Genomic DNA, 114,496 nt, shown 5'->3' with positions numbered 1-114,496 from the left:
TTGGTTAGAGCATTTGACTCATAATCAAAGGGTCCCTGGTTCGAGCCCAGGTGGGACCACTTTTAATGCTTGTAAAGCCCTATAAACAGTACGTTTGTGGGGCTTTTTTTATTTCAGGGGACGAATAAGGGGACGAATAGATATATTCATTATTTATATGCTAAATCTTATTAAATTGATAATTAAAATTTTTCTTAATGGATGAATTCCCGTCAACAGATCTTTTTTCAAAAGAAAGAATTAAACTTTTAAAAAATCATCTAAGGAGAATCACAAAATTATATACTAAGCCAATTACGGGTTTAAAAGAGGTATTATTTAGAAAACAGAATTCCCTTGATATTTTTATAATATACTTCCTTTATTTTTTTGTATTTAATTTTTTTTGGAAGGGAGGATATTCAGAAGCTGTGAATGAAACTTTGAAAGGTTTTATCAACACATGTATAGTTTTTATAGTTCTACTTCCTGCTTTTATTTTTTTTAAAAAGATCTATAATATAAGAATACGTAATATTCGCTTATTTAGATTAACATTTGTTATAAGGTTACTCTTCTATCCATTAATAATTAGCTTCTTAATATTATATCAAAAGTTTGATTTTAATTATTCAATAATCATTTTACTGAATTTAGCTCTACTCCTTGATTTAGTATTAATACTCTATCCATTGTTATTAAAAATTTCGATTTCGAAGAAAGTGATATGGATAATTATTAATTACTTCTCATTACTAGTGTTTATTTATATAGTTCATTTTAAAATGCCAGAAAACAAGGAATTTAGAAAGATTACCAAATCCTTATTTCAAGATGAAACACCCTATTCAGAATATATCAATTTTAGAATTCAGTACAATGATTCAGATTTGAATATGAATGAAGATTATTATGCAATTATTTTAGTTGATACTTTAAACAAAAAAAGAATAGAACCCTTATATCCTTCTCCACTTATAATCAAATATATCGATAAACAATCAAAAGTTTATTCAACCTATAATGGCGAAACAGAAGTATTTTTTAATCCAAGATATGATTATAATTTCATTCTTAATTACAATAAAATACAGGTATTTAAAAAACGTTTTAATGACACCTTTTATCAAGATTTGAAATTAGCCGACTCTTTTAAAAACAATTCTGATTATCCTATAACTCAAAAGTACTTAGACTTCAATCCCAATATCTTCACCAATTTGATGAAATATATTCTGATTCGGTCTTTATCAACAATAAACTTAAGAATAATAGACCATTCATGCATTTTGAGTTAAATAATGGAGACTTATATTTTTATTATATGAAAACAAATAAACTCAGATTGAAATTAGAAGATATTGAAAAATATGAAGATGAAATTATTGATCAAATCAGATACTCTTATGCTTTAAAAGAGCTATTCGATTATCCTCTGATTCTAATTACAGGAAAAGAGAGGTTAACGACAAAATTATAGATTAACATTTTTAGAAAATGAACAAAAGAGATAGATTTTTACTATTATTTGTAAAATCCTTTTATGACAAAGGCAGAGGTAATCCTAATACAGATAATCAAGTTCATTGGACTGTAATCATAATTAATAAAATTTTTAAAAATCATTTTAAGGAAGACTTATCTTTTACAGAAGCTGAAGTTTTGAAAGCATTTAAAAGAAATGGCTTTAAACTTTCGGAGTACGGAGAGAATGAATTTACATGGGAAAAATTCCACGCAAACCATATTACTATTTATAACGATAAGTTCTTAAATATCAAGGTTAGAAATAATAAAGATTTAGGTAATACGTGGAAGCAACATAAATCTAATTATAAACAGGAAACTATTGATAAAATTGACAATTTAAAAGCAGATTTATTTAAATTTTGGGATGATAACAAACATTTGCTTGAGTAGCCTGTTTCGATAGTAAAACATAATCATGGGTACTTCTTAAAGATAGCTTCATATACTCTTAAATTCTTTGAGCAGATATCTTTCAGGTATTTTATCCATTTCCGAAGTTTTCATTATTAATTACATAAGAGACTACAGATCAAACTAAAAATAATAATTTTATAAAATCAAGTAGTTCTAATTAGGGGAAGCTTGCATTGAGAAAGATTATTTATGAAAAGGGCAAACCCAGTCTTTTTTCACCGCTCTTCCGCTGTATTGTTTGGCCTCACTGCTTTTTCCAAAGTCTTTTAACATAGGATTTATAAAGCCTTGTAACTCTTTGTCCCGTTCTCGAATCCTATCCCTTACCGTTTCATAGGCGCCCATTTCCCGTAATTTTTCGAATTGCCAGTGCAAATTAAATGCAATGGAGGGGTAAGGGGCCCTTCGGGCAAATCTGGAACTTTTAGGGTGCATTCCAACAATATAAAAAGCTTTTCCGGCAATACTAAAACTGAAATTTTTATCCGTAATATCAGAACTTACGGTTGGATCCCAGGGTTCTTCATCTACTTTGCTAATTTTTGAAAGTTGCTCCCATAAAATCTTTTCATATTCGGCTTCAGAATTTAATTCATTTTTAGGAAAAACCGCCATGAATGTGCGAAAGTCATTTGATTCAAAATCATAGTTCTTTAGATATTTTTTCAAATCTGAATAAATCTTTTCTGCAGTTTCTAAAGTTCCAAAACCTTCATATTTCTTTATTTCGACCGCATCCTGAGAAAATACGGTTTGGGCCATCATACAGGGATGATCCTGCTTGATGATAAAATCTTTAAATGTCTTAAAGATTTCTGTTTCATTCGGCTCTAAATCAGCCATTGTTATATTCTTTTCCATTTGTTACATATAAGGCGCATCTGGTTTAAAACATTTTTTAATAAACTCCCCAGATGCATTTTTAAGCTTATAAATTTTTTTAGATTTCCTGTCCCATTCAATCAAGCCTAATTTCTGAAAATCATCCAGCCAGTTTTCCATGACCCATCTACCCCATTTTTTCTGAAAGGTTTGCGCGTTATTGATAATTGGATCTAGTTGATGCACTGGCGGACTATACACCGCATGCTGCTGATGGAATACAATCGCTTCCGATAAATAAAAGTCTTTTCCTGAATTCTGCAGTTTTAAACCAAAATCTGAATCTTCTGCCCCATAACCTTTATAATCTTCATCAAAACCGCCTAATTCAAAAAACAGCCCCGAGGGTATATAAAAGGCCAGGCTCCAAAAAAGCATGTAATCCTTAGTTGTAGTAAGCTTTGGAACCTTTGGCCTGGCCGGGTGTTCATGGCTAAGCGATAAAAGTTCCTTCTTAGGAGTTTCCACAGAAACCATCTTCGTGAGATAACGAGGTGTCCCCATGATTAGGGTTTCTACATGACTCCCCTGTGTAATAATTTTTTCAAAAAAATCTTCGGAAGGAATACAGTCAACATCGAGAAAGATAAGATGTTCGTGCACTGCTTTTCCCGCTCCAAAATTCCTGGCTTCACCTAACGGAATATTTTCCGAAGCAGCTTCCAGCCTAAAAGTTTTAATATTTAGATCTTTATATTGCTGAAGTTGAAAGTTTTCATCGATAGTGACTATAATGATCTCTTTCGGTTGAAGCGAATTTCTCTTTACACCTTCCAAAAGATTTTGCAAATGTTTTTGCCTTCCTTTTACAATCGTGATCAATGAAAAATTATACTGAGAATTCATGAACAGCTTTATTTTCCTGAACTTCCCTGAAAAGTGATGGAAGTTGAACCAGGTTATGGAAATTTTTATTTAGTAATGATTTGAAATCTTTTAATTTCTGATTGGTATGACCAACTCTGGCAAAATTTCGGGTATTTAAGATCTCTTTATCGCTTAAAATGCTTAGATCCTTGAGGTTTATAGCATAACCTAACCTGGCCAGAATTTTACACATTTCGTCCTGCTCAGAGAATGGGCGGGCTTCAGGAATTGCCAGATAGGGTTTGTTAAGATGGATAATTTCTGAAATTGTATTGAGTCCGCAGTTGGCAATGATCAAATCTGCCTTCTGTAAATAATCCTGAACATTATTAACAAAACCCAAACTATGCACGTTTGGAATTCTTGAGTTCACTGCAAATTTCCCAAGTAATTGGATTTGAGCCTTGGGAAACCGAAGGGCTACTTTTTCAATAGCTCTCTCTAATTCAGCATTACCACCATTTCCGCTCATTATCACGATTTTTTGAATGAAATGTTCCTGGTTGATTTTATTTTCAGCAGTTACTTTTATTCGGCTTATAAAATCAAGATATATGGTTTTCTTTTTTACCCAGTCCGGAACTTCGGGATGTTCAAATTCTTGCGGATAATAGGCGAGTAAGAATGCCGCACCCTGAAAAGCCTGCAAATGGCCTGGGTCATTCCTATTTCCGGGAAGTTTCACATAAGCATAAGGAATAGAGGCAGCGCGGGACAGCGCAGCGATTTCCGCGCTAACATCCACAATTAGTAGATCGCATGATGCTTCAACTAAATGCGATAATAATTTTAAACTTCTTTGCTGAATGGATTTTTGACCCACCGGTGAATAATGCAAATAATCTGGTGGGGAACTTTGGTTTCCTTTTTTTGAGGTGCCATCAGGATCTTCATTTTCTAAGAAAACAATATTGGAACCTTCTGAAAATTTAAACGGATAACTACTGAATATGTGCAAATCCCGCTGAAATTCATCAGAAAAAATCTGGGCATAATTACAATGTCCTGAACCTTGCTGGTGCGCGTAATATCCAATCATACCGCGATATTTTGTATTAATATTCGATTTGAGGAATGCTTGCGATAAAGTTCCAAATATGCATTGACCATAATAGAAACATCACAAAATTCTATAGCTCTCTTTCGACTTTCTAATCGATCGAGTTTTTCAACATTTATTAATGCTTCCCCAAATTTATTTAAATCAAAAGCAGGGACGATAATCCCACATTTACTGGTAAGGATTTCCGGAGCGGCACCCACGTTCCATGAAATTACCGGCGTTCCACAAGCGAGGGATTCGGCAATCACAAGTCCGTAAGGTTCATCCCAGACGCTGGTAAAAAGTGTGGCCACAGAGGAGCCAATTAATTTATTTATTTCAGAATGGTTTAAATGACCTAAATAAGAAACCTTATTATTGTTCAAATAGGGCGTTATAGACTCCTCAAAATAGGTTTCGCAGCTCACGGGGCCGGCAAGAACAATTTTCTTACCTTTTTTCAGGACCGCCTCAATAGCCAGATGCGGGGCTTTTTCTTTACAAATTCTTCCCAGCCAGCAATACTGATCTTTCACCGGGGAAGGATTGTAAGTCCACGCACGCACATCAACTCCATTATATACAGTCTCATGTTTTGGGATTAAATATTTGTAGACCTCCCCAAGTCTGCCACTTACCATAGTGAAAATTTGCCTGGAATGAGATTTATTTAGGGAAAGTCCTTTATGGATATCTGTAAAAACCGGGGTATGGAAGGTAGTTATAAATTGATTTTTTGAATGTTCCCCTAAAATGATGGGAAGGTGGTGCATGCTGTGATTATGTACTATATCATACGATTTCGCTTCAATTTTTTGCAAGGCCATCGCATACATTAAATCATCTGTTTCTTCCGTAGAATTTAAATTTCCCCAATCTATAATCGAATCATCCAATGGTATAATATTTATAGATGGATCTGAATTCTTAAGGGCATACAAATCCACTTCATGATGTTGGGCCATCAATTGTTTTGCTAACAAATGTGTGATCATTTCCAGGCCACCTGCGTAAGGCTCTGCGATTGGAAATCTATTATGCGCGATCAAAGCTATTTTCATACAGCGAAATTTTTAAGGTTGGTCTCTTTTGAATTTTTAATCTGAATTCATAAAACAGGAAAATTCCGGATGCCAAAAAGAGGATAGCAAGAACGGCCAGAATGATACTGGTTATATATTCGTTTTGGTAAAGCTGAAGCAAGGAAAGTCCTAATAATAAAAATGGAAATTGCAGAGGGATATCCGCAAAACTGGAGCCTGAATTAAACTTATTGGTACGAATGAAAGATTTCCTTTTTCCAGATAGGGCCTGCCAGACAGCTGTGGAGGATTCAAAGGCCAGCGCCATATGGATGAGCAAAGTTTTGCAAAGATTCGCACTGTTGTTGTTTGAAGATTTCAGAAGAAAGAGCAATAATTTGCCAGCGATAAAAACTGCAAACTGGATCGCGGTAAATTTTGGTATAAAATTGAAATTTTCACTTTTACCAAAGAAAAATAGAACGATATAAAGTATGGAAAATAGCAGCGGAATGGATAACATATTGATCCAGGCTGAAAGTTGTACAAAAGCAGAGAGTTTTTTTTTAATCGGCATTTTTAACTTGAAAAGATCAAGCAAGCATTGAGTATTTCCATAAACCCACCTATTCCTTTGTTTGATAAGATCATTCACCGAACCCGGCATCTCTCCTTTGCCAATACAGCGTGGGGAGAATTTGGTAGGAAGATTAAGGGATAGAAATTCCAAACCCAGTCTGGCATCTTCGGTTAAAGTTTTCTCGGGCCATCCGGAGGCTCTTTTTAAAGCTTTTGCGTTGATAAACGATAATGTTCCGGTAGGTAAGGTAGAACAGGTATAATTGCCGCCTGTGGCATAATATTGAAAGAAATGTTCAAGTTCATTAAGAATCCCATTTCTTTCAATATTTGAATTATAGCATTGTGGAAACTGGATCAGGGCAAAATTTTTGCTGGAAATCTCTTCCAGGGCAATTTGTATACATTTTGAATCTACACAATAATCTGCGTCTATGGTAAGGATGAATTCTGTATCAGGATGTGAGAGTTCTAAACATTTATTAAGGGCGCCAGCTTTAAATCCATCAAGCTGGTCATAATGTTTAAATTTAAAAAGCTGAGAATTTCTTTTGCAAAATTGCTGTACTGGCTTCCATAGCGCTTTACTCTTTGTATTGTTGTCCAGAACAATTACTTCGTAATTGGGATATTCGATTTGTAAACAATGTTTTAAATTATTGAGAACCAGTTCTGAAGGTTCATTACAAATTGCGATATGAATGGAAACAAAAGGTTGGGTTTTCTGAAATACCTTTATCTCTGGGAATTGAGTAGAATTTGAAGCATACCAAAGCCTGAGAAAAGCTAAAAAAATCATTAATACTACCGTAAACAGGAGTAGAGCCCACAACAATTTTGGAAAAAAGAGTGTGAGCAGTAAGATACTGAGTAGTAGTATTACTAATCCTGATTTTTTAGAAAGCTTATCAAACATTAAAACGCGCAATCATTTTTTATAAAATTCCATTTTAAGCAGTTTTAATTTGTGCGATTTTGCCTTTAACTTTAATGATTTTCAGTGCTTTGTGAAAGGTTTAACGTCTGACTATGGCTGTCTCTAATTTTCTGTTAATACTTTAGAGTAGGATTAAAAAAAAAGAAAATAATAGTGATGAGAATTTTTGAACTTAAAGAAATTCCGGCCAAAGGGATTGTTAAAAGTTTAGCAAAAAGTTGCCACGTTGAATATGAAGATAATTTTGGAGAGTATATGATGCGCTTTCCAAAATCTATTGGAAGAGGCCTTGTAAGAGGAATTAATTTTCCAAATGGTGTGGGACTGTTCACCTTTAAGTTTGAAATGAAAGAGGACACCTGCTTTAATTTTTCATCCCAATCTATTCATCCTTTCAAATTTGTGTATTGTATACAGGGGAATTTTCAACATTATTTTAGCAATGAAGATATTACCCATGAAATTTCTGATGGACAATCACTAATCTTAGGTTCGAATTACCAAAGCGGAAATAAGTTCCTATTTAAGCAAGGCAGCAGCATCCATCTTAAATTTCTGGATATAGAGAGAGAAAGGTTCGTAGATCAACTAACCTTTCCCTTAGAACAAATGGGTGAAATTTATCATAATATATTCGCAGATACCAACGCTTTAAGAACCCTTTACCACCATACACAATACAGTTTAAAAATGGCTTATCTGGCTGATGAGATTGATTCCTTTAAATCTAAAGGTTTGGAACGAACTATTTTCTACGGGGCGAAATCACTGGAATTACTTTCCTATATGATGATGCTTTATAAGGATGACCTCCAAGGTGAAAATGGCCAGATTGTTGTTAGGGAACATGACCTAAAAAAGATCAATCAGGTTATTTATACCATCGAAAATAATTTGGAAGAGTTAGGGAATATTAGCGAGATGGCCCGAGTTGTGGATATTTCTGAAGCTAAGTTACAGGAAGGCTTTAAAATTTTATTTAATCAAACGGTTAATGAGTATATTCAAACGAAAAGGTTAGAGAGAGCGATGAACCTTTTATTGCACACCAATAAATCAATAAGCGAAATTGTTTATGCAGTGGGACTAAATAGCAGAAGTCATTTTTCTAAAATTTTTAAACAACGCTACAATGTTTCCCCAAAAATAGTTCGCGCTTCCAGGCAAAAAAATATATAATCGTGATCATTAACAATAAGTACTATCTCCCTAATAATTAAGAAATTTAACCTCTCGAAAAATTAAAACGTATTTTTGAATTGTATTGGGTTATTCAATAAATTTGAAGTTAAAAATTATTGGTATCAAAAAAATTAAAGTAGTAAGTATCAGAATTTTCAATCCGTCTCCTTAAAGAATACGTAGATGTATTTAAGTTTTTAAACGATTAAATTCTGTTTTAAAGGAATTTATCTATATTCAATGCTTGAAAATTCTTACTTTGGTGTTTTAGGCGCATAATTTGTTGTTTTCATTGAGTGTTTTAGGATTTAATACTAACCATGAAAAATTACAGGAATATCCTATTATTATTGGTTCTAGCCATAGGTATGGCTATTTCCTGTTATGCTCAAAACAATCCGCCCGCTCCCCAAAAAGAAGCCCAGAGAGGCCCTCCATGCGCCCCGGGAAATAATGGCAATAGTGGAAACAGACCAACTATTCCACCTCCTGTAGGATTATGCTTACCAATTGACGATTATGTATATATCCTCATGGGAATAGGGGTGATGTACGGTTGTTATAAGATGAGGGACTTTAAAGTCTCCTAGTTTTTCATAGTAAGGCGTTTTACATACTTCCCAATCACATCAAATTCAAGATTAACGGTATCCCCTTTTTGAATCCTTCCGAAGGTGGTATGTTTATAGGTATAAGGTATTATAGCAACGCTAAATTCATGCTTTTTTGAATCAACCACGGTAAGGCTCACACCATTAACGGTGATAGATCCCTTTTCGATGGTGATATTGCCAATTTTAGGATCATAGGCAAATGTAAAAATCCAACTACCATTTTCTTCAGTGATTTTTTTACAAATAGCAGTTTGGTCTACATGGCCCTGGACAATGTGACCATCCAGCCTGTCACCCAGCTTCATGCCCCTTTCAAGGTTTATGCTGGAATTTTCAGAAAGATTAATAAGGTTTGTTTTTTTAAGGGTTTCAGAAATAGCGGTAACGGTATAAGAATTTTCAGACTTAGAAACTACGGTAAGACAAACCCCATTATGGGCAACACTCTGGTCAATTTTTAATTCTGACGCCATATTAGCATAAACTTCAATATGTAAATTCTCGCCTTCAGGCACTAATTTTTTGACAATTCCAACTTCTTCAATTATTCCCGTGAACATACTTTTTTATAATAATAAGTTACATTTGTGTATAAAAGTAAAAATTTTATATCGGGAAGATTTATGAAACAGGATGAAATAATCAAATTAGGAATTAGCATTGGGGATTTAAATGGAATTGGGAGTGAAATAGTGCTTAAAACCTTTGATGATTCCAGGATGCTGGATTTTTGTACCCCGGTGATTTTTGCCAATTCCAAGATTATCAATTTTCTCAAAAAGCACTATAATTTAGGCCTTAATTTTCAGGGAATAGATTCAGCAGATAAAGCCATTGATGGCAAAATTAATGTGGTAAATGTCTGGAAGGAAAATGTTAATATCAATTTTGGGGAAGAAGATAATGAAATTGGTACGTATGCTTTTAAATCCTTAGAAGCTGCTACGGAAGCTCTAAAAAAAGATCATATAGATGTTTTAGTAACTGCGCCTATTAATAAACATACTATTCAATCTGATCAATTTAATTTTCCTGGACATACCGATTATTTAGCGAAAGAATTAGATGGTGAAAGTTTAATGCTCATGATCACTGATGATCTTAAAGTTGGTTTACTAACAGATCATGTAGCCCTAAAAGATATTTCTGAGGTAATTACCCCAGATTTGATTGAAAAGAAAATAGGTATTATCAGCAGAACGCTAAAGCAGGATTTTCGAGTGGAAAAGCCGAAGATCGCAGTCTTAGGAATCAATCCACATAGTGGTGACAATGGTGTGATTGGTAAAGAAGATGAAGAAATCCTGAAACCAACTATCCAGAAGATAAAAGATAGGGGCGAACTGGTTTTTGGACCTTATTCGGCAGATAGTTTTTTCGGAACGAAGAATTATAAGAATTTTGATGCAGTTATCGCTTCGTACCACGACCAGGGATTAATTCCGTTTAAAACCCTTAGCTTTGGAAGAGGGGTGAATTTCACTGCAGGACTAAATAAAGTTAGAACTTCACCAGATCATGGAACCGCTTTTGAAATTGCAGGAAAAAATGAAGCCAATATTAATTCCTTTAAAGAAGCAGTTTTTAAAGCGCTGGAAATTTATAAAGCCCGGCAGGAATATATGAGGTTAACCGAGAATCCGCTTAAAAAACAGGGCAGAAAGCTATAAACAAAAAATTGTTTATAAAAACTTCATAATTCATTAATTTTTATATCTTTGCACCCGCCTTAACGGAAAGCTAGGGCGCTCAAAACTGACGAATGATGGGGAATCTAAAAGAGTTCACAATCCCATTTAAGGGATTAAAACTTGGGAAACACCAGTTTGAGTATGAGTTAGATAACGAGTTCTTTGAACATTTTGAGTACGACGAATTTAATAGTTCTAATGTAAAGGTAGATTTGTTGTTTGAAAAGAAAAACACCATGATGGAGTTAACTTTTAAAGCAACAGGGACCGTAAATGTAAATTGCGATGTCACCAACGAACCTTACGATCAGCCGGTTGAAAATGAACTTTTTCTGGTGATCAAATTTGGAGATGATTTCAATAACGAAGATGAAGATTTGCTAATATTGCCACACGGTGAATATGAAGTAAATGTTCAGCAGTATGTTTACGAATTAGTGGTGCTGGGAGTGCCGCAAAAACGAATTCATCCGGGTGTTGAAGACGGAACTTTAGAATCTGATGTACTTGACAAACTTGAAGAACTAAGTTTGAAAAATCAGAAAAATAAAAATGAGGATGGAATAGATCCTCGCTGGGATAAGTTAAAAAATTTACTAAACGAATAATTAATAGGAAGCCATGGCACATCCAAAGAGAAAAATCTCGAAAACCAGAAGAGATAAGAGAAGAACACATTATAAAGCTACTGCTCCAAAAATTGCCGTAGATGCAGTAACTGGAGAAGCTCACCTTTATCACAGGGCTCACTGGCATGAAGGTAAACTTTATTACCGTGGTCAGGTTTTAATTGATAATGCTGAAGAAGTAGAAGCTTAAACTTATATAGAGCTTTATTCTAAAATAGAAACTCTCACATAGTGGGAGTTTTTTGTTTTTTGTTGAATAAGTCGCAAAAAGAGCTTAATTTGCAACCCATTTCGATTAAATTTAGTACTTTTCTATGATGGTTTTTAAGAACCACGAAAGCAAATCTGCAGAATCAAATTTTATTTTATGAGTAAAATTACAGCAGCTATTACCGCTGTAGGTGCTTATGTGCCGGAAGATGTGTTAACCAACAAAATGCTGGAAAAAATGGTTGATACAAATGATGAATGGATAACCAGCAGGACGGGAATTAAAGAAAGAAGAATTCTAAAAGACCCAACTAAAGGAACCTCTTATTTAGCGATTCAGGCAGCTAAAGATTTGCTTCAAAAAACAAATCTTAATCCGGAAGAAATAGACCTGATTATTTTAGGGACCGTTACTCCAGATTTACCGGTTGCTGCCACAGGTGTGCATGTAGCCTCAGAGATTGGGGCTGTAAATGCATTTGCTTATGATTTACAGGCCGCCTGCTCTTCATTTTTATATGGAATGTCTACTGCTGCTGCTTACATAGAATGTGGCCGATATAAAAAGGTACTTGTTATAGGTGCCGATAAAATGTCTTCTATTATAGACTACGAAGACAGGACTACCTGCATCATCTTTGGAGATGGCGCTGGTGCGGTCTTAATGGAACCTAATACGGAAGGATACGGTTTACAGGATGAAATATTAAGAAGTGATTCTATTGGAAGGCAGTCCCTCAATATTGCCGCCGGTGGTTCTTTAATGCCTCCAACACAACAAACTGTAGCAGATAAATTACATTATGTAAGACAGGATGGTAAAACTGTTTTCAAATTTGCGGTTTCCAATATGGCTGATGTAAGCGAGCAGATCATGAAACGAAATAACCTGGAAAACACCGATGTGGACTGGCTGGTAGCTCACCAGGCGAATAAGAGGATCATCGATGCGACAGCCAATAGAATGAATTTAAATGACGATAGTAAGGTTTTAATGAACATTGAAAGATATGGGAATACCACTGCTGCTACCTTACCTTTGTTATTAAGCGACTTTGAAAAAAACTTTAAAAAAGGAGATAATTTAATTTTTGCCTCATTTGGTGGCGGGTTCACTTGGGGGGCCGCTTATCTTAAATGGGCATACAACTCTTAAAAACCAATACAATATTATGGACATTAAAGAGATTCAAAATCTTATAAAGTTTGTAGCTAAATCTGGTGCAAGCGAGGTTAAACTGGAAACCGGGGATATAAAAATCACCATTAAAACAGGTTCCGGCGAAGATAGGGAAACCACAATTGTTCAGCAGGTACCTATGGCTGGCCAAATGTCACAGCAAATGCCGGTTCAACAAACGCAAGCACCTGCCGCTCCAGCCCAGGATGCTGGTGCAGCTTCAGTAGACGCTGCTGCCCCTAAAGAAGATAATACAAAATATATAACCGTTAAATCTCCAATCATTGGGACGTTCTATAGAAAACCTTCTCCAGATAAAACAGTTTTTGTGGAAGTTGGGGACAGCGTAAAAGTAGGTGATGTATTGTGCGTGATCGAAGCGATGAAACTCTTCAATGAAATTGAAAGTGAAGTTTCAGGAAAAATTGTAAAAGTTTTAGTGGATGATTCTTCTCCGGTAGAGTTTGACCAGCCACTTTTCTTAGTAGATCCATCTTAATTACTGCCCATTTTAGTAACTGAAGGCACCAAACTTCAGAATTTAAAAGCAAATAGGTATGTTTAAAAAAATATTGATTGCAAACAGGGGGGAAATTGCACTTCGTGTTATTCGCACCTGTAAAGAAATGGGCATCAAAACCGTGGCGGTTTATTCAACTGCCGATGCGGAAAGCCTACATGTAAGATTTGCTGATGAGGCGGTATGTATTGGTCCTCCTCCCAGTAATCTTTCGTATCTAAAAATCTCTAATATAATCGCTGCTGCGGAAATTACCAATGCAGATGCCATACATCCGGGATACGGATTCCTATCTGAAAACGCAAAATTTTCAAAAATTTGTGAAGAACATAAAATCAAATTCATTGGAGCTTCTGCTGAAATGATTAGCAAAATGGGAGATAAGGCCACGGCCAAAGCGACTATGCGCGCTGCAGGTGTACCCTGTGTTCCTGGTTCCGAAGGAATTATCAAGGATTTTAAAGAATGCATCAAATTAGCCAAGGAAGTTGGTTACCCTGTGATGCTGAAGGCTACGGCCGGCGGTGGAGGAAAAGGTATGCGCGCTGTATGGAAAGAAGAAAATCTTCAGGATGCGTGGGATTCTGCCCGCCAGGAAGCAGCTGCATCTTTTGGGAATGACGGGATGTACATGGAAAAACTCATCGAAGAGCCACGCCATATCGAGATCCAGATTGTAGGTGATAGCAGCGGTAAAGCCTGTCACTTATCAGAAAGGGACTGCTCCATACAACGTCGTCACCAGAAATTAACCGAAGAAACCCCTTCGCCATTTATGACGGATACGCTTCGGGAAAAAATGGGTGAGGCCGCTGTAAAAGCTGCGGAATATATAAAATATGAAGGTGCCGGGACTATAGAATTTCTAGTAGATAAACACAGGAATTTCTATTTTATGGAAATGAATACACGTATTCAGGTAGAGCATCCTATTACCGAACAGGTAATAGACTATGACTTAATTCGCGAACAGATCCTTGTTGCTGCCGGGGTTCCTATTTCAGGAAAAAATTATTTTCCCCAGTTGCATTCTATAGAGTGTAGGATAAATGCCGAAGATCCATATCATGGCTTTAGGCCCTCCCCGGGAAAGATCACAAATCTACACGCTCCTGGAGGTCATGGAGTGCGAATTGATACCCACGTGTACAGTGGTTATGTAATTCCGCCGAACTATGATTCCATGATCGCTAAACTGATCACAACGGCACAAACCCGTGAAGAAGCGATCAATAAAATGAAGCGTGCGCTTGATGAATTTGTAATTGAAGGGATTAAAACAACCATTCCGTTCCACAGGCAGCTTATGGACGATCCAAAATATATTGAAGGGAATTATACCACCAAATTTATGGAGGATTTTAAAATGAAACCTCAGGAAGTAGCAGGAGAATAATAACAGCCCCGGTTTTACCGGGGTTTTTTATGCTTCACTTTTTGTAATTTCAATTCTTTAAAACCAAGCTATGAATTTATCTTTTTGGGAAGCCGATACCTGGTTTTCTGAGATCGACTTTTTAATTATAGGTAGCGGAATTACCGGTTTAAACGCTGCGCTACATTTAAGAAAGAAGTATGAAAAGGCTAAAATTTTAATTTTTGAAAAAGGAATGCTGCCGGAAGGGGCCAGCACCAAAAATGCCGGATTTGCCTGTTTTGGAAGCGTTTCTGAAATTTTGGAAGATCTGAAAAATCAGCCGGAAGAGGATGTGGTCGCATTGGTAAAAAGACGGGTTCAGGGTTTGGAACTATTGCGGCAAAATTTGGGGGATAAAGTCATCGATTTTCAGTCTTATGGAGGATATGAACTTTTTACTGAAGAAGATACACTACTCTATGAAGAATGTTTGGACTCTTTAGGTAAGATCAATAAAACCTTGTTTCCAGTTTTCAATGCAGAGGTTTTTTCGGTAAAGCAGAACAGCTTCAGATTTAAAAGAATCCAGCCTCAACTTGTATATAGCAAATTTGAAGGGCAGATCGATACAGGGAAAATGATGAGTGCGCTGGTAAAAAAAGTCCAATCGGAAGGTATCCGGATCCTAAATAATGTAGAGGTAAAAACATTCCAGAATAATGAAAACGATGTTGAGGTCATCACTGAAAATTTCCGTATAAAAACGAAAAAACTGCTTATTGCCACGAATGGATTTGCTTCCCGACTCAATATTCCTGAAGTAAAACCGGCTCGGGCCCAGGTTTTGATAACACAACCGATTCAAAATTTGCCATTTAAGGGCACGTTTCATTTAGATAAAGGATATTATTATTTTAGGAATATCGGAAAGCGGGTGCTTTTTGGCGGGGGAAGGAATTTGGATTTTAAGACCGAAGAAACCGATAAAAATGGCTTAACAGAACTTATTCAGAATAAATTAAACGAACTATTAAAAACAACTATTCTTCCAACAACTGCTTTTGAGATCGAAAGATCCTGGAGCGGAATTATGGGAGTAGGCCAAACCAAAGATCCTATCGTTAAGGAATTATCCCCAAATGTATATTGCGGGGTACGCCTGGGAGGCATGGGCATCGCCATAGGAAGTAAAGTAGGGCAGGAACTGGCAGAATTAGCAACAACATGATAAAAAAGATTTTCAAATTCATTTTCAAACTGCTTTTGGGGCTTTTCCTTTTCAGCATTTTTATGGTGCTGTTGTATAAATGGTTGCCCGTTCCTTACACACCTTTAATGGCGATTCGATCTTTTGAAAACCCGGAGGAAGTAACTCAACATGACTGGGTGCCTATAGATGAAATTTCGAGGCATCTTCAATTGGCGGTGATCACCAGTGAAGATCAGAATTTTGCCAACCATAATGGATTTGATATGAAAGCCATTGAAAAGGCGATCGAGAACAACAAAAAAGGAAATCGGGTTCGTGGGGCTTCCACTATTTCTCAACAAACTGCCAAAAATGTGTTTTTGTTCCCGGCAAGAAGCTGGTTTCGGAAAGGTCTGGAAGTCTATTTCACTTTTTTGATCGAACAATTATGGAGCAAAGAGCGAATCCTGGAAGTGTACCTAAACAGTATCGAAATGGGAAAAGGAGTTTATGGTGCTGAAGCGGCCTCACAATACTGGTTTAAAAAACCCGCCGCCAATCTTACGGCTTATGAAGCTGCGGCCATAGCAGCGGTGTTGCCAAATCCAAGACAGTACAGGGCAAATCCCGCTTCCAGCTATATCCAACAGCGAAAAAACTGGATCGTGCAGCAGATGCAGAATTATGGCAAATTTCTACTGAAATAATGGCTAAAGAAATTAAAAGAGATCTTATTCATGCCTGCGAGGAATATCTGGCCAAAAAAACTGCCGTGGTAAAATCTGCTTTAAACGGATTAAAAGAAGATTTGGAAAATGAATCGAAAAGCAGCGCCGGCGATAAATATGAGACCGGTCGGGAAATGATCAATATCGAATGGAATAAACTTTCCGCTCAACTGGCACAATATAACCAGCTGCGAAATATTTTGTCCCGTATTTCCAATTCAGAAAATACTGAAAATGTTAGTTTGGGTTCCATAGTTTATACTGAAAATGCCAATTACTTCCTTTCCATTCCCGCCGGAAAAATAACTTTTGAAAATTCTGAATTTTTCGCGGTAGGAATAAAATCACCAGTCGCTGCGGTATTGCTAGGGAAAAAAGCTAAAGATCCATTTGAAATTAATGGAAAGAAGTCAAAAATTACCCGGATCATTTAATTCTTTTCGCCAAAACTTCTTCTGAAACCTGTAGTTGAATTTGAGTACCGGGTGCCAATTTTTCAGGATGATCAAAAAGAATTTTTTCTGAATTCAGTTTCGCTTCTATTAAATAGTTCTCTCCTTTAAAATAACAATTTAATACTTCAGCTTTCGTGCCTTTATTGGAAACAGAAATTTCATGTGGATACACTAAAACGCGCTTTCTGGAAACTGTTTCCGATTTTATATTTTTCAGCAGCAGGTGATTGACATCACCAAAAAGTGAAGCGACATATTTATTTGGCGGATTTTGATAAAGCTTTTCCGGCGTGCCTTCAGCATGAATTTTGGCATTTTTCAATACGATAGTTTTATCAGCGAACGAGAGCATATCGGTACTGTCGTGAGTGGCGATAATACACGTAATGTTCTTTTCTTTCAGGTAGCGGAAAAGTTTTCTGCGCAAATTATTTTTTCTAAAATGATCAATATGGCTAAAGGGTTCATCCAGCAATAAAATTTCAGGTTCGTTGGCCAAAGACCTGGCAAGAGCGACCCTCTGCTGCTGTCCCCCGCTTAAAAGTTTCGCTTTTTTACCGGCAATATCGGTCAACTCTACCACTTCAAGCAACTCCCTGATTCGCCTTTTTTTCTTTATGGGGTAAAAATTGCTTAGGTGTTTTCCAACATTATCGGCAACACTAAGGGGCAGCATAAGATCAAAATCCTGGGCGAGGTATTTGATAAAATCTTCTCCCGGAACCAGATTAAAATTAGGCCCCAACAGTTTTTTATTTTTCCAGAAGATCTTGCCTTCCGCATGTAAAAGTCCGTAAACGATCTTCAATAAGGTACTTTTGCCACAACCACTTTCCCCGATAATGGAAATATTTACACCTGCCTCAACGCTGAAATTGATGTTTTTAAGAACCGGTTCTATATCGTAGGAGAAAGAAACATTTTTGAGTTTCAGCATAAAGTTTTCTAAATCTAAAGTTACAATTTCAAAAAATTATGGCAGTTGTAATGGCTTTAGCGTAAATTTCTTCGGAAATTATCAAGGAATGCAAAAAGTAGTTGTTTACGACCTGAATAAAACTCTGTACAAGAAATCTTCGAAAGATGAATTTTTTAAATTTATCTGCTACCAGAAAAATTACAAATTGCTGAATTTACTCGAGTTGGGCTGGTATAAAACCATGGGTAAACTGCGGCTGATCAACAAGACTGAATTCAAAGAAAATTTTTATAATTATTTAAAAAATATTCCTCCAGAAAAAGTTAAAAAATATGCAGAAAAATTCTGGCAATTGGAATTTCCTGAGCAATTCAGAGCATCTATGATCGAGGATATTAAAAAACATGATAGCGAGGGAACCCAGGTTTATATCATTACCGGAGGTTTTGAAGTTTATACGAAATATCTGGAAGAACTCTTACCGGTAAAAGTCTTAGGCACCCAAACCGAATATAGAAACGGTAATTATAAAGTGATTGGAAAAGCCTGTAATGATGAGGAAAAAGTGAGAAGATTAGAAGAAGATATTCAAGAAGAATATCAATTGATCGAATCTTATTCAGATGATAAAGAGGCAATTCTCTTTTTAGCGGAAAAAGGATATTTTGTTGATGAAAATGGTAATTTAAGCCGTGTATAAAAAGGTTTATATAAACGTTTAAAAGTTGTTTTTATCTCCCTGAGACCCTTATAATTTTCACCAGCCTAGAAAATTTATGTCTTTTTACAATATTTATGAGATACTGAAACATCCTGAGCTATTGAGCCAGCATGAAGGGAATTCTAAAAACCAGCATCGTCACCCTGAACTGGGTTCAGGGTCTCTAATACGTACCCAAATTAAAAAAAACGTCATTGCGAGGAAACGAAGTGACCGAAGCAATCTCATGTAAAGAACAAACAAGGAAGAGATCGCCACGCTGCGCTCGCGATGACGAATAAAACTAAAGACTAACTTAAATAGTCATTTCGAAGGAGGCAACGACTGAGAAATCTCACTTTAAAAGAGATTGATCATTACGTTCGGGATGGTGGTTATCTAGGACTATTAAAAAACATTGCAACTGCGCTCGATATAACTTTTAAATTGAAAAATCTTTCCGAAAAATAAAAAAAGGGTTCATACCGTAATTTATGAACCCTTTATCTCAACTCAATTCTTTATTTAGTCTTTCAACTTCTTCTCTGTAATTTCATTTGGCAGTGTTTTAAATCCCATATTATAAAGGGTAAAACCAAAAATATCGGCATATTCTTCAATGATCATACTGGTTGGCTTTCCAGCCCCATGCCCGGCTTTCGTTTCAATTCGTATCAAAACCGGTTCATCTCCCGCCTGTTTTTCCTGTAATTCCGCAGCAAATTTAAAAGAATGCGCCGGTACAACACGATCATCATGATCTCCGGTGGTTACCAGTGTCGCCGGATATTCCACCCCGGCTTTTACATTATGCACGGGAGAATAATTATAAATATAATCGAACATTTCTTTATTGTCTTCAGAAGTTCCATAATCATAAGCCCAGCCTGCACCTGCAGTAAACGTATGATATCTCAGCATATCCATTACCCCCACAGCCGGCAAAGCAACCTGCATAAGATCTGGCCTTTGGGTCATGGTTGCGCCAACCAGGAGTCCGCCGTTTGATCCACCACGAACCGCCAGGTAGTCTTTTGAAGTGTATTTGTTATCGATTAGATATTCCGCAGCAGCGATAAAATCGTCGAAAACGTTCTGTTTTTTTAGTTTAGTCCCGGCATCGTGCCAAGCGCGGCCATATTCTCCACCCCCACGTAAATTAGGCACCGCGTAAATACCGCCCTGTTCCAGCCAAACGCTCATCGCGGTTGAAAATCCCGGAGTTAAGCTGATATTGAATCCGCCGTAACCATAGAGGATCGTTGGATTTTTTCCATTCAGTTCAGTTCCTTTTTTATAGGTAATGATCATTGGGATCTTCGTTCCATCTTTTGATTCATAAAAAACCTGTTCGCTGGTAAAATCTTCAGAATTAAAATCAATCTTTGGTTTATTGTAAACTTCAGAAGTACCCTTTTCGATATCATACTTGTAGATAGTTCCCGGAGTTACATAATTGGTAAAAGAATAATACAGTTCTTTTTCCTCCTTTTTTGCTCCAAAACCACCGGCTGAACCTATTCCCGGTAATTCGATATCCCGAACAAGATTTCCTTCATAATCATATTGCTTCACATTGGAAATCGCATCTTTCATATACTCCGTAAAGAAATACCCGCCACCAGTGGAAGGGCTCATTACATTTTCAGTTTCCGGAATAAAATCTTTCCAGTTTTCAGGAGTGGGATTGGATGCATCTACGGTGACGATCTTGCGGTTTGGCGCATCCATATTGGTTACTATGTAGAGTTTTTCACCTACATTTTCCATTACATAGGTATCGGTTTCCTGATTATCTACAATGGTTACCAATTCAGGATTCTCTTTGGTAAGGTCCATCAAATACAATTCCCCACCTGAAGTTGCATCCCGGGCAGAAATGATCAAATAATGGTTGTCTTCAGTCACATTTCCTCCCACATAACGATGCTTTTGGGCATCTGTGGCGCCATAAATCACCTTGTCATCACTTTGAGGCGTACCCAATTTGTGATAATATAATTTATGCTGATCTGTTTTTGCGGATAGTTCGCTTCCATCTGGCTTGTCGTAACTGGAATAATAAAATCCGTCGTTCTCTTTCCAGGAAATCCCGCTGAATTTTACATCATTTATTGTGTCTTCCAGCATTTCTTTGGTTTCGGCATCCAGAATGATCATTTTTCTCCAGTCGCTACCGCCTTCAGAAATAGCATAAGTTACTTTCTTTCCATCGTCTGAAAAACTCATTCCCGCTAAAGAAGTGGTTCCATCTTCGCTGAATTTATTCGGATCAAGAAATACTTCAGCTTTTCCGTTTTCTCCTTTTTTGCGATAGATCACACTTTGATTTTGCAGACCATCATTTTTATAGAAATAGGTATAATCGCCTTCTTTAAAAGGAGCGCTTAATTTTTCATAATTCCATAGTTCAGTTAAGCGTTCCTTAAGTTTTTCCCGATAAGGAATGTTCTCAAGATAACCAAAGGTCACCTTATTCTGCTCTTTAACCCATTCCTCGGTTTCCTTACTGCGGTCGTCTTCCAGCCAGCGATAGGGATCTTCAACTTTGGTCCCAAAATAATCGGTAACCGTATCAACTTTTTTAGTTTCGGGATAATTCAAATTAGATTGATTTTGACTTTGGGAATTCATACTTACAGCGAGCAGACTCAATGTAAAAATTCCGGTGGTAATTTTTTTCATCTGTTTATGTTTTTCATTTCTAAGGATCAATCCTAAATTCATCAATGATTTTGAACCTTTTTGCAAAATTCGATCCTAACTGCCTAAATTTAAGATAAAAAAAGCCCGATTTTGTTATGAAAACGGGTGATTTTAGATTTTTTAAGATCTTATTTAGACCAAATCATTTTTTAACAGATATTCGGCAATTTGTACCGCGTTCGTTGCTGCTCCTTTTCGAAGATTATCCGCAACAATCCACATATTTAAAGAGTTTTCCTGAGAATAATCCCTACGAATCCTTCCCACAAAAACATCGTCTTTTCCTTCCGCATAAATTGGCATGGGATACGTATTTACGGCCGGGTTATCCTGAACGGTAATTCCAGGAAAATCATTAAGGATTTTGCGTACTTCGGCTTCCTCAAAATCATTTTCAAACTCGATATTTACCGATTCTGAATGCCCGCCAACCACAGGAATTCTAATCGCCGTAGCGGTAACTTTTACGGATTCATCACCCAGAATTTTTTTGGTTTCATTGCTCAGTTTCATTTCCTCTTTAGTATAGCCATTATCCTGAAAAACATCGCAATGCGGCAATGCATTTTTATGAATTTGATAAGGATAAGCCATTTCACCTTTTTCGCCGGCATATTCATTTTCCAATTGCTGGACGGCTTTTACTCCGGTTCCTGTAATGGACTGATAGGTGGAAACGACCACGCGTTTTATCGTGTAGCGATCATGTAAAGGCTTTAAGGCCATTAAAAGCTGAATCGTGGAACAGTTTGGATTGGCAATGATCTTGTCCTCTTTAGTAAGCAAATCTGCATTGATTTCAGGAATAACCAGTTTATTTTTTGGGTTCATTCTCCAGGCAGAAGAATTATCGATCACGGTTGATCCTGCTTCAGCAAATTTTGGGGCCCATTCCAGGGAAGTGTCCCCTCCTGCGGAAAATATGGCGATTTCAGGTTTTAAGCCAATAGCTGTTTCTAATCCAACCACTTCATATTCTTTTCCCGCAAACCTGATTTTCTTTCCAACAGATTTTTCAGAAGCAACCGGAATCAATTCAGTTAAAGGAAAATTTCTTTCTTCCAGGACTTTAAGCATTACGTTTCCTACCATTCCGGTAGCGCCAACAACTGCAACTTTCATTTGATGATTTTTAAATTGATTTCAAAAGTATATAGTTTCTTATGTTTCACCACATTTTTATCTGAATTTCACGAATTTATTCAATTCGTTATTTTTAAGAAGTTATGCATAATACGATTTTTAAATAAAAAAGAACCCCGACAGTAGCCGGGGGTTAATTATTAAATTATGTAGTGTAGCGGTAAGCGTACTTCTTAAATATTCTTCTTTCTAAGCTCATCCCTAATTTCGGTCAACAATACTTCTTCTTTTGTTGGTCCTGCAGGTACAGCAGCTTCTTCTTTTTTCTTTGATTTTTCGTAAGCACGAAGAAATAAGAAAATAAATAGCCCAACTATAATAAAGTATATGATCGCCTGGATTAAATTTCCGTAAGTAATAACGGCTGCTTCAGCTTCCACAGCGGCTTCAAGGCTTTCATAATTTTTCCCGTCGAGGGCTATAAATTTTTGTGTAAAATCTACTCCGCCGGTAAATAGGCCAATAACGGGCATTAAAATATCTTCTACTACCGAAGAAACGATTTTATTGAAGGCTGCGCCAATGATCACGGCAGTTGCCAGGGTTACAATATCTTTCTTGAGTAAGAAAGCTTTAAAATCTGAAAAAAAGCTCATAATATAATTTTTTGGTTGTTAGTATCAACCAAGGTACTGAAAATTATAATTGTGAGGAGTAAACGCTTTTATACCGGTACTTATTCAATTGTTTCTGAAGACTTTTGACTTCGTTTAGGAACATCGATAGAATGGAGACTAACTTTACAAGCAAACGGGTGCAATCCCGACGAATGAACAATTTTATTCAGGAATCACGATTCGCTTAACTCTATGTTGGATTCCTGTAATAAGTTCATAAGAAATGGTGCCACCGGCTTCAGCAAATTTCACCGGATGTTGAGAGCCGCCAAATATTACGACTTCGTCTCCTTCTTCACAGTCAATTTCAGTAACGTTCACCATAAGAATATCCATACACACATTCCCTACGATAGGAGCATATTGATCATGGATAAAAACCCCGGCTTTTTCGTTGCCGTAAATTCGGTTGATCCCATCAGCATGGCCAATGGGAAGTGTTGCGATTCTTGAGGTTTTGGGCACTTTATATTTGCGATTGTAACCTACACTCTCTCCTTTTTCCAGTTTATGGATTTGCGAAATCACCGTTTTTAAGCTTCCAATAGGTTTTAGCTTAGGATCTACATTTTCATCATTTCCATAGCCATATAAACCAATTCCAGATCTCACCATGCTAAAGGCAGCTTGGGGATAATTGATAATTCCGGAAGTATTGCAAATATGTAAAAGTGGCTGGTATCCTAATTTTTCAATAAGTTCCCAACTCATTTTCCTAAAAAGGTCTATCTGGCCAATAGTAAATTCCCGTTCTTCCCAGTCTTCGCTGGCCGCGAGGTGTGAAAAAATGGATCTTACCTTCAGCGAATTAGTGTTCTCAATGAGATCGTAAACTTTCGAAATTTCATTTGCATCAAAACCCAGCCGGTTAAGGCCCGTATTCAACTTAATATGTACGGGATAATTTTTTTGATTTTTCGCTTCCGCAGTTTCAATAAAATTTATAAGAATTTTCTCGCTGTAGAGGTTGGGTTCGAGACAATGTTCGATAATTTCCTCAAAATTTCCCATTTGCGGATGCAGCACCAAAATAGGTGTGGTAATGCCATTTTCGCGAAGTTGGATTCCCTCGGAAACATAAGCCACAGCGAAATAATCGGTGCCAAGTTCCTCCAGTTTTTTTGCGATGACTACCGAATCATTCCCATAGGCAAAAGCTTTTACCACAGAAAGGAATTTTACATCCTCGTCTAATTTGCTTCTTAAATATCTGTAATTATGTGCCAGGTTTCCCAGATTGATCTCCAGGACCGTCTCGTTGGCTTTAGGCATTTTTTTGAATTGGTTTGGTATTGAGTTCCTCGGGTTCCTGGACATCAAGTTTTTTTACTCTTTCCCGCAACATTGCTTTAAAATAGGCAGCACGGCTAAGGGGTTCATATTCCTCGTTTTCGCCAAGAAAAACCAGATCATCATTGATCGCTTTCCGGTAACTAAATTGTGCCAGGTTCCCGGTGCGGGTGCAAACTGCATGAACTTTGGTCACATATTCTGCGGTGGCCATAAGATTGGGCATGGGGCCGAAGGGATTTCCTTTAAAATCCATATCGAGCCCGGCAACGATCACTCGAATTCCCTGATTGGCAAGGTCATTACAAACGGTTACGATCTCATCATCAAAAAACTGCGCCTCATCAATTCCAATCACATCACAACCATCGGCTAAAATTCGAATATTTGAAGCTGAAGGAACCGGTGTTGATCTAATTTCGTTGGAATCATGAGACACCACCATTTCCTGGTCATATCGGGTATCGATAGCAGGTTTAAAGATCTCTACGGTTTGTTTGGCAAATTTGGCCCGTTTGAGTCTGCGGATAAGTTCTTCGGTTTTTCCGGAAAACATGGAACCGCAAATAACTTCAATCCAGCCAAATTGCTCTTCGTGATTTACTGTATTTTCGAGAAACATTTTGTATTTTTCATGTCGAAACGGGAAATACCTCTTCCGCATAAAGGTGGAACAAATTTATTAAAATTCCAACCCTGGCGAAGGGCTAATCATTAAAGTTTTGAAACTTCCTCTGCTAAAACATCTCATTTGGCAAGTCAGGAATTTTCAACTTTGAATATAAATTGAAACAGAGTCATGAAAAAGAAAATTGAAGCTGAACTTCTTAAAATTGCTGAAAAAATTATCGAGCAGAAAGGTAATTTTAATACAACGCAGCTTAAGAACCACACCCAATTGCTATATGAAAAACTAACCATACTGGATTTTACAGTTAGAAATCTTGAAAAAGAACAACCTGTAAAACAGGAATTTTCGGATAAATCCCACGTACCGGAAAGCGAAAATATGGTACCACCTTATGATGAACATTATCCTGACGGAACTGAATATAATGAGGATGCTATAACAGAACTTAATACTGAAAAGATTAAGGATATTGTCGCTCAAATGCCTCCGGAAACCCAGAAAGTGGATAGAATAATGCATTCCATAAATACTGCACCGGAAACTCCAAAATTTGAAAAGCAAAGGGAAGAGCCAAAGAAGGATTTTAGAAATATCGGGGTAGATTATGATAATTTACCAGATTTTGAACCGGTAAACCATGTTGAAAAAGATGCCAAACCACGCTCCTTAAATGATCGTTTGAAGAAAGGGATCAATATTGGTCTAAATGAAAGGCTCACATATATTAAACATTTGTTTGGTGGAAATACAACCGACTATAATCGTGTTTTATCCCAGTTGAATACCTTTAGCAATCTTGAAGAAGCTAATAAATTTATTGAAAAAGTTGTAAAACCAGATTATAATCACTGGGAAGGAAAAGAAGAATATGAAGAGCGTTTTATGTCTCATATCTATAATAAGTTTGGTGAATAATTAAATGTATGGGAAAACTTTTCCTGGTGCCAACACCCATTGGTAATCTTGAAGATATAACGTTAAGGGCAATTCGGGTATTAAAAGAGGTCGACTTAATATTAGCCGAAGACACCCGCAATAGTGGTAAATTATTAAAGCATTTTGAAATTACTACCCATATGCAAAGCCATCATATGCACAACGAGCATAAAACGGTGGGCCATCTTGTTTCCCGAATACTTTCAGGTGAAAATATTGCTTTAATCAGTGATGCAGGGACACCGGCAATTTCAGACCCCGGGTTTTTACTAACCCGAGCCTGTGTGGAGTCTGGCATTGAAGTAGATTGTCTTCCGGGTGCCACGGCTTTTGTGCCGGCACTGGTAAATAGCGGGCTCCCAAATGACAAATTTGTTTTTGAAGGATTTCTACCCGTAAAAAAAGGCAGGCAAACCCGTTTAAAAATTTTAGCTGAAGAAAATCGAACCATGATCTTTTATGAATCTCCTCATAAATTGCTGAAGACTTTAGGAAACTTTGCTGAATATTTTGGCGAAGAAAGAAAGGTTTCTGTTTCCAGGGAAATTACCAAATTGCATGAAGAAACGGTAAGAGGCACTGTTGCTGAAGTCTTAGCGCACTATACGGCAAACAGTCCGAAGGGTGAAATCGTAATCGTGGTAGCGGGGAATTAATGCAGGATCTACTTTCAGAAATCAGGGATTGTAAGATCTGTAGCGAATATTTGCCATTAGGAGCAAGGCCGATTATCGAAGCTTCGAAAAATTCCAAAATTGTACTTATAAGTCAGGCGCCGGGAAGGGTGGTGCACAATTCCGGAATTGCCTGGAATGATCAAAGTGGTATCAAATTAAGGGAATGGTTAGGCGTAGATGATGAAGTTTTCTATAATCCGGATAATTTTGCCATTCTTCCTATGGGATTTTGTTATCCCGGAAAAGCAAAAACCGGGGATGCGCCGCCAAGAAAGGAATGTGCACCTACATGGCACGATAAAGTCTGGGATCATTTAAAAAAGGCGGAATTGAAAATTTTAATCGGCTCCTATGCGTCAAATTACTATTTAGATGCTTCGAAAAAGCTCACCGAAAAAGTAGGTGCTTTTGAAGAATATTTACCTGAATACTGGCCTGTGCCTCATCCCTCACCCGTAAACCGTTTTTGGCGGATCAAAAATCCATGGTTTGAGGAAGAAATTGTTCCAAAACTTCAGATTAAAATAAAGGAAATCCTATCCTAAACCTGTAAATTACCTATCTTGTTTAATTCATTTTTTGCTGAATTTTATGACGCGTTGGACTCTCAAACCAAAACCTGATCCTGTACTGGTAAATAATCTTGCTGAACATCTTAGCGTGGATATTTCAATTGCCAGATTACTGGTACAGCGCGGGATTACAAGTTTTGAAGAAGCCAAAAATTTCTTCCGTCCAGATCTTGCCCAGCTCCACGATCCTTTTCTCATGAAGGATATGCATAGGGCTGTGGAAAGAATTCAGCTGGCTATTCAGAATAAGGAAAATATTTTGGTCTATGGAGATTATGATGTAGATGGGACGACCAGCGTTGCGCTTATGTCTTCATTTTTAAAAGTTAGATACCCAAATGTGGCGACCTATATTCCAGATCGTTATGATGAAGGTTATGGTATTTCTTATAAAGGGATCGATTTTGCAGCAGATAATGACATTTCTTTGATTATTGCCCTGGATTGTGGAATCAAGGCGATTGAAAAAGTAGCCTATGCAAAAGAAAAGGGGATCGATTTTATCATTTGTGATCATCACCGGCCGGGACCTAATATTCCGGCGGCTGTAGCAGTTTTGGATCCAAAAAGGGAAGATTGCGCCTATCCTTACGATGAACTTTGTGGTTGTGGAGTGGGTTTTAAATTAATCCAGGCAATTGCTGCTACGGAAAATGAACCTATAGATTCATTGCTTATCTACCTTGACCTTGTAGCAACCGCCATTGGTGCAGATATTGTCCCTATTACCGGGGAAAATAGAATTTTGGCTTATCATGGTCTTCACGTGATTAATATTGCCCCCAGGAAAGGCATCAAAAGTATTTTAGGAGAACGACAAAATATTAGTATTACCGATGTGGTTTTTATTGTTGCCCCCAGAATTAATGCTGCTGGTAGAATGAAACATGGGCAGCATGCCGTAAATCTCCTAACGGAAGATGATGAAGGACAATCCAAAATTTTTGCTGAAGAAATTGAAATTTATAATACGGACAGGAGAAGTGCAGACCAGATCATCACTGAAGAAGCCAAAAATCAGGTGATAGAATGTAGGGAAGAAGAACGTTTTACCACGGTGGTTTACCAGGAGAACTGGCATAAAGGGGTTATTGGGATTGTCGCTTCACGCTTAACGGAAACCTGGTACAGGCCTACGCTGGTATTTACAAAAAGTGGAGAACGACTGGCTGCATCAGCACGTTCAGTAAAAGGTTTTGATGTATATGAAGCCCTGGAAGCCTGCAGTGAGCATATAGAACAATTTGGCGGACATAAATATGCCGCAGGCCTGACCTTACTGGAATCTGAATATGAGAATTTTAAAAGAAAGTTTGAAGAGGTTGTGGCCACAAGTATCGATAAACATCTTTTAACTCCTGAAATTGCTATAGATACTGAGCTTGAATTTGAAGAGATCACCCCAAAATTTTACAGGATTTTAAAACAATTTGCCCCTTTTGGCCCGGGAAATATGTCCCCGGTTTTTCTAAGTCGTGGCTTAACCGATACTGGTTTTGGCAAATGTGTGGGGGAAGGGGACAAACATTTAAAATGCCTGGTGCGGCAGCATTCGGGCGGGCCGGCTTTTGAAGTCATTGGTTTTAATTTGGGCGAAAAGCTAGATTTGATAAAAAATCACCAAAAGTTTGATGCCGTTTATAGCCTGGATGAAAATACCTGGAATGGCAACACATCTATACAGCTAAAGTTGAAAGATATTAGGGAAAGTGTTTAGGAATTCAGCTTTTTTAGACTTAGATCCTCGCCATCAAATTCAGCATAAGTATAATGACTTATCCAGTCACCGGTATTGATATAAACTGACTTTTCATTTAATTGAATTTCCAGCGGTAAATGCCGGTGCCCAAAAAGGAAGTAATCATAATGCTTTGTTTCCAGTTTCCTGCGACAGTACTGGATCAACCACTCTTTTTCCTCTCCTAAAAATTTCTGGTCCTCGTCCCCGGAGATCAATTTATTTTTTACGGAAAAATATTGTGCCAGTGGTACGCCAAGATCCGGATGTAGCCAGCGGTAAAGCCATTTGGAAATAGGGTTGGTAAAGACCTTTTTCATCCTTTTATAACCTTTATCCCCAGGCCCCAGGCCATCACCATGACCTACTAGAAAGCTTTTTCCATTAAATTCAAATTCCTTGGGTTGGCGATATACGGGAATATTCAACTCCGTTTCGAAATAGTCTTTCATCCAGAGATCGTGATTTCCCACGAAAAAATATATAGGAATTCCACTATCCCGAATTTCCGCCAGTTTACCGAGGGTTCGCACAAAACCTTTAGGCACTACATGTTTATATTCAAACCAGAAGTCGAACAAATCGCCCAGTAGAAATAGTACGGCAGCATCTTTTTTAATTTCATCCAGCCATTTTACAAATATGGCTTCCCGCTTTCGGCTTTCCTCCATGGTGGGAGCACCCAAATGATTATCACTGGAAAAGTAGACTTTTTTGCCCGAGGGAATATTCATAGGTAGTGATTCGGTTACGGTTATCGCAAGTTGCGGCAGTAAGGACTCGGATTTGGTGGTGGCTTTGTTGTTTGTTACTTGGTCTCTAAAATAACAATTTTCATGGAAATACCCGCTATTTGCTGTTAACGAGGTTGTATGCTGGCATTGTCACAAATTATTAATTTTAGTTCTTCTAATTTTTAATCTTTTTTCAGCATTTTAGGAACCTTATCATAATATTCCTGCGTTAAGATTTCTGTCCAAACTGTGGGTTGTTCGCCACTATAGAATGCTAAATAAGTTACATCGCTATCCTTTGTAGATGAGTGCCAATGCTCAATATCTTTATCACATCTAATTACATCTCCCTCTTTTAGAATAGTAGGTTTTTTTCCTCTTTCTTGATAATAAGCTTCGCCATCTACAATGACCAAAACCTGCACAGAACTATGTTTATGCCAATCTAAAGTTGAGTTAGCTTTAAATGTTGCTTTTGTAATATTATAACCTAATTCGGCGTCATCGTGAATTATTGGGTTTAACCAAGCTTCTCCAATGTAATGGGTATTTGGAGCCTTTGTTCCCTCGGTATGATAAGAGGACACGTTATAATCAGAACTTTGAGCAACTATAAATAATGGAGCCAAAAATATTAGGGCAAAAATTGAATATCTCATAATCTACTTTTTTAATTAATTATTTTCTTTATTCATTCTTCGTCAATGCTTGCGTACAGCCGGGGATAAAGATAGGAGATTTCTCCTGTTGGTCGAAATGAGAATTTAATATTAAATAGACCTGGCAGGTTTCTAAAACCTGCCAGGTCTATACCAGGAATAAATAATCTTTATTTTTTATACAAGTCCTGCTTGACGATTTATTTTTTGCGCAAGGGATAGCAGCGGTTAGCTCCCGCATTTCGCGGGACTAAAAGCGAATAGCCCGACCCGTTAGGGTTGCGCCCTAATTATTATCTACGGAATACCATTCCGCAAAAGAAGTATCGGTTTCCTGAAGCTTGAGCGAATGTAACTGGATATGTGGGGGCAAATGTTTTTTGATCTTCGCGGCAAAATCCATTACCATATTCTCGCTGGTTGGCTGATATTCCACTAAAATCACGTGATGTCCCCTGGATTTTAACTCTTCGGCGAGCTCTATATGTGGGGTATTTTTATTAAAAACGGTGGCGTGATCAAACTGGTCCACAATTTCAGACTTTACGATCTTTTTTAAATCCCCAAAATCGATCACCATTCCAAATTTCACATGATGAGCATCTGTAATAGGCGTTCCAATCACGGTAACGCTTAATTTATAACTGTGGCCGTGCACATTGCGACATTTGCCATCATAACCATAAAGGGCGTGACCGGTTTCGAATGAAAATTGCTTGGTGATCCTAATATTGCTCATGTTGGTCTATTTGCCACAAATATAATGGAATTTGGCGTTTGAGATTTTGCTACCTGTTCAGAATTTTGATGGAACTCATTGAAGACAGGCACGGAAAATTATCAAGCCCTGTTTACAGTCAGTTATCGGTGGGAAGCTGATAGGATATTATCGGGGAAGCGACTATAGCAGATGTAATTTGTGGCCAATAATGGAACGGTAAAGGCACTATTTATAATTTGGGAAATATTCGTCAATAATTTCATCCAATTTTTCAGCGGTTAAGGGTTTATTTTTAAATCCGTTTATACGCGAAATAGTTGCGGACTTACTTAGGTCATCAGGATTTGATGAAGTTGTTAACATAACAATAATAATGTTGCCTTTTTGAACTTCCTTCATTTCCCCATATTCTTCTAAAAATTCCCAGCCATCCATTCCAGGCATATTAATGTCTATGAATATAACTTCCGGTTTTGGATATTCTTTAAAGTCCTTTTCCTTTAAATAATCCAAAGCTTTATATCCACTTTCTACCGCAACTATTTTATCGACAATTTTAGCTCTGGAAATTACCCGTTCGTTAATATAATTGGTTGCTTTATCATCATCTATTAATAAGATACAGTTTAATTTCTTTTTCATCGAATAATTGTGAATTATGTAATTATAGTAAAGTAAAATTTACTTCCTTTTCCTAATTCTGATTCCACCCATATTTTACCTCCATGAATATCAACAATTTTATAACAGTGTGCCAAACCTATCCCTGTACCTTCATATTCGCTATTAGTATGCAAGCGTTTGAAAATTTTAAAAATCTTATTTTGATGTTTTTCTGAGATACCTATACCATTATCCTCTATACAAAACAATAATCCTCTATTTTCTTTTACAGCAGTAATCTTAATTTTTGGATCAGTTTCCGGTTTACAAAATTTAATGGAGTTGAGGATTAAGTTTTGGAACAACTGCCTCAATTCGCTTTTATGACCCATTACAAAATCCGGAAGATTATTGTTTTCGATCGTTGTATTTGTTTCCGCAATTTTTAAGCTTAAATCTTTTTTGAGGTCGTTGATTATTTCTGAAATATCTACCTTCATCATTACAGAATCCTTACCTATTCGGCCATAATCCAATAATCCTTTCACTAAAGTGCGCATCCTTGCAGTTGAATGAATTATAAAATTGAGGCTGTCTTTTCCTGTCTTATCAAATTTTTCGTGGTATTCCTCAACAAGAAGTTCAGAAAAACTAGTAACCGTACGTAATGGTTCTTGTAAATCGTGAGAGGCAATAAATACAAATTGTTCCAATTCTTTGTTCTTTATTTCCAATTGCTCAGCATAAGCTATACGCTCATTCTCTATTCGTTTGAGTTCGGTAATATCGGTCCAGCTAAACCTGCTATCAGTGATCTCTCCCTTATCATTCTTTGCAGAAGTCACATTTAAGATGACCTCAATATCTTTTCCAGATTTAGTCTTTAACTTTAATTCGGCATTTTTTACAAAACCCTTCTCCTTAAAAATTTTTAAGGATGCATTAAGTTTTTGCTTGCTATTGGGATGATGTATTATTTCAATAGGTTTATGTAAAAGCTCCTCTTTCGAATATCCTGTTTTTTTACATAAGGTATCATTACATCTTAGAATATGAAATTCTTCTAAATGCACACTGGCATGCATCTCATTCGAGTTTTCATAAAGGTACCTATACACCTTTTCGCTAACCTCAAGTTCTTTACGGCTTTTAGTTAAGGCCTTTGTCCTTTGCCGTACTTTATCTTCCAAAGATTCCAGTACTTTTTCCATTCCCGCAAAACCGCTTTTAGCAGCCGATACCAAAGTCACACAAATCCAAACTACAATTATAGCTATAAAGGTGTTCAATCCTTCTAAACTTCCCTGGGAAATAGATTCAGACTTTTTAACCATAGCCATGATGATCAAAATGGTACATAAAACACCTATATAGATTGAAATATTCTTACCAGGAAAAATCCAACTATACAAAATAACCAAACAATAAATACTGCCAATGCCAATGCTTGGTGATACATTAACATCTATAGCATAAATTACCAAAGCAATAAATATTGCGATAGTAAACAATATGCCATCTTTTATATAAGCTGGAGTTGATTTTTGATTGGTCATTAATCAACGACTATTTTGAAAGTTGCCTGTTTAATCTTAAAATTTCAGCATCCTTTTCCTTCAATTCCGCAAGCAATCGAGAAATTTCATTTGACTCAGATGCACCTGAAACTTTGGAATCTAAGAGTTTTGGTAAATCGCGTATTAAAGCAAAAACTGTGGCCAAACTTACAATTGCTGTAAAGAATTTAATTAAAGCACTCAATCTATAGGCCGGCCACCAAAAAATAATTGCATCAATGATATGGGTGGCACCGCATAATAAAATAAAAGCGGCAAAAAGCCAAAATACCGGTAAAAAGGGGATTTTAGGTCTTTGTTGAACAAACCAAAGGATTACTACAGGAATAATAAAATACGCTAGCCAAATGGTTACATCACTACCTATATATAACCAACCATGGAAATCACTCCATTTTCCACACACCCACCTGGGAGGCCAATCTGCCGTTCCAAAAAGATTTAGAAAAAAATCAATTATTTCGCTCATATTTAAAATATTGTAGGTTTAATATTACACTGAAAGAATACTACCATTAGAGTGTCTGTGTGCAATTTATGGAATTAAGATGGAATAAAATGTGATTGGAGGAAAAGAGAATAGGTAAGCTCTTTATATTCTTCATGTTAAGCATCCGAATGCCAGAAAAAATTTTCATAAGAAAAACCCTGCTCTAAATTTCCTGGATCCTCTTTCCAGTAATTCAACGGAGAAAATAGACAGAACAGCATCGACCCAGTAATCTTTTAAGAGTACATTTTCCTGTTCGATTTTTTGCCTATTAAACTTTAACAGCCTTGATTTGATTTGTGAAGTATATTTGTTCAATTTCCAAAATATGTACCAGGCGATGGAACTTTTTGAACAAATTGAATTTGAGGAAAATACACTTTATGAAAAGATCATCACTGATCTTATGGAGAAGAAGTTTAGTATCGTTGATGATTTTTTTAGCGCTGAGGAGGTAGGAATTCTTCGTAATTCACTTTTACAGAAATACGAAGAGGATAATTTTAAAAAAGCTGCCATTGGTAATAAAATTAATGAAGTCATTGCAAAAAGTATTCGCGGTGATTTTATCCTTTGGATGAATGAAGCCGAAGGAAATGAAGATGAAAAAGTTTTTTTCCAAAAGATCACCTCGCTAATCAATTACCTGAACCGCACCTGTTTTATGGGGATTCTCACTAAAGAATTTCATTATGCCTTATATCCTGAAGGCACTTTCTATAAAAGACATCTGGATACCTTTCAAAATGACGGACGAAGAAAACTTTCGGTTGTTTGTTATTTGAATGATGAAAACTGGGTGCCGGAAAATGGCGGTGAACTGGCCATTTATTTTCTCAGGGAAAATGGCGAGGAAATGTTGAATATTTATCCGTTGCCGGGAAGGATCGTGATTTTTGAAAGCCAGGAACTGGAACATGAGGTAAAACCTGTAAAAGTTCCAAGATTAAGTATTACCGGCTGGTTAAAAACCCGATAATTATTTCCTAAATTTTTTATAGACAAAAACACCAATCAGGATTAAAGCCAGGATCAGCCAGAAACCCATTCCGCTTAAAAAGCTTAAAATTTCCCAGGTATCATCGTTACCCGGCATGTTTTCCTGTGTCATTTTCGATTTCTTTTAGCCCAGCGATACCTCGCGAAGAAAAATATAAACAACAAAAAAGCTAAAGCCAATAAATACCACAGGTTTTCAGAAAAAAATTCCTGTAGCGTCCATCCCCATTCCTGGGTTTCACTTGCATCCCTGTCTTTGGGTAAATGTTCCTGCTGAAAACTCATGATTTTATATTCATATTTTTACGAAGAAAAATTAAGGCTATTATCCCAATTAACAGAGCAATTAAGAAATATTTATTCTGAAGGATCCATTCGCCTAATGAAACCGTATCTTTTTCTATTGCCTGGATTAAGAGAAAATACAACAAAGAAGTTCTATTTTTTAAATTTCGACAAAGCCTTCCGGGTAAAATCTGAAAGCACCAATTCTCCGGAAATAGCGGCCCTTTCAGCTAAAAGATCTTTCCAGTGCCCGGTATCTTTCCAAAGGATTTTTTTCATTTCATATAAAGCCTCAGGATTATATGAAGCCAGTTTTTGCAGGAAAATATCCACTTCTTTATCTAATTCTGAAACAGATTCCAGCACTTTAGCATACAAACCTTTTTCCTGAGCCCAGTAAGCGGTCTTCCATTCATCTGCGGCAAGGCTTAATTCGGCTAAGGCTGCAGCACCCATTTTTCGAGATACTGCCGGTGCAATCACAAAGGGGCCAATACCAATGCTTAATTCAGATAATTTGATAGATGCCGCTTCTGTAGCGAAGGCATAATCACAGGCTGCAACTAAACCAACGCCGCCACCCACAGTCTTTCCCTGCACACGGCCCACGATTAGTTTTTTGCATTTTCGCATGCTGTTGATCACTTCAGCAAAACCCGAAAAAAAGAGTTTTCCTTCCTGCATATTTTTTATAGCCACCAGTTCATTAAAAGAAGCCCCTGCACAAAAGGCTTTTTCGCCTTCAGATTTTAAGAGAATTACCGAAATACTTTTGTTATCAGATAATTTGTCCAATTCTTTTTTGAGTCGGTGGAGTAATTCTGAGGGAAAAGAATTGCTGGCAGGATGCCCAAATTCAACCGTGGCGATCCTATTTTCAATGTGTGTGTAAAGACTTCCGTTTTCGCGATTTGTGAGCATAAACTTCAATTTTTATCAAAGTTAATAATTATGCGCCGGCCAATGACGAACTAAAGCGTTCTTCCCAAATATTTATTTCGGAAATAGATGACCAGCGTTCCTGCTCGAATCAACATCCAGATAAAAAAGGCGATCCAGATGGCATACAATTTTAAACCGAAATGATCCCCAATCAATAGTGCAGGAGTAAAGCCCAGGAAGGTCGCTACCAACAAAACATTCCGCAGATATTTGGCTTCCCCAAGTCCTTTAAAAATTCCGTCGAACATAAAAGCGATCGCATTCACGGGTTGCATAAGAAGTACGATCCAGAAAACGGAAGAAAACAACGCCAGAACGCTGGCTTCCTTATTAAAAAGCAAACCTATCTGGTCATAAAAAATACCGCAGATAAGCATTAAAATTAGGGCAATAGTAACCGCATAAAAACTAATTTTCTTGCTGAGGTTCCAAAGGTTACGGTAATCTTTTGCGCCCAGTAATTTCCCTCCAATAGCATTTCCTGCATTCGCATAACCATCGATAAAAAAGCTAAAAAATAACCAGATGTTCATAAGGATACTCTGCGCCGCAATATAATTTTTCCCATAATCTGTCGCATAAGCATTGGCCAGATAAATGGCAAAGTTGAGGGCTGCTGTGCGAACAAATAAATTTGCGGCCATTAACAGTAAAGGCTTAAGCCGCGGATTAATATTCCAGCTCAGTTTCAAATTAAACGGAGTTTTTTTATAAAAATACCACAGCGCCATACAAAGCATCGTTGCCTGGGCCATTAAACTGGCATATGCGGCACCTTTTAAAAATAATGGCGGAATGATGCCCTCTACGCCATAAACCAGGAGATAATCCATTACAATGTTCACGATCGCTCCGGTAATACTACATTTCATAGCCCAGTAGGTATTTTGCAGTCCACGAAAAACACCAAATATGGCAAAGGTGACCAGGGTTAAAGGGTAGCCGATTGCCCTAATCTGGTAATAATCTTCAGAATATTGTAAAATTAAACCATCGGCGTTATAAGCTGAAAAAATAGCCCTGGCGAAAAAAGCGGTGAGGGCATAAATAAAAAGACTTAAGATAAGATTGAAATAAATCGCCTGCGGAACCAGGGTTTTAACGGCATGAATTCTATTTGCACCCAGATGCTGAGAAACAATCGCGGAAATGGCAGTTTTCGTCTGGGCAACAATCCAGATGATGGCGGAAAGAAAGGAACCTACAATTCCAGCCGCGGCGAGGGCTTCAATAGAATTTTCATCTACATTTCCAATAATGGCAATATCGGTTAAAGAGATTAGCGGTTCGGCGATTCCCGCGATGATCGCGGGAATCGCAATTTTATTTATACTTTTAAAACTTACTGAATTTTCCAAATATCAGTTTTGAGGCACAAAGATAGAAGTGAAATTTTTACAGCGGCAATTCATAACAATAAAATGGATGTTCGCTTTGCCTGGGGAAATAGATATTTCCTAATTTTTGATATCCACGGCTCTCGTAAAAATTTTGATTTCTTTTATTCTGGCTAAACGTATCCAGTCTCACCGAATCAAAATTCTCTTTTCGGGCTTTATTTTCAGCAAAAGACATCATATTTTGAGCAATCCCATTTCCCCAAAGATCGGGATCTACCGCCAGCCGATGTATATATAGGTTATTGCCATTTTTGGTAAGCCACTTTATGGGAATATATTCATAGTCCATCTTTGGAGTTATGACAATAATTCCCAGAATAGTGAAATTTTCTTCAGTTATCCATAACTCATTTTGAAGAATATCCTCCTGCAGACGCTCTCTGGAAGGATAGTTTTCATTCCATTGAAAAATCTTTTTGTTGATCATGTGCATGGCGCATCTTTCCGTAAGCTCTTTAATTTTATCGAGTTCTGAGAGTTTGGCGAGTCGAATCATAATAAAGATGAAAAATAAACATTTTCAAATATGCAAAAAATTATTACATTTGCTCGCAAGCCGGGGGATTAGCTCAGCTGGCTAGAGCGTTTGGCTGGCAGCCAAAAGGTCATCGGTTCGACTCCGATATTCTCCACCAAAAAACCACTGTTTTACACAGTGGTTTTTTTATCCTTTAAAACGGGTTATTCCTTTTCAGCTTTTTCGCGATACGAATTCCAAAGTTCTTCCGAAGGTTTTTGAAGAAATTCAAGTGTATTTTCTATCACGTAATCAAATTCTGGAGTGAGAATGGGTTCTTCCCAGGGATGCTGAATCCCAAAAACATGATCGGCATTTTCAACCAGGCAAAGCTTTGAGGCGGGACTCCATTCGAATAATTTCCCCGCTTCTTCAATAGAAACACTGGTATCCTGACTTCCATGCACGATCAAATGTGGAATTTTTAGGTTTTCTGCGGCGCGCTGAATATTCAGGCGATCTTCATTTTCTTTAAAATCCCGGTAGAACTGAAAATGATGCGGTAATTGCTGTTTGGTTCTGGAATTGAGAATATACTGCACCCCCTTTTCTTTCCAAATTTGTAATTTTTCTTCATCAGGAAATCGGGAAGCATAATCGCTAACTGAAGCCAGGGTTACCAGTTTACCAATCCGCGGTTCTTCCGCAGCCTTAATAATTGCGATTCCGCCACCTCTGGAATGGCCTATCAAATCTACTTTTCCTGAATCTACTTCTGAAGCGAATTCAAATGCCTCACTTAGAACTTCATCAATAACGCTTTGAAGATCGTCCAGTTCAATACTATAATTATTATCCCCAAAAGCTTCAATATCCAGAAATTCTGAAGGGTTATCAATGTTGGTACCGTTATGGCTAAAATTAAATTTCAGGAAAAAATAATCGTTTTTCGCAAACTGCGTTCCCATCATATCCCATGCGCCCCAATCTTTAAAGCCTTTATAACCGTGACAAAAAATAAGGACACGTTTAGGCTTTCCATCCTGTTTAAAAATATAATCGGTAAGAATGGGCCTGCCGTGTTTTCCTTCTATTTGCTGATTTTTTATCTTAGTAACTTCCATAATTCTTTTTTATTTCCTTTTCCATAAATGGAACATTGGGATCACAAATTTCATAGATCAGGGATTTTAACTGCTGGCCAAATTCAGATAAGGTATTTTCAGAAATTGAATGATTTTTGTCCTTTCCTTTTCCTTCAGCAAACTTCAATATTCCGGATCTCATATTTTTGAAAGAGATGATTCCCGCTTCGATTGGAAAATTAAGATCTTTATTTTCGGCAATCAAACCGGCGTACGTTAAAACCTGAAAACATTTGGCGTAATTGTCATAATCTTTTGTTATCTCATTCCAATCTGCAATGGCAAGCTGCTTATTTTCCACCTTTCCCGTCTTATAATCGATAATCGTAGAAATTCCATTACATTCTTCTACGCGATCTACCTTCCCGCGAATAAAGACTGGAAAAGCTAATTCATTTACTGAAATAGCCATACGTAAATCTTCTTCTATATGGATGATTTTAATCGCCTGGCCTGCTTTAATCCGCTTTAATTCAAATTGAAGGAAATTATGTAAATATCGTTTCGCGACTTCTAAAATGAGCAGATTTTTACCATTTTGAATGGGAGCTTTACTATAGGTTTTCTCAAATTCAGCAGAAATTTTATCATCAGAATTTTTTAGAAATTTTTCTATTAAATCTTCAGATAAAAACCGGCCACATAAGGGTTTATAAAGATCTTCCAGACAATTATGCACCACCGTTCCCAACGTATTAAAGGCAATGGTTTCTTCAACTTCTTCCTTGTCGCGAACGCCAATGATATATTGATAATAGAAATCCAGTGGATTCCTTATATATGTGGTCAACGCCGATGGTGAAAAGCCGGAAAGAGCTAAAACCTTTAATTTCTCGATAATCTCCGGTGTCTTGGCAATACTTCGAAGTTGTGGTAGATTTACTTTGGTTTTAGGACTGATGAATTTCTTTACTAAATGATGATTTGGAATATTTTCAATTTCCAGCTGGGTAATAAATCGGCTTTTTTCACCGGAATTTAGTCCGTCCGCTTCCGTGTTGTATAATAGATAAACTTTTTTGGCTCTTTGCAGGATGCGGTAAAAATGATAGGTATAGACCGCATCTTTTTCCCGAAATGTTGGAAGCTGATTATTTGTTTTTAGGTCATAAGGAATAAAAGATGCATCAGATTTTCCGGCCGGGAGCACTCCTTCATTTAAGGAGGTAATGATCACGGTTTCAAAATCCAAAACCCGGGATTCCAGCATTCCCATCAATTGTAAGCCTTCGAAAGGCTGACCCTGAAAATCCAGCGTTTGCGTGCCCACCAGTTCACGGTAAAAATTATGCAGGGATTTAATGGTTTTTATATGTTCATAGCGGCTGTTCAGGTTTTCCAGTTTATTGAACAGCATATGAAAATGGTATAAAAATTCCAGTCCGAGTTTATCATTTTCAGCTTTTAAGTGAATTTTTATTTCATGAATGATCGCCTGTAAATCTTCTAAAAGCTGGAAAACTTTTGGATTTTTTTCCGGAAAGCAATATTTGATGAGGTCTGAATTTTCAAAGGCTTCCAAAATAGTTGCCCTTTCTATATAAACCAGATTTTCGTTATGAATACGTTCAATAAAATGATCAACTGAAGTACTTAAAAGAGGATACAAAGCCGGATGCTTGATGACTGCAATAACCTCTTTAAAATAGAAGTTTTGCGCCCCGTTCAATCTAAGCTGAAAAAGTTGTTCAAATAATGAATTTATCGGGGCATTTCTCACGGGAAAACCCATGGTAATGTTTAATTCTTTGATCGTTGCCGGTAAACTGTTCAGGGTGGGCAAGAGTAATTCTTCTTCCCCCAGGATCACGGCGGTACTTTTGAATTCTTCAGGATCAAGATTGTTGAGGATTTCTCCCAGGTATTTGGCCTGCCCAATATTTTTGGGAACCCCAATGAGTTCTATATTTTTTTCTTCTGAAAAATGATTTGAAAATTCCTGAAATGGATCCTTTTTATAATATTCCCATTTTTTTAGATAATCCCTTAAAAAGAGAGAGGCGGCATGATTTTTATCCTGATAAAAATTTTCATCTATATCCCAAAAAACTTCTGCCTTTTCATCTTCTAAAAGTTGCTGGATTATTTTTTGTTCAGAGGCATTAAGGGCATTAAAGCCTATGAAGATATGCTTCGAATTTGCGCCTGCCGAATATGCTGAAATATTTTCAGCAGCCTGGCGATAGATCAATCCCTGATAGCCTAAATTTTTCTCCTGTAATTTTTTAGCCAAAGCCTCGTAATAACCGGGAAGTTTATGCCAGAAATTCAAATAATTCTTAATAAGATCGGTTTTATCTTCCGATAAAAACCAGTGTTTTTGATCCTGTATTGCAGCTAAATAATCGAAGAATGGCTGATAATCTATCAAATAACGGTCTATTTCATTAAAATCATGAATAAGACTTTGCGACCAATTAATGAAGGTATCAAAATCTTCAACTTCTTCAGGCGGAGTCAATTCCTTATAAACATTATAAAATTCGAATTGGGTAATGGTATTGTCTATAGCTTCCAAACCTGAGATCTCTTCGGTAAATTCTTCAATACTGAAAATGGTGGGAGTAAAAATATTCTGATCTGAAATTTTTGCGAGTTCTTTCAGTAAAAATGAACCTGCACGTTTGCTGGGAAGTATAAAAATTAATTCAGAAAAATTGACTGAAGGAGTATTCAGTTTTTCCAACACTTCGCTTATAAATGACTTCATTAGCCTAAAATAAAAAACGTCCCGCATTTGCGGGACGTTTCTATATAATTAATTTAAATGATCAAACTAGTTATTAGTGTTTTTCATCTCTTTGTCTTTATCTAAAGAAATTTCAACACGTCTGTTTTCCTGACGACCTTTTGAAGTACTGTTAGACGCGATTGGTTGAGATTCACCGTAACCTTCAGAAGTCAATCTGTTTGCAGGAATACCGTTGTTTACCAACCACTCTCTTACAGAAGCAGCACGTTCTTTAGATAACTTCAAGTTATACTCATCACTTCCCTGACTGTCTGTATGACCTTCAATGTGGAAAATAGTGTTAGAATATTCGTGCATGATATCATGGATGCTTTCAAGAGCTTCTTCAGATTCTGGTCTTATAGTTGCTTTATTAAGATCAAACAATACCGTTTTAGAATACTCATTAAGTTCGTTTACAACTTCAACAGTTGGCTCTGGACATCCATTATTAGCAGCTGTTCCAGCAACTTCAGGACATTCATCATCTTTATCTAATACACCGTCACCGTCTTTATCTTCGAAAGGACAACCGTTATTTTCAGCAGGACCTGCTTCATCTGGACAGTCATCTTCGCTATCTTTTACTCCGTCACCATCAGCATCTGGACAACCGTTCATCTCGGCAGTACCAGCAACTTCAGGACACTCATCATCAGGATCAGCAATACCGTCACCATCAGTATCAGGGCAACCATCGAATTCAGCTAAACCAGCTTCGTTAGGACATGCATCCTGACGATCTTCGATTCCGTCACCATCAGTATCAGGACATCCATTAAATTCTGGAAGACCCGCTACTTCTGGACATTCGTCATCTTTATCATAAATACCATCCCCGTCTGTATCAGCACCACCGAAAATAAATTTAATACCAGCGGCATGTTGGAAATGTCTGGCTCCTTCAGCATCAAATGCATGCTTATAACGAGACTCTAGAGTTAATGCTATATTATCTGAAAACCAGAAGTTAAGGCCTAATTTACCGTTTAATGTTGGTTGGCTAAAGTTTTCGAAATCCTCATCATCACCATCACCTATCCAAACGTAAGATCCACCAACACCAATTACGGGGTCAATCCATCCACCGTTTAACATAGCTCTTAAACTATAGTCAAGAGATCCATCAACTGAATAATAAGAAAGATCAGAAATACTTCTATCTCCATATTTGTCGATTTGGTTGATAGTACCCCCAAGTTCTGCAACTAATCCAGCTCCAATATATCTGGATACACTTATTTTTGAAAGTGCAGGTAGTACGTTCCAGTGATCTCCTGAATTAAAATATTCGTCAAAATATCCACCAAGAGGAGAGTCATTACCCGTAGGAAAAAAATCAACGGCATTAACTCCCACACCAATACCCCAAGGGTTATTAGCGTCCTGAGCCTTAACCGAAGTAAAGCCGAACACCAATAATGTGGCTAATACAATTTTGCTAAGATGTTTCATATTCAATAGTTTAGTTTTAAGTGTTAATTGTGAACAAAAGTATGCGCTTAATGCATATTAACAAAGTCAAATTTAATAAAGTTTTCTTAATTAGTGCGCTATATATAGGGCTTTCAAGGGCTTAATTTGGTGCTTTTCAGGCACATTTATAAGTTTAAAAAATGGCAATTTTGAACCTGTTAAATAACTCCCAACTCTTTACCCACTTTAGTAAATGCTGCAATTGCCTGGTCTAAATGTTGTTTCGTATGGGCAGCCGATAACTGCACCCGTATCCTTGCTTTTCCCTTTGGGACCACAGGGTAGAAGAAGCCTATTACATAAATTCCTTCTTTCAATAATTTATCGGCCATGTCCTGAGATAGCTTTGCGTCATGAAGCATTACCGGAACAATTGCTGCCTCTCCATCGATGATTTCAAAACCGGCATTTTTAATTCCTTCCTTAAAGTAGGCCGTATTTTCCTTTAACTTTTTGCGTAAAGAATCGTCGTTCTTTAACATGTCAAAGACCTTAATTGACGCACCCACAATTGCCGGGGCCAAACTGTTGGAAAACAGGTAAGGTCTTGATCGTTGTCTCAGGATCTCAATAATTTCTTTTTTAGCCGTGGTATAACCGCCCATGGCACCACCAAGCGCTTTTCCCAAAGTTCCTGTGATAATATCGATGCGATCCAGGACATTCTTTTCTTCCAGCGTTCCAATACCCTGTTCGCCAATAAATCCTGTAGCATGGCATTCATCGATCATCACCATCGCATCATATTTATCTGCTAAATCACAAATTTTGTCTAATGGGGCCACCAAACCATCCATGGAAAAAACGCCATCGGTAACAATAAGTTTGAACCTGGCACCTTTTTCACTGGCATCAATCAATTGCTTTTCCAAATCCTGCATATCCCCATTGGCATAGCGATATCGCGCAGCTTTACAAAGCCGTACCCCGTCAATAATCGAAGCGTGATTTAATGAATCTGATATGATAGCGTCTTCTGCAGTTAGCAATGGTTCAAAAATTCCGCCGTTGGCATCAAAAGCCGCTGCATATAATATGGTATCTTCTGTACCGTAGAAATCAGCGATTTTTTGTTCAAGTTCTTTATGAATATCCTGGGTACCGCAAATAAACCGAACGCTGGACATTCCAAAACCATGAGAATCCAGTGTGTCTTTTGCAGCCTGCACTACTTGCGGATGAGAAGAAAGTCCTAAATAATTATTTGCACAAAAATTAATGACTTCCTCTCCTGTGGAGATTTTAATGACCGCATCCTGCGGGGAAGTAATGATCCGTTCTTTTTTGTAAAGCCCGGCTTCCTTAATTTCTTCAATTTCATTTGCCAGATGTTCCCTGATCTTTCCGTACATATTTTTGGTATTTTTTTTAGTTATATAGTCAATGCAAAATTAAATTTCTTTTACATTTTTTACCATAATATTATTATTGGTATAAACGAGCAAACATTTATCTACCTTATATTCCATTTCCCGCAAAACCGAAGCGTAATTCAAAATTTGCCTTTCATGAGTATCCACAAAGCCCCCGGTTTTATAATCAATGATCGTAATCGATTTTCCGGCTAAATTAATCCTATCCGGGCGGAGCCTTTTGCCTGAAGCGGTCAATATTTCCTTTTCGTTATAATTGATCACATTTTGCTGAAAGTATTCTTTAAGCTCCGGATGCTCCAGGATTTTTTCAATATTAGATGAAATTGAATCTCTGTCCCTTTCTTTTAGAAGTCCGGAATTTACCGCCCATTCAATTGCCTTAAATCTGTCTGATGCGCTATTGATCTTCGACATTATTTCATGGGTGATCTTTCCCTTTTCGATAGCTTCCTGTTGCCTGCTATCCCAAAGTGATCCTGATTTCGTAACGATATGCACCGCCTCATTTTCAGTTGGGGAAGAATAGAATTCAGAAGGCTGTATGCTCAGACTTAAAGATTCCTCAGTTTTTGGTATGCTTGATATTTCACCAAATTCATAGATTCGTTGCTCATTTTCACTCTGTTTTGAAGCGACATAATCTTTCAGCAAATTTGAGATACAGGCACTGCTTTTAGGTTTTTCGTTATAACTGCTAAGCAAATAAAGCTGTTCCGCGGCACGGGTGCAGGCAACATATAAAACATTCAATGTATCCAGTTCATTTTTCTGAAGGAGATCTTCAAAAGTTTCTTTAGCCGGCAAATTCCAGTTCAACATCTTTTTAGAAGCGTTCACATAGGCCACGGGCATTTCCTGAAATCCGGTTTCGATCCATAACGAATCATTTCTGGTATCCTGAAGATCAGATTCTGCAAAGGGAAAGATCACTATAGGAAATTCCAAACCTTTGGAAGTATGAATGGTCATGATCTTGACGGCATCTTCAGCTTCAGGCACAACAATGCTTAGCTTTTCCTTTTTTTGATGCCATTTCTCTATGAACTCATTTAAACTGTTGGCACCTTTTTGCGCGGTTTCAAAAACAAAATCCAGGAAAAACTGGATATACGCATCAGATTGCTGCACAAGTTTAAAGGAGCGAATTATATATTCAACCGATTCATAAAGCGATAACTGCTTTACTTTTTCCATTTCAAACTCAACCTTAAAGAGCTTCAGCCAGGCTGAAAATTTTTCAGTATCATCATCAATATGTTTTGAAATGACGTGATGATAATCGGTCGCCGGAAAATGATTTTCAGCTAAAAATCCTAAAATTTCTAATTTTAGCGACTTGTTTTCAGGATTGAGGGAAAACTCGAGAATATGTGCAATGAATTTTACTTTTTCAGATCTGGTCAGTAACAAACTTTCTGATGACATCACCTTTATATCATGCTCGCTCAAATATTCTGCGATCGCGTAGCCTTCTTTTTTTCGGCGGGTAAGGATACAGATATCATTCCGGGAAAAACCTTTGGCATCAAGATCTTCAATGATCTTTAAAACGGTTTCCGGGTGAATTTCAAATTCTTCTTCTTTATTTTTTGCTTCCAGAAATTGCACCTGTACGAAACCATATTCCCCATTTTTAGGATTTTGGAATGCCTCTTTAAAAAGTTCTTCATATTCAGGAAAACTGAGTACCGAGGAGGCAAACTGAAAAAATTCGTTATTGAAATTAACCACCTCGCTACCGCTCCTGTAATTATCTTCCAGATTTTCCAGGCTTTTCTCAATTTGAAAAGGATTGATTTCCTTGCTTAGCCCAATTAATTGTTCCGCCCTACCGCCACGCCAACGATAAATGCTTTGTTTAGCGTCGCCCACGATGGTAAGGCTGGAATGTTCGCTCGATTCCAGTTTATTCGAGATTAGCGGAATAAGATTTTCCCACTGCATGATCGAGGTATCCTGGAATTCGTCAATAAAATAATGGTTGTAGCGTTCGCCAAGCCGCTCATAGATAAAGGGTGCGGGCTGGTCTTTAACCTGTTCGCTTATCTTCGGATTAAATTCTGAAATAAGCACCAGGTTTTTATCTTTTTTAATGGTTTCAATTTCGCGATTGATCTCACTTAACAGGGAAAGCTGAACGATATTTTTCCCAATTTCGCTAAGGAATTCCGTTTGAAAATATACTTTTTTGGTATCCTCAAAAAGTCTGGCAATTTGTGGTTGTAATCTATCCAGGGTTAATTGTGCAGATCCCGCGGTCTTTTTAGGATACAGTGGCTTTTCATGAATTTCCACAGCCCATTTTGCTGAAAACGACTCAACCGGACTTCCATTTAGTAACTTCTGAAAATAGCCTGGAACATAAGCCCTGCTCCCGCCGTTGAAATCAGTTATTTCAATATTATTTTCTTCGAGAAGGTTAAAAAAATATTCCGCAGAATCCTTCAAACTGTTTTGAGCAAATTTAATTTCCTGACGAAGTTTTTTTCTGAATTGAGCAAAATCAGCAAGCGTTTTATCTTTTAATAAAGCCAGGGCTTTTTGGTTATTTTCATTGACGAGTAGTTTAGAAATTGCAAAAAGATCCCGGCTAATATCCCAGCTTTTATCATCATCGGTCTTTGATAAAGTATACTCTACAAGAATTTTAGTCAGTTCTTTATCTTTTCCAGCTTTATTGATCAAACTATCTACCGCTTCAGAAAGTATATCATCAATATTAAGTTCAACTTCAAAATTCATGGGAATGCCCAGGTCACGCGCAAAGGTTCGTAACACACGATGGGTGAAACCATCGATGGTAGAAATTTCAAATGCCGCGTAATTATGGACGATACTTTTTAAAATCTCAGAAGATTTTTGGCAAATTTCTTCGGAAGAAATTCCGGTTTCCTTTTTAAGATCATCAAGAAGGGAGCTTTCAAACTGAGCATCAGCCTTAGCGAATTCAGAAAGATTTTTAATAATCCTGCTTTTCATTTCGGCAACTGCCTTATTGGTAAAAGTGATCGCAAGGATATTTTTATAATAATCCTTTTTATCTGAGTTTAGCAACAGCTTGAGATACTCCTTAACCAGCGTATAGGTTTTCCCTGATCCGGCTGATGCATTATAGATGTTGAATTTATTTTTCAAGTAAGTGGTTTTGTGAAGTTGCGAAAATGATAATTCTCTTTAAAGTTATAATATTTATAGGGTTTCTGAAGGAAACGCTTTTAAGTATTTTATAACACTAAATAATTTCCAGTGCGTACATGAATAGCTAAATTTGAGAGAATTAAAGAAGTAATAACAAAAAAATCAGATAATTATGGCTTTTGAAGTACCAAAATTAAAATATGCATTTGATGCATTAGAACCACATATCGACGCAAAAACTATGGAAATTCATCATGATAAACATCATGCCGGATACACCAAAAAATTAAATGATGCCATTGAAGGTACCGATATGGAAGGAAAGAATATTGAAAATATTTTGAAAAACCTTGATAAGTCTAATAAAGCTGTTAGAAATAACGGTGGAGGTTTTTATAATCATAGCCTTTTTTGGGAAGTGATGTCTCCTGAGGGAGGTGGAAAGCCTGAAGGTGAACTTGCTGAAGCCATAGACAGCGCTTTTGGATCTTTCGAAGCCTTTAAAGATGAATTCTCGAAGGCAGCCGCGGGACAGTTTGGTTCCGGATGGGCATGGTTATGTGTACATAGCGGCGGTAAAGTTGAAGTGTGTTCGACTCCAAACCAGGACAACCCGGTAATGCCGGATACCGGTTGTGGAGGCCAGCCAATTTTAGGATTGGATGTTTGGGAACATGCATATTATTTAAAATATCAAAACAAACGTCCCGAGTATATCGATGCATTTTTTAATGTTATTGATTGGAAGGAAGTTTCCAGTAGATATGCTAAAGAAAAATAGTTTTCTAATTTATATAGAATAAAGAAAGGCCGCAATTTGCGGCCTTTCTTTATTCTACTTTTATCAGTTTAAAATCCTTCCCATAAAAAAAGGCGGAATAAATTCCACCTTTTTTTGCCCCAAATCTACCATGAACTTAACCTACTTATGCTATGGTATAGTAAATATAAGTCGTTGATTCCTATAAATTTATATTTTTAGACGTACTACCTAAAAATTAGTTGAACTACCTATTTATAATGAAGGCTTATAAAAATGTAATAAGTAATAAGGATTGACTAAAAATAAAAAAAGGCGGAATAGAATTCCACCTTTTTTTGCCCCAAATCTACCATGAACTTAACCTACTTATGTTATGGCAAGTATAAATGTAGATAGTTTTATAATAGGCACAAAGAAAATTAGATGAACTACGTATATATTAGGCCAAAGGCTAAAAATTAGTATGCTCTATCCTTTTTACCCTCGAAAAAATTCATAAAAGCACGATTTACGACCCTGTTACCTCCCACAGTTGGGTAATCGCCGGTAAAATACCAGTCCCCAAGATTTTTCGGACACGCAATATGAAGATTTTCAACGGTTTGATAGATCACCTTTACTTCAGCATCAACGTGTTCATCACTTAGTAACTCCGCGATTTTGTCTGAAATTTGCTCATTGCTAAACGCTTCGTAAATTTCCTTCACAAAATTCTGAACTTCTTTATCCTGGAGTTCCACCTGATCCTTACATTTATTATAGACCTTTTCAACAAGCTCATAATTATCATGTTCTCGAAGTAAGGCAAGAGCAGCCCTAAAAGCAACAAGATCTTCAAGCCTGGCCATATCAATCCCATAGCAATCTGGATATCTAATTTGTGGAGCGGAAGAAACCACCACGATCTTTTTTGGATGTAGCCTGTCCAGCATTTTGATAATACTCTTTTTTAAGGTGGTCCCCCTTACGATACTATCGTCTATAATTACCAGATTATCATCTGGTTGAACCACCCCATAGGTAATATCATAAACGTGTGCAACCAAATCATCCCTGCTACTATCTTCAGTAATAAATGTTCGAAGCTTAACATCTTTGATCGCTATTTTCTCTGTGCGCAAACGATAAGCAAGAATTTCGCTAAGTCGTTCTTTAGTAAGTGATTCTTTTTCAGCAAGTATCGCCTCATTTTTCTGACGGATCAATTCATCCTGGGCAGCCTCTACCATTCCGTAAAAGGAAGTTTCCGCAGTGTTTGGTATAAATGAAAATACCGTTTTTTGAGTATCGTGATCGATCGATTTTAAAACTTCGGGCATCAAGAGTCTACCCAGCATTTTTCTTTCCTGATAGATTTCAGCATCACTACCCCTTGAAAAATAGATCCTTTCGAATGAGCAGGCTTTTCTTTCTAAAGGCTCGATAATCTCATCTATAGATGTCTTTCCATTTTTCTTGGTAATAATAGCATGCCCGGGAGGTAATTCGTGTACATCCTCAAACTGAACATTAAATACGGTTTGAATTACCGGTCTTTCTGAAGCAACCACCACCACTTCGTCATCTTTATAATAATATGCGGGCCTTATTCCCGAAGGATCACGTAACACAAATGAATCACCATGCCCAATCATTCCGGCCATGGCATAGCCGCCATCCCAATCTTTTGAGGATTTTCTAAGTATTTTGGCAACATTAAGTTTTTCGGCAATTTGAGGGGAAGCCTCCACCTTAGAATATCCCTGGTGCTTCAGTTTTTTATAAAGTTTGCGCACTTCATCATCTAAGAAGTGCCCAATCTTTTCCATTACCGTGACTGTATCTGCTCGTTCTTTTGGATGCTGGCCTAGATCTACCAGATTTTTGAACAACTTGTCTACATTGGTCATGTTGAAATTACCGGCAACAATCAGGTTTCTGTGCATCCAGTTATTCTGGCGAAGAAATGGGTGTACACTTTCTATACTATTCTTTCCAAAAGTGCCATAGCGTACGTGACCTAGAAAAACCTCACCTAAATAGGGTATATATTTTTTCTGTAATTCAGTATCATCTGCATATTCAGGGTGCTCAAGGATCTCTTCGTTTATCCTTTCATTAATTTGGGCGAAAATATCCTGAATAGGTTGTGCCTGGTTGGAACGAATCCGGCTAATATATCTTTCCCCGGCTTCAGTATTCAATTTTATACTGGCAAAACCTGCACCATCCTGACCGCGATTGTGCTGTTTTTCCATCATTAAATACATTTTATTCACCCCATAATAGGCTGAACCGTATTTTTCTTTATAATAATTCAGAGGTTTTAGGAGCCTCACTAAGGCAATCCCACATTCGTGTTTTAAAGCGTCACTCATAATTTTTCCTCTAAAGGATTTTAGGGTTTTGTCAAAAAAAAAGCCCTGAAATTACAGGGCATGGGTTTAAATATGGTTTGTTTCAAATTTTGTTAACTTCTGAAATTCATCCAACCGCTTCTTTATTTCTTCCGAAGTTAAATTCTGCATCCTTTCGGTTCCAAACTTTTCAACGCAAAACGAGGCGAGATTCGAACCATAAATAATAGCATTCTTCATGTTTTCAAAAGAAATATCATCAGTTTTTGCCAGATAACCTATAAAGCCACCTGCAAAGGTATCTCCTGCACCGGTTGGATCAAAAACTTCTTCTAATGGTAAAGCCGGAGCAAAAAAGATCTCATTTTTATGGAATAATAATGCACCGTGTTCCCCTTTTTTGATTACTACATAAGCCGGTCCCATTTTGGAAATTTCCCTTGCCGCTTTTACGAGGGAATATTCCCCGGAAAGTTGCCTTGCTTCTTCGTCATTAATGGCGATCACATCAACTTTTGAGATAACTCTTTTAAGATCGTTCAATGTATGGTCCATCCAAAAGTTCATCGTATCGAGAACCACCAGCTTAGGATTTTTAACTTGCTCCAGTACACTTAACTGTACTAAAGGATGAAGGTTCCCCAGCATCACATATTCTGAATCTTTAAATTCTTCAGGTACAACGGGATCGAAATCGGCCAGTACATTTAGCTGAGTATCTAAGGTATCCCGTGTGTTTAGATCATTATGATATTTCCCGCTCCAGAAAAAAGTTTTTCCGCCTTTTACAATTTCGATCCCCTCAATATTAATATTATTGTTCTGCATTAGATCAAGATATTCCTGCGGAAAATCATCACCTACAACAGAAACAACTGCACTGTCTATATGAAAGTTTGAAGCGGAAAGGCCGATGTAAGTACCCGCACCGCCAAGGATTTTATCTGTTTTTCCAAATGGAGTTTCGATAGCATCAAAAGCAACGGTTCCTACGATCAATAATTTACTCATAACAATTTTTAAAATTACGCTGCAAATATACAGTTTGTTTTCCAAGCGCTAAACCTGTAAATCTATATTGTTTTAAGGTTTATAACCTTTATCTGGAGGTAAGTTTTTAAGTTTTGAAGCTGCAACGGCAAGCGCGTCACATCTTTCATTTTGTGCATGATCATTATGCCCTTTGATCCATTTGAACTGGACCTTATGTTTTCGGTAAATCTTTAGAAACTCTATCCATAGATCGGCATTTTTACGATTTACGAAAGATTTTTTCTCCCAACCAAAAACCCAGCCTTTGGTTACAGCATCTACTACATATTTAGAATCTGTAAAAACCAGGACTTCCGTAAAAGGATTTTTTAATTTTTTTAGCGCCTTAATAACCGCAAGTAATTCCATACGATTATTGGTGGTTAATTTAAATCCTTCTGAAAATTCTTTTTTATATGGTTTACCAACCCATTCCATAACAATTCCGTATCCACCGGGCCCGGGATTTCCTCTTGCGGCCCCATCGGTATAAATATGCACTTGCGCTTGTGACACTATAATTTTTCTTCTATGATTTGTTGAATAACCTTTGGAAAATGTTCGTATTCCTGTTCGTGAATTTTATGAGCAAGACTTTCCGCAGTATCATTTTTATCTATTTGAACTACCGACTGAAAAATGATTTTTCCTTCATCATAATTTTCATTTACATAATGAATAGTGATCCCGCTTTCTTTTTCTCCATTTTCGATAACTGCTTCATGAACTTTACTGCCATACATTCCTTTTCCACCATAAGAAGGTAGCAATGCCGGATGTATATTAATGATCTTTCCTGAAAATTGCTGAAGTATCCCAGGGGGCAACAGCCAGAGAAAACCGGCAAGAATGATAAGATCGGGTTGCATGTCCTTTAATAAGTTAAGGACATCATGCGAATTATAAAATGCTTCCTTATCAAATAAAAGTGGTTTCACTCCCAGGTCATGTGCCCGCTTTAAAGCTCCGGCGGTTCTTTTGTTGGAAAGTAATGCGACCACCTCTGCTTTATTTGAATGCTGAAAATATTTGATAATATTTTCAGCATTGGTGCCCGAGCCCGAGGCAAATATCACTAATTTCTTTTTTGGCTGTAAAGTTGGGATGTTCAAAATAAAGCTCTTAACATTTATTAGGAAGTAAAATTAAAGTCTTTAAATGATTTTTATGTAAATTACATCCACATTTTTGTAGTAAAAATCGGTTTTAAAATAAAGTTTTTTATTTTTGCCACCTAATCAAAATTAAAATAATAAATTATGTCAGACATTGCATCAAGAGTAAAAGCTATCATCGTGGACAAACTAGGTGTTGACGAGAACGAAGTTGTAAATGAAGCCAGCTTCACTAACGACTTGGGTGCGGATTCACTAGACACTGTAGAATTGATCATGGAATTTGAAAAGGAATTTGATATCCAGATCCCAGATGATCAGGCGGAGAATATCGCTACAGTAGGTCAGGCAGTTTCGTATATAGAAGACGCTAAGAAATAAAAAAATCAACACACCATATGGAGTTAAAGCGAGTTGTAGTTACGGGCCTTGGAGCCTTAACCCCAATTGGTAATAATCTTGAGGAATATTGGCAGGGACTAATTTCGGGAAAAAGTGGTAGCGCTCCTATCACTTATTTTAATACTGAAAAGTTCAAGACTAAATTTGCCTGTGAACTCAAAAATTTTGATCCCCTCGATCATTTCGATCGAAAGGAAGCCAGGAAACTTGATAGGTTCGCTCAGTATGCCATGGTATCTGCAGACGAAGCTATTGAGGATTCAGGGATCGATCTCGAAACTGTAGATAAATACCGTGTTGGTGTTATCTGGGGGGCGGGGATCGGTGGTCTGGAAACATTCCAGAATGAGGTGATCAATTTTGCAGAAGGAGATGGTTCTCCCAGATTCAACCCATTTTTTATTCCCAAAATGATAGCAGATATTGCCCCGGGCAATATCTCCATCAAGCACGGGTTTATGGGGGCAAATTATACCACAGTTTCAGCCTGTGCTTCATCTGCGAATGCGATGATCGATGCCTTGAATAATATTCGACTGGGCCTCTGTGATGTAATTGTTTCAGGAGGTTCTGAAGCTGCAGTGACCATTGCAGGAATGGGCGGCTTTAATGCCATGCATGCACTATCAACCAGAAATGAAAGTCCGGAAACAGCATCAAGGCCATTTGATGCAACTCGGGATGGTTTTGTGCTTGGAGAAGGAAGCGGTGCCCTAATACTTGAAGAATTGGAGCATGCGAAAGCTCGTGGTGCCAAAATCTACGCTGAAATTATTGGTGGCGGACTATCTTCAGATGCTTATCACATGACTGCTCCACATCCTGAAGGGGATGGTGTAGTTGCAGTGATGAAGAATTGCTTAAAAAATGCTGAATTAAAGCCGGAAGACGTGGATGCCATAAATACTCACGGAACCTCAACTCCTTTAGGAGATGTAGCGGAATTAAAAGCAATTTCAAAAGTATTTGGTGATCATGCCAAGAATATCAATATCAATTCAACAAAATCAATGACCGGTCATCTATTAGGTGCTGCCGGTGCGATTGAAGCTATTGCTGCGATTTTATCTATAAAATATGGGATAGTTCCCCCCACCATTAATCACGAACATCAGGATGAAAATATCGACCCTGAACTTAATCTTACTTTAAATAAAGCACAGAAAAGAGAGGTGAACGTGGTGATGAGCAATACGTTTGGTTTTGGTGGTCATAATGCCTGCGTAATCTTCAAAAAATTTACTGAATAGCTAATGAGTGTTATTCGAAACATACTAAATTCTCGTTCTAATCAGGACGGGAATTTTTTTAATGTGCTAAGTCCAATTCTGGGTTTTAAACCAAAAAACATTCAACATTATAAAAAAGCTTTTACCCATCGATCTTTAAATAAAAAGGATAAAGAGGGTCATGCCATAAATTTTGAAAGGTTGGAATTTTTGGGTGATGCCATGCTAAGCGCGGTAGTTGCAGCCCATCTTTTTAAAGCCGTTCCAGGTGGAAATGAAGGTTATCTCACCAAAATGCGTTCAAAAGTTGTTAGCCGGAAGCATTTAAATGAACTGGGAAAAGATCTTAACTTGATAGATCATATAGAAACCAATATTTCGAAGGAACAATTTGGGGTAAATATTCATGGGAATCTTTTTGAAGCTTTGATTGGCGCAATTTATCTTGATAAAGGATATAAATATTGCCGCAAATTTATTTATGAAAGGGTGATAGATCCGTATGTGGATATCGAGCAACTGGAAGGAAAAGTAATAAGTTATAAGAGTTTGCTTATTGAATGGTGTCAAAAGGAAAAAAAGGAATTTGATTATGAAATATATGAAGATACCGGCAATGATGAACTCAAGCATTTCGCGGTTAAGTTGAGGATCAATAATAGGGTGGTAGCCAAAGCGAGGGCTACTTCAAAAAAGAAAGCAGAGGAAAAAGCTTCCAAAAGGGCTTATTATGTACTTCAAAATAAAATTCAATAAAAATGAATTTTTAACGTAAACTATAACGTTTTCGTAGATAATTAATAAATTTACACCCTCAATATCGCCATTTTCCTAATCAAATAGTATCTTTATCGTTAAAGTCAAGGGTTTATGCAATCGCATAAGATGTTGCTGGAAGTTGAGGACGAAGAATTTTATTTAATAGGGATTTACTCTTCTATGGAGAGTTTTAAAATGGCTTATCTCTTAAATAAATTTCTGAATGTAAAACTGACAAGGGAAGAACATGATATAGATTTTAATCATGCTAACTATGAAGCGATATATGCTCTATATTCATATAAAGAACCAAACGCTTACTTTAGTCTTCATCTAGTCGCAAATAAATTCAAGGGAGAACCTAAAAAAATTCTTAGTTCAGGGTCATTATTTTCTGAGGAAGAAATAAGACCTCAGCAAGTTTATTTAATTCCTGAACGCAAGAAAGTTGACTATTTTTTAAAAATAAGTGAAGAATTACCTAGAAAGGAGTTCGTAAAAATACTAACAAAAATTGGACAGATTCCACAAGTACAGGCTTCTTATGCCTTCGATGCTAACGAATTAAAATCCAAACAAAACTTAATTTTCGAATAAATGCCAACCAACAAAAAGACAAAAATAGTTGCCACGCTGGGCCCTGCTACCAGTAGTAAAGAAACCCTTAGAAGAATGCTTCAGGAGGGTGTTAACGTCTTTAGGGTCAATTTTTCCCATGCTAATTACGATGATGTAAAAGAACGCGTGAAGATGATACGTGAACTTAATGAAGAAGAAGGCTTTAACGCTGCTATACTTGGAGATTTACAAGGTCCTAAGCTAAGGGTTGGGGTGATGAAAGAAGAAGTTGTGGTACACGAAGGTGATGAGATCATTTTTGTAACGGGAGAAGCTTTCAAAGGGACTTCCAAAAGAGTGTATATGAATTACGATACTTTCCCTCAGGACGTAAAGGCGGGGGAAAGAATTCTACTCGATGATGGGAAACTAATGTTTGAGGTGGTAAGCACCAATAAAACGAATGAGGTTAAAACAAAAGTAATTCAGGGTGGTCCTTTAAAATCCAAAAAAGGTGTAAACCTCCCCAATACAAAAATATCGCTCCCGGCTTTAACTGAAAAGGATATAAAGGATGCGATTTTTGCCTGTGAAATTGAAGTAGACTGGATGGCACTTTCTTTTGTTAGACATGCGGAAGACCTTATTGAACTTCAAAACCTTATTAAACAACATTCTAAATATAAAATACCGATAATTGCCAAAATTGAGAAACCTGAAGGGGTTGCCAATATTGATAAAATTGTAGCTTATTGCGACGGACTCATGGTTGCCCGTGGAGATCTTGGGGTGGAGATTCCGGCTCAGGAAGTACCGCTTATTCAGAAGAAACTTGTGCTTACAGCCAAAAAGGCGAGAATTCCGGTAATTATTGCCACACAAATGATGGAAACCATGATCACCAGCCTAACTCCCACCAGAGCTGAGGTGAATGACGTAGCAAATTCAGTGATGGATGGCGCAGATGCGGTGATGTTAAGTGGTGAAACTTCTGTAGGACAGTATCCGGTTCAGGTTATTCAGAAAATGACCCAGATCCTGCAAACGGTTGAAAATTCCCCACTTATTAAAGTTCCGCATGAACCGCCACACGTGCGTACAAAAAGGTATATCACCAAAGCGGTTTGTTTTCATGCAGCCCATATGGCCAATGAAATTAAAGCTAAAGCAATTTGCACTCTTACTAATAGTGGCTATACCGCTTTTCAAATTTCTGCCTGGAGACCGGAAGCCCATATTCTCGTTTTCACTTCAAACCACAGAATTTTGAATCAGTTAAGCCTGCTTTGGGGTGTAAAGGCATTTTTCTATGATAAATTTGTGAGTACCGATGAAACTATCGAAGATATCAATGAAATGGCTAAGAAATACAAGTTTGTAGAAACAGGTGATTTTGCCATTAACCTGGCCGCTATGCCTATTACCGCAAAAGGAATGGTAAATACACTAAGAGTTTCTGAAATAGAATAAAGAAGTTTATTATCAAAGTTTCATAAAAGCCGCAAATTTATTTTTGCGGCTTTTTATTTTCATAATATTTTTTCCATCTAAAGGAAAGTGGGACTATAAAGATGGAAACCAAAACTCCTGTAATTAAAAGTTCGACTAGGTCTGCGATACTTATTTCTACGAAACTAGTGGTATAAAAATCGGTAATAATTTCCAGTAATATCCCGATCGTGAAGAAAAGTATACACCCTTTTAAAATCTCCTCGTAAAAATTCATGCAGAAAATTAAGGTTTTAAGAAGAGAATTCAAATTAGAACTTGAATTTCAGTTGCACTGAAATTTCCTTTTTCTCCTCTTTATCTTCGTTTTTATCAGTATTTAGGTTTGAAAGCGTAATCCCTAATAGCCTAACCGAATTCTTCATCTTTTCCTGATAAAGCAGATCTTTGGCAATTTCAAGGATCAATTCCTTGCTGGCAATAAAATAACCAATGGTTTTACTCCGGGTTTGCAGGGTGAAATCGCTGTATTTTATTTTTAGGGTTACGGTTTTTCCGGCCACGTCGCTTTTTTTTAATCTGCGCTCTATTTCTTCCGCAATATTTTCCAGACGCTCCAGCATAAAAATTTCCGAAGAAATATTTTCATTGAAAGTCCTTTCGGCACCCAGTGATTTTCTGATTCGGTGTGGTTTTACCTCGCTATGATGGATCCCGCGTACCACATGATAAAAATAACCCCCGCTTTTACCAAAATTTTTGGTGAGATATTCTTCAGATTTCTCTTTTAGATCTTTACCTGAAAAAATTCCCAAACGGTACATTTTTTCGGCGGTTACTTTTCCCACGCCATAAAATTTTCGAATATCCAGATCTTCCAGAAATTCGATTACCTCTTCCGGTGGCACCGTTTTTTGTCCGTTAGGTTTATTGATATCACTGGCAACCTTGGCGATAAATTTATTGATCGAAATTCCTGCGGAAGCGTTCAAACCGGTTTTTTCTTTGATTTTATTCCGAATTTCTTTGGCGATTAAGGTCGCACTGGGGTTTCCTTTCTTGTTTTCAGTAACATCCAGATAAGCTTCGTCCAGGGAAAGTGGCTCCACCAGATCTGTATATTGGTGAAAGATTTCCCGGATTTGCCCGGAAACTTCCTGGTAACGTTTAAAATTCGATTTTACAAAAATAAGATCAGGACAATTTCTCTTGGCCATCACACTACTCATGGCGCTGCGCACCCCAAATTTACGCGCCTCATAACTTGCCGCGCTTACCACACCTCGTTGTGAACTGCCACCAACGGCAACAGGTTTTCCCCTCAATTCTGGATTATCGAGTTGTTCTACGGAAGCATAAAATGCATCCATATCGATATGTATGATCTTTCGGAGATTTTCCACCTGGTAAATTTAAGTAAACTTGGAATTGGGCTGGCCTAAGCAATTTAGAAAAGATTCTGGACAATGAGTATTCCTCTTTTTGAAACTTAAAACTTATCTTTGATAGGAAGATTAGAAACTAAAATGAGTCAGAAAACAGCGATCGTTCTTGGAGCAACCGGATTAACCGGAGGAATTTTGCTGGACAAACTTCTGGAAGATGATCGCTACCAAAAAGTAAAGCTTTTTAATCGCCATAAAGTTGAAAAAAGCCATCCAAAAATTGAAGAATATTTGATTGATCTTTTCGAAATGGAAAGCCTTTCAGAATTATTTAAAGCCGATGAGGTTTATTGCTGTATTGGGAGTACTCAAAAGAAAACGCCGGATAAGGAAATTTACAGAAAGGTCGATTTTGGGATTCCGGCGACTGCCGCTAAGCTTTGTAAGTTAAATGGGATCCATACTTTTTTAGTTATTTCGGCATTGGGAGCAGATCAAAAAAGTACTTTTTTTTATAATCGCGTGAAAGGGGAAATGGAAGGTGCGGTGATGGAGCAACAAATTAAAAATACTTATATCCTTCAACCTTCATTAATTGGTGGAAAAAGACAGGAAAAACGGCCATTTGAAAGTGCATGGAAAAAAGTGATGGGTGTTTTTGATAATCTCCTTTTCGGAAAATTAAAGAAATATAAGAGTATTCATCCCGCTGCTATAGCTTCAGCAATGCTTTGGCTGGCCAATAATGATTATAAAAGCGGAACTATTGAAAGCGATACCATCAAAGAGTTAGGAAATCATCCATGATAGAGATTGAAAGAAAATTTCTGGTAGAAAACGAAGATTATAAAAAACTGGCCGTAAAAAAAACCTATTTTGTCCAGGCTTACCTCAATACGCATCCGGAAAGGACGACCAGGATTCGTATTGCCGGCGATAAAGCATTTATTACTATAAAAGGAAAATCCAGTGCCAGTGGCTTATCCAGGTTTGAATGGGAAAAGGAAATTCCCGTAGAAGATGCCAAAGAACTGTTGGAACTTTGTGAACCAGGTGCAATTGAAAAATATCGTTATATCATACCATTAGAAGAACTGTTTTATGAAGTAGATGAATTTTTAGGAAATTTGAAAGGACTTACTATTGCTGAAATTGAACTAAAGAAAGAGGATGATTCTTTTAAAAAGTTTGATTGGTTAGGGAAAGAAGTTACCGGCGATCCTGACTACTATAATTCTAATTTAATAAAGCGGTCCATAAAAATATAAAATCATGAAAAAACTTCTAATACTTATAATTTTTGTGGGTTTGATGACTTCTTGCCTAGAAGTCCCCCCGCCAAGAAAATATCCAAAAAAAGAAAATGAATTAGTAACCGCCGCAAAAGAAGTTGAACGGAAAGATTCACTTAAAAAACTGAAAGAACCGAAAATTGATATTGCTGCTGTTGAGAAAAAACTGAAAGACGAAGGTTATAATACTTTTAGTTATAAGGAAGGTGATACAACCTATTTAATGCAGGAATATTATATGGTTTTTCTGAAGGAAGGTCCTAATAGAAGACAGGATTCATTGGAAGCGGCAAGTATTCAGGAGAAACATATGGCTCATTTACAGAAACTTTATGAAGATGGCTACACCAGTTTAACCGGGCCTATGGGAGATAATGGGGAGATTAAAGGGATCGTTGTTTTCAACACTTCTACTCAAAAAGAAGCAGATAGCCTGGCAAATATGGATCCCGCCGTGAAAGCAGGAAGATTGGTGGTAGAGGTACATCCCTGGTGGGCAGCAAAAGGAGGTAAACTAAATTAATTTATACACATGTCTGGATTACCGCATTTAAAGTATTGGGGGAATGAAAAAGAAAAACGATTTTAAAGTTCCCGCATTAAAAGACCTTTAGTTAATGTAAAGCGGAGATTTTCTTTTTAATCTCCTCTTTTGATAAAACCCCGGATTGTCTCCACTTTTGTTCTCCTTTTTTAAAAAGGATCATGGTTGGTACGCCCCGAACCTGATATTTGGAAGCTAATTCCTGATTTTTGTCCACATCGATCTTTACAATTTTCACTTTTTCTCCCAGTTCCTCCTTGACTTCTTTTAAAATTGGGGCGAGCATTTTACAGGGCCCACACCAGTCGGCATAAAAATCAATTAGAACAGGTATTTCACTATCTAGGATCTTACTGAAATTACTTTTCATGATATTTTTATTTACTTCTGAATAAAATTAGAAAATTAGCAGGCATTTTTTCCGAAGAAAACTTTAAAAAAATCAGCCCTGAAAGTTTATTTTTTCAGGGCCGATCCTAACCAACAACTAACTAAAAACTAAGAATAGCTATTTCCAGCCACCGCCTAGGGCTTCGTAAAGATCCACGATAGACTTTAACTGGTTATAGCGGGCATTCGTAAGGTCTAACCTTGAATTCAGTGCATTCTGTTGCGCGGTAAGTACCTCAAGGTAATTTGCCAGACCATTATTTAAAAGTTCTTCGGAATAATTTGTAGCCAGGCTGTATGCTTCAAATTCTTTTTGTTTTACCTCTATTTTTTCTGAAGCTGCCTCGTAAGAATACAAAGCATCTGAAACTTCTTTGGAAGCTGTAATAATTGCTCTTCTAAAATTCAATCTTGCCTGTTCCTGCTGCGCCCCGGAAACTTCAAATTCGGTTCTAATCCTTCTTCCATTTAAAATAGGTTGCGCAATTCCGCCAATTAAGGTGGCAAATAACGAATTGGTATCAAATAATGTGGAAGCATCCAATGCCTGTAATCCACCGGTTGCGGAAAGTGTGAGTGAAGGATAAAAGTTACTTCTGGCCACATTGGTGAGCTCAAAGGCATTCACCACATCATATTCAGCAGCGATCACATCTGGCCGATTTCTTAATAATTGCATAGGAACACCAATATTTAGTTCTGTGGTAATTTCCTGAGCCTCAAGATCTGTGCGTTGGATTTGCATAGGTGCTTCACCTAACAAAATAGATAGCGAATTTTCGAGGATACGACGCTGGTTTTTGAGATCTATTAAAATTCCCTGAGCGTTATAAAGCTGGGCTTCGGTTTGTTTCACAGCAACTTCGGTAACATTTCCCGCCTCTTTTAAGGCTGCCGTAGTTTCCAGGCTATTCGCACGGGTTTCAATGCTTTCTTGAGTAATTCTAACCTGTTCATCCAGCGCCAATAATTGATAGTAAGTCGAAGCAATATCAGCGATAAGTCTGGTTTTTACTGCCTGGTGTGCGGCAAGACTTTGTAAATAACCGGCATCAAAAGCCCGTTTCTGACTTCTAATTTTTCCCCAGATATCAGCCTCCCAGGATAGGTTCGTAGACACTTCATAAAGATCTATATAATTACCAATAGCCGAACTATTTCCTGAATTTCCAAGTTGTAATCCCAACTGGCCATTTTTTGAAAAATAGCTTCGGGTAAACCTTCCATTGCCGGAAATTGTAGGTAAATAACCTGCTTTTCCCTGTTTTACATAAGCTTCGGCAGCAATAACCTGCTGAATAGCCACTCGGATATCAATATTATTTTCAAGTCCTTCCGTAATATATTCCTGGAGAACATGATCTGTAAAAAGTTCTTTCCAGGAAACATTTGCCATGTTGAGCGTGTCTGTAGAAATATGATCGGTTCGATAAGAATCCTTTTTTACAACTACCGGCTGTTCATAATCTTTCGCCACAAAACAGGCCTGAAGACTCATTAAAGCCAATCCTGCAACAACAAATTTTATATTTAGTATTCGTTTCATTGTAATCAGTTTCTTTAATTATTCTTCAATTGCTTGCGGTTTCCTGCTAACTTTTTCCTGTAACCATTGGAAAAGGATAAATAAAATAGGGATCACAAAAACTCCAATGATAGTCCCTATCAAAAGGCCTCCCGCTGCACCGGTACCTATAGACCGGTTTCCTGCAGCACCAACTCCGCTTGCCAGTACCAACGGCATCAATCCAAGAATAAAGGCGAATGAGGTCATTAGAATAGGACGCAAACGGGCTTTCGCTCCATGTATCGCAGCATCTACAATAGATTCTCCCTGGTGTCGCCGCTGTAAGGCAAATTCTACGATCAAAATGGCATTTTTCGCCAATAAGCCTAATAACATGATCAGGGCTATTTGGAAATAAATATTGTTCTGAAGCCCGGCAAATTTGGTGGTTATGTAGGCACCAAAAACTCCCAGTGGTAAGGAAATCAATACGGCCAGCGGTAATAAATAACTCTCATATTGGGCAGCCAGTAAAAAGTATACAAATAGAATAGACAATAAGAATATAGTAGTTGTCTGGTCCCCTGCGTTCACTTCTTCCCGGGTAAGTCCGGAATACGCAATATCGTATTGCTCGGGCAGCGTTGCGGAAACTTCTTCAACTGCTCCAATCACGTCACCCGTACTAAATCCGGGATTGACCGCACCGGTTAATTTAGCTGAATTGAACAGGTTGAATCTTGTAACCGACTGTGGCCCGTAAACCCTTTTCAGCGATACAAACTGGGTTATTGGGGTCATTTCATCACTGCTGGTCCTTACATATAATTTATTAAGGTCACTTTCAACTGCCCTATCCTGCGGTAATGCCTGAATATATACGCGGTATTGTTTACCAAACCTGGTAAAATCTGCCGCATAGACCCCTCCAATATAACCCTGGAGTGTCGAAAAAATTTGACTTACGGTTACACCTTTCTCTTTCGCTAGCGGAATATTCAGATCTATTTCATATTGCGGATAATTGGTATTAAAAGAGGATTGTGCATATTGAATTTCAGGTCTTTGGGTTAGTTTCTGAATAAATTCCTGATTGGCATCATTCAATTCAGAAAAACTTCCGCCGGAACGATCCAAAAGGTTCACTTCAAATCCACCGGAGTTCCCAAATCCAGGGATACTGGGAGGTGAAAAGAAGATAATATTAGCTTCAGGAATTGTGGCTGCAATTCCGAAGAGTTTCCTGGTAATTTCTTCAACCGACTGGTCGTCTTCCCGATCATCCCAGTTATTAAGCTTTATAAATCCAAGGCCATAATTACTCCCTGCGCCACTAATCAAACTTCGCCCATCGATAACCGACATTCCTTCAACTCCGGGTATTTGAATTACTTTTTTGTACAGCTGCATTTGTACTTCATGGGTGCGATCTACTGATGAACCCGCAGGTAATTCGGTATTTACGAAAATGATCCCACGATCCTCATCAGGCACAAACCCGGTTGGAACCGATGTGGATGCCCACCAAATTCCCCCTAAAGCAAGGATCAAAATAGCCCCTGTCATCCACTTATTTTTATATAAATAACCAACTGAACGGCCATATCGATTTACGGTAGCCGTGAAGCCGCGGTTGAATGCATTAAAAAATCTTTGGAGAAAATTCCCTTTTTGCTGAGATTTCTCATCATGACTTTTCAGGAATAGTGCACAAAGTGCCGGACTCAGCGTAAGTGCATTCACTGCGGATATAAATATGGCCACGATCAAGGTTACCCCAAACTGCTCATAGAAAACCCCCGTTGGTCCCTGAACGAATGTTACGGGGACAAATACCGCCGCCATCACCAGGGTTATAGAGATAATCGCTCCTGAAATTTCGTGCATTGCATCCAGCGTGGCTTTTTTCACATCGTTCTCCCCTTCATCAATTTTTGAATGTACGGCTTCCACTACCACAATGGCATCATCTACCACAATTCCAATGGCCAGTACTAATGCGAAAAGCGTTAGAAGATTTATAGAGTACCCGAATAAATTCAAAAAGAAAAACGTACCAATTATGGATACCGGAACTGCGATCGCGGGAATCAATGTTGACCTGAAGTCCTGAAGAAAAATAAACACGACCAGGAATACCAGGATAAAAGCTTCAATTAAAGTATGAACTACTTTGTTGATTGAAGCATTTAGGAAATTATTAGTATTGTAAGGGATATAAATCTCAATTCCGTCAGGTAATTCCTGTTCAATTTCATTCAGTCTTTGCTCAATGGTGGTAATGATATCACGGGCATTGGATCCTTTGGTCTGGAAAATTCCCATGTTCACGGCGGGATAACCATTAGTCGTGGAACCCCCGCTATAGGATTGAGCGTCCAATTCAATTTTTGCAACATCCTTTAAACGAAGATATTCCCCGTTTCCTAAGGCCTTTATTACAATGTTACTGTATTGATCTTCTGTTCGGTACCTTCCGCTGTATTTGATGACATAAGAAAAGGCCTCACCGTTATTTTCCCCAAGGGAGCCGGCTGCCGCTTCCAGACTTTGTTCCCTTAAAGCACTGGTTACATCAGAAGGGATTAAATTATAAGCGGCTAATTTTTCAGGCTGGATCCAGATTCGCATGGCGTAATCCTTTCCGCCAAAAACATTTACATTCCCAACCCCGTTAACCCTTTGAAGCTCTGGAATCACATTTATTTTTAAATAATTCTGAATAAAGGTGTCGTCATAATTTTCGTTTGTGCTGTAGAAAGAGAGGAACATCAAAGCACTTGTTTGTTGTTTCTGGGTAGTGACACCAGTTTGCTTCACTTCCTGAGGTAGCAAAGGATTTGCCCTGGCTACACGGTTTTGCACGTTTACTGCAGCAATATCAGGATCCACATTTTGATCGAAGTATACGGTAATTTCCGCAGTACCATTATTGGTTGCAGTAGAGGTTAGATAGGTCATCCCTTCCACCCCGTTGATTTGTTCTTCAATTGGAATGATTACACTTTCCAGAACGGTTTCGGCATTTGCTCCGGGATAGGAGGTGCTTACCGAAATTGTGGGAGGGGCAATATCCGGATATTGGGTAATGGGAAGACCCATTAAACCCAGAATCCCCAATATTACGATGATGATAGAAACAACCGTGGAGAGTACCGGCCTTTCAATAAATGTCTTAAGCATAATTTTCTTTTTCTGAAAGTTTACTGGAAAACTGTATCGATGGGTTTGGCTACGCTGTCGAAGGCTATCGGCTGCGGTTTTATCTTAGTTTTTCCCCGAATTTTACTCACTCCGCTAGCTACAATACTATCGCCATTTTCAACGCCATTCTCAACCACATAAAGATTGCCTACTGCTGCTTTTACCTTGATTGTAATGGCGGTGACGGAATCATTTGTTCCCAGTTTATAAACCAGAATATTTCCCTGCTGTTCGAAAGTAGATTGTTGTGGTACCACGATTGCATTGCTGTAAACCTTCGGAATTTGGATACTTCCGCTGTTGCCATTCGTTAAAAGTCTGGAAGGGTTATCGAATTGCGCCCTAAAAGAAATGGCACCGGTTCCCTCATTGATTTGGGAGTTGATAGTTTGAATTTTTCCTTCCTGGGGGTACATACTTCCATTGGCAAGGATCAGTTTAACTGAAGGAAGCGAATCTATTTTCTGCTGAATATCAGTTCCGGAATTGGCCTGCATGAAATCAAGATAATCGGTCTCGTTCATGGAAAAGTATGCATAAACTTTACTGATGTCGCTCACCGTGGTAAGCGGTTCCTGGCTGGTTGGGCTTACCAATGCACCTTCACGAAGACGAATGGAACCTACATAACCATCAACCGGACTTGTAATATTCCCATAACCAATATTTGCCCGAATGGTATTGTATTGACTTTGTGCCTGCTGAAGCTTGGCTTTTGCTGTTTCCAACTGCACATTGCTAATAATATTTTTCTCCACAAGGGGTTTCAGCTTATCTACTTCAACCTGGGCAGCGTTTACATTGGCATTTGCGGCATTGGCTTCTTGGTCCAGCGAATTGGTTTCAAGTTTAAAAAGTATTTGTCCTTTTTTCACTTTTTCACCCTCGTCTACCAAAACATCAGTAATGTAACCTGAAACTTTGGCCCGTACTTCACTATTTACAATACCTTCAATTTTTGCAGGATAAGTAGTATAGGCAGTAAGCGTTTTAGAGGGAACCTCAATAACAGGAAATGGCAAAACCTGAAGCTTATTTGCAGCCTGGGCATTTTCATCTCCACAGGAAGTTAAACTCGCCACAGCTCCTACAAAAAAAATATAGATGACCCACTTATTTCTTTTCATGACGCTTTTATTTTTTTTCATAATCTGATACTTTTTTTATAGTCTTTTCCAAATTCTCCTTGTGCGCATTGAGATAATCCTTAAACATGAGAGGGATATGACCATCTTTTTCAAATTTTTCTTTGTTATGGGCAGAGTTAAAATCAATGATCTTTTCTATGAGATGTATTTCTTCGGAAATATTTTCCAAATATTCCTTTAGCGTATTTTTCAAATAAGCTTTGCTGGACCTGAAGTAGCGTTTACGATCACCGGGAATGGTGAAATAATCTACTTTTTTTAATTGCATTAGTAAATTTAGCTGGGTAGAAACCGAACTTTTACTGGCATCGGTAATTTGAATAATTTCGTCAAAGGTTTGACCCGCGTTGGGAGAAAGTATCATGATCGCGTAAATGCGTGCAGCCAATGGGGCTAGCTGCTGGCTCTTTTCAAAGTGAAGACCAACTTCTTCAATTAACTTTCTTTTTTCCGGGGAACAACAATCCATATTTAAAATATTAGATTGCAAAAGTAGATAGGGTTCGAAAATTACCGAACTGATAGAACTTAAAAATTTGTTAATCTAACGAAATCGTTTTTTTGTTGAATTATCCAGAAATAAAAACGGAATTTTAGTCCTTATAAATGCCGATTTTTAAATCCCCATTTCCATTCATACTCGCCCTGTACATTCCTGAAGTGTTGAATTCCATGGCAACATTTCCCTCATGATCGATAGCGATAATCCCACCATCACCTCCCAGAGCGGGCACTTTTTTCTGAATAACTTCACTAGCTGCTTCCTGGAGACTTAAACCTTTATATTCCATTAGAGCAGAAATATCATAGGCTACTACACCGCGAATAAAAAACTCACCCCATCCCGTACTGGATACGGCACAGGTTTTATTATTTGCATAAGTTCCTGCACCAATGATAGGTGCATCGCCAATCCTATTATATTTTTTGTTGGTCATTCCACCCGTTGACGTCCCTGCGGCAAGGTTTCCATCTTTATCTAAAGCTGCACAACCTACAGTGCCAAATTTCTCATTTTTTATATAAGGATCGTAAAAAGCCATACTGCTATCTTTTTTCTTGGTCTCACGCTCTTTAGCTTGTTCCAATGCTTTGAAGCGATTTTCAGTATAGAAATAGCTGGGATCTACAATTTCAAGACCCTGTTCTTCGGCAAATTTCTCGGCACCTTTTCCGGAAAGCATTACATGTTCTGAATTTTCCATGACTTCAAAGGCCAGATTGATCGGGTTTTTCACATTGGTAACTCCTGAAATTGCCCCTGCATTTTGTGTTTTTCCATCCATAATGGAAGCGTCCAGTTCATTTTTACCTTCATTGGTAAAAACCGCCCCTTTAGCTGAATTAAACAAAGGGCTATCTTCCATTACATTGATGGTTCTTTGCACGGCTTCCAAAGCTGTCCCGCCATTTGCCAGAATTTCATGGCCCGTTCTAATGGCTTCTTCCAGTTTTTCCTGGTATGCCTGCTCCAGGGAGTCACTCAAATTTTCTTTTAAGATCGTACCCGCCCCGCCGTGGATCACAATTCCAAAATTGGGAAGCGTATCCTGTTCTTTTTTTATTTCTGAACTTGTGGCAGGTTTTTGTTGGGATGTATTTTCATTACAAGCCATAAGAAGCACTATGCTGAATAAATAGAGAACTTTTTTCATAGGTAGATAATTATTGTTTTTCATAATATGCAATTCGCATATATTTTAACGCGGTTTGTATTGTATCCTCGTTATGCTCATTTCATGAAATCAAACAATTTATAATCTGAAAGTTACTAAAATTCGCTTTCAACTTCTTGAAAATTTCATAGCAGCTGCGCCAGCGATAGCAGCGGAAATCCCGCAGCCCCGATTTTTTTCGGGGCGAGGAATTGTAGCGGATAGCGCGGTGCCCGTTTTTCACGGGCAGGCGCCCAAATACTTATTAAGCTAATTAATCTTATTTAAAAACAAAATAAGTAATTTTAGGTAAAATAGAAAAATATGCCAGTTAACGAGCCATTCAATTTAAATAAGTGGATAGAACAGAATAGGGACAGCTTAAAACCACCGGTGGGCAATCGTAATTTATATAAGGAATCGGGTGATTATATTGTGATGGTTGTGGCCGGTCCAAATGCCAGAAAAGATTATCATTATAACGAGACTGAAGAACTTTTTTACCAGTTAGAAGGGGAAATTGAAATTCATGTTCAGGAAGATGGAAAGAAAAAAACGATGAAATTGGGTCCCGGCGATATGTATTTACATCCGGGGAAAATGCCCCATTCACCGGTAAGACATGCAGGTTCAATTGGTCTTGTGGTAGAAAGGAAAAGACTTAACGAGGAAGGAAAAGATGGATTATTATGGTATTGTGATAACTGTAATCATAAGTTATATGAGGTTTATTTTCCCCTGCAGGATATTGAAACCGATTTTTTACAACACTTTAAACATTTTTATAATTCTGAAGAATTAAGGACCTGTGATAATTGTGGAGAAGTAATGCCGGTAGATCCAAGATTCATCTCTGCCGAGGAATAGCCGTTTATTTTTACTATTTTCGCAATAACTACACAAAATAATAGCTAAAATCGTAATTTAATGAGCAAAATAGCCGAAAAATTCGGGATTAAACAAGCCCTTAAAGATTTAGGTTTATCAGAAATTAATCATGGATCTTCCACCGGGACCAATTGGTTTAGCAACGGTGAAGTCATTGAATCTTATTCTCCGGTAGATGGAGCCCTTGTTGGAAAAGTAAAAGCAACAACTAAAGAAGATTATGAAAAAGTTGTTTCCACGGCAGAAGCTGGTTTCAAAGAATGGCGAAAATGGCCTGCACCTCAGCGCGGTGAAGTTGTACGCCAGTTCAATGAAGAATTAAGAAGATTAAAAGAGCCCCTTGGTAAACTGGTTTCATATGAAATGGGAAAATCCTATCAGGAAGGTTTGGGTGAAGTTCAGGAAATGATCGATATCTGTGATTTTGCCGTTGGACTTTCCAGACAGCTTCACGGGCTTACCATGCATAGCGAAAGGCCAGGGCATAGAATGTATGAACAATACCATCCCATGGGCATTGTGGGAATAATTTCAGCTTTCAATTTTCCTGTAGCCGTTTGGGCGTGGAATACAGCATTAGCCTGGGTTTGTGGAGATGCCTGTATCTGGAAAGGTTCAGAAAAAACTCCGGTAACTTCCGTGGCCTGCCAGAATATTGCAGCCAAAGTATTTGAAAAGAATAAAGTTCCTGCGGGAATTTCCTGTTTGATCACGGGTGATTATAAAGTTGGGGAAATGATGACGCAGGACGAGCGTGTGCCTCTAATTTCTGCAACAGGATCTACGAGAATGGGAAAAAAAGTTGCGCAAACCGTTGCCGGAAGACTAGGGAAATCCCTTTTGGAACTCGGGGGAAATAATGCCATTATTGTAACTCCGGATGCGAACATCAAAAATACGGTTATTGGTGCTGTTTTTGGCGCAGTGGGAACCTGTGGACAACGTTGTACGTCTACCCGTAGATTAATTGTACACGAGGATATCTATGATAAGGTAAAAGATGCAGTGGTAAATGCATATAAACAGATTAAAATAGGAAATCCTTTAGATGAAAATAATCACGTAGGTCCATTAATCGATAAAGATGCCGTAAAAAATTATCAAAACGCACTGGATAAAGTGGTTGAAGAAGGAGGAAATATTCTTGTAGAAGGCGGTGTTTTAGATGGCGATGGTTATGAAAGTGGCTGTTATGTAAAACCGGCAATTGCTGAAGCAAAAAACGATTATGAAATTGTGCAGCATGAGACATTTGCTCCCGTTTTATATCTACTGAAATATTCAGGGGATGTGGAAGATGCTTTAAAACTTCAGAATGGAGTACGACAGGGATTGTCTTCCGCTATTATGACCAATAATTTAAGAGAAGCAGAGCGTTTTCTATCTGTGGAAGGTTCAGATTGTGGGATTGCCAATGTGAATATTGGTACGAGTGGAGCTGAAATTGGGGGCGCTTTTGGTGGTGAAAAGGATACCGGGGGCGGAAGGGAATCAGGATCTGATGCCTGGAAAGTTTATATGAGAAGACAAACCAACACCATAAATTATACAACCGAATTACCTTTAGCACAGGGAATAAAATTTGACCTTTAGTTTATTCAGCTAGTTTTTATTTTATAAACCCGCCAGAAATGGTGGGTTTTTCCTTTCCAAAAAATTAAATCTTAAATCCAACTTAAGGTCGCCTGCCTTTCGAGGCATTTTATTTATTTTCGAAATTCAAACTAAACCTAAGGAGATGAGTATTTTTTCAAATGAAACTATTAAAGATCAGCATAACAAAAAGCAGAATGATTTTGAAGCACAGGATGTGGACGCTGTACTGGAAGATGAAGAGAAAATAAGAACAAAATTTGAAAATAAAGGTATCCTGAAAAGATATATGGATGACGCAAAAATCCTCTTTAGTTTGCTTAGGGATTATGCGAATGGAACTTATCGTGATGTACCCTGGAATATAATCGCTTCGGTTGGCGCATCTCTCTTATATGTGCTTTCTCCAATCGATCTTATTCCAGATTTCATTCCGGTGCTGGGATATCTTGATGATGCAGCAGTTATAGCTTTTTGCCTGAATCTTATTGAAAAAGATCTTGCCGCCTATAAGGCCTGGAAAAACAGCATTGAAATTAGTTAATTCTAAAAGCGATAACCAATATTAAAACCGGCATTGAATTCAATTGCTGAAAATCTATCTTTTACTTCATCACTGAAGTTTCTGCCCACATTAATAAAGGGTCCTAAAACGAAGGTGTCGTTAAAATTCCATTTATAACCAGCGCCCACACCTATGAGGAAGGAACCCATATCGGTTACTTTCTCCTGATCGAATTCGGCATCACCATCACTTGCCCTCACCGTTTCAGTAAATTCTCCGGTCCTTAATTTTAAGAATGGGTTCATATACAAACCTGAGCCTGAATATTCTTCTCCGAAGTAATAATTGTATCCCAGTTTATAAGTGTTTGTATTGAAATTTCTTGAACCTTTTTGTGAGTGATAATTGATACGGTCGTTAAACAAGGCAACGAACTCAAGGGATTGATTGAAGTCTACAAATCTTTCATAGCCCACTTCAACTGAAGCAATGGCGATCGTATTGGCGATGTTCAGTTTAACTTCATTCAATTTATCGGCATTTTGGGAAAATGCGAAGTGTAGGCTAAAAATCATTAGGCAGAGCAGAACTATTTTTTTCATGTTGTTTCGATTGATAAATTAAAAGTACTATAAAAAAATCCGCTCGGAAAGCGGATTTTAAATCATTTCTAATTTTATAAAATTAAAGCATTCCATTAGCTTCAACCCACTTGAATGTGGTTTGATCCTGAGGAATTGCAATTCTTTCTGCGATCCTTTTCATACGATCCGGGAGCTTCATTAAATAATCACGGGCTTTTTCAGCTTCATCTGTAAGAGAATTCATCTTATCAATTTCCCAATAAGCATTCAGTTTTTCAAGAATATCGATATAATCGTACGTTGTGTAAACTCCAAGTCTTTGTGCTGCATTGGAGAAATTTTCAAAGGCTTCTGCAATTCCCTGGCCGCTTTCGCGTATAAATTGCGCAGGCATCACGATTTTCTTTTTCATCATATCCTGAAAAGCCAGCATCATTTCACTGGGATCGTATTCAAAAATGGTCTTCACGAACTCACGATAAGCCATATAGTGTCTCATCTCGTCACCGGCGATGATATTACACATTTTTCCAAGCATTTTATTACCTTTTTTCTTCGCTAACTGCCCAACCCTTTTATGAGAGATATTGGTGGCTAATTCCTGAAAACTGGTATAAACAAAGTTTTTATAAGGATCCCTTCCGGTTCCAATATCAAAACCATCACTAATAAGATGTTGTGTGGTCTTTTCAATTTCACGCATATTTACCCTTCCAGAGAGGTATAAATATTTATTTAGGGTATCACCATGTCTATTTTCTTCACCGGTCCAGTGGCGTACCCATTTGGCCCAACCATTAGACTCTCCTTTGCTGGCACCGTGCTGTTGCACACCTTCCATATCCATTAACCAGGATTCGTAAGTTGGCAGGGCTTCTTCGGTAACCATGTCGGCCACTAAAACTACCCAAAAATCATATCCAAGTTCCTTTGCTTCTTCTCTTATCTGGTAAACTTCATCCATATAATTTTCATTTTGAAAATTTGGAAGCAAATCTGTAGGTTGCCAGATGTCATCTACCGGAATAAGGTATTCATCGATAAAACCCTGAACAGATTTTTCAACAGTTTGCATGACTTCTAATCTTATATTTTTTAAGGCCATTATTTTCTTTTTTCTAGGGCAAATAAACGCTAAATCGATCTAATTATAAAATTCAATATAAGTTATGCAATAAGTATGCAATTCTTGATATAATACAAAATTTTTAAACCGAACGAATTGAACTTCAAATATATGAATACTCTTCCAAGGGAAATAATAAATAAAACCTAATTTCTACCCTCTTCCTGGGGATAAAGCTCGAAAACAGGATCACTTTGATAGATTTTTTTAGTTTTTACCTCAATTGCTGAAATTTTACCTTTAAAAGCTGCACCCGTATCTACATTCCAAACATTGGCTCTATTTACGGGTTCTATTTCATTGATTCTGGTTACCGGTGTATGCCCAATATAAATTTCTTTAAAATGTGTTAATCGCTTAGGATAGAAAAGGTCGTCTACTTTTAAATCTTCATTTAAAGCCAGCACCATTTCCCACAGGGTGCGGTCCCAATAAAATCCCGTGTCGTGATATTCAAAATCCGGCCCATTAACATTGGTGAATCCTGCATGGACATACAATCTATTTTCAGCATCAATATGATAATTGAACATCTCGCGAAAAAACTGAATATGCTGTTCTATTTCTTCCTGGTTTAATCTTCGATAAGCATCGATACTCGACTGACCGCCATGTTCCAGCCATTTTTGATTTAATTCATTTTTTTCCAGCCATTTCTGTAAAAGATCATCATGATTTCCGCGTAAAAAGACACAGGAATTTTGCCGGGCAAGAGAAATAAGATACGTTACCGTATTAGCCGAATCACTCCATCCATCTACATAATCACCTAGAAAAATCAGGGTATCCTCTGTGGTAAGATCTATCCTTTCCAGTAATTGAATTAATCCTTTTAAACCGCCATGAAGATCGCCAATAGCAAAAGTTCGCCCCATATTAATTGTATTTTACCTTTCTTAAAATTCGCATACTCTCTTTGTAGGAATTGTAAACTTCAGCATTGTAGGATTTAAGATAAGGTTTAGCTTCCTCCAACATGGTTAAAGCTTCTGTAAAATTATTCAAATAACATAAAAGATAGGTAGTTGATAAATTCCGAAGATCTTTTATATCAGAATTTGAAAGCGCATAGTTATTTTTTAATTTCTGAATGACCGCCTTGTTCGTATTATAAATATGGTGCAGTGTTTTTGGATCGAATTTAGGCGGTTCAAATAATAATCTACTTTCTATATCATAACTTCCGTTTTCACGGAAGGTGATTAAAACCTCTTCGAGGGGATAATACTTAAACTGATTATGCAGACCTAAATGCACAAATTCCACAATCTTGAAATTCTCGTCATCAAAAGCGATACTTATCTCATCCAGATCTGAATAAAATAGTTTTACCTGTTCATTGATCAATTCAATATCTACCCGGGAATAATAGGTTTCATTTTCAATATGTTTTCGTTTCCCCGCCCAGCAAACCACAAAATATTCTTTAAAGACTTTGTATTGGGGACTGTAAGAATTTCTTTTTTTCATAAAATCGAAGACACCGTCCAGGGTATATTCAATATTGTTATGAGAGTTTTTCTCGATACTTGCTACCAAGCCGGAGTTAGCATCCTGAATATGAATATCAAACACCTTGGGCATACTTATGCTTCCATCCCGCATAAATACTGAACCGCCATAATATTTCCAGATATTCTTTCTTAAAGAACATATCTTCCCGTGATTAGGACGAATGGTGACCAGACCTACCACAAGATGATCGGGAAGATGCGGAAATGGTATGTTTTCATAGGAAATAATAGGAGGGTTGGAAAGGTACGCGTTTATGAGATTTTGAATTTTACTATCATCATAGAAGTCGATCCCCACGATCTTACTATCCTCATCTTCAACGCCTATTACTATAAAGGAATTATTCTCTGGATTGGAATTGGCCAGAGCACAGATATGCTTTAAAAATTTGGCTTTCCCCTCTCTTTCGCCAATATTCAACTGGCGCTTCTTATCATAAAAACTATTTTCATCATTATGAGCAAGCAGATTTTTGATAAGAAGACGCTTATTGATCATTCTTTACACCTCGTTATTTTTATCTAAAATTGTGCTGGATGCCTGGGCTGTTGGCATTACCGTAAGGTCTGCGATATTCACATGATAAGGACGGGAGACAACAAAATGGATAATTTCTGCAATATCTTCAGCTTGTAAAGGGTCAAAACCTTTATAAACTTTATCGGCTTTTGCAGCATCACCTTTAAAACGTACATCGCTAAATTCAGTTTCAGTTAATCCGGGATTTATGGCACCAACCCGAATCCCCTTTCCATTAAGATCCATACGCATTCCCTGAGTGAGTGCATCAACGGCGTGCTTACTGGCACAATATACGTTGCCATTAGGATAAACTTCTTTCCCGGCGGTACTTCCAATATTTATAATATGTCCGCCCCCTCGAGTGATCATTCCGGGAATAATCGCTTTACTCACATATAAAAGGCCTTTTACATTAATGTCTAACATAGCATCCCAGTCATCCATATCTCCGGTTTGGATTGGATCCAATCCATGAGCATTTCCGGCATTGTTGATTAAAATGTCAATATTTTTAAAAGCTTTGGGCAGCGTTTCGATCTGTGAAAATACCTCCTCGCGATTTCTCACATCAAAACTGAGGATATATACCTCGGTTTCTGAAGAAAGCTCGCTTTTTAGTTTTTCCAGCCTATCCAGTCTTCTTCCGCAAAGTATAACCCGGTATCCTTCAAGACCTAAACGTATGGCTGTTGACTTGCCAATTCCACTCGTAGCTCCCGTTATTAAAGCAGTTTTCATAGTTTTTAATTTTCTTCCGAAGTTACTAAACAAATAAGTAAAATATCAAGGAGATCTCCTACGTAAAGGTTAAGTCTTGTTAAAAATGGTTAAGAAATTCAAAATAAAAAAATTTAGCACAACTATTGCCGTTCTTCTGGAAACTCAATTATTACTACATATGAAAAATATAAAAATGAATTGGAAAATTTTGATGTTAGCCTTGATTGCAAGTGTTGGTTTACAAAGTTGTAGCGAAGATGATGGTTCGCCTAACGGGGGTAAAGCAAATCTTACGGTGAGAATGACCGATGCGCCCGGGGATTATGATGCGGTTCTCATTGATGTGCAGGGAATAGAAATTCATGTAACTTCTGAAACGGAACTTGAAGGTGATGTAGATGGCGATGGCTGGATCGCGGTTGATGATGTGCAAACTGGCGTTTATGACCTGTTAGAACTAACCGGTGGTGTAACCCAGGTTTTAGCAGACACAGAAGTACCGGAAGGTTTTGTAAGCCAGATTCGATTAATCCTTGGATCCAACAACACAGTTGTGGTTAACGGTGTATCTAAACCATTAAATACTCCTAGTGCGCAACAATCAGGATTAAAACTCCAGGTAAATGAAGAATTGGTCGCCGGTGAAAACTATGCTTTCCTTCTAGATTTTGATGTGGATAATTCTATCGTGACTACAGGAAATGGTGGGTATAACTTAAAACCGGTAATTAGGTTGAATGCTGAACCAAATGCCGGAACCGTGGTGGGTTCAATTACGCCAGTAAATATTCAGGCTTTAGTAAGGATTGAAAATTCTAATATTACTATTTCAGCGTATACAAATGCTGAAGGAGAATTTTCCCTAAATGGTGTGCCAGCCGGAACTTACAAATTGACTGTAATTCCAGAAGCAAATTCCCTGCTGAATACTTATGTTATTGACGAAATTGAAGTAAAAGCAAATTCAGTGACCGAAGTTGAGGTGGTTACTTTGTAAAATATCACCGAAATATTTAATTTTAAAGGCTGTACAGTTTGTACGGCCTTTTGATTTTAGTAAAATTTTAACAACACTTTTCCAATATTTATTGGACTTGCAACGCTAACAACAAGTACGTATATTCACGACATTAAAATTCTGAAAATCATGATGGATAATCAATCCTCTGTTGATATTTCCAGTATCAATGAAAAAATAGAAAGGGAAAGTGCATTTGTAGACGTGCTCACACGTGAAATGAATAAGGTGATTGTAGGCCAAAAGCATATGATCGAGCGCTTATTGATAGGACTTTTGGGGCAGGGACATATTCTTTTGGAAGGTGTGCCGGGTTTGGCAAAAACACTTGCCATTAATACTCTGGCGCAGGCGGTGCATGGAAGCTTCAGCAGGATACAGTTCACTCCAGATCTTTTACCTGCAGATGTTGTGGGAACCATGATCTATAATATGAAAGTGAATGATTTCAGCATCAAAAAAGGCCCTATTTTCGCCAATTTTGTGCTGGCAGATGAGATCAACCGTGCCCCGGCAAAAGTACAATCGGCTTTACTGGAAGCGATGCAGGAAAAGCAGGTAACCATTGGTGATGAAACATTTATACTGGATAAACCATTTTTGGTAATGGCCACTCAAAACCCGGTAGAACAGGAAGGGACCTATCCTTTGCCGGAAGCACAGGTAGACCGGTTTATGTTAAAAACGGTGATCAGTTATCCGCAGATGGATGAGGAGCAAATGATTATTCGTGCAAATCTAAAAGGTGCCTTTGAAAAAGTGAATCCGGTAGTAGGTATTGAGCAGATTTTAAGGGCTCAACAGGCAGTTCGCGAGGTATATATGGACGAGAAAATTGAAAAATATATACTCGATATTGTTTTTGCCACCAGAAATCCTGAAAAATATAATCTGCCCGATATTAAACCTTTGATCAGTTTTGGAGCCTCCCCAAGGGGAAGTATCAATCTTGCCATCGCTTCTAAATGTTATGCCTTTATAAAAAGACGTGGATATGTAATCCCTGAAGATGTTCGCGCCGTAGTGCAGGATGTTTTACGCCACCGAATTGGAATTACCTATGAGGCAGAAGCTGAAAATGTAACTTCTGAAGACCTGGTGAATAAGATCGTGAACGAAATTGAAGTACCCTAGAAAGTTAGCAATTGGCAGTCGCAGTGTGCAGTAATAAATACTGTCCACCTAAAATTTAGACTGCTTACTGAGACTGAAAACTGCTCACTGAAAAGATGGATACAAAAGAACTCCTTAAAAAAGTTAGAAAGATTGAGATTAAGACCCGAAGACTGAGCGATCATGTCTTTGGTGGGGAATATCATTCTACTTTCAAAGGTAGGGGGATGACCTTTAGTGAAGTAAGACAGTACCAGTTTGGAGATGATGTTAGAAGTATAGACTGGAATGTAACCGCCCGTTATAATGAGCCTTTTGTAAAGGTTTTTGAAGAAGAGCGGGAACTTACCATGATGCTCATGGTAGACATTTCAGGTTCTGAAATGTTTGGTACCCGGGAGCAGTTTAAAAAAGAGGTTATTACCGAAATTGCCGCAACTCTGGCATTTTCAGCGACACAAAATAATGATAAAATAGGTTTGATGTTGTTTACAGACCAAATTGAACTTTATATTCCGCCTAAAAAAGGAAGGTCGCATGTATTGAGGATCATTCGGGAATTAATTGAATTTAAACCCGCTAATAAAAAGACCAATATCGCCGGTGCTTTAAAATACCTTTCCAATATTCAGAAAAGAAAAGCGATTGTTTTTATCCTTTCAGATTTTATGGATGACGATTACCAGCAAACCCTAAAAATTGCCGCAAAAAGGCATGATTTAACCGGAATTCGGGTGTTTGACCATATGGAAGAAGAAATTCCAAATCTGGGGTTGGTTTCCATGCTCGATGAAGAATCGGGCGAATATATTTCAGTAAATACAGGATCAAAAGCAGTGCGTAATTCCTATGCAAAATATTATAGAGAGCGTATTCAGTATTTTCAGCAAAGTTTTTCATTGAGCGGTGCGGGTGTGATCAATAACCGCACAGATGAAAGCTATGTGAAAAAATTGCTGGGCTATTTTAAAAGAAGAGCTTAAGATTTAAATGATAAAAATAATTAGTCATATATATACAAAATACCGGGGCCTAAGCATTCTTTGTCTCATCCTGATTTTCTTTTCTGCGGAAATACATGCGCAGAATGCGGTGTCTGCAGAAGTTGACTCCACTTCGATAAAAATCGGTGAGCAGATTTCCTATAAAATTACCGTGCAATCCAAACCGGATGAACTGGTTGTTTTTCCTGAAGGCGATACGTTTTCTCCTTTGGAACTGGTAGAAGCTTCTGAAGTTGATACCCTGCGGAATAATGGTTACCGGCTGTTAAGGGAATATTTTCTTACCCAGTTTGATTCCGGGAAATATGTGATTCCGCAACAGGAAGTGCTCATTAGGGATCAGTCTTATTTTACAGACAGTATTGAAGTTGAGGTTAATAATGTGGTTGTGGATACGACCAAGCAAAAATTATATCCTATAAAACCTTCCGTAGATGTTTCCGGCGGGTTAAGAATTCCGGCCTGGATCTGGTGGCTTTTGGGGATCTTGTTGCTCGGTGCTTTGGTCGCTTTTATCATCATCAGAAGAAAAAGAAAAAAAGACGAGGAAAAAGAATTGCCCCCTTATGAACAGGCGATGGCAGAATTGGAGAATCTCGACAAATCCCATTTGCTAGAAAACCGGGAGATCAAACAATATTATTCACAATTAAGTTTTTCTGCTCGAAAGTTTCTGGATCGCAAGATCTATGATCGTGGTCTGGAAAGTACAACGAATGAACTGGTGGCATACCTTCATAGTCAGAAAGACCAGGGAAGTTTAAACCTTTCCGAAGAAATTATTCAGGATTTTGAAAAGATCCTGCATAGGGCCGATTTGGCCAAATTTGCCAATTCCAAACCCGATGTGATCACCGCAAAAGAAGACCGTTCGCGCACCCAAAAGATCATTGATGCCTTAAGGATTTCTGTTCCTGAGCCAACCGAGGAAGAATTGATGATGGACGAAATTTATAGGGAAGAACTGGCAAAAAGACGGAAGCGAAAAAGGATCATTATTGGAATTTTAGCAGGAGTCGCCGTCGTTATTATAGGAATTACCGCTTTGATCGCCACCAAAGGCTTTGCGTATGTAAAAGACACCTACCTGGGCCATCCTACGAAAGAATTACTGGAAGGAGACTGGATTCGAAGTGAATATGGGAATCCGCCTGTGGCCATTACCACCCCTCAGGTGTTGAAAAGAGGCGAAATTGAAATGCCGCCGGAAATCCAGCAAATGATGGTTGGTTCTGAAACTTTTGTGTATGGAAGTATGCTCGGCAATTTTTATACGGCTTTGACCACGATAAAATTTAAAGGGGAGGTAAAGTTTGATATGCAAAAAGCGATCGAAGGGATTTATACCAATCTGGAAGCGAAAGGGGCCAAGAATATTATCATGAAACAGGAGGATTTCACTACAGTAAACGGAGCGAAGGGAGTAAAGGTATTTGGAACCCTGGATGCTATAAACCCGGTAACCGGAAAAAATCTTCCAAATGAATATGTGATCCTTAATTTTGCCGAAAAAGGTGGTTTTGAGCAGGTTATTGTCATTCATAATCAGGGTGACACGTATGCTCAGGAAATTACCCAGAGGATTATCAATTCAGTAGAATTAAATAAACAAAATAATTAATGTTCAGTAATATCACATTTGAAGACCCGGGATTTTTCTGGTTGCTTTTGCTCCTTCCGGTAGCAATTGCCTGGTATTACTGGAAAAGAAACAAGCAAACGGCAGAATTCAGAATTTCCAGTATCAAAGGTTTTAAAGCGAACCCGGGAATTTTATCAAAACTAAGACCGGTATTGTTCGTTTTAAGGTTATTGGCGCTGACCTTTATTATCATCGCCATGGCCAGACCAAGAACGGTAGATGTGTCTACCCGGACTAACAGCAGCAAAGGTATTGATATTGTTATGGCCATAGATGTCTCTGCAAGTATGCTGGCCCGGGATTTGAATCCAAACAGGCTGGATGCAACCAAAGCCGTAGCTGAAGATTTCATCAATGGCAGGCCGGGAGATCGAATTGGTTTGGTGGTGTATGCCGGGGAAAGCTTTACCAAAACACCCATTACCAGTGATAAGGCAATCGTAAAAAGTGCTTTGGAAGGAATTGAATATAACAATATTCTTCAAAACGGAACGGCCATAGGTTCAGGTTTGGCCACAGCGGTAAACCGTTTAAAAGATAGCCAGGCAGAAAGTAAGGTGATCATTCTGCTCACCGATGGCGTGAACAATTCGGGTTTTATAGATCCGGAAACAGCCAGTGAGCTTGCGGTGGAATTTGGAATTAAAGTGTATACCATTGGTGTGGGAAGTAATGGGATGGCACTCTCGCCCATTTCTGTTTTGGCTAACGGAAGAATACAATTTGGCAATGTTAAGGTAGAAATTGATGAAGGCCTTCTCAAAAAAATCGCTGCTGATACCGGCGGAAAATATTTCCGCGCAACAGACAATGAAAAATTGGAACAGATCTATGAAGAGATCGATCAGCTTGAAAAGACCGATATTGAAGAATTTCGGTATTATAATTATGATGAAAAGTACAGGCCACTGGTTTTGATCGCCGCCGGTCTTATTTTGATGGAAATATTATTAAGATTTACAATTTTCAGAAGTTTTATTTAATGGTATTAGAAGAAAAAATATGGTTTTGGTGTTTGCTGGTTATTCCAGTGGTGCTCCTATTATATTTCCTTTTTATTTTCTGGCAAACCAGAACTCGTAGAAAATTTTCTAATCCAAGACTTTTAAAAACGCTGGCGCCAAACAGGTCAAGATCAAAACCCCTTATAAAATTATTGCTGTTTATACTTGCGTTAACTGCCCTGGTTGTAGCGCTGGTGAATCCAAAGATTGGTTCGGAGTTAGAAACTGTGAAGCGGGAAGGAGTTGATATTGTTTTTGCCATCGATGTTTCCAAAAGTATGGAAGCAGAAGATATTGCACCCAATCGCCTGGAAAAATCTAAACAACTGGTGAGCCAGATCCTCAATAGTTTGGGCAGTGATCGCGTGGGAATCATCGCTTACGCCGGAGGTGCTTTTCCGCAGTTGCCCATCACGACCGATTATTCTTCAGCAAAAATGTTTCTTCAGGCATTAAATACAGATATGATCTCTTCACAGGGAACAGCCATAAGCGATGCCATTAAACTTGCCACAACGTATTACGATGATGAGCAACAAACCAACAGGGTGTTGTTCATTCTTAGTGACGGGGAAGACCATGAAGGGAATGTGTCAGAAATTACCGAAGAAGCTGCCAAAAAAGGTATTCGAATTTTCACTATTGGAGTGGGTACTGAAAAAGGTGGCCCCATTCCTATCAAACAACGTGGAATCATTCAGTCGTATAAAAAGAACAATCAGGGGGAAACAGTAATTACAAAACTCACCCCGGAAACTTTAAAAGACATTGCTGAAGAGGCCAATGGAGCTTATATAGACGGAAGTATAACTTCAGAAGTTGTGGAGAATGTGACTTCAGAATTACAGAATATTGAAAAGACCGAATTTGAAGCCAAGCAGTTTGCCGATTATAAATCTCAATTTCAATGGTTTCTGGGAATAGGTTTGGCATTATTATTTCTTGATATTTTTGTGCTGGAGCGAAGTACCGCCTGGTTACAACGATTAAACTTATTTAACGAACGCAAGTCTAAAGAAATACAGGAATGATTATGAAAAAGATTGCGACTATTTTATTATGTATGCTTGGTGCCATGCACCTAAGCGCGCAGGACAATCCCAAGAAGATACTGAAAGAATCTAATTCTTATATTTATGAGGCGCAGGAAGCTTTATCTGAAAATGATTTTGTTACTGCGGAAGCTGAATATCGTAAGGCAGTGGCCAAAGATCCTTCCAATACTTCGGCCAAATACAATATGGGAAACCTGTATTATGGCAAAGAAAAATCTGAAACTGCAGAATCAAGATTAAAAGAAGCTGCGGAAGTTGCTGCTTCAAAAGATGAAAAGCACCGGATTTTTCACAATTTGGGCAATTCATATATGCAGCAAAAAAAATATCAGGAAGCTGTAGATGCTTTTAAAAATGCGCTTCGGAATAATCCAACTGATGAAGAAACCCGCTACAATCTGGCGTTAGCAAAAAAAATGCTGGAAAAAGAACAGCAAAATCAGGATGATCAGCAGGATGAGAATAAGAACGGCGGGGAAGACGAAAATGAGAATAAAGATCAACAGGAGCAGGATCAAAACAAAGATGGCGAAGGCGGTGAAGATGAAAATGAGAATCAGCAGCCCAAAGACGAAGGAGAGAACGAAAAAGATAAGCAGGAGGGCGATAGCAAGGAGGACAAGGACAAGCAGGAAGGTGACGATAAAAAAGATGAGCAGGGAAAGGGTGATGAACCTGAAAAACAACAGCCAAAACCTGCCCAGGGACAATTATCCCCTCAACAAATAAAAAGCTTGTTAGAAGCGATGAATAATGAGGAGAAAAAAGTTCAGGATAAAATAAATGCTGAAAAAGCTAAAGGCGTAAAGGTGAAATCTGAAAAAGACTGGTAAATAAAAAATTTATTGAAATAGACCTTTGGCGAGGTAGGGTTTAGGTTTTTTCACTCCTGATTATTTGGGGCCTGGGGCAAAAGAAATTTTGTATTTTTCCCCTCGCCCAGTCCCGAAAGCTTTTGGGAGCAAAAAATCAGTTTCGACTTCTCCCCAGGGAGAGGTATTTTGAAAATTAATATTAAAAGAAAGAGTCATTATTTAGATTAGCATACAGGTTTTTAACAGAATTTTCATCAAAAATGTATTTTAAAACCATGAAGTTGAAGTATTTAATTTTATTTTTTATCATGTTTGCCGCAGGGGCGACTCAGGCCCAGGTTAGGTTTGAAGCGAAGGTAAGCCGTGAAAAACTTGGAATTAATGAGCGCTTGCGGGTAGATTTCGAGATGAATCAGGATGGGGATAATTTTGATCCACCTTCTTTTGATGGATTTACCGTGGTTGGAGGTCCTAACCAAAAAGTAAGTCGCAGTTATTACAATGGAAAAAGCGAATACTCCAAAACCTACAGTTTTTATTTGGAACCAAAATCGAGAGGTAGAGTAACCATTGGCCAGGCAGAGATCATTATAGATGAAAAATTATATAAAACTTCTCCTATAGTGGTTGACGTAGGTGCCGCCGTAGATCAACCCACAGATGGTGACAATACCGATCTTATTGCTGAAGGTAACCTGCATCTGGTAGCGGAAGTTTCCAAAGCCAATCCCTATTTAAATGAGGCGATCACCGTGGTTTATAAATTATATGTAAGTCCGGAAGTTAGCGTGAGCAACTGGCGCGAAATGGACAGTCCAAAATATAGTGACTTTTGGAGCCAGAATATCGATATCAAACAACTTCGGGTTGAAAACGGCCAATATCGGGGGGAGCCTTATCGCTTTGTGGTTTTACGAAAAACGATTCTATATCCCCAGAAAACCGGTGAATTGAACATTGAACCTTTAACCCTGTCTATTGCGGTAGATGTGCCCAGCCAGCGCAGGGATATTTTTGGCAGCAGGATCTTTAAAACGGTGAATAAAACGGTTGCGGCCAATAATAAAACCATTAATGTAAAACCGCTTCCAGATGGAAAACCTGCAGGATTTACCGGTGCCGTGGGGGATTTTAGTTTTAGTGTGACCACCAATAAAAAACAATTGAATGCCGGAGAAAGCCTGGAAGCCAAAGTGGAAATAAGAGGAAATGGAAATCTTCAGTTATTTGATATTCCTGAATTAAGCGTGCCGTCATCTTTAGAAATTTATGATCCCGAAAGAAGGGAAAATGTTTCTACAAACCTGAACGGAATGCAGGGAAGTATTTCCCAGAATTATACGATAGTCCCCACTCAAAAAGGAAAATATCCCATCCCGGCGCTAAGCTTTTCATTTTTTGATCCCGAAACACAAACCTACAAGACAAGGTCTTCAAAAGAAATCCTTATTAATGTAGATAGCGGTCCGTTAGCGGGCAATGAACCTTCAGGAACATTCAATAGCAACAAACAGGCAGTTGCAAACAATCTAAATCAGTTTAAATATATTAAGCTAAATACGAATTTACGGCCTATTGAAGGCGGGGATTTTCTGGGTTCAGCCGCATTTTGGGGAGGTTTATTATTACCCCTCCTCGCGATTCCCATGTTTATTTTCTTCGGAAAGAAACGGGATAAAAGGGCAGGTGATGTTCAGGGGCAACGCTTAAGAAAAGCAGATAAACTTGCCCGGAAATATCTTTCAGAAGCGAAAAGGAATCTGGGCGATCAAAAGGAATTTTATCTTGCTCTGGAACGCTCCATGCATAATTATCTAAAAGCCAAACTGGGAATTCAAACCAGTGAGATGAGCAAGGATCGCATTCAAACGATCTTGAATGAAAAGGGCGTGGATGAAACTACAATTGCAGATTTTCTCACCGTGCTTAAAAGTTGTGAACTGGCTCGTTATACGCCTACTTCTTCAGTGGCAATGCAACAGGATTATGATAAAGCGGCCAGTGTAATTTCAACTCTTGATAAACAATTGTAAAGATGAAAAAGTTTATATTCTATACTTTGTTGTTTATTTCAGGTTGTATGTTCAGCCAGAATGAGAAATTATTTGAAGAAGGCAATAAAGCGTATCAGCAGGGAAAGTATGAAGTGGCGGTAAGTAAATATGAGCAGATCATAGATAAGGGGGAAGCTTCTGCAGATCTTTATTATAATCTTGGAAATGCCCACTATAAACTGAACCATATTGCTCCAAGTATTTTTTATTACGAAAAAGCTTTGCAGCTAAAACCCGGCGATAATGATATCCAGAATAATATCAAATTTGCCAAAAACATGGCCATAGATGATATTGAAACGGTAGAAAAAACAGGTTTATCTGAAAGTTGGAATAATCTTGTTAGAAGTTTTTCATTTTCAACCTGGGCCTGGCTTGCTATTTTGTTCTCAGTATTATTCGTAGCGATGTTTTTACTTTATTATTTTTCGGGGAGATCAGTATTTAAAAGAATTTATTTTGGGCTGAGTATGCTCGCTATTTTGTTATGTATCACTTCTGTATTCATAGGTTTTCAACAGAAATCCAGTATTGAAGATAATGAATTTGCTATTGTTTTTAGCGAGGAAGCGGAGGTTCGGGATGAGCCTAACCTTCGCGGTAATGCGAGTTTTACGCTTCATGAGGGAACTAAGGCAAGACTTCTGGAAGATTACCAGCAATGGTATAAGATCGAACTTGCCAATGGAGCCCAAGGTTGGATTGATAGGGAACATATAAGAAAACTTTAATTTTTATTATATTTGCAATTCCAAAATCTAGAAATTAGTGCAATTAAAGGGACTTTTATTTCTTCTTATTTTTACGGCATATCTTGCTACCCCTCCGGTGGTGAATTATTTTAAGGCCAATGGGGAAATTTCTATGGCGACCATAGATGAAGAGCCTTCAGGTTGTGATGATAATTCTGAAACTCAAAAGAAAATTGAGATTTTTAACAAAATGAATACTTTCACGAATAATTTTGACCATTCAGGGTTGTTCGTTGCCTTATTTCTAAAGTCCAGTCTAAACTCTTCTATATATCTGGATCCCGTTTCGCCACCTCCCCGGCTTACATAATTATAATTTAAAATTATCGCTTAATTTAGACTGCCATAACTCTGGCGGTCCTATTTAATATTACAATTTTTAAAAAAATAATTATGATAAAGGATATTATTAATAAAGAGAAACAGGATAAACTTACCCCATCTGCGGTTCTAAATGACCTTATGGATGGAAATAAAAGATACATGGAAAATAAAATGCATCCACGTGATTATGCATCTCAAATTTCCAAAACAAGTGGTGGACAATGGCCCAAAGCGGTTGTATTGGGATGTATTGATTCACGAGTAGTTGTAGAAACAGTTTTCGATCAGGGTGTGGGAGATTTATTTGTAGCACGTGTCGCAGGCAATTTTGAAAACGTAGATATCCTCGGGAGCCTGGAATACTCATGTAAAGTTGCTGGTAGCAAACTGGTGATGGTTTTGGGTCATGAATCCTGTGGTGCGGTTAAAGCGGCGTGTGATCATGTGGAATTAGGCAATATTACTCAAATGTTGAATAATATTAAACCCGCCGTGGAAGCAACTGAAACTAAAGGGGAACGAAATTCAGAAAATGCAGATTTTGTTGCCGGAGTAGTAGAAAATAACGTAAAGCTTACCCTTAAAAGAATACGGGAAAAAAGCCCTATCCTGAAGGAAATGGAAGACAATGGCGAAATTGATATCGTTGGCGGAATCTATTCAATTTCTACAGGAAAAGTAACCTTAATATAATCATATGAAATTTTTTAAACATTTACGCGGAGATCTCTTTGGTGGGATTACCGCAGGTATAGTTGCACTTCCACTGGCCTTGGCCTTTGGGGTTCAATCTGGTCTGGGACCAGATGCCGGATTATATGGAGCGATTTTCATAGGATTTTTTGCCTCACTTTTTGGAGGGACCAATACACAAATTTCCGGGCCAACGGCACCCATGACGGCAGTCTCTATGGTGATTATTGCAGGAATTGTTGCAGCCAATAATGGAGATGTCTCGCAGGCTTTACCGGCAATTTTGTTAGTATTCTTGCTGGCAGGTCTAATGCAAATCATACTGGGAGTACTAAAACTGGGAAAATATATAAAGTATATTCCTTATCCCGTGGTTTCCGGATTTATGACCGCCATTGGGGTAATTATCCTGGTTACACAACTTTTACCTTTGCTGGGGTATTATGTATCAGATGACGAGAATTATATTCAGGAATTCAAACCCCAGGCAGAAGAAGTTCTCCTGGATAATATTTTGAAAGAAGAAGCCGGGGAAGGTTTGCTCGTATTGGAAGATTTTGAGCAAACTATAAATAGAGCGAAAGAGATTTCTGAAGAAGATATTAATAAAGAAGCTTTAAATCTTGCTCAGGGTGCAAGCTCCGGGGTTTTAGGCGCAATAAAAACCCTACCCCGTGCACTCAAGAATATTGATTATCTGGAATTGATCCTGGCAGGCTTAACCATTTTAATCATTTTCGGTTTCAAGCGTATTACTACGGCAGTTCCAAGTACCTTGGTTGCTTTGTTGGCGGTATCAGGTGGAGCCTATTTTATGAAACTAAATTACAGGCCAATTGAAGAAATCCCCAGCGGATTTCCCATGCCACATCTTGAAATTTTTACCGGTTTCGACATGAGCATGGTTTCGCCCTATATTTTTACCGCTCTAACCCTGGCGCTTTTAGGTGCGATAGATAGTTTGTTAACTTCGGTAGTGGCAGATAATATGACTAAAACGCGGCATAACCCTAATAAGGAACTGGTTGGCCAGGGAATTGGAAATAGTGTTGCTTCCATTTTTGGAGGGATCCCGGGCGCAGGAGCAACCATTAGGACCGTGGTAAATATCAATTCCGGAGGTAAAACAAGGCTATCAGGAATGACGGCCGCCATATTGTTATTGGTTATATTGCTTGCATTGGGCCCTGTAGCCTCTCAAATTCCGGCAGCTGTATTGGCAGGAATTCTAATCACTGTAGGAATAGGGGTGATGGATTATAAAGGTTTAAAAGCCATTCCATATATTCCGAAATCTGAAGTAGCGATTATGATTGTAGTACTCTTACTGGCTACATTCTGGAACCTTGTATATGCAGTTGGAATTGGTCTTGTTTTCGCCGCACTTATCTTTATGAAAAAGATGGGTGATCTTAATGCGGAAAGATCTAAAGTGGTTAAACTTAGCGCTGCTGATGAATTGAAAGCTCGCTGGGCAGATGAAATGAACTTTCCAGATAAACTGAAGGAGGAAGTGTATATTAAAAGACTGGACGGGCCTTTATTCTTTGGTTATACCAATGAATTCCAATCGCTGGCGGGTTCAATTCCAGATACGGCCAAACATGTGATCATACGGATGGATCGGGTACCTTATGTAGACCAGTCTGGATTGTATGCCCTGGAAGATGTGATATTGAACCTGCGTAGAAACGATATCCAGGTACTTCTTACAGGACTTCAAAATCAACCAAGATTTAGAATGGAAAAGATTGATCTTATTCCAGATCTTTTGGAGGAAAAGTACATATTCAAAAACTTTAAAGAATGTATGCAATATGTTCGGCAGAATGTTGAAAATGTGGCATAAGCCATTTAATTAGTTAGTTAATAAGAAAACCCGGAAATGTCAATTTTCGGGTTTTTTTATCGCTCATATTTTTCCACATCATCGTCCAGTAGATGTTGATCTTCCACTTCTTTAACAATCGTTGGTAAAATAATGGGAGCGATCACGGCAACAGGCTCGTATAAAATGGAATTTTCAAGTGTTGCTTCATCTATAATTTCAATTTTTTCGTTGGTAGCTTTAAAAAACATAATGATCACACTGGTTACAAAGGCTACCTTTAAAAATCCAAATATCGCGCCCAACAATTTATTAACGATTCCAAGCGCCACAAAACCTGCCATTTGAGTCAATAATTTTCCAGCCAGTGAGACCAGGAAAATAATGAGGACAAAGGTTATCGCAAAACTAATAAGATTGAGGTAGCGTTGGGTCCATTCAACATAATTTGCTAAAACTTCAGCCAGGAAATGGGAAAAATGGATTGCGCCGTAAATCCCGGCAATAATTCCCACGAGCGAGGCAACTTCAGAAAGCAATCCGCGGAAAAAACCTCTAACTAATCCATATAATAGAATGAGGCTTAAAATTATATCGACTGTATTCATGAAGTAAATATAATAATTAAAAATCTTGATAGTATCTTTGCGCCATGGCGAGAGATGAACAATTAAAGGAGCGTTGGACCATTCTGCAAAAAAAAATATCAGATCAATTTGCCGATGGGGATTTGCTGGACCTGGATGCCATTATTTATTTGATTGGAGTCCAGGAATTGGGAAAACCTCATAAGCAATATAAAAAAGATCACAAAATCGACCTAATGCATATTGCGATTTGCACCTTACTGGAACCTTACGGCTATTATGAATTTGAATATTATGACGAAGAAGGCTGGCCGCACTTTAAAATAAAAGAAGTTTTACCACCGCTTAAGGCTGGCGAGCAGTCAGTTCTCATGAAAGAGGCGATCGTGAATTATTTTCTTGAAAAAGAATATATCTCCTAATCTCTTATTTTACTGAAAAGCTTAATATTCTAAATACCATCTTTGGGCTGAATTTTTATTAAATTTGAAGCTTGAAAAAGTACTATTGAAATGATTGAAAAAATTAGAAATCATATTGCTGAAGTTGAAAATTTTCAGACGAATTCTAAAGATGAAATTGAAGCTTTCCGCATAAAATACTTGGGGAAGAAAGGGATTTTAAATGAATTTTTTGGTGCTTTTAAAGACGTTCCGAACGAGGAAAAGAAGGAATTTGGGCAGGTGGTCAATCAGCTCAAAAATGCTGCTCAGGATAAAGTTGTTCGATTAAAAGAACATCTGGAGAATAACCAGGAAGAGCAAGGTGTTTATGGAGATCTTTCCAGACCCGGCGAACCGGTTGAAATTGGTGCGAGACATCCCATTTCCATCGTAAAAAATCAAATTATTGAGATCTTTTCCAACATAGGATTTAATGTTTCTGAAGGTCCTGAAATGGAAGATGACTGGCATAATTTTACCGCGTTGAACCTGCCGGAATACCATCCTGCGCGTGATATGCAGGACACTTTTTTCATCCAGACCAACCCTGATATTTTATTGAGAACGCATACTTCATCAGTCCAGGTGCGGTATATGGAAGAGAATAAACCGCCTATTCGAACCATATCGCCGGGAAGGGTCTTTAGGAATGAAGCCATTTCAGCAAGGTCACATTGTATTTTTCACCAGGTGGAAGGTTTGTATATAGATAAGGATGTTTCTTTTGCAGATTTGAAGCAAACCTTATTGTATTTCACCAGGCAATTATTCGGAAAATCCAAAATTAGGTTGCGACCTTCTTATTTTCCTTTCACGGAACCAAGCGCGGAAGTTGATATTTACTGGGGACTTGAAACCGAAACCGATTACAGGATCACCAAAGGAACGGGATGGTTGGAAATAATGGGCTGCGGAATGGTAGATCCCAATGTGCTTAAAAATTGCAAGATCGATCCCAAAGAATATTCCGGGTTTGCCTTTGGAATGGGGATCGAGAGAATTGCCATGTTGTTATATCAAATTGGGGATATTCGTATGTTTTATGAAAATGATCTACGCTTTTTAGAACAATTTAAATCAGAATTCTAATGAAAAAATATGGAATGATTGCGCTTGCCATAATTATTATCGCAGCGATTGCTTATGTAACTTTTGTGATTGCCGTAGTGAAGATCGCATTTGGTTTGATTTTGTTCCTGGTAGCAGCGATATTTCTTTATTTTCTTTGGCACAAGATCAAAGATAAAGCTGAAGACGCTTTTTGAAAAAAGATCTGGAAATACCCGAAGTTAAAGATATTCATGTGGCGGCGGTTAAGGTATACAACACGTCATTTGAAGTTGACGAATGGAATGCCTATATCATCAATTCTGGTTCTCATGATATTGAAATGGTCTTGATCGTTTCTAAAGGCAGAAAGGATGGTAAAGAAACTTCAACCATGCGGCATAAAATCGAAATCTTACCCGCTGGCTCTTTTGCTAAAATTGAATTCCTTCAGGAAGATGTTTTAAAGCTGAACAATGAATTTCACGTCTCCTTTTTCCTGAACAACAAAATGTTTGACAAAAAATTTGTATTTCAAGCCAATTCTGTAAAGCAGTCAAAAGCAAGAAAAATACCCGTTATTCCGGAGGCAGGAATATTGGCAAAATAAAAAACCCCAGCATTTGCTGGGGTTTTTTATTCGGGTTAAATATGGGATATACTAAAGTTTTGAATTTACATCTTCTACAGTTCCTATCAAATTTCCACCGTTATTAATTTTTACCTCACCAAAAACGATCAATTTTGAATCTTCGCCAATGAATTCTAAAGTTCCATTGCTGTTGATAGTAAGATCTCCATAAATCACCATAGTACCTTCCATTCTCATGATACTTTTGGAAGTGATCACAAGGTTCTCTGTCGATTTATTGTTTCCAAGTCTTAAAGTTCCTCTCATATTAAAACCAGGCTCACTACTGATATTGGCACTTTTTTCAATATTCATTTCCCCACAGAAGTCAAGACCACCGTTTACATTCAGGGTTTTGATATTCATCACTCCTCCAAAGGAAAATTCTTCATTAGGATTTACGGTGAAATTTTTATTCCCCGTATACTCTTCCAAATCCGTACAAACCATAAACTCACTTTCTACAATATCTTCGGCAATAACATTAATTTTTAAGATTTTTAATCCGGTACCGGAAGCTACATAGATATATTCGTTAGCAGCCATTACATAATTGGCACTTCCGGAAATTTCAGCAATTCCTTCAGCGAGCGTATTTAGTTCTGTATCCAGCTTTAAGATATCCAGTCCTGCGCCTCCATTGGCCATATAGATGAAGTTGCCATCATAAGAGACCGTATTGGTCACACGGTCTTCGTTATCGATCATGGCGGCATCTGGGTGTATATTAAGAGGAAGGGAAATTAATCTTTCTCCCAAATCGAAATTATATATTCCTGCACCTTCTATACCTTCTGGAACAAGGATATTGCCCTCAAAAGCACTAATAGATCTTTGAGCTTCCGGAGTCATGACTTCGGTTGAAATCGAATTGACTACTTCCAGTACACCACCAGTTTCCTGAAAACTTAAAAGGCCCTCTTCTCCACTTAATACGACTAGTTTTCCATTCTGAACCACGGCAGACCTTAGATCGCCCAACAAACTTTCAGATTTCAGTTCAAATATATTTTCAGCACCTGTAAAATTGTAAGAGCCGGCAGCACCATTTATCCCACTGATAATAACGGGAGCATTATTGAGGTTAACAATATCTACCCCGGCGTATCCTATGAGGCCATAATTAACCATAAAATCTGAAGTAAATTCCCCATTAGAAGTTTCCACTTTTCCTAAAAGGCTACGGTTTCCGTTTTCACCCTGTGCAGTTGCTCCAGTGAAATAGATTGCATTCTCAGCGTCTACAAATAATGCATTAACGTCAGCCTTATCTGTAATCATCCTGCTTATTAAAACAGGATTATATTGATTGCTTACATCTACGATATCAATTCCGCCCAAATAGGTTTCTCCTTCTTTATTGTAGGAAATGTAGGCATAATTATCTTTTACGGCTACATGTGTCGCTCTTGCCGCCACGCCACCAATAAGTGGTGGTTCTACCATAGCGATTTGTTCAATACCAAAAATCCAGGCAGGTTCCATCGCTCTGTTAGTGGTCGCGTTTGTAACACCAATCACTCCAGATTCATTAAAACTAATTGCGTTTCCAAATTCCGAATTTTGTAGAACCTCAAATTCTTCGGAAGGATTATTGGTTTCATTTACATCATTGGTATTACAAGAAATTACTAAAAAACAAAAAAGTACCAGGTAAGATGATTTTTTCATCATAAGTTGAAAGGTTAGTTTGAGACGGTAAAAGTATGGAAAAAAGCCTGATATCAAGTTAAATATTAGAAAATGAGAGTATTATAAATTAAAGTAGGAAATAACCTATGTTACGTATAAAAATATGACATAAAAAAAGCCCCCAGAAACTGGAGACTTAATTCCTATGAAAAGAGATTAATTAACTTACAATTTTTTAGAAACATCTGTAAACGATCCTGCCACATCTACCTGTCCATGCTTAATGACTTCACCTCTAACTTCCAGAGAATTGTGATCTCCGAAGAATTCAATCATAGCACCGTCATCCAAAATAAGGTCACCGTTTACAATAATAGCTGCATTTTCCACATTTAAATGACTGCCATATCCAATTCTTAAATCAGCTGCAGTTAAAGTTCCTACACCTATGTTGATACTTCCTGTAGAATTTACAGAGATCGTATTTTCAACAGTAAGGTCTCCGCAGAAATTTAATTTACCCTGTACTTTTAGGTTTTTTAATGAAGTTAAACCATGATAGGATTGAACTTCCCGTGGAGGGATTATAAGTGAGCTTTTACCTTTATAATGTACTGTATTTCCGCAATCTACAAGATCTTTAATGAGACCTGTTTCTTCTGGGGGAGGCCAAACTGTTCCTTCTGGCCCTCTATGCCATTTGCCTTCTACTCCGGTTTGGGGATCTTTATGGCTATGAAACAATTCTTGTTCTGGAGTTTCATCATAATCCTGGGCGGATTTGTCACAGGAAACAATAAAAATACTTGCTATAAGAAGGAATCCAATAGTTTTAATTTTCATGATTTTGAATCTATTAGTGATTTGGTAACTCAAATGTATACTTAATTCTTTAAGATGCAACATTTTATCGATGAAATGCATAAAAATAATAAAGTATAGGCATGTTCCAGTATAGAAGAGTTAAAAAGGGATTCATGCTTTTGGAAATAAGAAATCTCATATTAATCTAATTTATCCACAAGTTTCTTAAATACTTTTTTGGGATTTTTTCCTTCATAAAGAATAGCATACACTGCATTAATGATGGGAGTCTTAGCCTTTTTTTCTTTATTGATCTTGTAAGCGCTTTCTGCAGCATAGTATCCTTCAGCAATCATGCTCATTTCCATTTGTGCACTTTTTACGGTATATCCTTTTCCTATCATATTTCCAAACATTCGGTTACGGCTAAAAACTGAGTATCCTGTCACCAATAGGTCGCCTAAGTAGGCAGAATCGTTAATATTCCTTTTCATTTTATGCACCTTCTTGATGAATTTTTTCATCTCCCGAATGGCATTACTCATTAAAACACTTTGAAAATTATCGCCATAACCCAAGCCATGTGCGATCCCCGCAGCAATAGCATATATATTTTTTAGCACCGCGGCATATTCTGTTCCAATTACATCGTCACTGGTTTTGCAGGTGATATAATCGCTGCTGAGAAAGGCCGCCAACAATTCTGCTTTTTTTTCGTCTAAACAGGCAATGGTTAAATAGGAAAGTCGTTCCAGGGCTACTTCTTCGGCATGGCAGGGTCCGGTTAAAACGCCAATATTTTCCATAGGAACATCATGATACTGATTAAAATGTTCACCAACGATAAGGCTGGTTTCAGGTACAATTCCTTTAATCGCGGAAAAAACCACTTTATCATGAAGGGGTATGGTCAAATTTTCAAGTTCTCTTTTTAAAAATGCTGAAGGGATTGCAAATATTAGAAAATCTGAAGCTTCTACCGTGGTATTAATATCGTTGCTTAGATTAAGCTGATCTGTATTGAATTCAACAGAACTTAGGTAATTAGGATTGTGATCCTGTTTTTTAATATGTTCAACAGCATAAACGCTGCGCATATACCAGTTAACGTTTTCCAGGTTCTCACAAAGCATTTTAACAATTGCCGTGGCCCAACTGCCACCTCCAATTACTCCAAAACTCGGTTTTTCATTCATTTTATTATCAATTATGAAATTCAAAAATAGGAAATTTAAGGAGATGCTATTCAAATGAGCAAAAGCGAATTTTTTTTGCGAATAATGAAATTGAAACTTTAACAAAATAACGCTGCATTCTATGCAATCTTTTAAAGAAAGGCTGCGTTATTAATTTGTTCTTTCGTTTCATCTTTAAGAAAGAATATTTAGTTTTTTGGTTGGTTATTTAGTTGAAAAAACCGTTTCGAAAGGGACGGTTTTTTTGTGTTTTACGAAAACTTTAGGACGGCTCTTTCCAACTGTTTAATTTAGCTTTTGTACATTTAAGAATATAAATCAACTAAACAATTGAATTGAAATGGGATTATTTTCATTTATTAAAGATGCCGGTAAAAAAATATTTGGTGTCGATAAGAAAAAAGAAACTGTTGAAAAATCAGAAAGTTCAGAAATAATTGAACGTAGGGAAAACGAGAAAGCAGCCAATAAACTTGAAGAAACTGTTCGTGACCTCAATTTAAAAGCTGAAAATTTAAAAATTCATATCGAAAATGATACTGCGGTAATTTCAGGGAAGGCTTTGGACCAGGCAACAAGGGAAAAAATTATTCTTGTGGTTGGAAACAGTGAAGGAATTGCAGAAGTAGATGATCGTATGGATGTTCAGAATAAAGAACCGGAAGCAGTTTTTCATACGGTAGAAAAAGGAGATACCTTATCTAAGATTTCCAAAAAACATTACGGAGATCCTAATAAGTATCCGGTGATCTTTGAAGCTAACAAACCCATGCTTCAGGATCCTGATAAAATATATCCTGGCCAGGTGTTGAGAATTCCAAATTTGGACAATAACCGCCAGTAAAAAACAGAAGACTGTTTTAAAATTTTGAGAGTGCCGCATTGAGAGCAGTCGACGTTCTAGGTTGTTGTTCCACAATGAAAAAAGTAGGATCATTCAACTAAAAAGGGCAAGCAAGAAATTTTTAAAACAGTCTTTATTTGTAAAAATTCATTTCATCGGTGTATGCCCAGACTTCATAGGGCAACAATGGCCGAACATTTTTACCTTCTTTTATCCCTTTTCGAATTGCCGTTGAAGATATCTGCAGTATAGGTGCCTGAATCCTTGTAACCTTTGCTGAAAACTTGTCGTAATCTATGGGATCGCCTTCAGCTATTCGCGGATATACATAAATATTATAATCTTCCAGGATAGCTTCATAATTTTTCCATTTATGAAGGCTTATCAAATTGTCTTCTCCCATAATTAGAGAAAAGTCTAGATCAGGATATTTTTCAGCTAAATGAATTAACGTATTAATAGTATAATTTGGCTGTGGAAGATCAAATTCTATCTTGCTCGGCTTTAATTTGGGATAAGGCTCGCACGCGCGGTACACCATTTCCAGTCGATGGTGGTTATCCAAAAGCGTTTTCTTCTTCTTAAAAGGATTATGCGGCGTTACTACCAGCCAGATTTCATCCAGATCTGAATATTCAGCCATATGATTGGCGATAATAAGATGACCGGTGTGGATAGGATTAAAGGTGCCGAAGAAAAGTCCTATTTTCTTTCTCATTTAGCCTTTGATATAATTAGAAACCAGATCATAAGCCTCTTTTAAGGCAATCTCTAAATTATTATTTTCAATAATAAAATCAAATTGCGGTGCAGTAGCCAATTCTATTGAAGCTTTTGCCACGCGCATATTTATTTTATCTGCACTTTCAGTCTTTCGCTTTTTGAGCCTGATTTTTAGCTCTTCAATACTTGGAGGTTTTACAAAAACCGCTAAAGTCCTGTTTGGATAAATATTTTTTATGTCTAAACCACCAACCACATCAATATCAAATATCACATGTTTGCCATTTTGCCAGATCCTTTCAACCTCGCTTTTTAAAGTGCCGTAGAAATTATCCCTATAAACTTCTTCCCATTCCAGAAATTCGTCATTTTTGATCTTTTGCTTGAATTCTTTTAGAGAGAGAAAATAATAATCTTTCCCGTGAACTTCATCTCCGCGAGGTTCTCTTGAAGTGGCGCTAATGGAAAAGTCCAGTTTAAGTTCCGGATGGTTTAGCAAATGCCGTACAATCGTTGTTTTTCCTGATCCTGAAGGTGCGGAAAACACGAAAAGCTTCCCTTCATTCATTTAAAGTACGTTTAAAATTTGCTCCTTTATTTTTTCCAGCTCGTCTTTCATTTGAACAACTAACTGCTGCATTGGGGCATAATTAGATTTGCTCCCAATGGTATTTACTTCCCTGCCAATCTCCTGTGAAATAAAAGCAAGTTTTCTTCCGTTAGAATCGGCGCTGTTCATCGTTTTTTGAAAGTAATCAAGATGATTATCCAGCCGAACTTTTTCTTCAGTTATGTCGAATTTTTCTATATAATAAACGATTTCCTGCTCAAACCTGTTTTCATCAGCGGTTTCTTTAATCTCTTCGATCCCTTTTCTAAGGCGTTCCCGCACCATATCAATTCGTTCTGGATCCATGGAAATAATCTGCTCCAGTAGATCCTTAATATTGTCAATTCTTAGATTGAGATCTTTTTCCAGCGCTTCACCTTCATCAGATCGAAAATTATTGATTTCCACTAAAGCATCTTTTACCGAATTTTCAATGATCCTAAATTCTTCCTCATCGATCTCTTCGCGCTCTGTTTTAAGGGTATCTGGCATTTTTACAGCCATTTTAAGCAATTCAATATCACTAACGTCCACGATTTTTCGCAGCTGACCCATATAATTCTGAACCACTTCCGTATTGATATTGGTGATGGTTTGATCGCCAACAAATTCAACGTAGATGGAAAGATCTACTTTCCCGCGATTGAGCGAATTTGAAATGATATTTCGGAGATCGAGTTCCTTTTCCCGGTATTGCGAAGGAATGCGCGCATTCAGGTCAAAATTCTTGCTGTTGAGGGACTTAAGTTCAACAGTGATTTTTTTATTGGGAATTTGTGTAACGCTCTTCCCGAAACCTGTCATAGATTGGATCATGCCTGAATTTTAAAAGCTTGCGCAAAGATAATCAATTCTCGTCCATCTCCAATTTTAGCTCAATGTGTAGATTTTGATGATTTCTCCACTTGTTCCATCGCAAACTCAAATGCCCGCTTTTCGTGATAATAGGTAGTTGAATGGGTGACAAATCCCACGTGCCCGCCATAATCTGGCATTTCCAGGAATATTTTTTCTGAAATCTCAGCAATATCGATGGAATAACATTTTTCAGATAGAAAGCTGTCGTTTTTAGCATTCAAGATAAAATCCGGAATTTTAATCTGCTGAAGAAATTGTAAACTGCTGTTTTGGGTATAATAATCTGAAGCATCTGTAAAACCATGTGCTTTTGACGTGTAGAGATCATCAATATCCCTTAAGGAATTACAGGACTGGATCGATTTTCTATCAATTTCATCGGGATACTGATTAGCCCGGGCAAACAGTTGTTCTTTTAAGCTAATTTCAAATCTCTTAGAATAGATAAAATTTCGCATTCGGTTGATCGCTCCTAAAGAACCTTCCAGATCGCAGGGTACAGAAATGGCAATTCCAGCTTTAATTTCCACGGGCCGGTTTCTCTTCTCACCTAAATATTTTAAAACCATGTTACCTCCAAGACTAAAACCCAAAAGGATTAAATTCGAATATTTGTCGTTTTTAAGTACATGCTTTATGACTTCTTGAAGATCTTCAGTTGCACCGGCATGGTAGCTTTGATATTTGCGATTGGGTTCATCACTGCAACCACGAAAATTCATGGCAATAGCATCATAGCCTTCAGAAATAAATTTTTTGGCCATTCCCTGCATATAAGGCCTGGAGGCGGTTCCCGCCAGACCATGTAAGAGGATCACCGCATTTTTGGTTTTGCCTTTTTCAGAATAATTCCATTCAAGATCCAAAAGATCACCATCTGAAAGTTCCAGTCGTTCTCTTTCCGGAACGGGTAAAGGTACTTTGCGAAATTTAGAAGCATAAATGGTTGCCGCATCTGCACTTCTAAATATCCTGGGCGGAATGTAATCACTGGAAAGAACGGGCATAAATAAGGCTTTTAAGGTAAACTTAGGGAAAATTTGTTGCGGCGAAAAGGCTTTAATGAGTAGTTTTGAATAAAAATACATGTATTCAAAGCAATTCGAAATACGTTGGAGCGATCTCGATGCCAACAGGCATTTGGCGAATTCAGCCTATATAAATTTTATGAGCCACACGCGAATGGGATTTTTGATGGAAAATGGTTTCGGTCAAAAACAACTCGCGCAACATAACATTGGTCCTGTGGTTTTTACTGAACATGTTTATTATTATAAGGAAATTTTTGCTGGAAAACCGGTAACGGTAAGTCTGGAGTTAGATGCAATTTCTAATAACGGAATGTATTTTGAGTTCCTGCATAACATGTACGATTCCAAAGGAAATCATTGCGCAAGCTGTGAAATGATGGGTGCCTGGATCAATCTGGAGACCAGAAAATTAACGGCTCTCCCACAGGAACTTATGGAAGGGATGTTGCAAATGACCAAAACCAAAAATTTTAAAACGATCACCAAGGAGGACACCCGAAGATTTGGTAAGCTGCCTCAAAATATTAGCCCGGAAGAATTGATGGGGCTATAATTTTGGTTTCAGAAAATTTATAATGTTACTAAACTTAAAACACATTTAATCCAAATAATTCCCTGATGGTACTGCGGGCAAAATAATTTTGAAGTTTCTATCGGAAGTAGGGGAAACATTTTAATTTTAGATTCATAATCTTTGTTATTTAGTAGGTTAAACTAAAAGAATTGTAATTTAAACTCTATAATCTAATTTTTCTGAGAAATGAACAACAATCTTAAAAGAGTCTCACAAAAAATTGAATCAGGGATTTTATTTCTTCTCGTCCTTTTACTTTTTCAGAATTGTACCGTATATCGAGGTACCAACGTTACTTTTGAACAGGCGGTAAATGATGAAGTAAAGGTGAGGGTATTTACTGAAGATGGTAAAAAATTGATGTTTAAAAGACTTCAATTATTAGATGGTCAAAGCATAGGCTTCGCTAAAAAAAATTCACAAACCGGAAAATTTCTTTTACAGAACGGGGTGAATTTCGAGGAGGCAGGAAAATTCACGGCATTTGTTCTGGATTCGCTAGAAGTAGAGGAAATCTATCCCAAAAATAGAACGGCTTCCACCTTTGTGAGTATTGGGATTGCCCTTCTTGTAGCTGCCACTACAATTATAGTTGCTGTTGCGGTAATTTTTATGACTTCATGGACGGGATAATCCTTAAGCAGGGCTTTTTGTCTTCTTCATACTAACCATATATACGCCCACAAATACCAGAAGTGCGGCTACAATTTTAATAAGGTTTAAACTGTCTACTCCCACTGCTATGGCAAAGGTGATGGCAATCAAGGGTTGCAGATAAATAAATGCACTAATAGTAGAGGCTGAAAGTTGTTTTAAGGCATAAATGTTCAATAGGTAGGTCATAAAGGTTGTGCCCAAAACAACAAATGCCATTCTCCAGATCGCTTCAAAGGGTAAACTTCTCCATTCTACTGCGGAAAATTCAGAAAAAGTAACCGGAAGGTTGATAAATATGGCGATCAAAAACAGCCATTTCATTAAGGTGATGGAATGATATTTTTTTGTGAGCGGTTTTACCAGAATGAGATAAAGCCCGTAGGAAAACGCATTGATGATAAAAAGCGCATTGCCTAAGGGAATATTAGGCGCATAGGGTGAAGAAGGATTGCTGAACATAACCAAAATTAGGGCACCCGCCAGGCCAATGATTATTCCCATGGTCTTTAAAAGAGTGATCTTTTCTTTTACAATGATTGCGGAGAGGACCAATACCATAACCGGAGATAAGGTAATGATCACCGAGCTGTTTATGGGTGTGGAAAGGCTCAATCCTTTAAAGAAGAACAGCATGTTCAGTACCATTCCAAAAAATGCGCAGGCGAGGATCCTGGGCCAGTCTTTCTTTTCTATCTTCTCTTTGGGAGCAAACAGGCTAATGATCCAGAAAAGTGTGGCCGCCCCCAAAACCCTTAATAAAATAAAGCCAAAAGCGCCTATATATGTCGGCATGACTCCTTTGGCAATCGTATGGTTTGCTCCATAAATCGCGCTGGCAAGAAAGGCGGCAAGAATTGCAAATATCCGGTTATTCGCCATGAATGGCAGTTTTCGCCGCGGCTATGGTTTTTTTAGAGTTACCAATAAAAATTTGATCATTATCGATGATCACCGGTCGTTTTAAAAAAGTATAATGTTCAAGAATGAGGTTTTTAAATTCATCTTCTTTAAGAACTTTATTCTTAAGATCTTTTTCTTTATATAACCTTGCCCTTTTGCTGAAAAGTGATTCATAATCTCCCGCCAGTTCCCTCATTTCATCAATCTGCTCCTCGGTGATCGCATTTTCTTTAATATCCTGTAGAATGAATGAAGAAGGTGGTTTTATTTCATTTAAAATTCTTTTGCAGGTATCGCAGGTGGAAAGGTGGTAGATCTTTTTCATTTTACTGGATGCTGTTAATTTCTTTCAAATTTAAATATTTATCGGCTTCTGGTCGTGAAAAAGACATATTAATAGAACCTTCAGCATAAGAAGAAACTTCATAAGCATTATAAATAAGTAAAATGGAATCCTTAGAAACCCCAATGTTTGCAGGCAGGCTGAACTGTTCCTCTTCAAACCAGAGCCCCGTGCTATTGATATTAGAATCTTGAGCGATTTCGAATTTCTCCCTAAAATCATTTTCTACAAATTCTTTAAATTCTGAAGTAAATAAATCGGTATTTTCCAATTCATCACCGGTTGCAGGATCAAAATTCAGGTAAGACGTGCTGCGGTAACCGTGCGCCCCGCCGGTAAACATATCTGTATCAAATTGAATACTGATCAATTCCGGGGTATTTAAAATAACTTTTCCAATAATGGTGGCTTCCCAGGGCATTTCAGTTTCGGGAAAATCTTCAGTGGTTTGCTTATAGTTCTTGATGAAATTCTCCACCAGTTCATCAACTTCCATATTTTGATCTTCCTCCTGGTAATTTAGAATGCTACCCATAAAATCCTGAATGGATTTATTGATATTTTCAGGCTGCCCTTCCCCATTTTCAGCAAAAGGAAAGGTGAGGCTTATAAAAGTGCATTTTCCATTTTCAGGATGGCAGTCTTTTAGCTTTTTTTCCACAGTTTTAGAGCGAAAGCTGATGGAATGATCTTCAACTTGTTTTTTCTCTTTATCCTTTCCGCAGGAAAAAAGTATAAAAATGCTGAGCAGCGCAGGAATTATTTTTTTCATTTAATATAGATTGTGGTTTGCAGCTATTTCAGGTTAAAGCCTGTTAAATTAAAGGATAAAGGTAAAGGCAATTTTGTGATTGCCCAACAGGTCACTACCTTTGTTTTTCAAATTTTTTTCAGATGAAATTCAACACCAAAGCTATTCACGGAGGACAGGATAATACAGATCCTGCATACGGTTCAGTCATGCCTCCAATATATCAAACCAGTACGTATTCTCAAACCACCCCCGGGGGGCATAAAGGATATGAGTATTCCCGAAGTGCTAACCCAACCCGAACTGCCCTGGAAAAATCTATTGCCAGTATTGAAAATGGGGAATATGGGCTTGCTTTTGGTTCCGGCCTTGCAGCGATTGATGCCGTGATGAAATTGTTTAAACCGGGTGATGAAATTGTTTCTACCAACGACCTTTATGGAGGGTCTTACCGACTTTTCACCAAGATTTTTGAAAATATGGGTCTTAAATTCCATTTTATCGGGATGCAGGATGCCGCTGATATTGAAAAATATATCAATGAGAATACAAAGCTGCTTTGGGTGGAAACACCAACTAATCCCATGATGAATATCATCGATATCAAGGCATGCTCGAAAATTGCTAAAAAACATGATATTCTTTTAGCAGTGGATAACACGTTTGCTACGCCTTATTTGCAGCAACCGTTGGATTTAGGTGCAGATATCGTGATGCATAGTGCAACAAAATACCTTGGCGGACATAGCGATGTGGTGATGGGAAGCCTGGTGGTAAAGGATAAAGAACTTTCAGAAAAATTATATTTTATCCAGAATGCCAGTGGGGCGGTTTGTGGCCCCCAGGATAGCTTTCTGGTTTTACGCGGAATTAAAACACTGCACCTAAGAATGCAACGGCATTGTGAAAATGGTGAAGCAATCGCAAAATATTTGAAAGGCCATCCTAAAGTAGGAAAAGTGTACTGGCCCGGATTTGAAGATCATCCCAATCATGAGATCGCAAAATCACAGATGAGTGGTTTCGGCGGAATGATCTCGTTCACTACCAAAGAAGGAACTTTAGAAAGTGCTGTGAGCGTAGTTGAAAAATTACATGTTTTCACCCTTGCTGAATCTTTAGGAGGTGTAGAATCTTTAGCGGGCCATCCCGCCAGTATGACCCATGCTTCCATTCCAAAAGAAGAACGTGAAAAAACGGGAGTCGTTGATTCTCTTATTAGACTTAGCGTAGGAGTAGAAGATGAAGAAGACCTTATTAATGATTTAAAGAAAGCATTAGGATAGCAATCAAAAATGAAAACCTGCCGGGTAAGGGCAGGTTTTTTTATAATTTTTAGGTGATAAATTTTTTAAGGTGTTCGATATAATTTTAGCCATTGGTCCCAGGCAAATCTTGCTGCTAATGATTGTAGGAGGAATTTTTCTTTTATTGCCGTTAATAGCCTTGATCGATCTTTTAAGAAATGAATTTACCAGAAACAATAAGATCATCTGGTTACTGGTGATTTTACTGTTTCCGCTTTTAGGAGCCATCCTGTATTTTGTAATGGCCGGGAAACAGAAAATTTAAGATTTCTAAAATATCGTTTGAAATGCTTTTATAAGCTTATTTATTTCATTGGTGGTATTGTAATGCACGAGGCTCACCCGCACTACGCCATTGTTCTTTTCCAGTCCTAAATCCTGAATCAATTTTTTGGCATAAAAATCACCAAAGCGTATTCCTATTCTAAAAGCATCTACTTTCTGTACAATTTCATCACTTTTTAATTTGGAATGCACAAAAGAAATGGTGGGAACACGCTTGTTGAAGTCTGCTACGGGATTTCCTATAATTTTTACTTCCGGAATAGTTTTTAGGTAATCCAATAATTTGGCAGCAAGTTTCTGTTCATATTTGGCAATAAGACCGAAGGCTTTGGCGATCTTTTCAGAATAAGTTTGGCCTTTATGGGAATCCTGATGATGACTGAATAACTCTTCATAATATTCAATGATCCCCAGCGTACTATAAGTCAGTTCAAAATTGAAATTCCCAGGCTGCAGTTTATAAGGGATATCTTTTTTACCTATAAAATAGTGGTTGAGGCTGTCTAATTTCAGTAGCTGTTTATATTTCCCATACATCATGGCCAGATGCGGACCATAGGTTTTATACCAGCTAAAGGTATAAAAATCTACATCCAGCTCCTTCACATCAATCTTTCTATGCGGGGCAAAGGCTACCCCGTCCACACAAATTAAAGCGCCGGCTTTATGGACTTCCTTGGCGATCTTTTTAATGGGGTTTATCGTTCCCAGAACATTGGAAGCATGAGTAACTGCGACCAGTTGGGTCTTCTTATTCAATAATTTTCGCAAATCTGAAATATCAAGTTCCAGTGTTTCCGGGTTTACTTTCCAGGTTCTTACCACAATTCCTTTCTCTTCCAAATCTGTCCAGGGAGAAACATTAGCTTCATGATCTGTATTTGTAACAATAACCTCGTCACCATTTTTCCAATTTCGGCTAATGCTAAGACTTAGTAAGCGCAATAACATAGTTGAAGAAGAGCCTATAACCACTTCCTCCGGCCTTGAGGCGTTTACCAGTTTGGCAATTTTGGAAGTAGCATATTTTAATTTATTTCCCGCTTCTTCAGATATTTTGTAACTCGCGCCTAATTGCACGTTGTGATGCACCAGGTAACCGCTAATCCGCTTTATGACATTTCCTAAAACCTGTGATCCGCCGGCATTATCCATAAAAATGAAGTCTTTTTCAAGGGCGGGAAATTGCTTGCGTACAAATTCTATATCCATTTATTTTCCAAGTAAACTTTTATTAAATAATTCCAGGATTCTTCGGTATTCATCGGTCCAACTGCTGGGTTCTTCAAAGCCGTGATCTTCAACCGGATATACCGCTAATTCCCAGTTTTCCTTTTTGAGTTCAATTAAACGCTGCGCCAGTCGTACCACATCCTGAAAATGCACATTTACATCCAGCATTCCGTGAGCGATCAAAAGATCCCCCTGAAGACCTTCGGCAAAATAAATTGGTGAACTTTGGCGATAGGCAATGGGGTCCTGTGAAGGTTCATTCAGAATATTGGCGGTGTAACCATGGTTATAATGCGCCCAGTCTGTCACCGATCTTAATGCTGCTCCGGCCTGGAAGGTTTCCGGTTCATTGAACATGGCCATTAGTGTAATAAATCCGCCATAACTTCCGCCGTAGATGCCTACTTTCTGTGGATCGATATTTTGATTTTCAATAAGGTATTTAACCCCATCTACCTGGTCGCTCAAATCCTTTCCGCCCATATGTCGATAAATTCCCGTTCGCCAATCCCTGCCATAACCTGCACTCCCGCGATAATCAATGTCGATGACCGTATATCCAAGATCGGTTAATAAGTTGTGGAACATATATTCATGAAAGTAACTGCTCCACCATTTATGCGCATTTTGAAGGTAGCCCGCACCATGTACAAAAACAACGGCCGCGTCATTTTTCACCCTGGTTTCAGGAATATATAATCTCGCGGGGACCATGGCCCCATCCCGTGCTTTAAACTGAATATATTCCGGCTCTCTCCAGTTATAAGAAGCAAATTCATCAGATTGACCCTGAGTTAATTGTTCCGCTTTTTCTGAAGATCCGGTTTTCTTTAGATAAAGCTCCCAAGGTTTATTTGCGGTGGAATGGGAAATCGCCATTTGTGTTTCGTCTGGCGATAAATACACCTGGTTGTTTCCGGGCATATTGGTCAATTTCTCCATTTTTCCGCCCATTAAAGGCATGCGGTAAAAGTGCCGTTCCCCGGCATCTACTTCAGAAGTGCTTAGATACCAGTGTTTTTTATCATTTGAAAGAACCGGATCAAAAACTTCAAAATCTCCTTTGGTTAGCTGGGTTTTTTTACCTGTTTTCGTATTTAGAAGGTACAAATGGGAAAATCCGCTTTCTTCGCTTTGAAAATAGATATGCTTATTATCTGGCAGCCAGTCTAAGGTTTCATAACCATAAAAAGTATAGCCAATCCCGGGACCGGCCAGCCAGGCTTCATCGCGTTGCCTGTCTAAAGATTTTATGGAACCGTCTTCCAGGTTCAAAGCAACGATCCAGCGATCTTTATTATCTGTGGACCTAACATTTACCACCGCATTTTTCCCGTCTTCTGAAAATTTCACCGTAGAAGGAATAACCTCACGTGCCTTTTCTTCCCATTCTTTATCGGGATATTCGCTGGTATAATCTGGCAAATCTTTAATTCCGGGCAGGCCTGAAAAATCGATGGTATAGGCGGTATCTTTTTCAGTATTATAAATGATAAGATCTGCGGTGTATTCAAAATCACCCACTTTACTTCTTGCCGGTAAATCTACGGTATAACCGCTTACGTCCACATAATTTGGTACAGCCGTACTTTTACCTCTTTCACGGTCAATGAGATTGAAACTCACATATGCGGCGGAAGGGGCGATGGTCATATTCCCTACATTTTTTTCTTTGGTAAAAAATTCAAATTTTTCTTTCTCCTGAATAGATTCGCGATATTTTTTAGAATCTTCAGCTCGTTTTTTCCTTTCCGCCACAACTTCCAATAGTTCAAGATTTTCAGTTTGGATCCATTCATCCCTTTCTGAAATTTCATCTTCAGTCTTACTTTTCTCTGAACCCTTGTTAATATTTGTAAGTTGCTTTAAAGTTCCTTCGGTTAAATTGTAGAGAAAGGCGTTATCCTGTGATTCAAAACCAATAATATTGCTACCGTTGAGAAATACCGGATCTTCAATTCTGGAAGGAATATCTAAAATGAGCTTTCGGCTTTTATCTCTTAAAGTATAGATATATAGATTTTGATCGTCTGTATAGATCTTTTTAGATTTATCAGCATCGAATTCGCCGCGCCTTCCCATCATTTCTTCCCGTTCATCCCGTGATACCTTTACGATCCTGTCCTTTTTGCTGAGATTGATTTTATAAAGGGAATCGGCCGCATTTTTTTCAGGATTGTAATAAAAATAAATATTCTCCCCCTGTGCTCCCCATTGTATCGAACTTGGAAAAGTCCCCATCCATTTTGGGTCCTGCATGATCTTTTCCACGCTTAATGCTGAGGTTTGGGCAAAGAAACCCGCAGGTAACATAACGAGGAATATGGTAAAGTGAACGAATTTTTTAAAACTCATGTAAAGGGTAGTAGTTTAATTTAAATATAAAATCCAATAATTTCAGGTGGTTTACAAGATAGAGAAATTTTGGATTTTTAAGATGGGATTTTTATTCGTGTCAGAATTTATTGATACCTGAAAATCAATGAGTTATAAAATAATTATGTAACTTCAGGATAAATTTAAACAACATAATTATGAAAAAAAGCATTTTTCGTCAGACACCCCAGATCAAGCTTTATTTTATGGTACTTATTGGTTTAACGCTGTTTTCCTGTGAGCCGGAAGCTTTAAATAGTAAGGAAGATATTCAGGTATTTGATCTTAATACTGAAAAGGCAGGCAAGGCAAAAGAATTAAATGAGTTTTATGGCCCAAGCCAGCCTATGGGCAAGGGGATAGTGCGCAGCTTTGTTAGCATAAATAAAAATGGAGTGCCGGTTTCAGTAGGGATTGTTTTTTCTGAAAAAATCCTGGAGAATTTACCTGAAGAAGAAACCAATATCACTTTAAAGCTCCATAAAAAAGCGGAAAACCTAATTGTGGATCACATAGATTTTGGTTTTAATCCCCAGGGGCATCCCGGACAGGTCTTTATGGTAGAGCATTTTGATATACATTTTTACTGGATAAGTCCCGAAGAAAAAGCAGAAATTCCATTCTTAATAGGTTTGGGAGATTTACCACCTTCTACGATGTGGCCAGATGCATATGCATATGATGTTGCCACAATTCCGCAAATGGGAAGGCACTGGATATTGGAATCTCAAAATAATTCAACAGAATTTAATCAAACTTTTGTTTATGGTTCCTGGGACTTTAAATTTACTTTTTATGAGCCCATGATAACCGTGGAATATTTGAAAGAGAAAGAATTTGAAGATTCTTATAATATCACGCCCTTAGGAGAATATCTGGATGCCGGTTATTACGCAGATTCTTATAAAATTCAATACGACCACATTAAAAAACAATATCGTGTTTTACTTACAGATCTTTTTATGGCGGGTGGAGCTCTTTAACATTTTAAAAAAACTAATTTGAGGGTAAATTTTCTCAGATAAGAGAAGGTGTAAACTTTCTTGTGACTAACATTATTTAAGAAATTGTTGTTTGCCGGGTTATACAATAGTTTTCAAATTATCTTTTAATCATAAAAATTTCAAAAAATCCTATCTTAGGCAAACGTTTAATTTGCTTAAAACTGAAAACATGATAAGAAATTTAGTGCTGGTTAGTTTGCTTTTCATCTCCGTGAATATTATCACTGCTCAGGAAAAGCAGGCGATAATAGCGAATATTGTAAAAGAGGTAAATACAAATTCTCAATTGGAAAAGCTGGCTCACGAGCTCTTGGATGTAGTGGGGCCCCGTTTGGTAGGTTCTCCACAAATGAAAAATGCCCATGATTGGGCGGTGAAAAAATATTCCGGCTGGGGAATGGATGCACGCAATGAGCAATGGGGAACCTGGCGGGGTTGGGAACGCGGGATCACCCACGTAGATATGGTGTCGCCAAGAGTGCAAAGTCTCGAAGCGAGACAACTGGCGTGGAGCCCGTCTACTGGTAAAAAAGGTGTAACCGCTGAGGTGGTCATCCTTCCGGAAGCGAAAGATTCTGCAGATTTTGCTCAAAAGATCAAATCTGTGAAAGGCAAATTTGTCTTGATAAGTATGCCACAACCTACCGGAAGACCCGATGAAAACTGGGAAAAATGGGCTACGGAAGAATCTTTCGAAAAAATGAAAAAAGACAGGGATTCTTTAAATGATCTTTTTAATGAAAAAATGCAACAGAATGGTCTTGGCAGAAGGGAATTACCGCGGGCACTTGAAGCAGCAGGGGCTGAAGGGATTATTTCCTCTTACTGGTCCCGTGGTTTTGGGGTGAACAAAGTTTTTAGTGCCTATACCGAAGATATTCCTACCATCGATGTTTCCCTCGAAGATTATGGGATGTTGTACCGTTTAGCTGCGAATGGAGATAAACCCGAACTGAAAATTGTAGCTGAATCCCAGGAACTTGGTGAAGTGCCTACATTTAATACCATAGCTGAAATTAAAGGAAGCGAAAAACCCGATGAATATGTGATCCTTTCTGCCCATTTCGATAGTTGGGATGGTGCAACCGGTGCTACAGATAATGGCACAGGCACTCTGGTCATGATGGAAACTATGCGTATCCTTAAAAAGTTGTATCCAAATCCAAAACGGACTATTTTGGTAGGACATTGGGGAAGTGAGGAGCAGGGACTAAATGGTTCGCGTGCCTTTGTAAAAGATCATCCGGAAATTGTTGAGGGTGTACAGGCCTTGTTCAATCAGGATAATGGGACGGGTAGGGTTGAAAATATTTCCGGAAATGGGTTTCTCCATGCTTATGATTATATAGGCCGGTGGCTATATGAAGTGCCGGAAGAGGTAACCAAACATATAGAAACAAATTTCCCGGGAACTCCGGGAAGGGGAGGATCTGATTATGCTTCTTTTGTTGCAGCAGGTGTACCTGCCTTTAACTTAAGCTCTTTAAGTTGGGATTACTGGAACTATACCTGGCATACCAATCGTGATACCTATGACAAGATTGTTTTCGACGATGTAAAAAACAACGTGATCCTTACGGCAGTATTGGCCTATATGGCTAGTGAAGATGAAGCAACTACTTCCCGTGAGCAAATTATTTTACCAGTGAATAGAAGATCTGGTGAACAAATGACCTGGCCTGAAGCTCGCGATGCAACTCGTAAAGGAGGCCTTGATGATGAAGATTAAATAGAACTTTCTAAAAACAAAAGAGGCTGTCTAAAAGTATTATTTAAACGTCCTTACGAACGAAGTGAAGTAATCTACTATTTGATTACAGACAATTTGCAGATTGCTTCGTCCCTCGCAATGACAGTTAAATGTTTTTTAGACAGCTTCTTTTTTATGAATCTAACCTGGAACCAACAGGTTTGCTACAATCATGTCCTGGTTCCCCATGCGGCGGATTAATTTGAGGGGCACTATCCTGCAATCTTACCGGAGAAGTTGTCATTTTTGGAGTGGTGGCAGCCTGATCAAGTGGCGCACCTACAGGTAATGCACAGGTATGACCTGGTTGTCCATGAGCCGGATTATATTTTAGATCGGCTGTTTTTTCCATATCGGCTTTTGCCGCTTCACCCGATGGTTGGGCTTCTGCATTTTGGGTAGTCCCTTCAGCTTTTTCCTCTTTTTCTTCTTTGCAGGCAGTAAATCCCAATACCAGGCAAAATGCGGTAAGTACTAATACTAATTTGTTATTTTTCATCATCGTTTTTTTAAATTATTCTTCAGTCAAACTTGCCAATTCCTCCCTGGAAATGCTTAATAAACCGGAGGCTGGTAATCGGCTCAACATTTTCTTCCAGTTTTTATCTTCAGCAAAAATAGAATTAAAAATAGGTCTTGCTTCCTCAAGGCGGCCACTATTAGCAAGTGCTACAGCTTTCCAGAACTTCATCTCAAGATTTTCCGGGAACATCTTTTCCGCAGTGCCATATTCCTGGAGTGCCTTTTCCATATCATTCGCTTCTACAGCAAGGTCGCCGGCATTCATATGTTCATAAGCGCGGGCAACTTTTAATAAACGTTCAAGCTCTACAATTGGGTTTTCATGGTCATCAATTCGCAGATCGATCTTTTTATCTTCCCAACTATTTTCAACCTTATCTGGGCCAACCACGATCAATGCGGCAGACTGTTTTCCGCGGATGTCACCGCCGGCATTTTGAGCGGCTTTTAAAGCTTCCATAACCCTTTCCGCCAAAGCCAGGTGTGAATTAGTGGCAAAAGCTTCCGCCATGGCCGGAACCACCTGATCATTCAGCATCATATTTGCCTGTACGGAAAAGTTTTTTCCCACCATATGTTCCGCAGATTCAACACATTTTTCACCGGTAAAAGCGGAAGCATTCCCGTGAGCATCAAGAAATGCCACCTGCCGGAAGTCACGTCCTTTATCCTGCTCTACCAATTGCGTAAGTGCTGCTTCCGCATGTATTCCGTTTTCCATCAGTTTTAATCCGTTAGGGCCATAAGCGGGATTTACAAAAGATTGTGTGGCTACCACTCCAACCCCAGATTTCCCCCAGGGCACCAGGGCACCAACTGAAAACCAGTGACTTTGCACCCCAACCGCCATTTCCCCGGTTACGGTATCTTTTGCTACAATAGAATAGGTATGGGCAAAAGCTTCTTTTTCTACACCAATATTTTGACTAAACCCGGTTAGACCAAATAATATGAGTAGCAGCGTAATTTTTTTCATAGGTGGTGATTTTCAGTTTTAAAGATAGTAAACTGAATGCATATTAGAACGAATGGTGTAAGCCCAGCTGTAAAGAATTTTTGCTGATTGATGGCGTGGTTTGTCTCAAAATTCCCAGCTGAACATTAAAATTATCATTAAAGTAGTAACCTAATGCTCCATATAACCAGTTACGATCAAAATATTCTACAGTGCGATTATTGCCAATATCGGTTTGGCCATTGATAAAAACCTCATCTGAAACCGATAGGAACAGACTGTTCTTTTTAAGATCTGGCTGGGTTAATGGGATGGTTAGAAATAGGCCATAACGAAACCGGGTCCTAAAACCCTGGTTTTCTACCCAGCGCTCTTCAATTCTAATTCTATGTCTAACCAGGAAACGATCGCTTATTTTCTGGGGCATTAAGATATCCTGGTGAATTCTATTTTCCTGACTCGTTTCTTTGCTTTCGCCCAATTCTCCCGAAATAAAATGGCCGTAACCTGCAAATATTTTTAAATTTGAATTCACGTTATAACTTACCGCGGCCCGTACAATAAATTGCTGAAGATCCCCCAGGACTTCCCAATCACGGTATTGGACATCACCCGCCAGTCCGAATTTTGATTCATCAAACTGGGTATTCCAAAAGTACATATACCAGGCCCCGAGCTGGGAATCATTTTCCTGGGCATGCGCAGTTGAAAAAAGAGTTGTAAATAGAAGGGAGGCAATAAATAATCTTTTCAAAATCTAATTTTTCGCAAATATAAAGGGAATCAAAAACATCTGAAAAAAAGTTCATATAAGTTTTAGGATTATATTTCAAACTCTAAATAAAACCCGTTATTTTTGCTGAAATAATGGCCTCGTAGTTCAACGGATAGAATAGAAGCCTGCCTGCATGCCGAAAAAAAGCCCTATAGTTCAAGGGATAGAACAAAAGTTTCCTAAACTTTAGATCCAGGTTCGAGTCCTGGTAGGGCTACTACGGCAGGCAGGTTTTCTAAACTTTAGATACAGGTTCTCCCGAAGGTTCGGGACTGGCGAGGCTACTGCAAAGGGTATAGCCCAAACCAAAACCTTGTTGATCTTATGATTATCAAGGTTTTAATTTTTTTTGATATTATGTGATCTCCTCTGAAATCAGGTTTTAGTTTACAGATCGTCAACAGCCAAGAGTGGCACAATTTGATCCGAAATCACTGGTACAATTTGATTTGTTATATCTATCTATAACGCAAGTAGCGTGGAGTAAGGACGTGGATTAGTCGGCTTAGTATTGATTTATGGGTCAAGTTAATTATTTTCTTTCTAGTGCTACCGTCTATTGGCGATGAACCGTTGTTCTATGCTGTTTTTTTACTTCGTCAATTGGTAATTAGTTACCAACACAGATGCAGAAATATGTAGAATTCTTTCGAGTTCCCTAATCATATCTACCGTTAATCTTTTCTTTTTATTTAAAATTTCTGAAACTCTACTTTTCCCTCCAATGACTCCAACTAAATCCTTTTGTTTTAGGTTCATTTCTTCCATTCTAATTTTTATAGCCTCAATCGGATCTGGAGCATCAATTGGATAATGCTCATTTTCATAATTATCAATCATCATAGAAAGAATCTCCGCCTCGTCGCCCTCTTTAGAATTAATTGGAGCGTCAAATATCACTTCTAGTCTTTCTAAAGCTTTCTCGTAATCCTGTTCGTTTTTTATAGGTTTAATTTTCATAGCTCTAATTTTTAAATTGTGTTAGCATCTATTTTATCGTAATCAGGATGCGTTCCTACAAATCTTATAAAGGCCCATTGTCTTTCGTAGTTAAACTTTACCACTAATCTGTATGAGTTTCCTTTAATGTTGAAAACAACTCTACTATCTTTTAAAATACTGGCATTTACATACGCATTCTTTACATCATTTGGAGAACTCCAATTGGAACTTTTTGCTGTTTCGTACCAGGTTTTCAAATATTGTTCTGAATCAGAATGTTTTTTCCAGAATTCTCGTAATGTACTTTTTGCAACTATTCTCTTCCTTAATAGAATCTTAAACAAAGATAATTAAAGTTCTCAATAATAGAACTTTTAGCAGAAAACTTTCTGAAAAAATTCTGACTAACGTCAAATGTTGTTTTGTATTAAACCTGGTAAAAACCCCAAATCTTCTGGTTTGAGTTCCAATTTAGCAATATTTTTTTTGAGTCTGGTTACGATTTTTAATTTGCGCTTTTGGTC

General features: G+C 37.9%; 117 protein-coding genes, 3 tRNA genes and 2 pseudogenes (1 of these 122 cut by a window edge). 58 read left to right on the top strand and 64 right to left on the bottom strand.

Going from position 1 to position 114,496, the window contains the following annotated elements:
• The 4 genes from DHD80_RS03020 to DHD80_RS03010 form a co-directional block, all read left to right on the top strand.
• Positions 1–59, top strand: a tRNA-Ile gene (locus tag DHD80_RS03020) (it extends 15 nt beyond the left edge of the window).
• Positions 60–197: 138 nt separating this feature from the next.
• A complete protein-coding gene (locus DHD80_RS03015; protein WP_251739488.1) occupies positions 198–1,277 on the top strand; it encodes a hypothetical protein in 1,080 nt (359 codons plus the stop codon).
• Positions 1,278–1,324: 47 nt separating this feature from the next.
• The gene (locus DHD80_RS19885) at positions 1,325–1,459 is read left to right on the top strand and encodes a hypothetical protein (protein WP_279346987.1); all 135 of its coding nucleotides are present in this window, start codon (positions 1,325–1,327) and stop codon (positions 1,457–1,459) included.
• A gap of 17 nt (positions 1,460–1,476) precedes the next feature.
• Positions 1,477–1,899, top strand: a complete 423-nt coding sequence (locus DHD80_RS03010; RefSeq protein WP_251739487.1) for a hypothetical protein — start codon at positions 1,477–1,479, stop codon at positions 1,897–1,899.
• Positions 1,900–2,106: 207 nt separating this feature from the next.
• On the opposite strand, the gene gntA is transcribed toward DHD80_RS03010, so the two are convergent.
• From gntA to DHD80_RS02985, 5 genes are read right to left on the bottom strand one after another with little or no spacing between them, the layout of a single operon-like run.
• Positions 2,107–2,784, bottom strand: coding sequence for a guanitoxin biosynthesis heme-dependent pre-guanitoxin N-hydroxylase GntA (gene gntA, locus DHD80_RS03005; RefSeq protein ID WP_251739486.1), 678 nt, complete (start codon positions 2,782–2,784; stop codon positions 2,107–2,109).
• A gap of 3 nt (positions 2,785–2,787) precedes the next feature.
• Positions 2,788–3,651, bottom strand: a complete 864-nt coding sequence (locus tag DHD80_RS03000) for a glycosyltransferase (RefSeq protein ID WP_251739485.1) — start codon at positions 3,649–3,651, stop codon at positions 2,788–2,790.
• Positions 3,635–4,711 (bottom strand): glycosyltransferase, encoded by a 1,077-nt coding sequence (locus DHD80_RS02995; RefSeq protein WP_251739484.1) that lies wholly within the window; start codon positions 4,709–4,711, stop codon positions 3,635–3,637. The genes DHD80_RS03000 and DHD80_RS02995 overlap by 17 nt, the downstream gene beginning before the upstream one ends.
• Complete coding sequence (locus DHD80_RS02990; protein WP_251739483.1) at positions 4,708–5,775, bottom strand: glycosyltransferase; 1,068 nt, start codon at positions 5,773–5,775, stop codon at positions 4,708–4,710. The genes DHD80_RS02995 and DHD80_RS02990 overlap by 4 nt, the downstream gene beginning before the upstream one ends.
• Positions 5,750–7,231, bottom strand: a complete 1,482-nt coding sequence (locus tag DHD80_RS02985; RefSeq protein ID WP_251739482.1) for a glycosyltransferase family 2 protein — start codon at positions 7,229–7,231, stop codon at positions 5,750–5,752. The genes DHD80_RS02990 and DHD80_RS02985 overlap by 26 nt, the downstream gene beginning before the upstream one ends.
• 177 nt (positions 7,232–7,408) lie before the next feature.
• Between DHD80_RS02985 and DHD80_RS02980 the strand changes: the two genes are divergently transcribed.
• Together DHD80_RS02980 and DHD80_RS02975 are read left to right on the top strand one after the other, a co-directional pair.
• Positions 7,409–8,431: an AraC family transcriptional regulator gene (locus DHD80_RS02980; protein WP_251739481.1), complete on the top strand. Its 1,023-nt coding sequence runs from the start codon at positions 7,409–7,411 to the stop codon at positions 8,429–8,431.
• Positions 8,432–8,754: 323 nt separating this feature from the next.
• Positions 8,755–9,024 carry a hypothetical protein gene (locus DHD80_RS02975; protein WP_251739480.1) on the top strand — a complete coding sequence of 90 codons (270 nt, stop codon included), beginning with the start codon at positions 8,755–8,757 and terminating at the stop codon, positions 9,022–9,024.
• Here DHD80_RS02975 and DHD80_RS02970 read toward each other — a convergent pair.
• On the bottom strand, positions 9,021–9,608 hold the full coding sequence (locus DHD80_RS02970) for a riboflavin synthase (protein ID WP_251739479.1): 588 nt from the start codon (positions 9,606–9,608) through the stop codon (positions 9,021–9,023). The genes DHD80_RS02975 and DHD80_RS02970 overlap by 4 nt on opposite strands.
• A gap of 63 nt (positions 9,609–9,671) precedes the next feature.
• Between DHD80_RS02970 and pdxA the strand changes: the two genes are divergently transcribed.
• The 9 genes from pdxA (at position 9,672) to DHD80_RS02925 (ending at position 16,986) form a co-directional block, all read left to right on the top strand.
• Entirely contained in the window at positions 9,672–10,718 is a 1,047-nt protein-coding gene (pdxA, locus tag DHD80_RS02965; RefSeq protein ID WP_251739931.1) for a 4-hydroxythreonine-4-phosphate dehydrogenase PdxA, read from the top strand.
• 95 nt (positions 10,719–10,813) lie between these two features.
• Positions 10,814–11,347, top strand: coding sequence for a DUF177 domain-containing protein (locus DHD80_RS02960; protein WP_251739930.1), 534 nt, complete (start codon positions 10,814–10,816; stop codon positions 11,345–11,347).
• Between the two features lie 13 nt (positions 11,348–11,360).
• On the top strand, positions 11,361–11,558 hold the full coding sequence (gene rpmF, locus DHD80_RS02955) for a 50S ribosomal protein L32 (RefSeq protein WP_251739478.1): 198 nt from the start codon (positions 11,361–11,363) through the stop codon (positions 11,556–11,558).
• A gap of 177 nt (positions 11,559–11,735) precedes the next feature.
• On the top strand, positions 11,736–12,734 hold the full coding sequence (locus DHD80_RS02950) for a beta-ketoacyl-ACP synthase III (RefSeq protein WP_251739476.1): 999 nt from the start codon (positions 11,736–11,738) through the stop codon (positions 12,732–12,734).
• A 16-nt stretch (positions 12,735–12,750) separates the two neighbouring features.
• Complete coding sequence (gene accB, locus DHD80_RS02945; RefSeq protein WP_251739475.1) at positions 12,751–13,257, top strand: acetyl-CoA carboxylase biotin carboxyl carrier protein; 507 nt, start codon at positions 12,751–12,753, stop codon at positions 13,255–13,257.
• A 58-nt stretch (positions 13,258–13,315) separates the two neighbouring features.
• Complete coding sequence (gene accC / locus DHD80_RS02940) at positions 13,316–14,674, top strand: acetyl-CoA carboxylase biotin carboxylase subunit (protein WP_251739474.1); 1,359 nt, start codon at positions 13,316–13,318, stop codon at positions 14,672–14,674.
• 70 nt (positions 14,675–14,744) lie between these two features.
• Positions 14,745–15,863, top strand: a complete 1,119-nt coding sequence (locus DHD80_RS02935) for an FAD-dependent oxidoreductase (RefSeq protein WP_251739473.1) — start codon at positions 14,745–14,747, stop codon at positions 15,861–15,863.
• A complete protein-coding gene (mtgA, locus tag DHD80_RS02930) occupies positions 15,860–16,531 on the top strand; it encodes a monofunctional biosynthetic peptidoglycan transglycosylase (RefSeq protein WP_251739472.1) in 672 nt (223 codons plus the stop codon). Before DHD80_RS02935 ends, mtgA begins: the two co-directional genes overlap by 4 nt.
• The gene (locus DHD80_RS02925) at positions 16,531–16,986 is read left to right on the top strand and encodes a transcription elongation factor (protein WP_251739471.1); all 456 of its coding nucleotides are present in this window, start codon (positions 16,531–16,533) and stop codon (positions 16,984–16,986) included. Before mtgA ends, DHD80_RS02925 begins: the two co-directional genes overlap by 1 nt.
• Here the strand turns inward: DHD80_RS02925 and DHD80_RS02920 are convergent.
• Positions 16,979–17,944, bottom strand: coding sequence for an ABC transporter ATP-binding protein (locus tag DHD80_RS02920; protein WP_251739470.1), 966 nt, complete (start codon positions 17,942–17,944; stop codon positions 16,979–16,981). The genes DHD80_RS02925 and DHD80_RS02920 overlap by 8 nt on opposite strands.
• A gap of 88 nt (positions 17,945–18,032) precedes the next feature.
• On the opposite strand from DHD80_RS02920, the gene DHD80_RS02915 reads away from it, so the two are divergent.
• A complete protein-coding gene (locus DHD80_RS02915; RefSeq protein WP_251739469.1) occupies positions 18,033–18,626 on the top strand; it encodes an HAD family hydrolase in 594 nt (197 codons plus the stop codon).
• Between the two features lie 525 nt (positions 18,627–19,151).
• Here the strand turns inward: DHD80_RS02915 and DHD80_RS02910 are convergent.
• The 5 genes from DHD80_RS02910 to DHD80_RS02890 form a co-directional block, all read right to left on the bottom strand.
• Positions 19,152–21,311 carry a prolyl oligopeptidase family serine peptidase gene (locus tag DHD80_RS02910; RefSeq protein WP_251739468.1) on the bottom strand — a complete coding sequence of 720 codons (2,160 nt, stop codon included), beginning with the start codon at positions 21,309–21,311 and terminating at the stop codon, positions 19,152–19,154.
• Positions 21,312–21,464: 153 nt separating this feature from the next.
• Positions 21,465–22,454: an aspartate-semialdehyde dehydrogenase gene (locus DHD80_RS02905; protein ID WP_251739467.1), complete on the bottom strand. Its 990-nt coding sequence runs from the start codon at positions 22,452–22,454 to the stop codon at positions 21,465–21,467.
• A 194-nt stretch (positions 22,455–22,648) separates the two neighbouring features.
• The gene (mscL, locus tag DHD80_RS02900; RefSeq protein WP_251739466.1) at positions 22,649–23,071 is read right to left on the bottom strand and encodes a large conductance mechanosensitive channel protein MscL; all 423 of its coding nucleotides are present in this window, start codon (positions 23,069–23,071) and stop codon (positions 22,649–22,651) included.
• A 183-nt stretch (positions 23,072–23,254) separates the two neighbouring features.
• On the bottom strand, positions 23,255–24,364 hold the full coding sequence (alr, locus tag DHD80_RS02895) for an alanine racemase (RefSeq protein ID WP_251739465.1): 1,110 nt from the start codon (positions 24,362–24,364) through the stop codon (positions 23,255–23,257).
• Complete coding sequence (locus DHD80_RS02890; RefSeq protein ID WP_251739464.1) at positions 24,357–25,004, bottom strand: thymidine kinase; 648 nt, start codon at positions 25,002–25,004, stop codon at positions 24,357–24,359. Before DHD80_RS02890 ends, alr begins: the two co-directional genes overlap by 8 nt.
• 177 nt (positions 25,005–25,181) lie before the next feature.
• On the opposite strand from DHD80_RS02890, the gene DHD80_RS02885 reads away from it, so the two are divergent.
• The 4 genes from DHD80_RS02885 to recJ are packed head-to-tail and all read left to right on the top strand — an operon-like array spanning position 25,182 to position 28,915.
• The gene (locus DHD80_RS02885; protein ID WP_251739463.1) at positions 25,182–25,928 is read left to right on the top strand and encodes a hypothetical protein; all 747 of its coding nucleotides are present in this window, start codon (positions 25,182–25,184) and stop codon (positions 25,926–25,928) included.
• An 8-nt stretch (positions 25,929–25,936) separates the two neighbouring features.
• Positions 25,937–26,605, top strand: a complete 669-nt coding sequence (gene rsmI / locus DHD80_RS02880; protein WP_251739462.1) for a 16S rRNA (cytidine(1402)-2'-O)-methyltransferase — start codon at positions 25,937–25,939, stop codon at positions 26,603–26,605.
• Complete coding sequence (locus DHD80_RS02875) at positions 26,605–27,171, top strand: uracil-DNA glycosylase family protein (protein WP_251739461.1); 567 nt, start codon at positions 26,605–26,607, stop codon at positions 27,169–27,171. Before rsmI ends, DHD80_RS02875 begins: the two co-directional genes overlap by 1 nt.
• Positions 27,172–27,217: 46 nt before the next feature.
• Positions 27,218–28,915, top strand: coding sequence for a single-stranded-DNA-specific exonuclease RecJ (gene recJ, locus DHD80_RS02870; RefSeq protein WP_251739460.1), 1,698 nt, complete (start codon positions 27,218–27,220; stop codon positions 28,913–28,915).
• Here the strand turns inward: recJ and DHD80_RS02865 are convergent.
• The 6 genes from DHD80_RS02865 to DHD80_RS02840 form a co-directional block, all read right to left on the bottom strand.
• The gene (locus DHD80_RS02865; protein WP_251739459.1) at positions 28,912–29,670 is read right to left on the bottom strand and encodes a UDP-2,3-diacylglucosamine diphosphatase; all 759 of its coding nucleotides are present in this window, start codon (positions 29,668–29,670) and stop codon (positions 28,912–28,914) included. The genes recJ and DHD80_RS02865 overlap by 4 nt on opposite strands.
• A 182-nt stretch (positions 29,671–29,852) precedes the next feature.
• Positions 29,853–30,329 (bottom strand): cupin domain-containing protein, encoded by a 477-nt coding sequence (locus DHD80_RS02860; RefSeq protein WP_251739458.1) that lies wholly within the window; start codon positions 30,327–30,329, stop codon positions 29,853–29,855.
• A gap of 286 nt (positions 30,330–30,615) precedes the next feature.
• The gene (locus DHD80_RS02855; RefSeq protein WP_251739457.1) at positions 30,616–31,068 is read right to left on the bottom strand and encodes a 6-carboxytetrahydropterin synthase; all 453 of its coding nucleotides are present in this window, start codon (positions 31,066–31,068) and stop codon (positions 30,616–30,618) included.
• 207 nt (positions 31,069–31,275) lie between these two features.
• Positions 31,276–31,692, bottom strand: a complete 417-nt coding sequence (locus DHD80_RS02850) for a response regulator (protein ID WP_251739456.1) — start codon at positions 31,690–31,692, stop codon at positions 31,276–31,278.
• A 14-nt stretch (positions 31,693–31,706) separates the two neighbouring features.
• Complete coding sequence (locus DHD80_RS02845; protein WP_251739455.1) at positions 31,707–33,209, bottom strand: ATP-binding protein; 1,503 nt, start codon at positions 33,207–33,209, stop codon at positions 31,707–31,709.
• Positions 33,210–33,219: 10 nt separating this feature from the next.
• The gene (locus DHD80_RS02840; RefSeq protein WP_251739454.1) at positions 33,220–33,699 is read right to left on the bottom strand and encodes a hypothetical protein; all 480 of its coding nucleotides are present in this window, start codon (positions 33,697–33,699) and stop codon (positions 33,220–33,222) included.
• Between the two features lie 349 nt (positions 33,700–34,048).
• Between DHD80_RS02840 and DHD80_RS02835 the strand changes: the two genes are divergently transcribed.
• A complete protein-coding gene (locus DHD80_RS02835) occupies positions 34,049–34,699 on the top strand; it encodes a 2OG-Fe(II) oxygenase (RefSeq protein WP_251739453.1) in 651 nt (216 codons plus the stop codon).
• On the opposite strand, the gene DHD80_RS19880 is transcribed toward DHD80_RS02835, so the two are convergent.
• The 5 genes from DHD80_RS19880 to DHD80_RS02815 all read right to left on the bottom strand — a co-directional run bounded on the left by DHD80_RS19880 (position 34,700) and on the right by DHD80_RS02815 (position 37,842).
• On the bottom strand, positions 34,700–34,831 hold the full coding sequence (locus DHD80_RS19880) for a hypothetical protein (protein WP_279346986.1): 132 nt from the start codon (positions 34,829–34,831) through the stop codon (positions 34,700–34,702).
• On the bottom strand, positions 34,828–35,004 hold the full coding sequence (locus DHD80_RS02830; protein ID WP_251739452.1) for a hypothetical protein: 177 nt from the start codon (positions 35,002–35,004) through the stop codon (positions 34,828–34,830). Before DHD80_RS02830 ends, DHD80_RS19880 begins: the two co-directional genes overlap by 4 nt.
• A 153-nt stretch (positions 35,005–35,157) precedes the next feature.
• A complete protein-coding gene (locus DHD80_RS02825; RefSeq protein WP_251739451.1) occupies positions 35,158–35,925 on the bottom strand; it encodes an enoyl-CoA hydratase/isomerase family protein in 768 nt (255 codons plus the stop codon).
• Between the two features lie 50 nt (positions 35,926–35,975).
• Positions 35,976–37,304: an MATE family efflux transporter gene (locus DHD80_RS02820; protein ID WP_251739450.1), complete on the bottom strand. Its 1,329-nt coding sequence runs from the start codon at positions 37,302–37,304 to the stop codon at positions 35,976–35,978.
• A 37-nt stretch (positions 37,305–37,341) separates the two neighbouring features.
• Complete coding sequence (locus DHD80_RS02815; RefSeq protein WP_251739449.1) at positions 37,342–37,842, bottom strand: GNAT family N-acetyltransferase; 501 nt, start codon at positions 37,840–37,842, stop codon at positions 37,342–37,344.
• A gap of 62 nt (positions 37,843–37,904) precedes the next feature.
• Between DHD80_RS02815 and DHD80_RS02810 the strand changes: the two genes are divergently transcribed.
• Positions 37,905–37,981 (top strand) — tRNA-Ala (locus tag DHD80_RS02810).
• A gap of 46 nt (positions 37,982–38,027) precedes the next feature.
• Here the strand turns inward: DHD80_RS02810 and DHD80_RS02805 are convergent.
• The 6 genes and pseudogenes from DHD80_RS02805 to DHD80_RS19870 form a co-directional block, all read right to left on the bottom strand.
• Positions 38,028–38,927: an alpha/beta hydrolase gene (locus DHD80_RS02805; protein WP_251739448.1), complete on the bottom strand. Its 900-nt coding sequence runs from the start codon at positions 38,925–38,927 to the stop codon at positions 38,028–38,030.
• A complete protein-coding gene (locus DHD80_RS02800; RefSeq protein WP_251739447.1) occupies positions 38,914–41,658 on the bottom strand; it encodes a PD-(D/E)XK nuclease family protein in 2,745 nt (914 codons plus the stop codon). The genes DHD80_RS02805 and DHD80_RS02800 overlap by 14 nt, the downstream gene beginning before the upstream one ends.
• 66 nt (positions 41,659–41,724) lie before the next feature.
• Positions 41,725–43,134 (bottom strand): OmpA family protein, encoded by a 1,410-nt coding sequence (locus tag DHD80_RS02795; protein ID WP_251739446.1) that lies wholly within the window; start codon positions 43,132–43,134, stop codon positions 41,725–41,727.
• Between the two features lie 179 nt (positions 43,135–43,313).
• Positions 43,314–44,507 carry a glycine C-acetyltransferase gene (gene kbl, locus DHD80_RS02790; RefSeq protein WP_251739445.1) on the bottom strand — a complete coding sequence of 398 codons (1,194 nt, stop codon included), beginning with the start codon at positions 44,505–44,507 and terminating at the stop codon, positions 43,314–43,316.
• A gap of 39 nt (positions 44,508–44,546) precedes the next feature.
• Positions 44,547–46,292, bottom strand: coding sequence for a 3'-5' exonuclease (locus DHD80_RS19875; protein ID WP_347709955.1), 1,746 nt, complete (start codon positions 46,290–46,292; stop codon positions 44,547–44,549).
• 48 nt (positions 46,293–46,340) lie between these two features.
• A pseudogene (locus tag DHD80_RS19870) lies at positions 46,341–47,678 on the bottom strand (UvrD-helicase domain-containing protein); the annotation flags it as partial.
• Between the two features lie 163 nt (positions 47,679–47,841).
• Here DHD80_RS19870 and DHD80_RS02780 point away from each other — a divergent pair.
• Complete coding sequence (locus tag DHD80_RS02780; RefSeq protein ID WP_251739443.1) at positions 47,842–48,450, top strand: superoxide dismutase; 609 nt, start codon at positions 47,842–47,844, stop codon at positions 48,448–48,450.
• Between the two features lie 440 nt (positions 48,451–48,890).
• Here the strand turns inward: DHD80_RS02780 and DHD80_RS02775 are convergent, their stop codons facing one another.
• From DHD80_RS02775 to purN, 4 genes are all read right to left on the bottom strand, one after another.
• Positions 48,891–50,789 (bottom strand): amidophosphoribosyltransferase, encoded by a 1,899-nt coding sequence (locus DHD80_RS02775; protein WP_251739442.1) that lies wholly within the window; start codon positions 50,787–50,789, stop codon positions 48,891–48,893.
• Between the two features lie 66 nt (positions 50,790–50,855).
• Complete coding sequence (locus DHD80_RS02770; RefSeq protein ID WP_251739441.1) at positions 50,856–51,779, bottom strand: PfkB family carbohydrate kinase; 924 nt, start codon at positions 51,777–51,779, stop codon at positions 50,856–50,858.
• Positions 51,780–51,851: 72 nt separating this feature from the next.
• Positions 51,852–52,316 carry a ribonuclease HI gene (gene rnhA, locus DHD80_RS02765; protein WP_251739440.1) on the bottom strand — a complete coding sequence of 155 codons (465 nt, stop codon included), beginning with the start codon at positions 52,314–52,316 and terminating at the stop codon, positions 51,852–51,854.
• The gene (purN, locus tag DHD80_RS02760) at positions 52,316–52,876 is read right to left on the bottom strand and encodes a phosphoribosylglycinamide formyltransferase (RefSeq protein WP_251739439.1); all 561 of its coding nucleotides are present in this window, start codon (positions 52,874–52,876) and stop codon (positions 52,316–52,318) included. The genes rnhA and purN overlap by 1 nt, the downstream gene beginning before the upstream one ends.
• Positions 52,877–53,059: 183 nt before the next feature.
• Between purN and DHD80_RS02755 the strand changes: the two genes are divergently transcribed.
• The 5 genes from DHD80_RS02755 to pyk all read left to right on the top strand — a co-directional run bounded on the left by DHD80_RS02755 (position 53,060) and on the right by pyk (position 57,333).
• Positions 53,060–53,296 (top strand): acyl carrier protein, encoded by a 237-nt coding sequence (locus DHD80_RS02755; protein ID WP_011711223.1) that lies wholly within the window; start codon positions 53,060–53,062, stop codon positions 53,294–53,296.
• 17 nt (positions 53,297–53,313) lie between these two features.
• On the top strand, positions 53,314–54,567 hold the full coding sequence (gene fabF, locus DHD80_RS02750) for a beta-ketoacyl-ACP synthase II (protein ID WP_251739437.1): 1,254 nt from the start codon (positions 53,314–53,316) through the stop codon (positions 54,565–54,567).
• A 3-nt stretch (positions 54,568–54,570) separates the two neighbouring features.
• Positions 54,571–55,302 (top strand): ribonuclease III, encoded by a 732-nt coding sequence (gene rnc, locus DHD80_RS02745; RefSeq protein ID WP_251739435.1) that lies wholly within the window; start codon positions 54,571–54,573, stop codon positions 55,300–55,302.
• 129 nt (positions 55,303–55,431) lie between these two features.
• Entirely contained in the window at positions 55,432–55,902 is a 471-nt protein-coding gene (locus DHD80_RS02740; RefSeq protein WP_251739433.1) for an IPExxxVDY family protein, read from the top strand.
• Positions 55,903–57,333: a pyruvate kinase gene (gene pyk, locus DHD80_RS02735; RefSeq protein WP_251739431.1), complete on the top strand. Its 1,431-nt coding sequence runs from the start codon at positions 55,903–55,905 to the stop codon at positions 57,331–57,333.
• A gap of 37 nt (positions 57,334–57,370) precedes the next feature.
• On the opposite strand, the gene DHD80_RS02730 is transcribed toward pyk, so the two are convergent.
• Positions 57,371–57,589 (bottom strand): hypothetical protein, encoded by a 219-nt coding sequence (locus DHD80_RS02730; protein ID WP_251739429.1) that lies wholly within the window; start codon positions 57,587–57,589, stop codon positions 57,371–57,373.
• A 34-nt stretch (positions 57,590–57,623) separates the two neighbouring features.
• Positions 57,624–58,715: a DNA polymerase IV gene (dinB, locus tag DHD80_RS02725; protein WP_347709951.1), complete on the bottom strand. Its 1,092-nt coding sequence runs from the start codon at positions 58,713–58,715 to the stop codon at positions 57,624–57,626.
• 99 nt (positions 58,716–58,814) lie between these two features.
• Between dinB and DHD80_RS02720 the strand changes: the two genes are divergently transcribed.
• The 3 genes from DHD80_RS02720 to DHD80_RS02710 are packed head-to-tail and all read left to right on the top strand — an operon-like array spanning position 58,815 to position 60,512.
• On the top strand, positions 58,815–59,504 hold the full coding sequence (locus tag DHD80_RS02720; protein WP_347709950.1) for an NAD(P)H-binding protein: 690 nt from the start codon (positions 58,815–58,817) through the stop codon (positions 59,502–59,504).
• Positions 59,501–59,965 (top strand): CYTH domain-containing protein, encoded by a 465-nt coding sequence (locus tag DHD80_RS02715; protein ID WP_251739427.1) that lies wholly within the window; start codon positions 59,501–59,503, stop codon positions 59,963–59,965. The genes DHD80_RS02720 and DHD80_RS02715 overlap by 4 nt, the downstream gene beginning before the upstream one ends.
• A gap of 4 nt (positions 59,966–59,969) precedes the next feature.
• Positions 59,970–60,512, top strand: coding sequence for a YciI family protein (locus tag DHD80_RS02710; protein ID WP_251739425.1), 543 nt, complete (start codon positions 59,970–59,972; stop codon positions 60,510–60,512).
• A 91-nt stretch (positions 60,513–60,603) separates the two neighbouring features.
• Here DHD80_RS02710 and trxA read toward each other — a convergent pair whose 3' ends face one another.
• The 6 genes from trxA to DHD80_RS02680 all read right to left on the bottom strand — a co-directional run bounded on the left by trxA (position 60,604) and on the right by DHD80_RS02680 (position 68,437).
• A complete protein-coding gene (gene trxA / locus DHD80_RS02705; protein WP_251739423.1) occupies positions 60,604–60,903 on the bottom strand; it encodes a thioredoxin in 300 nt (99 codons plus the stop codon).
• 138 nt (positions 60,904–61,041) lie between these two features.
• The gene (locus DHD80_RS02700; RefSeq protein WP_251739421.1) at positions 61,042–62,469 is read right to left on the bottom strand and encodes a TolC family protein; all 1,428 of its coding nucleotides are present in this window, start codon (positions 62,467–62,469) and stop codon (positions 61,042–61,044) included.
• An 18-nt stretch (positions 62,470–62,487) separates the two neighbouring features.
• Positions 62,488–65,613 carry an efflux RND transporter permease subunit gene (locus DHD80_RS02695; protein WP_251739419.1) on the bottom strand — a complete coding sequence of 1,042 codons (3,126 nt, stop codon included), beginning with the start codon at positions 65,611–65,613 and terminating at the stop codon, positions 62,488–62,490.
• A 20-nt stretch (positions 65,614–65,633) separates the two neighbouring features.
• Positions 65,634–66,782, bottom strand: a complete 1,149-nt coding sequence (locus tag DHD80_RS02690; protein WP_251739417.1) for an efflux RND transporter periplasmic adaptor subunit — start codon at positions 66,780–66,782, stop codon at positions 65,634–65,636.
• Positions 66,769–67,251: a transcriptional regulator gene (locus DHD80_RS02685; protein WP_251739415.1), complete on the bottom strand. Its 483-nt coding sequence runs from the start codon at positions 67,249–67,251 to the stop codon at positions 66,769–66,771. Before DHD80_RS02685 ends, DHD80_RS02690 begins: the two co-directional genes overlap by 14 nt.
• Positions 67,252–67,375: 124 nt before the next feature.
• A complete protein-coding gene (locus tag DHD80_RS02680) occupies positions 67,376–68,437 on the bottom strand; it encodes an isoaspartyl peptidase/L-asparaginase (RefSeq protein ID WP_251739927.1) in 1,062 nt (353 codons plus the stop codon).
• A gap of 324 nt (positions 68,438–68,761) precedes the next feature.
• On the opposite strand from DHD80_RS02680, the gene DHD80_RS02675 reads away from it, so the two are divergent.
• The 3 genes and pseudogenes from DHD80_RS02675 to DHD80_RS02665 form a co-directional block, all read left to right on the top strand.
• Complete coding sequence (locus DHD80_RS02675; RefSeq protein WP_251739412.1) at positions 68,762–69,304, top strand: 3-hydroxyanthranilate 3,4-dioxygenase; 543 nt, start codon at positions 68,762–68,764, stop codon at positions 69,302–69,304.
• Positions 69,305–69,364: 60 nt separating this feature from the next.
• A complete protein-coding gene (locus DHD80_RS02670) occupies positions 69,365–70,918 on the top strand; it encodes an aldehyde dehydrogenase family protein (RefSeq protein ID WP_251739410.1) in 1,554 nt (517 codons plus the stop codon).
• Positions 70,919–71,282: 364 nt separating this feature from the next.
• Positions 71,283–71,387 (top strand): annotated as a pseudogene (locus DHD80_RS02665) (DUF1232 domain-containing protein); the annotation flags it as partial.
• A gap of 77 nt (positions 71,388–71,464) precedes the next feature.
• Here DHD80_RS02665 and DHD80_RS02660 read toward each other — a convergent pair.
• The 5 genes from DHD80_RS02660 to DHD80_RS02640 all read right to left on the bottom strand — a co-directional run bounded on the left by DHD80_RS02660 (position 71,465) and on the right by DHD80_RS02640 (position 75,908).
• The gene (locus DHD80_RS02660; protein ID WP_251739408.1) at positions 71,465–72,025 is read right to left on the bottom strand and encodes a DUF3575 domain-containing protein; all 561 of its coding nucleotides are present in this window, start codon (positions 72,023–72,025) and stop codon (positions 71,465–71,467) included.
• A gap of 82 nt (positions 72,026–72,107) precedes the next feature.
• Positions 72,108–73,112 carry an acyl-ACP desaturase gene (locus tag DHD80_RS02655; protein ID WP_251739407.1) on the bottom strand — a complete coding sequence of 335 codons (1,005 nt, stop codon included), beginning with the start codon at positions 73,110–73,112 and terminating at the stop codon, positions 72,108–72,110.
• Positions 73,113–73,279: 167 nt separating this feature from the next.
• The gene (locus DHD80_RS02650) at positions 73,280–74,008 is read right to left on the bottom strand and encodes a metallophosphoesterase family protein (RefSeq protein ID WP_251739405.1); all 729 of its coding nucleotides are present in this window, start codon (positions 74,006–74,008) and stop codon (positions 73,280–73,282) included.
• Position 74,009: 1 nt separating this feature from the next.
• Complete coding sequence (locus DHD80_RS02645) at positions 74,010–75,146, bottom strand: ATP-binding protein (RefSeq protein WP_251739403.1); 1,137 nt, start codon at positions 75,144–75,146, stop codon at positions 74,010–74,012.
• A 3-nt stretch (positions 75,147–75,149) separates the two neighbouring features.
• The gene (locus DHD80_RS02640; RefSeq protein ID WP_251739401.1) at positions 75,150–75,908 is read right to left on the bottom strand and encodes an SDR family NAD(P)-dependent oxidoreductase; all 759 of its coding nucleotides are present in this window, start codon (positions 75,906–75,908) and stop codon (positions 75,150–75,152) included.
• Positions 75,909–76,083: 175 nt separating this feature from the next.
• On the opposite strand from DHD80_RS02640, the gene DHD80_RS02635 reads away from it, so the two are divergent.
• From DHD80_RS02635 to DHD80_RS02580, 12 genes are all read left to right on the top strand, one after another.
• Positions 76,084–76,887 (top strand): DUF4382 domain-containing protein, encoded by an 804-nt coding sequence (locus DHD80_RS02635; RefSeq protein WP_251739399.1) that lies wholly within the window; start codon positions 76,084–76,086, stop codon positions 76,885–76,887.
• A 150-nt stretch (positions 76,888–77,037) separates the two neighbouring features.
• On the top strand, positions 77,038–78,042 hold the full coding sequence (locus DHD80_RS02630) for a MoxR family ATPase (RefSeq protein ID WP_251739397.1): 1,005 nt from the start codon (positions 77,038–77,040) through the stop codon (positions 78,040–78,042).
• Between the two features lie 95 nt (positions 78,043–78,137).
• The gene (locus DHD80_RS02625; protein ID WP_251739395.1) at positions 78,138–79,004 is read left to right on the top strand and encodes a DUF58 domain-containing protein; all 867 of its coding nucleotides are present in this window, start codon (positions 78,138–78,140) and stop codon (positions 79,002–79,004) included.
• Between the two features lie 7 nt (positions 79,005–79,011).
• Positions 79,012–80,646, top strand: coding sequence for a BatD family protein (locus DHD80_RS02620; RefSeq protein WP_251739394.1), 1,635 nt, complete (start codon positions 79,012–79,014; stop codon positions 80,644–80,646).
• Positions 80,646–81,650 carry a VWA domain-containing protein gene (locus tag DHD80_RS02615; RefSeq protein ID WP_251739392.1) on the top strand — a complete coding sequence of 335 codons (1,005 nt, stop codon included), beginning with the start codon at positions 80,646–80,648 and terminating at the stop codon, positions 81,648–81,650. The genes DHD80_RS02620 and DHD80_RS02615 overlap by 1 nt, the downstream gene beginning before the upstream one ends.
• On the top strand, positions 81,650–82,702 hold the full coding sequence (locus DHD80_RS02610; protein WP_251739390.1) for a VWA domain-containing protein: 1,053 nt from the start codon (positions 81,650–81,652) through the stop codon (positions 82,700–82,702). Before DHD80_RS02615 ends, DHD80_RS02610 begins: the two co-directional genes overlap by 1 nt.
• 2 nt (positions 82,703–82,704) lie before the next feature.
• Complete coding sequence (locus DHD80_RS02605; protein ID WP_251739388.1) at positions 82,705–83,559, top strand: tetratricopeptide repeat protein; 855 nt, start codon at positions 82,705–82,707, stop codon at positions 83,557–83,559.
• A 257-nt stretch (positions 83,560–83,816) separates the two neighbouring features.
• Positions 83,817–85,574 carry a BatD family protein gene (locus DHD80_RS02600; RefSeq protein ID WP_251739387.1) on the top strand — a complete coding sequence of 586 codons (1,758 nt, stop codon included), beginning with the start codon at positions 83,817–83,819 and terminating at the stop codon, positions 85,572–85,574.
• Positions 85,575–85,576: 2 nt separating this feature from the next.
• Positions 85,577–86,326, top strand: coding sequence for a tetratricopeptide repeat protein (locus DHD80_RS02595; protein ID WP_251739385.1), 750 nt, complete (start codon positions 85,577–85,579; stop codon positions 86,324–86,326).
• Positions 86,327–86,363: 37 nt separating this feature from the next.
• Positions 86,364–86,657: a hypothetical protein gene (locus DHD80_RS02590; RefSeq protein ID WP_251739383.1), complete on the top strand. Its 294-nt coding sequence runs from the start codon at positions 86,364–86,366 to the stop codon at positions 86,655–86,657.
• Positions 86,658–86,722: 65 nt separating this feature from the next.
• Positions 86,723–87,364 (top strand): carbonic anhydrase family protein, encoded by a 642-nt coding sequence (locus DHD80_RS02585; protein WP_347709954.1) that lies wholly within the window; start codon positions 86,723–86,725, stop codon positions 87,362–87,364.
• A gap of 4 nt (positions 87,365–87,368) precedes the next feature.
• Positions 87,369–89,213 carry a SulP family inorganic anion transporter gene (locus DHD80_RS02580; protein ID WP_251739379.1) on the top strand — a complete coding sequence of 615 codons (1,845 nt, stop codon included), beginning with the start codon at positions 87,369–87,371 and terminating at the stop codon, positions 89,211–89,213.
• 56 nt (positions 89,214–89,269) lie between these two features.
• Here DHD80_RS02580 and DHD80_RS02575 read toward each other — a convergent pair whose 3' ends face one another.
• Complete coding sequence (locus DHD80_RS02575) at positions 89,270–89,800, bottom strand: CvpA family protein (RefSeq protein WP_251739377.1); 531 nt, start codon at positions 89,798–89,800, stop codon at positions 89,270–89,272.
• Positions 89,801–89,844: 44 nt separating this feature from the next.
• Here DHD80_RS02575 and DHD80_RS02570 point away from each other — a divergent pair, with 44 nt between their 5' ends.
• The 4 genes from DHD80_RS02570 to DHD80_RS02555 all read left to right on the top strand — a co-directional run bounded on the left by DHD80_RS02570 (position 89,845) and on the right by DHD80_RS02555 (position 91,879).
• Entirely contained in the window at positions 89,845–90,201 is a 357-nt protein-coding gene (locus DHD80_RS02570) for a hypothetical protein (RefSeq protein ID WP_251739375.1), read from the top strand.
• Positions 90,202–90,291: 90 nt separating this feature from the next.
• Positions 90,292–91,311 carry a phenylalanine--tRNA ligase subunit alpha gene (pheS, locus tag DHD80_RS02565; protein ID WP_251739373.1) on the top strand — a complete coding sequence of 340 codons (1,020 nt, stop codon included), beginning with the start codon at positions 90,292–90,294 and terminating at the stop codon, positions 91,309–91,311.
• Positions 91,311–91,487, top strand: a complete 177-nt coding sequence (locus DHD80_RS02560) for a hypothetical protein (RefSeq protein WP_251739371.1) — start codon at positions 91,311–91,313, stop codon at positions 91,485–91,487. Before pheS ends, DHD80_RS02560 begins: the two co-directional genes overlap by 1 nt.
• Positions 91,484–91,879 carry a hypothetical protein gene (locus tag DHD80_RS02555; RefSeq protein WP_251739370.1) on the top strand — a complete coding sequence of 132 codons (396 nt, stop codon included), beginning with the start codon at positions 91,484–91,486 and terminating at the stop codon, positions 91,877–91,879. Before DHD80_RS02560 ends, DHD80_RS02555 begins: the two co-directional genes overlap by 4 nt.
• A gap of 51 nt (positions 91,880–91,930) precedes the next feature.
• Here DHD80_RS02555 and DHD80_RS02550 read toward each other — a convergent pair whose 3' ends face one another.
• From DHD80_RS02550 to DHD80_RS02540, 3 genes are all read right to left on the bottom strand, one after another.
• Positions 91,931–93,574: a hypothetical protein gene (locus DHD80_RS02550; protein WP_251739369.1), complete on the bottom strand. Its 1,644-nt coding sequence runs from the start codon at positions 93,572–93,574 to the stop codon at positions 91,931–91,933.
• 183 nt (positions 93,575–93,757) lie between these two features.
• Positions 93,758–94,375, bottom strand: a complete 618-nt coding sequence (locus tag DHD80_RS02545) for a hypothetical protein (protein ID WP_251739367.1) — start codon at positions 94,373–94,375, stop codon at positions 93,758–93,760.
• 161 nt (positions 94,376–94,536) lie between these two features.
• Positions 94,537–95,532 (bottom strand): NAD(P)H-dependent glycerol-3-phosphate dehydrogenase, encoded by a 996-nt coding sequence (locus DHD80_RS02540; protein ID WP_251739926.1) that lies wholly within the window; start codon positions 95,530–95,532, stop codon positions 94,537–94,539.
• A 340-nt stretch (positions 95,533–95,872) separates the two neighbouring features.
• Here DHD80_RS02540 and lysM point away from each other — a divergent pair, with 340 nt between their 5' ends.
• Entirely contained in the window at positions 95,873–96,376 is a 504-nt protein-coding gene (gene lysM / locus DHD80_RS02535; protein ID WP_251739366.1) for a peptidoglycan-binding protein LysM, read from the top strand.
• A 133-nt stretch (positions 96,377–96,509) separates the two neighbouring features.
• On the opposite strand, the gene nadD is transcribed toward lysM, so the two are convergent.
• Genes nadD through DHD80_RS02515 form a run of 4 tightly spaced genes read right to left on the bottom strand, consistent with a single transcriptional unit; the run spans position 96,510 to position 99,574 of the window.
• Positions 96,510–97,094, bottom strand: coding sequence for a nicotinate (nicotinamide) nucleotide adenylyltransferase (nadD, locus tag DHD80_RS02530; protein ID WP_251739360.1), 585 nt, complete (start codon positions 97,092–97,094; stop codon positions 96,510–96,512).
• Complete coding sequence (gene gmk / locus DHD80_RS02525) at positions 97,095–97,667, bottom strand: guanylate kinase (RefSeq protein WP_251739358.1); 573 nt, start codon at positions 97,665–97,667, stop codon at positions 97,095–97,097.
• Positions 97,668–98,525: a YicC/YloC family endoribonuclease gene (locus tag DHD80_RS02520; RefSeq protein ID WP_251739356.1), complete on the bottom strand. Its 858-nt coding sequence runs from the start codon at positions 98,523–98,525 to the stop codon at positions 97,668–97,670.
• 59 nt (positions 98,526–98,584) lie between these two features.
• A complete protein-coding gene (locus tag DHD80_RS02515) occupies positions 98,585–99,574 on the bottom strand; it encodes an alpha/beta fold hydrolase (RefSeq protein ID WP_251739355.1) in 990 nt (329 codons plus the stop codon).
• A gap of 79 nt (positions 99,575–99,653) precedes the next feature.
• Here DHD80_RS02515 and DHD80_RS02510 point away from each other — a divergent pair, with 79 nt between their 5' ends.
• Both DHD80_RS02510 and DHD80_RS02505 read left to right on the top strand, forming a co-directional pair.
• Positions 99,654–100,151: a thioesterase family protein gene (locus DHD80_RS02510; RefSeq protein WP_251739353.1), complete on the top strand. Its 498-nt coding sequence runs from the start codon at positions 99,654–99,656 to the stop codon at positions 100,149–100,151.
• Between the two features lie 207 nt (positions 100,152–100,358).
• Entirely contained in the window at positions 100,359–100,805 is a 447-nt protein-coding gene (locus DHD80_RS02505) for a hypothetical protein (RefSeq protein ID WP_251739352.1), read from the top strand.
• Between the two features lie 3 nt (positions 100,806–100,808).
• Here the strand turns inward: DHD80_RS02505 and DHD80_RS02500 are convergent, their stop codons facing one another.
• From DHD80_RS02500 to DHD80_RS02490, 3 genes are read right to left on the bottom strand one after another with little or no spacing between them, the layout of a single operon-like run.
• A complete protein-coding gene (locus DHD80_RS02500; protein ID WP_251739350.1) occupies positions 100,809–101,708 on the bottom strand; it encodes a DMT family transporter in 900 nt (299 codons plus the stop codon).
• Positions 101,698–102,054, bottom strand: a complete 357-nt coding sequence (locus DHD80_RS02495) for an ArsC/Spx/MgsR family protein (protein WP_251739349.1) — start codon at positions 102,052–102,054, stop codon at positions 101,698–101,700. Before DHD80_RS02495 ends, DHD80_RS02500 begins: the two co-directional genes overlap by 11 nt.
• A 1-nt stretch (position 102,055) precedes the next feature.
• A complete protein-coding gene (locus DHD80_RS02490) occupies positions 102,056–102,844 on the bottom strand; it encodes a DUF3298 and DUF4163 domain-containing protein (RefSeq protein ID WP_251739347.1) in 789 nt (262 codons plus the stop codon).
• 122 nt (positions 102,845–102,966) lie between these two features.
• On the opposite strand from DHD80_RS02490, the gene DHD80_RS02485 reads away from it, so the two are divergent.
• Positions 102,967–104,109, top strand: a complete 1,143-nt coding sequence (locus tag DHD80_RS02485) for a cystathionine gamma-synthase (RefSeq protein ID WP_251739345.1) — start codon at positions 102,967–102,969, stop codon at positions 104,107–104,109.
• 70 nt (positions 104,110–104,179) lie between these two features.
• Positions 104,180–104,395 (top strand): PLDc N-terminal domain-containing protein, encoded by a 216-nt coding sequence (locus DHD80_RS02480; RefSeq protein WP_251739344.1) that lies wholly within the window; start codon positions 104,180–104,182, stop codon positions 104,393–104,395.
• A 5-nt stretch (positions 104,396–104,400) separates the two neighbouring features.
• On the opposite strand, the gene DHD80_RS02475 is transcribed toward DHD80_RS02480, so the two are convergent.
• Together DHD80_RS02475 and DHD80_RS02470 are read right to left on the bottom strand one after the other, a co-directional pair.
• Complete coding sequence (locus DHD80_RS02475) at positions 104,401–105,627, bottom strand: cysteine desulfurase-like protein (protein WP_251739343.1); 1,227 nt, start codon at positions 105,625–105,627, stop codon at positions 104,401–104,403.
• Complete coding sequence (locus DHD80_RS02470; protein WP_347709949.1) at positions 105,628–108,003, bottom strand: S9 family peptidase; 2,376 nt, start codon at positions 108,001–108,003, stop codon at positions 105,628–105,630. It abuts the gene before it with no gap.
• Between the two features lie 179 nt (positions 108,004–108,182).
• Here DHD80_RS02470 and DHD80_RS02465 point away from each other — a divergent pair, with 179 nt between their 5' ends.
• Both DHD80_RS02465 and DHD80_RS02460 read left to right on the top strand, forming a co-directional pair.
• Positions 108,183–109,007, top strand: coding sequence for a DUF5602 domain-containing protein (locus DHD80_RS02465; RefSeq protein ID WP_251739341.1), 825 nt, complete (start codon positions 108,183–108,185; stop codon positions 109,005–109,007).
• 190 nt (positions 109,008–109,197) lie between these two features.
• Positions 109,198–110,757 carry a M20/M25/M40 family metallo-hydrolase gene (locus DHD80_RS02460; protein WP_251739339.1) on the top strand — a complete coding sequence of 520 codons (1,560 nt, stop codon included), beginning with the start codon at positions 109,198–109,200 and terminating at the stop codon, positions 110,755–110,757.
• A gap of 154 nt (positions 110,758–110,911) precedes the next feature.
• Here the strand turns inward: DHD80_RS02460 and DHD80_RS02455 are convergent, their stop codons facing one another.
• From DHD80_RS02455 to DHD80_RS02445, 3 genes are read right to left on the bottom strand one after another with little or no spacing between them, the layout of a single operon-like run.
• Entirely contained in the window at positions 110,912–111,277 is a 366-nt protein-coding gene (locus DHD80_RS02455) for a hypothetical protein (protein WP_251739338.1), read from the bottom strand.
• A 15-nt stretch (positions 111,278–111,292) separates the two neighbouring features.
• Entirely contained in the window at positions 111,293–112,276 is a 984-nt protein-coding gene (locus DHD80_RS02450; protein ID WP_251739336.1) for a DUF1028 domain-containing protein, read from the bottom strand.
• Positions 112,277–112,319: 43 nt separating this feature from the next.
• Positions 112,320–113,009 (bottom strand): DUF2490 domain-containing protein, encoded by a 690-nt coding sequence (locus tag DHD80_RS02445; RefSeq protein WP_251739335.1) that lies wholly within the window; start codon positions 113,007–113,009, stop codon positions 112,320–112,322.
• A gap of 166 nt (positions 113,010–113,175) precedes the next feature.
• Between DHD80_RS02445 and DHD80_RS02440 the strand changes: the two genes are divergently transcribed.
• Positions 113,176–113,247: transfer RNA gene (locus DHD80_RS02440), tRNA-Arg, on the top strand.
• Between the two features lie 374 nt (positions 113,248–113,621).
• Here the strand turns inward: DHD80_RS02440 and DHD80_RS02435 are convergent.
• Entirely contained in the window at positions 113,622–113,990 is a 369-nt protein-coding gene (locus tag DHD80_RS02435; protein ID WP_089660982.1) for a transcriptional regulator, read from the bottom strand.
• 11 nt (positions 113,991–114,001) lie between these two features.
• Complete coding sequence (locus DHD80_RS02430) at positions 114,002–114,307, bottom strand: type II toxin-antitoxin system HigB family toxin (protein WP_251739924.1); 306 nt, start codon at positions 114,305–114,307, stop codon at positions 114,002–114,004.
• Positions 114,308–114,496: the final 189 nt, after the last annotated feature.

Source organism: Gramella sp. AN32 (assembly GCF_023718305.1).
Lineage (GTDB): Bacteria > Bacteroidota > Bacteroidia > Flavobacteriales > Flavobacteriaceae > Christiangramia > Christiangramia antarctica.
This window is presented reverse-complemented; position numbering and strand designations above follow the sequence as displayed.

What these genes read in the sequence shown, in the direction of transcription:
- DHD80_RS03015 (WP_251739488.1), top strand. Translation starts at nt 198, where the DNA reads ATGGATGAATTCCCGTCAACAGATCTTTTTTCAAAAGAAAGAATTAAA.
- DHD80_RS03010 (WP_251739487.1), top strand. Translation starts at nt 1,477, where the DNA reads ATGAACAAAAGAGATAGATTTTTACTATTATTTGTAAAATCCTTTTAT.
- gntA (WP_251739486.1), bottom strand. Translation starts at nt 2,784, where the DNA reads ATGGAAAAGAATATAACAATGGCTGATTTAGAGCCGAATGAAACAGAA.
- DHD80_RS03000 (WP_251739485.1), bottom strand. Translation starts at nt 3,651, where the DNA reads ATGAATTCTCAGTATAATTTTTCATTGATCACGATTGTAAAAGGAAGG.
- DHD80_RS02995 (WP_251739484.1), bottom strand. Translation starts at nt 4,711, where the DNA reads ATGATTGGATATTACGCGCACCAGCAAGGTTCAGGACATTGTAATTAT.
- DHD80_RS02990 (WP_251739483.1), bottom strand. Translation starts at nt 5,775, where the DNA reads ATGAAAATAGCTTTGATCGCGCATAATAGATTTCCAATCGCAGAGCCT.
- DHD80_RS02985 (WP_251739482.1), bottom strand. Translation starts at nt 7,231, where the DNA reads ATGTTTGATAAGCTTTCTAAAAAATCAGGATTAGTAATACTACTACTC.
- DHD80_RS02980 (WP_251739481.1), top strand. Translation starts at nt 7,409, where the DNA reads ATGAGAATTTTTGAACTTAAAGAAATTCCGGCCAAAGGGATTGTTAAA.
- DHD80_RS02975 (WP_251739480.1), top strand. Translation starts at nt 8,755, where the DNA reads ATGAAAAATTACAGGAATATCCTATTATTATTGGTTCTAGCCATAGGT.
- DHD80_RS02970 (WP_251739479.1), bottom strand. Translation starts at nt 9,608, where the DNA reads ATGTTCACGGGAATAATTGAAGAAGTTGGAATTGTCAAAAAATTAGTG.
- pdxA (WP_251739931.1), top strand. Translation starts at nt 9,672, where the DNA reads ATGAAACAGGATGAAATAATCAAATTAGGAATTAGCATTGGGGATTTA.
- DHD80_RS02960 (WP_251739930.1), top strand. Translation starts at nt 10,814, where the DNA reads ATGGGGAATCTAAAAGAGTTCACAATCCCATTTAAGGGATTAAAACTT.
- rpmF (WP_251739478.1), top strand. Translation starts at nt 11,361, where the DNA reads ATGGCACATCCAAAGAGAAAAATCTCGAAAACCAGAAGAGATAAGAGA.
- DHD80_RS02950 (WP_251739476.1), top strand. Translation starts at nt 11,736, where the DNA reads ATGAGTAAAATTACAGCAGCTATTACCGCTGTAGGTGCTTATGTGCCG.
- accB (WP_251739475.1), top strand. Translation starts at nt 12,751, where the DNA reads ATGGACATTAAAGAGATTCAAAATCTTATAAAGTTTGTAGCTAAATCT.
- accC (WP_251739474.1), top strand. Translation starts at nt 13,316, where the DNA reads ATGTTTAAAAAAATATTGATTGCAAACAGGGGGGAAATTGCACTTCGT.
- DHD80_RS02935 (WP_251739473.1), top strand. Translation starts at nt 14,745, where the DNA reads ATGAATTTATCTTTTTGGGAAGCCGATACCTGGTTTTCTGAGATCGAC.
- mtgA (WP_251739472.1), top strand. Translation starts at nt 15,860, where the DNA reads ATGATAAAAAAGATTTTCAAATTCATTTTCAAACTGCTTTTGGGGCTT.
- DHD80_RS02925 (WP_251739471.1), top strand. Translation starts at nt 16,531, where the DNA reads ATGGCTAAAGAAATTAAAAGAGATCTTATTCATGCCTGCGAGGAATAT.
- DHD80_RS02920 (WP_251739470.1), bottom strand. Translation starts at nt 17,944, where the DNA reads ATGCTGAAACTCAAAAATGTTTCTTTCTCCTACGATATAGAACCGGTT.
- DHD80_RS02915 (WP_251739469.1), top strand. Translation starts at nt 18,033, where the DNA reads ATGCAAAAAGTAGTTGTTTACGACCTGAATAAAACTCTGTACAAGAAA.
- DHD80_RS02910 (WP_251739468.1), bottom strand. Translation starts at nt 21,311, where the DNA reads ATGAAAAAAATTACCACCGGAATTTTTACATTGAGTCTGCTCGCTGTA.
- DHD80_RS02905 (WP_251739467.1), bottom strand. Translation starts at nt 22,454, where the DNA reads ATGAAAGTTGCAGTTGTTGGCGCTACCGGAATGGTAGGAAACGTAATG.
- mscL (WP_251739466.1), bottom strand. Translation starts at nt 23,071, where the DNA reads ATGAGCTTTTTTTCAGATTTTAAAGCTTTCTTACTCAAGAAAGATATT.
- alr (WP_251739465.1), bottom strand. Translation starts at nt 24,364, where the DNA reads ATGCCTAAAGCCAACGAGACGGTCCTGGAGATCAATCTGGGAAACCTG.
- DHD80_RS02890 (WP_251739464.1), bottom strand. Translation starts at nt 25,004, where the DNA reads ATGTTTCTCGAAAATACAGTAAATCACGAAGAGCAATTTGGCTGGATT.
- DHD80_RS02885 (WP_251739463.1), top strand. Translation starts at nt 25,182, where the DNA reads ATGAAAAAGAAAATTGAAGCTGAACTTCTTAAAATTGCTGAAAAAATT.
- rsmI (WP_251739462.1), top strand. Translation starts at nt 25,937, where the DNA reads ATGGGAAAACTTTTCCTGGTGCCAACACCCATTGGTAATCTTGAAGAT.
- DHD80_RS02875 (WP_251739461.1), top strand. Translation starts at nt 26,605, where the DNA reads ATGCAGGATCTACTTTCAGAAATCAGGGATTGTAAGATCTGTAGCGAA.
- recJ (WP_251739460.1), top strand. Translation starts at nt 27,218, where the DNA reads ATGACGCGTTGGACTCTCAAACCAAAACCTGATCCTGTACTGGTAAAT.
- DHD80_RS02865 (WP_251739459.1), bottom strand. Translation starts at nt 29,670, where the DNA reads ATGAATATTCCCTCGGGCAAAAAAGTCTACTTTTCCAGTGATAATCAT.
- DHD80_RS02860 (WP_251739458.1), bottom strand. Translation starts at nt 30,329, where the DNA reads ATGAGATATTCAATTTTTGCCCTAATATTTTTGGCTCCATTATTTATA.
- DHD80_RS02855 (WP_251739457.1), bottom strand. Translation starts at nt 31,068, where the DNA reads ATGAGCAATATTAGGATCACCAAGCAATTTTCATTCGAAACCGGTCAC.
- DHD80_RS02850 (WP_251739456.1), bottom strand. Translation starts at nt 31,692, where the DNA reads ATGAAAAAGAAATTAAACTGTATCTTATTAATAGATGATGATAAAGCA.
- DHD80_RS02845 (WP_251739455.1), bottom strand. Translation starts at nt 33,209, where the DNA reads ATGACCAATCAAAAATCAACTCCAGCTTATATAAAAGATGGCATATTG.
- DHD80_RS02840 (WP_251739454.1), bottom strand. Translation starts at nt 33,699, where the DNA reads ATGAGCGAAATAATTGATTTTTTTCTAAATCTTTTTGGAACGGCAGAT.
- DHD80_RS02835 (WP_251739453.1), top strand. Translation starts at nt 34,049, where the DNA reads ATGTACCAGGCGATGGAACTTTTTGAACAAATTGAATTTGAGGAAAAT.
- DHD80_RS19880 (WP_279346986.1), bottom strand. Translation starts at nt 34,831, where the DNA reads ATGACACAGGAAAACATGCCGGGTAACGATGATACCTGGGAAATTTTA.
- DHD80_RS02830 (WP_251739452.1), bottom strand. Translation starts at nt 35,004, where the DNA reads ATGAGTTTTCAGCAGGAACATTTACCCAAAGACAGGGATGCAAGTGAA.
- DHD80_RS02825 (WP_251739451.1), bottom strand. Translation starts at nt 35,925, where the DNA reads ATGCTCACAAATCGCGAAAACGGAAGTCTTTACACACACATTGAAAAT.
- DHD80_RS02815 (WP_251739449.1), bottom strand. Translation starts at nt 37,842, where the DNA reads ATGATTCGACTCGCCAAACTCTCAGAACTCGATAAAATTAAAGAGCTT.
- DHD80_RS02805 (WP_251739448.1), bottom strand. Translation starts at nt 38,927, where the DNA reads ATGGAAGTTACTAAGATAAAAAATCAGCAAATAGAAGGAAAACACGGC.
- DHD80_RS02800 (WP_251739447.1), bottom strand. Translation starts at nt 41,658, where the DNA reads ATGAAGTCATTTATAAGCGAAGTGTTGGAAAAACTGAATACTCCTTCA.
- DHD80_RS02795 (WP_251739446.1), bottom strand. Translation starts at nt 43,134, where the DNA reads ATGAAACATCTTAGCAAAATTGTATTAGCCACATTATTGGTGTTCGGC.
- kbl (WP_251739445.1), bottom strand. Translation starts at nt 44,507, where the DNA reads ATGTACGGAAAGATCAGGGAACATCTGGCAAATGAAATTGAAGAAATT.
- DHD80_RS02780 (WP_251739443.1), top strand. Translation starts at nt 47,842, where the DNA reads ATGGCTTTTGAAGTACCAAAATTAAAATATGCATTTGATGCATTAGAA.
- DHD80_RS02775 (WP_251739442.1), bottom strand. Translation starts at nt 50,789, where the DNA reads ATGAGTGACGCTTTAAAACACGAATGTGGGATTGCCTTAGTGAGGCTC.
- DHD80_RS02770 (WP_251739441.1), bottom strand. Translation starts at nt 51,779, where the DNA reads ATGAGTAAATTATTGATCGTAGGAACCGTTGCTTTTGATGCTATCGAA.
- DHD80_RS02755 (WP_011711223.1), top strand. Translation starts at nt 53,060, where the DNA reads ATGTCAGACATTGCATCAAGAGTAAAAGCTATCATCGTGGACAAACTA.
- fabF (WP_251739437.1), top strand. Translation starts at nt 53,314, where the DNA reads ATGGAGTTAAAGCGAGTTGTAGTTACGGGCCTTGGAGCCTTAACCCCA.
- rnc (WP_251739435.1), top strand. Translation starts at nt 54,571, where the DNA reads ATGAGTGTTATTCGAAACATACTAAATTCTCGTTCTAATCAGGACGGG.
- DHD80_RS02740 (WP_251739433.1), top strand. Translation starts at nt 55,432, where the DNA reads ATGTTGCTGGAAGTTGAGGACGAAGAATTTTATTTAATAGGGATTTAC.
- pyk (WP_251739431.1), top strand. Translation starts at nt 55,903, where the DNA reads ATGCCAACCAACAAAAAGACAAAAATAGTTGCCACGCTGGGCCCTGCT.
- DHD80_RS02730 (WP_251739429.1), bottom strand. Translation starts at nt 57,589, where the DNA reads ATGAATTTTTACGAGGAGATTTTAAAAGGGTGTATACTTTTCTTCACG.
- DHD80_RS02715 (WP_251739427.1), top strand. Translation starts at nt 59,501, where the DNA reads ATGATAGAGATTGAAAGAAAATTTCTGGTAGAAAACGAAGATTATAAA.
- DHD80_RS02710 (WP_251739425.1), top strand. Translation starts at nt 59,970, where the DNA reads ATGAAAAAACTTCTAATACTTATAATTTTTGTGGGTTTGATGACTTCT.
- trxA (WP_251739423.1), bottom strand. Translation starts at nt 60,903, where the DNA reads ATGAAAAGTAATTTCAGTAAGATCCTAGATAGTGAAATACCTGTTCTA.
- DHD80_RS02700 (WP_251739421.1), bottom strand. Translation starts at nt 62,469, where the DNA reads ATGAAACGAATACTAAATATAAAATTTGTTGTTGCAGGATTGGCTTTA.
- DHD80_RS02695 (WP_251739419.1), bottom strand. Translation starts at nt 65,613, where the DNA reads ATGCTTAAGACATTTATTGAAAGGCCGGTACTCTCCACGGTTGTTTCT.
- DHD80_RS02690 (WP_251739417.1), bottom strand. Translation starts at nt 66,782, where the DNA reads ATGAAAAAAAATAAAAGCGTCATGAAAAGAAATAAGTGGGTCATCTAT.
- DHD80_RS02685 (WP_251739415.1), bottom strand. Translation starts at nt 67,251, where the DNA reads ATGGATTGTTGTTCCCCGGAAAAAAGAAAGTTAATTGAAGAAGTTGGT.
- DHD80_RS02680 (WP_251739927.1), bottom strand. Translation starts at nt 68,437, where the DNA reads ATGAAAAAAGTTCTCTATTTATTCAGCATAGTGCTTCTTATGGCTTGT.
- DHD80_RS02675 (WP_251739412.1), top strand. Translation starts at nt 68,762, where the DNA reads ATGCCAGTTAACGAGCCATTCAATTTAAATAAGTGGATAGAACAGAAT.
- DHD80_RS02670 (WP_251739410.1), top strand. Translation starts at nt 69,365, where the DNA reads ATGAGCAAAATAGCCGAAAAATTCGGGATTAAACAAGCCCTTAAAGAT.
- DHD80_RS02660 (WP_251739408.1), bottom strand. Translation starts at nt 72,025, where the DNA reads ATGAAAAAAATAGTTCTGCTCTGCCTAATGATTTTTAGCCTACACTTC.
- DHD80_RS02655 (WP_251739407.1), bottom strand. Translation starts at nt 73,112, where the DNA reads ATGGCCTTAAAAAATATAAGATTAGAAGTCATGCAAACTGTTGAAAAA.
- DHD80_RS02650 (WP_251739405.1), bottom strand. Translation starts at nt 74,008, where the DNA reads ATGGGGCGAACTTTTGCTATTGGCGATCTTCATGGCGGTTTAAAAGGA.
- DHD80_RS02645 (WP_251739403.1), bottom strand. Translation starts at nt 75,146, where the DNA reads ATGATCAATAAGCGTCTTCTTATCAAAAATCTGCTTGCTCATAATGAT.
- DHD80_RS02640 (WP_251739401.1), bottom strand. Translation starts at nt 75,908, where the DNA reads ATGAAAACTGCTTTAATAACGGGAGCTACGAGTGGAATTGGCAAGTCA.
- DHD80_RS02635 (WP_251739399.1), top strand. Translation starts at nt 76,084, where the DNA reads ATGAATTGGAAAATTTTGATGTTAGCCTTGATTGCAAGTGTTGGTTTA.
- DHD80_RS02630 (WP_251739397.1), top strand. Translation starts at nt 77,038, where the DNA reads ATGATGGATAATCAATCCTCTGTTGATATTTCCAGTATCAATGAAAAA.
- DHD80_RS02625 (WP_251739395.1), top strand. Translation starts at nt 78,138, where the DNA reads ATGGATACAAAAGAACTCCTTAAAAAAGTTAGAAAGATTGAGATTAAG.
- DHD80_RS02620 (WP_251739394.1), top strand. Translation starts at nt 79,012, where the DNA reads ATGATAAAAATAATTAGTCATATATATACAAAATACCGGGGCCTAAGC.
- DHD80_RS02615 (WP_251739392.1), top strand. Translation starts at nt 80,646, where the DNA reads ATGTTCAGTAATATCACATTTGAAGACCCGGGATTTTTCTGGTTGCTT.
- DHD80_RS02610 (WP_251739390.1), top strand. Translation starts at nt 81,650, where the DNA reads ATGGTATTAGAAGAAAAAATATGGTTTTGGTGTTTGCTGGTTATTCCA.
- DHD80_RS02605 (WP_251739388.1), top strand. Translation starts at nt 82,705, where the DNA reads ATGAAAAAGATTGCGACTATTTTATTATGTATGCTTGGTGCCATGCAC.
- DHD80_RS02600 (WP_251739387.1), top strand. Translation starts at nt 83,817, where the DNA reads ATGAAGTTGAAGTATTTAATTTTATTTTTTATCATGTTTGCCGCAGGG.
- DHD80_RS02595 (WP_251739385.1), top strand. Translation starts at nt 85,577, where the DNA reads ATGAAAAAGTTTATATTCTATACTTTGTTGTTTATTTCAGGTTGTATG.
- DHD80_RS02580 (WP_251739379.1), top strand. Translation starts at nt 87,369, where the DNA reads ATGAAATTTTTTAAACATTTACGCGGAGATCTCTTTGGTGGGATTACC.
- DHD80_RS02575 (WP_251739377.1), bottom strand. Translation starts at nt 89,800, where the DNA reads ATGAATACAGTCGATATAATTTTAAGCCTCATTCTATTATATGGATTA.
- DHD80_RS02570 (WP_251739375.1), top strand. Translation starts at nt 89,845, where the DNA reads ATGGCGAGAGATGAACAATTAAAGGAGCGTTGGACCATTCTGCAAAAA.
- pheS (WP_251739373.1), top strand. Translation starts at nt 90,292, where the DNA reads ATGATTGAAAAAATTAGAAATCATATTGCTGAAGTTGAAAATTTTCAG.
- DHD80_RS02560 (WP_251739371.1), top strand. Translation starts at nt 91,311, where the DNA reads ATGAAAAAATATGGAATGATTGCGCTTGCCATAATTATTATCGCAGCG.
- DHD80_RS02550 (WP_251739369.1), bottom strand. Translation starts at nt 93,574, where the DNA reads ATGATGAAAAAATCATCTTACCTGGTACTTTTTTGTTTTTTAGTAATT.
- DHD80_RS02545 (WP_251739367.1), bottom strand. Translation starts at nt 94,375, where the DNA reads ATGAAAATTAAAACTATTGGATTCCTTCTTATAGCAAGTATTTTTATT.
- DHD80_RS02540 (WP_251739926.1), bottom strand. Translation starts at nt 95,532, where the DNA reads ATGAATGAAAAACCGAGTTTTGGAGTAATTGGAGGTGGCAGTTGGGCC.
- lysM (WP_251739366.1), top strand. Translation starts at nt 95,873, where the DNA reads ATGGGATTATTTTCATTTATTAAAGATGCCGGTAAAAAAATATTTGGT.
- nadD (WP_251739360.1), bottom strand. Translation starts at nt 97,094, where the DNA reads ATGAGAAAGAAAATAGGACTTTTCTTCGGCACCTTTAATCCTATCCAC.
- gmk (WP_251739358.1), bottom strand. Translation starts at nt 97,667, where the DNA reads ATGAATGAAGGGAAGCTTTTCGTGTTTTCCGCACCTTCAGGATCAGGA.
- DHD80_RS02520 (WP_251739356.1), bottom strand. Translation starts at nt 98,525, where the DNA reads ATGATCCAATCTATGACAGGTTTCGGGAAGAGCGTTACACAAATTCCC.
- DHD80_RS02515 (WP_251739355.1), bottom strand. Translation starts at nt 99,574, where the DNA reads ATGCCCGTTCTTTCCAGTGATTACATTCCGCCCAGGATATTTAGAAGT.
- DHD80_RS02510 (WP_251739353.1), top strand. Translation starts at nt 99,654, where the DNA reads ATGTATTCAAAGCAATTCGAAATACGTTGGAGCGATCTCGATGCCAAC.
- DHD80_RS02505 (WP_251739352.1), top strand. Translation starts at nt 100,359, where the DNA reads ATGAACAACAATCTTAAAAGAGTCTCACAAAAAATTGAATCAGGGATT.
- DHD80_RS02500 (WP_251739350.1), bottom strand. Translation starts at nt 101,708, where the DNA reads ATGGCGAATAACCGGATATTTGCAATTCTTGCCGCCTTTCTTGCCAGC.
- DHD80_RS02495 (WP_251739349.1), bottom strand. Translation starts at nt 102,054, where the DNA reads ATGAAAAAGATCTACCACCTTTCCACCTGCGATACCTGCAAAAGAATT.
- DHD80_RS02490 (WP_251739347.1), bottom strand. Translation starts at nt 102,844, where the DNA reads ATGAAAAAAATAATTCCTGCGCTGCTCAGCATTTTTATACTTTTTTCC.
- DHD80_RS02485 (WP_251739345.1), top strand. Translation starts at nt 102,967, where the DNA reads ATGAAATTCAACACCAAAGCTATTCACGGAGGACAGGATAATACAGAT.
- DHD80_RS02475 (WP_251739343.1), bottom strand. Translation starts at nt 105,627, where the DNA reads ATGGATATAGAATTTGTACGCAAGCAATTTCCCGCCCTTGAAAAAGAC.
- DHD80_RS02470 (WP_347709949.1), bottom strand. Translation starts at nt 108,003, where the DNA reads ATGAGTTTTAAAAAATTCGTTCACTTTACCATATTCCTCGTTATGTTA.
- DHD80_RS02465 (WP_251739341.1), top strand. Translation starts at nt 108,183, where the DNA reads ATGAAAAAAAGCATTTTTCGTCAGACACCCCAGATCAAGCTTTATTTT.
- DHD80_RS02460 (WP_251739339.1), top strand. Translation starts at nt 109,198, where the DNA reads ATGATAAGAAATTTAGTGCTGGTTAGTTTGCTTTTCATCTCCGTGAAT.
- DHD80_RS02455 (WP_251739338.1), bottom strand. Translation starts at nt 111,277, where the DNA reads ATGAAAAATAACAAATTAGTATTAGTACTTACCGCATTTTGCCTGGTA.
- DHD80_RS02450 (WP_251739336.1), bottom strand. Translation starts at nt 112,276, where the DNA reads ATGAAAAAAATTACGCTGCTACTCATATTATTTGGTCTAACCGGGTTT.
- DHD80_RS02435 (WP_089660982.1), bottom strand. Translation starts at nt 113,990, where the DNA reads ATGAAAATTAAACCTATAAAAAACGAACAGGATTACGAGAAAGCTTTA.